The organism is Exiguobacterium sp. s149, from assembly GCF_018618395.1.
Lineage (GTDB): Bacteria > Bacillota > Bacilli > Exiguobacteriales > Exiguobacteriaceae > Exiguobacterium > Exiguobacterium chiriqhucha.
In genome coordinates, this window is sequence record NZ_JACSLZ010000002.1 from 113133 (window position 1) to 225091 (window position 111959).

The 111959-nt window shown below is 52.3% G+C and carries 124 protein-coding genes and 1 pseudogene (2 of these 125 cut by a window edge); 50 read left to right on the forward strand and 75 right to left on the reverse strand.

The annotated features are described in order from the left end of the window. The 4 genes from KNP81_RS03765 to KNP81_RS03780 all read left to right on the forward strand — a co-directional run. Positions 1–362: the 3' end of an NCS2 family permease gene (locus KNP81_RS03765; protein ID WP_214715101.1), read on the forward strand. The gene continues 928 nt to the left of window position 1, outside the view; only the last 362 of its 1290 coding nucleotides appear in the window; its start codon lies off the left edge, out of view; the stop codon is at positions 360–362. A gap of 238 nt (positions 363–600) precedes the next feature. Beyond that, a complete protein-coding gene (locus KNP81_RS03770) occupies positions 601–1338 on the forward strand; it encodes a (Fe-S)-binding protein (RefSeq protein ID WP_214715103.1) in 738 nt (245 codons plus the stop codon). Between the two features lie 2 nt (positions 1339–1340). Further along, positions 1341–2744 carry a LutB/LldF family L-lactate oxidation iron-sulfur protein gene (locus KNP81_RS03775; protein ID WP_380082842.1) on the forward strand — a complete coding sequence of 468 codons (1404 nt, stop codon included), beginning with the start codon at positions 1341–1343 and terminating at the stop codon, positions 2742–2744. After that, positions 2741–3436, forward strand: coding sequence for a LutC/YkgG family protein (locus KNP81_RS03780; protein WP_214718513.1), 696 nt, complete (start codon positions 2741–2743; stop codon positions 3434–3436). Before KNP81_RS03775 ends, KNP81_RS03780 begins: the two co-directional genes overlap by 4 nt. Positions 3437–3484: 48 nt before the next feature. Here KNP81_RS03780 and KNP81_RS03785 read toward each other — a convergent pair whose 3' ends face one another. Next, the gene (locus KNP81_RS03785; protein WP_214718514.1) at positions 3485–4510 is read right to left on the reverse strand and encodes a DUF4097 family beta strand repeat-containing protein; all 1026 of its coding nucleotides are present in this window, start codon (positions 4508–4510) and stop codon (positions 3485–3487) included. Beyond that, a complete protein-coding gene (locus tag KNP81_RS03790; RefSeq protein WP_214718515.1) occupies positions 4507–4827 on the reverse strand; it encodes a PadR family transcriptional regulator in 321 nt (106 codons plus the stop codon). Before KNP81_RS03790 ends, KNP81_RS03785 begins: the two co-directional genes overlap by 4 nt. Before the next feature lie 191 nt (positions 4828–5018). Between KNP81_RS03790 and KNP81_RS03795 the strand changes: the two genes are divergently transcribed. Beyond that, positions 5019–6974 (forward strand): HAMP domain-containing sensor histidine kinase, encoded by a 1956-nt coding sequence (locus tag KNP81_RS03795; protein ID WP_214715110.1) that lies wholly within the window; start codon positions 5019–5021, stop codon positions 6972–6974. Positions 6975–7016: 42 nt separating this feature from the next. On the opposite strand, the gene KNP81_RS03800 is transcribed toward KNP81_RS03795, so the two are convergent. Next, a complete protein-coding gene (locus KNP81_RS03800) occupies positions 7017–7814 on the reverse strand; it encodes a glucose 1-dehydrogenase (RefSeq protein ID WP_029596296.1) in 798 nt (265 codons plus the stop codon). A 192-nt stretch (positions 7815–8006) separates the two neighbouring features. On the opposite strand from KNP81_RS03800, the gene KNP81_RS03805 reads away from it, so the two are divergent. Both KNP81_RS03805 and KNP81_RS03810 read left to right on the forward strand, forming a co-directional pair. After that, positions 8007–9329, forward strand: a complete 1323-nt coding sequence (locus tag KNP81_RS03805) for a hemolysin family protein (RefSeq protein WP_035385700.1) — start codon at positions 8007–8009, stop codon at positions 9327–9329. Between the two features lie 192 nt (positions 9330–9521). Beyond that, a complete protein-coding gene (locus KNP81_RS03810) occupies positions 9522–10514 on the forward strand; it encodes a 5'-3' exonuclease (RefSeq protein ID WP_021068063.1) in 993 nt (330 codons plus the stop codon). A gap of 13 nt (positions 10515–10527) precedes the next feature. On the opposite strand, the gene KNP81_RS03815 is transcribed toward KNP81_RS03810, so the two are convergent. Continuing rightward, positions 10528–11328 (reverse strand): VOC family protein, encoded by an 801-nt coding sequence (locus tag KNP81_RS03815; protein WP_214718516.1) that lies wholly within the window; start codon positions 11326–11328, stop codon positions 10528–10530. Between the two features lie 106 nt (positions 11329–11434). On the opposite strand from KNP81_RS03815, the gene KNP81_RS03820 reads away from it, so the two are divergent. Continuing rightward, complete coding sequence (locus tag KNP81_RS03820; protein ID WP_021068061.1) at positions 11435–11761, forward strand: winged helix-turn-helix transcriptional regulator; 327 nt, start codon at positions 11435–11437, stop codon at positions 11759–11761. A gap of 63 nt (positions 11762–11824) precedes the next feature. Next, entirely contained in the window at positions 11825–12832 is a 1008-nt protein-coding gene (locus KNP81_RS03825) for a S66 family peptidase (protein ID WP_214718517.1), read from the forward strand. Between the two features lie 4 nt (positions 12833–12836). Here the strand turns inward: KNP81_RS03825 and KNP81_RS03830 are convergent, their stop codons facing one another. Next, entirely contained in the window at positions 12837–14027 is a 1191-nt protein-coding gene (locus tag KNP81_RS03830) for a helix-turn-helix domain-containing protein (protein ID WP_214718518.1), read from the reverse strand. A 110-nt stretch (positions 14028–14137) separates the two neighbouring features. Between KNP81_RS03830 and KNP81_RS03835 the strand changes: the two genes are divergently transcribed. Then, positions 14138–15391, forward strand: coding sequence for an MFS transporter (locus tag KNP81_RS03835; RefSeq protein ID WP_214715122.1), 1254 nt, complete (start codon positions 14138–14140; stop codon positions 15389–15391). Between the two features lie 21 nt (positions 15392–15412). Here the strand turns inward: KNP81_RS03835 and KNP81_RS03840 are convergent, their stop codons facing one another. The 4 genes from KNP81_RS03840 to KNP81_RS03855 form a co-directional block, all read right to left on the reverse strand. Continuing rightward, positions 15413–15709: a DUF3817 domain-containing protein gene (locus KNP81_RS03840; protein WP_214718520.1), complete on the reverse strand. Its 297-nt coding sequence runs from the start codon at positions 15707–15709 to the stop codon at positions 15413–15415. A gap of 82 nt (positions 15710–15791) precedes the next feature. After that, positions 15792–16295 carry a DoxX family protein gene (locus KNP81_RS03845; protein WP_021068056.1) on the reverse strand — a complete coding sequence of 168 codons (504 nt, stop codon included), beginning with the start codon at positions 16293–16295 and terminating at the stop codon, positions 15792–15794. Between the two features lie 190 nt (positions 16296–16485). Further along, the gene (locus tag KNP81_RS03850) at positions 16486–16899 is read right to left on the reverse strand and encodes a pyridoxamine 5'-phosphate oxidase family protein (RefSeq protein WP_021068055.1); all 414 of its coding nucleotides are present in this window, start codon (positions 16897–16899) and stop codon (positions 16486–16488) included. A 126-nt stretch (positions 16900–17025) separates the two neighbouring features. Next, positions 17026–17226: a cold-shock protein gene (locus KNP81_RS03855; RefSeq protein WP_016507985.1), complete on the reverse strand. Its 201-nt coding sequence runs from the start codon at positions 17224–17226 to the stop codon at positions 17026–17028. A 267-nt stretch (positions 17227–17493) separates the two neighbouring features. Here KNP81_RS03855 and KNP81_RS03860 point away from each other — a divergent pair, with 267 nt between their 5' ends. Beyond that, positions 17494–19092 carry a glycoside hydrolase family 55 protein gene (locus tag KNP81_RS03860; protein ID WP_214718522.1) on the forward strand — a complete coding sequence of 533 codons (1599 nt, stop codon included), beginning with the start codon at positions 17494–17496 and terminating at the stop codon, positions 19090–19092. On the opposite strand, the gene KNP81_RS03865 is transcribed toward KNP81_RS03860, so the two are convergent. Together KNP81_RS03865 and KNP81_RS03870 are read right to left on the reverse strand one after the other, a co-directional pair. Then, positions 19056–19562, reverse strand: a complete 507-nt coding sequence (locus KNP81_RS03865) for a flavodoxin domain-containing protein (RefSeq protein ID WP_214718523.1) — start codon at positions 19560–19562, stop codon at positions 19056–19058. The genes KNP81_RS03860 and KNP81_RS03865 overlap by 37 nt on opposite strands. Positions 19563–19664: 102 nt before the next feature. Continuing rightward, positions 19665–21314, reverse strand: a complete 1650-nt coding sequence (locus KNP81_RS03870) for a glycoside hydrolase family 13 protein (protein WP_214718525.1) — start codon at positions 21312–21314, stop codon at positions 19665–19667. Positions 21315–21428: 114 nt separating this feature from the next. Here KNP81_RS03870 and KNP81_RS03875 point away from each other — a divergent pair, with 114 nt between their 5' ends. The 3 genes from KNP81_RS03875 (at position 21429) to KNP81_RS03885 (ending at position 24548) form a co-directional block, all read left to right on the forward strand. After that, complete coding sequence (locus KNP81_RS03875) at positions 21429–22208, forward strand: helix-turn-helix domain-containing protein (RefSeq protein ID WP_214718527.1); 780 nt, start codon at positions 21429–21431, stop codon at positions 22206–22208. Between the two features lie 82 nt (positions 22209–22290). Next, entirely contained in the window at positions 22291–23631 is a 1341-nt protein-coding gene (locus KNP81_RS03880; RefSeq protein ID WP_214718529.1) for a globin family protein, read from the forward strand. Between the two features lie 20 nt (positions 23632–23651). Continuing rightward, positions 23652–24548, forward strand: a complete 897-nt coding sequence (locus KNP81_RS03885; RefSeq protein ID WP_214718531.1) for a class F sortase — start codon at positions 23652–23654, stop codon at positions 24546–24548. A 46-nt stretch (positions 24549–24594) separates the two neighbouring features. Here the strand turns inward: KNP81_RS03885 and KNP81_RS03890 are convergent, their stop codons facing one another. The 3 genes from KNP81_RS03890 to KNP81_RS03900 form a co-directional block, all read right to left on the reverse strand. Next, on the reverse strand, positions 24595–25302 hold the full coding sequence (locus KNP81_RS03890) for an ABC transporter ATP-binding protein (protein WP_214718533.1): 708 nt from the start codon (positions 25300–25302) through the stop codon (positions 24595–24597). Continuing rightward, a complete protein-coding gene (locus KNP81_RS03895; protein WP_214718535.1) occupies positions 25302–26939 on the reverse strand; it encodes an ABC transporter permease in 1638 nt (545 codons plus the stop codon). The genes KNP81_RS03890 and KNP81_RS03895 overlap by 1 nt, the downstream gene beginning before the upstream one ends. 137 nt (positions 26940–27076) lie before the next feature. Continuing rightward, entirely contained in the window at positions 27077–28147 is a 1071-nt protein-coding gene (locus tag KNP81_RS03900) for a Fe(3+) ABC transporter substrate-binding protein (protein ID WP_214718537.1), read from the reverse strand. Positions 28148–28375: 228 nt separating this feature from the next. On the opposite strand from KNP81_RS03900, the gene KNP81_RS03905 reads away from it, so the two are divergent. Both KNP81_RS03905 and KNP81_RS03910 read left to right on the forward strand, forming a co-directional pair. Next, on the forward strand, positions 28376–28948 hold the full coding sequence (locus tag KNP81_RS03905; protein ID WP_214718539.1) for a TetR/AcrR family transcriptional regulator: 573 nt from the start codon (positions 28376–28378) through the stop codon (positions 28946–28948). Positions 28949–28972: 24 nt separating this feature from the next. Further along, positions 28973–32116 (forward strand): efflux RND transporter permease subunit, encoded by a 3144-nt coding sequence (locus KNP81_RS03910; protein WP_214718541.1) that lies wholly within the window; start codon positions 28973–28975, stop codon positions 32114–32116. Between the two features lie 45 nt (positions 32117–32161). On the opposite strand, the gene KNP81_RS03915 is transcribed toward KNP81_RS03910, so the two are convergent. Further along, positions 32162–32899 carry a YwqG family protein gene (locus KNP81_RS03915; protein ID WP_214718544.1) on the reverse strand — a complete coding sequence of 246 codons (738 nt, stop codon included), beginning with the start codon at positions 32897–32899 and terminating at the stop codon, positions 32162–32164. Positions 32900–33050: 151 nt separating this feature from the next. Between KNP81_RS03915 and KNP81_RS03920 the strand changes: the two genes are divergently transcribed. The 6 genes from KNP81_RS03920 to KNP81_RS03945 all read left to right on the forward strand — a co-directional run bounded on the left by KNP81_RS03920 (position 33051) and on the right by KNP81_RS03945 (position 36672). After that, positions 33051–33407, forward strand: a complete 357-nt coding sequence (locus tag KNP81_RS03920) for a CidA/LrgA family protein (protein ID WP_214718546.1) — start codon at positions 33051–33053, stop codon at positions 33405–33407. Continuing rightward, on the forward strand, positions 33404–34078 hold the full coding sequence (locus KNP81_RS03925) for an LrgB family protein (protein WP_214718548.1): 675 nt from the start codon (positions 33404–33406) through the stop codon (positions 34076–34078). The genes KNP81_RS03920 and KNP81_RS03925 overlap by 4 nt, the downstream gene beginning before the upstream one ends. Before the next feature lie 129 nt (positions 34079–34207). Continuing rightward, entirely contained in the window at positions 34208–35446 is a 1239-nt protein-coding gene (gene pepT, locus KNP81_RS03930) for a peptidase T (protein ID WP_214718555.1), read from the forward strand. Between the two features lie 54 nt (positions 35447–35500). After that, the gene (locus KNP81_RS03935) at positions 35501–35947 is read left to right on the forward strand and encodes an SACOL1771 family peroxiredoxin (protein WP_214718558.1); all 447 of its coding nucleotides are present in this window, start codon (positions 35501–35503) and stop codon (positions 35945–35947) included. A gap of 2 nt (positions 35948–35949) precedes the next feature. Continuing rightward, positions 35950–36144 (forward strand): hypothetical protein, encoded by a 195-nt coding sequence (locus KNP81_RS03940; RefSeq protein ID WP_214718560.1) that lies wholly within the window; start codon positions 35950–35952, stop codon positions 36142–36144. Positions 36145–36189: 45 nt separating this feature from the next. After that, complete coding sequence (locus tag KNP81_RS03945) at positions 36190–36672, forward strand: DNA/RNA nuclease SfsA (protein WP_353048074.1); 483 nt, start codon at positions 36190–36192, stop codon at positions 36670–36672. A gap of 23 nt (positions 36673–36695) precedes the next feature. On the opposite strand, the gene KNP81_RS03950 is transcribed toward KNP81_RS03945, so the two are convergent. Next, on the reverse strand, positions 36696–37307 hold the full coding sequence (locus tag KNP81_RS03950; RefSeq protein ID WP_214718562.1) for a stage II sporulation protein M: 612 nt from the start codon (positions 37305–37307) through the stop codon (positions 36696–36698). A 131-nt stretch (positions 37308–37438) separates the two neighbouring features. Here KNP81_RS03950 and KNP81_RS03955 point away from each other — a divergent pair, with 131 nt between their 5' ends. Further along, entirely contained in the window at positions 37439–39064 is a 1626-nt protein-coding gene (locus KNP81_RS03955) for an ABC-F family ATP-binding cassette domain-containing protein (protein ID WP_214718566.1), read from the forward strand. Between the two features lie 33 nt (positions 39065–39097). Here the strand turns inward: KNP81_RS03955 and KNP81_RS03960 are convergent, their stop codons facing one another. After that, positions 39098–39853, reverse strand: a complete 756-nt coding sequence (locus tag KNP81_RS03960) for a FixH family protein (RefSeq protein WP_214718568.1) — start codon at positions 39851–39853, stop codon at positions 39098–39100. Positions 39854–40131: 278 nt separating this feature from the next. Between KNP81_RS03960 and KNP81_RS03965 the strand changes: the two genes are divergently transcribed. Beyond that, positions 40132–41325 (forward strand): LysM peptidoglycan-binding domain-containing protein, encoded by a 1194-nt coding sequence (locus tag KNP81_RS03965; RefSeq protein ID WP_214718573.1) that lies wholly within the window; start codon positions 40132–40134, stop codon positions 41323–41325. 37 nt (positions 41326–41362) lie between these two features. Here the strand turns inward: KNP81_RS03965 and KNP81_RS03970 are convergent, their stop codons facing one another. From KNP81_RS03970 to KNP81_RS04015, 10 genes are all read right to left on the reverse strand, one after another. Then, positions 41363–42373 carry a ThiF family adenylyltransferase gene (locus tag KNP81_RS03970; protein ID WP_214718574.1) on the reverse strand — a complete coding sequence of 337 codons (1011 nt, stop codon included), beginning with the start codon at positions 42371–42373 and terminating at the stop codon, positions 41363–41365. Further along, positions 42370–42834 carry a cyclic pyranopterin monophosphate synthase MoaC gene (gene moaC, locus KNP81_RS03975; protein ID WP_214718575.1) on the reverse strand — a complete coding sequence of 155 codons (465 nt, stop codon included), beginning with the start codon at positions 42832–42834 and terminating at the stop codon, positions 42370–42372. Before moaC ends, KNP81_RS03970 begins: the two co-directional genes overlap by 4 nt. Positions 42835–42837: 3 nt before the next feature. Then, positions 42838–43065 (reverse strand): MoaD/ThiS family protein, encoded by a 228-nt coding sequence (locus KNP81_RS03980; protein WP_015880400.1) that lies wholly within the window; start codon positions 43063–43065, stop codon positions 42838–42840. Further along, on the reverse strand, positions 43062–43517 hold the full coding sequence (locus KNP81_RS03985) for a molybdenum cofactor biosynthesis protein MoaE (RefSeq protein ID WP_015880399.1): 456 nt from the start codon (positions 43515–43517) through the stop codon (positions 43062–43064). Before KNP81_RS03985 ends, KNP81_RS03980 begins: the two co-directional genes overlap by 4 nt. Continuing rightward, on the reverse strand, positions 43495–43971 hold the full coding sequence (gene mobB / locus KNP81_RS03990; protein ID WP_214718577.1) for a molybdopterin-guanine dinucleotide biosynthesis protein B: 477 nt from the start codon (positions 43969–43971) through the stop codon (positions 43495–43497). Before mobB ends, KNP81_RS03985 begins: the two co-directional genes overlap by 23 nt. Next, a complete protein-coding gene (locus KNP81_RS03995; RefSeq protein WP_214718579.1) occupies positions 43947–45182 on the reverse strand; it encodes a molybdopterin molybdotransferase MoeA in 1236 nt (411 codons plus the stop codon). Before KNP81_RS03995 ends, mobB begins: the two co-directional genes overlap by 25 nt. Continuing rightward, complete coding sequence (locus KNP81_RS04000; protein ID WP_214718582.1) at positions 45182–45730, reverse strand: molybdenum cofactor guanylyltransferase; 549 nt, start codon at positions 45728–45730, stop codon at positions 45182–45184. Before KNP81_RS04000 ends, KNP81_RS03995 begins: the two co-directional genes overlap by 1 nt. Further along, complete coding sequence (locus KNP81_RS04005) at positions 45727–46230, reverse strand: MogA/MoaB family molybdenum cofactor biosynthesis protein (RefSeq protein ID WP_114164944.1); 504 nt, start codon at positions 46228–46230, stop codon at positions 45727–45729. The genes KNP81_RS04000 and KNP81_RS04005 overlap by 4 nt, the downstream gene beginning before the upstream one ends. Positions 46231–46235: 5 nt before the next feature. After that, complete coding sequence (gene moaA, locus KNP81_RS04010) at positions 46236–47243, reverse strand: GTP 3',8-cyclase MoaA (RefSeq protein ID WP_214718584.1); 1008 nt, start codon at positions 47241–47243, stop codon at positions 46236–46238. 63 nt (positions 47244–47306) lie between these two features. Beyond that, positions 47307–48623, reverse strand: coding sequence for an MFS transporter (locus tag KNP81_RS04015; protein ID WP_211781932.1), 1317 nt, complete (start codon positions 48621–48623; stop codon positions 47307–47309). Positions 48624–48845: 222 nt separating this feature from the next. Here KNP81_RS04015 and KNP81_RS04020 point away from each other — a divergent pair, with 222 nt between their 5' ends. Beyond that, positions 48846–49358 (forward strand): hypothetical protein, encoded by a 513-nt coding sequence (locus KNP81_RS04020; RefSeq protein WP_214718586.1) that lies wholly within the window; start codon positions 48846–48848, stop codon positions 49356–49358. On the opposite strand, the gene KNP81_RS04025 is transcribed toward KNP81_RS04020, so the two are convergent. The 7 genes from KNP81_RS04025 to KNP81_RS04055 all read right to left on the reverse strand — a co-directional run bounded on the left by KNP81_RS04025 (position 49359) and on the right by KNP81_RS04055 (position 55055). Continuing rightward, the gene (locus tag KNP81_RS04025; RefSeq protein ID WP_034780597.1) at positions 49359–50051 is read right to left on the reverse strand and encodes a Crp/Fnr family transcriptional regulator; all 693 of its coding nucleotides are present in this window, start codon (positions 50049–50051) and stop codon (positions 49359–49361) included. Positions 50052–50161: 110 nt separating this feature from the next. Beyond that, positions 50162–50365 (reverse strand): hypothetical protein, encoded by a 204-nt coding sequence (locus KNP81_RS04030; RefSeq protein WP_214718588.1) that lies wholly within the window; start codon positions 50363–50365, stop codon positions 50162–50164. Then, the gene (locus KNP81_RS04035; RefSeq protein WP_034780593.1) at positions 50355–50861 is read right to left on the reverse strand and encodes a QcrA and Rieske domain-containing protein; all 507 of its coding nucleotides are present in this window, start codon (positions 50859–50861) and stop codon (positions 50355–50357) included. Before KNP81_RS04035 ends, KNP81_RS04030 begins: the two co-directional genes overlap by 11 nt. Positions 50862–50881: 20 nt before the next feature. Further along, positions 50882–51424 carry a 4Fe-4S dicluster domain-containing protein gene (locus KNP81_RS04040; protein ID WP_015880388.1) on the reverse strand — a complete coding sequence of 181 codons (543 nt, stop codon included), beginning with the start codon at positions 51422–51424 and terminating at the stop codon, positions 50882–50884. After that, complete coding sequence (locus KNP81_RS04045) at positions 51421–53667, reverse strand: molybdopterin oxidoreductase family protein (RefSeq protein ID WP_034780591.1); 2247 nt, start codon at positions 53665–53667, stop codon at positions 51421–51423. The genes KNP81_RS04040 and KNP81_RS04045 overlap by 4 nt, the downstream gene beginning before the upstream one ends. Next, the gene (locus KNP81_RS04050; protein WP_114164958.1) at positions 53660–53947 is read right to left on the reverse strand and encodes a hypothetical protein; all 288 of its coding nucleotides are present in this window, start codon (positions 53945–53947) and stop codon (positions 53660–53662) included. The genes KNP81_RS04045 and KNP81_RS04050 overlap by 8 nt, the downstream gene beginning before the upstream one ends. Next, positions 53928–55055 carry an MFS transporter gene (locus KNP81_RS04055; protein ID WP_114164959.1) on the reverse strand — a complete coding sequence of 376 codons (1128 nt, stop codon included), beginning with the start codon at positions 55053–55055 and terminating at the stop codon, positions 53928–53930. Before KNP81_RS04055 ends, KNP81_RS04050 begins: the two co-directional genes overlap by 20 nt. 134 nt (positions 55056–55189) lie before the next feature. Between KNP81_RS04055 and KNP81_RS04060 the strand changes: the two genes are divergently transcribed. After that, the gene (locus tag KNP81_RS04060) at positions 55190–55561 is read left to right on the forward strand and encodes a DUF3221 domain-containing protein (protein WP_214718590.1); all 372 of its coding nucleotides are present in this window, start codon (positions 55190–55192) and stop codon (positions 55559–55561) included. On the opposite strand, the gene modB is transcribed toward KNP81_RS04060, so the two are convergent. The 6 genes from modB to KNP81_RS04090 form a co-directional block, all read right to left on the reverse strand. Further along, positions 55558–56199, reverse strand: a complete 642-nt coding sequence (gene modB / locus KNP81_RS04065) for a molybdate ABC transporter permease subunit (RefSeq protein WP_214718593.1) — start codon at positions 56197–56199, stop codon at positions 55558–55560. The genes KNP81_RS04060 and modB overlap by 4 nt on opposite strands. Continuing rightward, the gene (gene modA, locus KNP81_RS04070) at positions 56196–56930 is read right to left on the reverse strand and encodes a molybdate ABC transporter substrate-binding protein (protein WP_214718595.1); all 735 of its coding nucleotides are present in this window, start codon (positions 56928–56930) and stop codon (positions 56196–56198) included. Before modA ends, modB begins: the two co-directional genes overlap by 4 nt. A 107-nt stretch (positions 56931–57037) precedes the next feature. Continuing rightward, complete coding sequence (ric, locus tag KNP81_RS04075) at positions 57038–57745, reverse strand: iron-sulfur cluster repair di-iron protein (RefSeq protein WP_029596325.1); 708 nt, start codon at positions 57743–57745, stop codon at positions 57038–57040. Between the two features lie 147 nt (positions 57746–57892). Continuing rightward, positions 57893–59173, reverse strand: coding sequence for an isocitrate lyase (gene aceA / locus KNP81_RS04080; protein WP_380082768.1), 1281 nt, complete (start codon positions 59171–59173; stop codon positions 57893–57895). 66 nt (positions 59174–59239) lie between these two features. Continuing rightward, complete coding sequence (locus tag KNP81_RS04085; RefSeq protein WP_029596327.1) at positions 59240–59536, reverse strand: hypothetical protein; 297 nt, start codon at positions 59534–59536, stop codon at positions 59240–59242. Further along, positions 59533–61725: a malate synthase G gene (locus KNP81_RS04090; RefSeq protein WP_251130264.1), complete on the reverse strand. Its 2193-nt coding sequence runs from the start codon at positions 61723–61725 to the stop codon at positions 59533–59535. Before KNP81_RS04090 ends, KNP81_RS04085 begins: the two co-directional genes overlap by 4 nt. Positions 61726–61909: 184 nt before the next feature. On the opposite strand from KNP81_RS04090, the gene KNP81_RS04095 reads away from it, so the two are divergent. After that, complete coding sequence (locus KNP81_RS04095) at positions 61910–62356, forward strand: MarR family winged helix-turn-helix transcriptional regulator (protein ID WP_029596329.1); 447 nt, start codon at positions 61910–61912, stop codon at positions 62354–62356. Further along, positions 62353–62988: a nitroreductase family protein gene (locus tag KNP81_RS04100; RefSeq protein ID WP_214718601.1), complete on the forward strand. Its 636-nt coding sequence runs from the start codon at positions 62353–62355 to the stop codon at positions 62986–62988. The genes KNP81_RS04095 and KNP81_RS04100 overlap by 4 nt, the downstream gene beginning before the upstream one ends. Before the next feature lie 36 nt (positions 62989–63024). Here KNP81_RS04100 and KNP81_RS04105 read toward each other — a convergent pair whose 3' ends face one another. From KNP81_RS04105 to KNP81_RS04120, 4 genes are read right to left on the reverse strand one after another with little or no spacing between them, the layout of a single operon-like run. Next, positions 63025–63687, reverse strand: coding sequence for an NAD(P)H-dependent oxidoreductase (locus KNP81_RS04105; protein WP_214718602.1), 663 nt, complete (start codon positions 63685–63687; stop codon positions 63025–63027). Between the two features lie 17 nt (positions 63688–63704). Then, entirely contained in the window at positions 63705–64316 is a 612-nt protein-coding gene (locus tag KNP81_RS04110) for a class I SAM-dependent methyltransferase (protein ID WP_214718603.1), read from the reverse strand. After that, positions 64313–65320, reverse strand: a complete 1008-nt coding sequence (locus KNP81_RS04115) for an ABC transporter permease (RefSeq protein ID WP_214718605.1) — start codon at positions 65318–65320, stop codon at positions 64313–64315. The genes KNP81_RS04110 and KNP81_RS04115 overlap by 4 nt, the downstream gene beginning before the upstream one ends. After that, complete coding sequence (locus KNP81_RS04120) at positions 65317–65991, reverse strand: ABC transporter ATP-binding protein (protein ID WP_214718607.1); 675 nt, start codon at positions 65989–65991, stop codon at positions 65317–65319. The genes KNP81_RS04115 and KNP81_RS04120 overlap by 4 nt, the downstream gene beginning before the upstream one ends. A gap of 112 nt (positions 65992–66103) precedes the next feature. Between KNP81_RS04120 and KNP81_RS04125 the strand changes: the two genes are divergently transcribed. Together KNP81_RS04125 and KNP81_RS04130 are read left to right on the forward strand one after the other, a co-directional pair. Next, entirely contained in the window at positions 66104–66412 is a 309-nt protein-coding gene (locus KNP81_RS04125; protein WP_214718609.1) for an ROK family protein, read from the forward strand. After that, a complete protein-coding gene (locus tag KNP81_RS04130; protein ID WP_251130278.1) occupies positions 66357–66764 on the forward strand; it encodes an ROK family protein in 408 nt (135 codons plus the stop codon). Before KNP81_RS04125 ends, KNP81_RS04130 begins: the two co-directional genes overlap by 56 nt. Positions 66765–66803: 39 nt before the next feature. Here the strand turns inward: KNP81_RS04130 and KNP81_RS04135 are convergent, their stop codons facing one another. Continuing rightward, positions 66804–67298, reverse strand: coding sequence for a hypothetical protein (locus KNP81_RS04135; RefSeq protein WP_214718612.1), 495 nt, complete (start codon positions 67296–67298; stop codon positions 66804–66806). Beyond that, on the reverse strand, positions 67295–68812 hold the full coding sequence (locus KNP81_RS04140; protein ID WP_214718615.1) for a sensor domain-containing diguanylate cyclase: 1518 nt from the start codon (positions 68810–68812) through the stop codon (positions 67295–67297). Before KNP81_RS04140 ends, KNP81_RS04135 begins: the two co-directional genes overlap by 4 nt. Positions 68813–69050: 238 nt before the next feature. Here KNP81_RS04140 and KNP81_RS04145 point away from each other — a divergent pair, with 238 nt between their 5' ends. Further along, positions 69051–69485, forward strand: coding sequence for a DUF6188 family protein (locus KNP81_RS04145; protein WP_214718616.1), 435 nt, complete (start codon positions 69051–69053; stop codon positions 69483–69485). A gap of 119 nt (positions 69486–69604) precedes the next feature. On the opposite strand, the gene KNP81_RS04150 is transcribed toward KNP81_RS04145, so the two are convergent. The 6 genes and pseudogenes from KNP81_RS04150 to KNP81_RS04175 all read right to left on the reverse strand — a co-directional run bounded on the left by KNP81_RS04150 (position 69605) and on the right by KNP81_RS04175 (position 74325). Continuing rightward, positions 69605–70165 carry a family 1 glycosylhydrolase gene (locus KNP81_RS04150; RefSeq protein WP_285800940.1) on the reverse strand — a complete coding sequence of 187 codons (561 nt, stop codon included), beginning with the start codon at positions 70163–70165 and terminating at the stop codon, positions 69605–69607. A 228-nt stretch (positions 70166–70393) separates the two neighbouring features. After that, positions 70394–70507: pseudogene (locus KNP81_RS15360) on the reverse strand (PTS sugar transporter subunit IIB); the annotation flags it as partial. Positions 70508–70606: 99 nt separating this feature from the next. After that, positions 70607–71458, reverse strand: coding sequence for a BglG family transcription antiterminator LicT (gene licT / locus KNP81_RS04160; protein WP_214718626.1), 852 nt, complete (start codon positions 71456–71458; stop codon positions 70607–70609). 211 nt (positions 71459–71669) lie between these two features. Then, positions 71670–72410 (reverse strand): AAA family ATPase, encoded by a 741-nt coding sequence (locus KNP81_RS04165; RefSeq protein WP_214718837.1) that lies wholly within the window; start codon positions 72408–72410, stop codon positions 71670–71672. Further along, on the reverse strand, positions 72401–73678 hold the full coding sequence (locus KNP81_RS04170) for a sensor histidine kinase (protein ID WP_214718628.1): 1278 nt from the start codon (positions 73676–73678) through the stop codon (positions 72401–72403). The genes KNP81_RS04165 and KNP81_RS04170 overlap by 10 nt, the downstream gene beginning before the upstream one ends. After that, on the reverse strand, positions 73675–74325 hold the full coding sequence (locus KNP81_RS04175) for a response regulator transcription factor (protein WP_029596344.1): 651 nt from the start codon (positions 74323–74325) through the stop codon (positions 73675–73677). Before KNP81_RS04175 ends, KNP81_RS04170 begins: the two co-directional genes overlap by 4 nt. Positions 74326–74467: 142 nt before the next feature. Here KNP81_RS04175 and KNP81_RS04180 point away from each other — a divergent pair, with 142 nt between their 5' ends. Further along, the gene (locus tag KNP81_RS04180; protein WP_138860136.1) at positions 74468–75037 is read left to right on the forward strand and encodes a hypothetical protein; all 570 of its coding nucleotides are present in this window, start codon (positions 74468–74470) and stop codon (positions 75035–75037) included. Between the two features lie 28 nt (positions 75038–75065). Here KNP81_RS04180 and KNP81_RS04185 read toward each other — a convergent pair whose 3' ends face one another. Continuing rightward, positions 75066–75773, reverse strand: coding sequence for a hypothetical protein (locus KNP81_RS04185; RefSeq protein ID WP_214718630.1), 708 nt, complete (start codon positions 75771–75773; stop codon positions 75066–75068). 90 nt (positions 75774–75863) lie between these two features. Next, positions 75864–77774: an endonuclease MutS2 gene (locus tag KNP81_RS04190; RefSeq protein WP_214718631.1), complete on the reverse strand. Its 1911-nt coding sequence runs from the start codon at positions 77772–77774 to the stop codon at positions 75864–75866. A gap of 461 nt (positions 77775–78235) precedes the next feature. Between KNP81_RS04190 and KNP81_RS04195 the strand changes: the two genes are divergently transcribed. Genes KNP81_RS04195 through nagE form a run of 3 tightly spaced genes read left to right on the forward strand, consistent with a single transcriptional unit; the run spans position 78236 to position 81076 of the window. Beyond that, positions 78236–78724: a PTS sugar transporter subunit IIA gene (locus KNP81_RS04195; protein WP_251130266.1), complete on the forward strand. Its 489-nt coding sequence runs from the start codon at positions 78236–78238 to the stop codon at positions 78722–78724. Positions 78725–78743: 19 nt separating this feature from the next. Next, complete coding sequence (locus tag KNP81_RS04200; protein ID WP_021067982.1) at positions 78744–79592, forward strand: PRD domain-containing protein; 849 nt, start codon at positions 78744–78746, stop codon at positions 79590–79592. Next, entirely contained in the window at positions 79589–81076 is a 1488-nt protein-coding gene (gene nagE / locus KNP81_RS04205; RefSeq protein WP_214718632.1) for an N-acetylglucosamine-specific PTS transporter subunit IIBC, read from the forward strand. The genes KNP81_RS04200 and nagE overlap by 4 nt, the downstream gene beginning before the upstream one ends. Positions 81077–81366: 290 nt before the next feature. Here the strand turns inward: nagE and htpX are convergent, their stop codons facing one another. Both htpX and KNP81_RS04215 read right to left on the reverse strand, forming a co-directional pair. Then, positions 81367–82248 (reverse strand): zinc metalloprotease HtpX, encoded by an 882-nt coding sequence (htpX, locus tag KNP81_RS04210; protein ID WP_286038398.1) that lies wholly within the window; start codon positions 82246–82248, stop codon positions 81367–81369. Between the two features lie 21 nt (positions 82249–82269). After that, a complete protein-coding gene (locus tag KNP81_RS04215) occupies positions 82270–82818 on the reverse strand; it encodes a LemA family protein (protein ID WP_021067978.1) in 549 nt (182 codons plus the stop codon). A 137-nt stretch (positions 82819–82955) separates the two neighbouring features. On the opposite strand from KNP81_RS04215, the gene KNP81_RS04220 reads away from it, so the two are divergent. Then, positions 82956–83384, forward strand: coding sequence for an NUDIX hydrolase (locus KNP81_RS04220; RefSeq protein ID WP_214718634.1), 429 nt, complete (start codon positions 82956–82958; stop codon positions 83382–83384). A gap of 14 nt (positions 83385–83398) precedes the next feature. After that, positions 83399–84583 carry a M20 metallopeptidase family protein gene (locus KNP81_RS04225; RefSeq protein WP_251130267.1) on the forward strand — a complete coding sequence of 395 codons (1185 nt, stop codon included), beginning with the start codon at positions 83399–83401 and terminating at the stop codon, positions 84581–84583. Positions 84584–84593: 10 nt separating this feature from the next. Here KNP81_RS04225 and KNP81_RS04230 read toward each other — a convergent pair whose 3' ends face one another. The 5 genes from KNP81_RS04230 to KNP81_RS04250 form a co-directional block, all read right to left on the reverse strand. Beyond that, the gene (locus KNP81_RS04230; protein WP_214718636.1) at positions 84594–85922 is read right to left on the reverse strand and encodes a hemolysin family protein; all 1329 of its coding nucleotides are present in this window, start codon (positions 85920–85922) and stop codon (positions 84594–84596) included. A gap of 91 nt (positions 85923–86013) precedes the next feature. Then, a complete protein-coding gene (locus tag KNP81_RS04235; protein ID WP_214718638.1) occupies positions 86014–86490 on the reverse strand; it encodes a DMT family transporter in 477 nt (158 codons plus the stop codon). Between the two features lie 11 nt (positions 86491–86501). Beyond that, positions 86502–87173 carry a Crp/Fnr family transcriptional regulator gene (locus KNP81_RS04240; RefSeq protein WP_214718639.1) on the reverse strand — a complete coding sequence of 224 codons (672 nt, stop codon included), beginning with the start codon at positions 87171–87173 and terminating at the stop codon, positions 86502–86504. A gap of 11 nt (positions 87174–87184) precedes the next feature. Then, complete coding sequence (locus tag KNP81_RS04245; RefSeq protein ID WP_214718641.1) at positions 87185–87610, reverse strand: DMT family transporter; 426 nt, start codon at positions 87608–87610, stop codon at positions 87185–87187. 113 nt (positions 87611–87723) lie between these two features. Further along, complete coding sequence (locus KNP81_RS04250; protein ID WP_021067971.1) at positions 87724–88383, reverse strand: type 1 glutamine amidotransferase domain-containing protein; 660 nt, start codon at positions 88381–88383, stop codon at positions 87724–87726. 371 nt (positions 88384–88754) lie between these two features. Between KNP81_RS04250 and KNP81_RS04255 the strand changes: the two genes are divergently transcribed. Beyond that, on the forward strand, positions 88755–89861 hold the full coding sequence (locus tag KNP81_RS04255) for a glycerol dehydrogenase (protein WP_214718643.1): 1107 nt from the start codon (positions 88755–88757) through the stop codon (positions 89859–89861). Positions 89862–89880: 19 nt separating this feature from the next. On the opposite strand, the gene KNP81_RS04260 is transcribed toward KNP81_RS04255, so the two are convergent. Together KNP81_RS04260 and KNP81_RS04265 are read right to left on the reverse strand one after the other, a co-directional pair. Further along, entirely contained in the window at positions 89881–90351 is a 471-nt protein-coding gene (locus tag KNP81_RS04260) for a hypothetical protein (protein WP_214718645.1), read from the reverse strand. Positions 90352–90412: 61 nt separating this feature from the next. Continuing rightward, positions 90413–90631: a hypothetical protein gene (locus KNP81_RS04265; protein ID WP_021067968.1), complete on the reverse strand. Its 219-nt coding sequence runs from the start codon at positions 90629–90631 to the stop codon at positions 90413–90415. A gap of 208 nt (positions 90632–90839) precedes the next feature. On the opposite strand from KNP81_RS04265, the gene KNP81_RS04270 reads away from it, so the two are divergent. Next, a complete protein-coding gene (locus KNP81_RS04270; protein ID WP_214718647.1) occupies positions 90840–91679 on the forward strand; it encodes a M15 family metallopeptidase in 840 nt (279 codons plus the stop codon). Between the two features lie 78 nt (positions 91680–91757). Then, the gene (locus KNP81_RS04275; RefSeq protein ID WP_214718649.1) at positions 91758–92093 is read left to right on the forward strand and encodes an antibiotic biosynthesis monooxygenase; all 336 of its coding nucleotides are present in this window, start codon (positions 91758–91760) and stop codon (positions 92091–92093) included. On the opposite strand, the gene KNP81_RS04280 is transcribed toward KNP81_RS04275, so the two are convergent. Beyond that, positions 92076–92777 carry a CBS domain-containing protein gene (locus KNP81_RS04280; protein WP_214718655.1) on the reverse strand — a complete coding sequence of 234 codons (702 nt, stop codon included), beginning with the start codon at positions 92775–92777 and terminating at the stop codon, positions 92076–92078. The genes KNP81_RS04275 and KNP81_RS04280 overlap by 18 nt on opposite strands. A 112-nt stretch (positions 92778–92889) precedes the next feature. Here KNP81_RS04280 and KNP81_RS04285 point away from each other — a divergent pair, with 112 nt between their 5' ends. Together KNP81_RS04285 and KNP81_RS04290 are read left to right on the forward strand one after the other, a co-directional pair. Next, positions 92890–93618, forward strand: a complete 729-nt coding sequence (locus tag KNP81_RS04285) for an AzlC family ABC transporter permease (protein WP_214718656.1) — start codon at positions 92890–92892, stop codon at positions 93616–93618. Continuing rightward, the gene (locus KNP81_RS04290; RefSeq protein ID WP_214718657.1) at positions 93615–93917 is read left to right on the forward strand and encodes an AzlD domain-containing protein; all 303 of its coding nucleotides are present in this window, start codon (positions 93615–93617) and stop codon (positions 93915–93917) included. Before KNP81_RS04285 ends, KNP81_RS04290 begins: the two co-directional genes overlap by 4 nt. 36 nt (positions 93918–93953) lie before the next feature. Here the strand turns inward: KNP81_RS04290 and KNP81_RS04295 are convergent, their stop codons facing one another. Both KNP81_RS04295 and KNP81_RS04300 read right to left on the reverse strand, forming a co-directional pair. After that, positions 93954–95432: an HD-GYP domain-containing protein gene (locus KNP81_RS04295; RefSeq protein ID WP_214718658.1), complete on the reverse strand. Its 1479-nt coding sequence runs from the start codon at positions 95430–95432 to the stop codon at positions 93954–93956. A 112-nt stretch (positions 95433–95544) separates the two neighbouring features. Next, positions 95545–97332, reverse strand: a complete 1788-nt coding sequence (locus KNP81_RS04300) for a mechanosensitive ion channel (protein WP_214718659.1) — start codon at positions 97330–97332, stop codon at positions 95545–95547. A gap of 223 nt (positions 97333–97555) precedes the next feature. Here KNP81_RS04300 and mgsA point away from each other — a divergent pair, with 223 nt between their 5' ends. From mgsA to KNP81_RS04320, 4 genes are all read left to right on the forward strand, one after another. Next, on the forward strand, positions 97556–97969 hold the full coding sequence (mgsA, locus tag KNP81_RS04305) for a methylglyoxal synthase (protein ID WP_214718660.1): 414 nt from the start codon (positions 97556–97558) through the stop codon (positions 97967–97969). A gap of 90 nt (positions 97970–98059) precedes the next feature. Further along, positions 98060–98869 carry a hypothetical protein gene (locus tag KNP81_RS04310; protein WP_251130268.1) on the forward strand — a complete coding sequence of 270 codons (810 nt, stop codon included), beginning with the start codon at positions 98060–98062 and terminating at the stop codon, positions 98867–98869. Positions 98870–98982: 113 nt separating this feature from the next. Next, the gene (locus tag KNP81_RS04315; RefSeq protein WP_029596367.1) at positions 98983–99498 is read left to right on the forward strand and encodes a YflT domain-containing protein; all 516 of its coding nucleotides are present in this window, start codon (positions 98983–98985) and stop codon (positions 99496–99498) included. A 13-nt stretch (positions 99499–99511) separates the two neighbouring features. Beyond that, positions 99512–100207, forward strand: a complete 696-nt coding sequence (locus KNP81_RS04320) for a YflT domain-containing protein (RefSeq protein WP_214718661.1) — start codon at positions 99512–99514, stop codon at positions 100205–100207. Between the two features lie 48 nt (positions 100208–100255). On the opposite strand, the gene KNP81_RS04325 is transcribed toward KNP81_RS04320, so the two are convergent. From KNP81_RS04325 to KNP81_RS04335, 3 genes are read right to left on the reverse strand one after another with little or no spacing between them, the layout of a single operon-like run. Next, positions 100256–101218, reverse strand: a complete 963-nt coding sequence (locus tag KNP81_RS04325; RefSeq protein WP_214718662.1) for a 2-hydroxyacid dehydrogenase — start codon at positions 101216–101218, stop codon at positions 100256–100258. A gap of 50 nt (positions 101219–101268) precedes the next feature. After that, positions 101269–102411 carry a YcjF family protein gene (locus KNP81_RS04330; RefSeq protein ID WP_214718665.1) on the reverse strand — a complete coding sequence of 381 codons (1143 nt, stop codon included), beginning with the start codon at positions 102409–102411 and terminating at the stop codon, positions 101269–101271. A gap of 12 nt (positions 102412–102423) precedes the next feature. After that, positions 102424–103542 (reverse strand): GTPase, encoded by a 1119-nt coding sequence (locus KNP81_RS04335; protein WP_214718671.1) that lies wholly within the window; start codon positions 103540–103542, stop codon positions 102424–102426. Positions 103543–103623: 81 nt separating this feature from the next. On the opposite strand from KNP81_RS04335, the gene KNP81_RS04340 reads away from it, so the two are divergent. Further along, positions 103624–104010, forward strand: a complete 387-nt coding sequence (locus tag KNP81_RS04340; RefSeq protein ID WP_214718672.1) for a VOC family protein — start codon at positions 103624–103626, stop codon at positions 104008–104010. Positions 104011–104105: 95 nt separating this feature from the next. Further along, positions 104106–104906 (forward strand): formate/nitrite transporter family protein, encoded by an 801-nt coding sequence (locus KNP81_RS04345; RefSeq protein ID WP_214718673.1) that lies wholly within the window; start codon positions 104106–104108, stop codon positions 104904–104906. Positions 104907–104957: 51 nt separating this feature from the next. Here the strand turns inward: KNP81_RS04345 and KNP81_RS04350 are convergent, their stop codons facing one another. After that, the gene (locus KNP81_RS04350) at positions 104958–106421 is read right to left on the reverse strand and encodes an alanine/glycine:cation symporter family protein (protein ID WP_214718674.1); all 1464 of its coding nucleotides are present in this window, start codon (positions 106419–106421) and stop codon (positions 104958–104960) included. Positions 106422–106841: 420 nt separating this feature from the next. Between KNP81_RS04350 and KNP81_RS04355 the strand changes: the two genes are divergently transcribed. Continuing rightward, positions 106842–107816: a hypothetical protein gene (locus KNP81_RS04355; RefSeq protein ID WP_214718675.1), complete on the forward strand. Its 975-nt coding sequence runs from the start codon at positions 106842–106844 to the stop codon at positions 107814–107816. Between the two features lie 51 nt (positions 107817–107867). Here KNP81_RS04355 and KNP81_RS04360 read toward each other — a convergent pair whose 3' ends face one another. The 5 genes from KNP81_RS04360 to KNP81_RS04380 all read right to left on the reverse strand — a co-directional run bounded on the left by KNP81_RS04360 (position 107868) and on the right by KNP81_RS04380 (position 111282). Beyond that, positions 107868–108035 carry a hypothetical protein gene (locus tag KNP81_RS04360; protein ID WP_021067950.1) on the reverse strand — a complete coding sequence of 56 codons (168 nt, stop codon included), beginning with the start codon at positions 108033–108035 and terminating at the stop codon, positions 107868–107870. A gap of 1 nt (position 108036) precedes the next feature. Next, entirely contained in the window at positions 108037–108240 is a 204-nt protein-coding gene (locus tag KNP81_RS04365) for a YwbE family protein (RefSeq protein ID WP_021067949.1), read from the reverse strand. A gap of 64 nt (positions 108241–108304) precedes the next feature. Then, on the reverse strand, positions 108305–108640 hold the full coding sequence (locus KNP81_RS04370) for a hypothetical protein (RefSeq protein ID WP_214718677.1): 336 nt from the start codon (positions 108638–108640) through the stop codon (positions 108305–108307). Positions 108641–108687: 47 nt separating this feature from the next. Beyond that, positions 108688–110385, reverse strand: coding sequence for a glycoside hydrolase family 13 protein (locus KNP81_RS04375; RefSeq protein WP_251130269.1), 1698 nt, complete (start codon positions 110383–110385; stop codon positions 108688–108690). Between the two features lie 141 nt (positions 110386–110526). After that, complete coding sequence (locus tag KNP81_RS04380; RefSeq protein ID WP_128123028.1) at positions 110527–111282, reverse strand: alpha/beta hydrolase; 756 nt, start codon at positions 111280–111282, stop codon at positions 110527–110529. Between the two features lie 384 nt (positions 111283–111666). Here KNP81_RS04380 and KNP81_RS04385 point away from each other — a divergent pair, with 384 nt between their 5' ends. Next, positions 111667–111959, forward strand: the 5' end (the start) of a protein-coding gene (locus KNP81_RS04385) for a chitobiase/beta-hexosaminidase C-terminal domain-containing protein (RefSeq protein ID WP_214718679.1). Its footprint extends 3214 nt past the window's final position; 293 of the gene's 3507 nt are visible here — the first part of the coding sequence; its start codon is at positions 111667–111669; the stop codon falls past the right edge of the window.

Sequence of the window (111959 nt, forward strand, 5' to 3'; positions counted from 1 at the left end):
TCGCTCAAGGCGGACGGACCGGTCTCACGACAGCGGTCGTAGCCGGTTTGTTCGGACTGACGTTGTTCTTCAGCCCGCTCATTGGTGCCATCTCTGGTGTAGCCGCCATCACGGCGCCGGCGCTCATCATCGTCGGAGCACTCATGTTGACGAACGTCCGCTATATCGATTGGACGGACTTCAGCGAATACTTCCCGGCGTTCATGACGATTCTCATCATGCCGCTCTCGGGCAGTATCGAACGCGGGATTGCCTTCGGATTCATCCTGTACCCAATCTTCAAAGCGATGAACAAAGAGACGGTCCACCCGCTCATCTACTTGTTCGGCGCACTGTTCATTTTGGAAATGTTCTTCTTATAAGTTAGATTCGTGCCCTCGTCGACCGACGGGGGTTTTTCTGTTATCGAGCACGGGAACACTGTCGTATATCAGTTCTATCCTGAATCTCGATTCATTATCATTTAGTTCTCAATTAGTAAGGATTTGACATTTATTTGAGAGATTCGTTCCATTTTTCTGTTTTGTGTCTATTTATTATGGAATAATAACCGTGAAACCGTTTACGAATTAAACTATGAACCGGAAAGAAGGAATGGACATGCCTAAAGTGGCACTGTTCGTCACTTGTCTCTCTGATACGTTGTTCCCATCGGTAGGACAAGCGACGGTCGAACTATTAGAACATCTAGGTTGTGACGTCAGTTTCCCGTTTGAGCAGACGTGTTGCGGGCAGCCCGCCTATAACAGCGGCTACCATGAAGAGACGAAGAAGATTGCGAAGCATATGATCGAGACGTTCGAGAAGGCTGATGCCGATTATATCGTCGGCCCGTCCGGCTCTTGTGTCATGATGATGCGCGACTATCCGCACTTGTTCAAAGACGACCTCGCCTGGAAGATGCGGGCCGAGGCCCATGCGGCGAAGACGTTCGAGTTGACGCAGTTCATCGTCGACGTGCTCGAAGTGACGGACGTCGGGGCCAAGTTCCCGGCCAAGGCGACGTACCACGCCTCGTGCCATATGACGCGCTTGCTCGGCATCGAGGCGGCACCGGGTCAGCTGCTTAAAAATGTCGACGGCTTGACGATGCTCCCACTCGAGAACGTCCACAACTGTTGCGGCTTCGGGGGAACGTTCTCCGTCAAGATGCCGGACGTCTCGGTGCAGATGGTCGATGAGAAGGTCGAATCCATCTTGAACTCCGGGGCCGAGGTGCTCATCGGGGCGGACGCCTCGTGTCTGATGAACATCGGGGGACGCCTCCATAAACAAGGCCATCCGATCAAAGTGATGCATATCGCGGAAGTGTTGAACGAAGGGGTGAAACAAGCATGAGCATGGGGATTCGGTTAGATGAGAAGTTTCAGGAGCGACGCAAGGACGGGATTGATAACCCGTTCATGCGTCAAGCCGTCAGTTCGGCACAGAACCGTCTGCGCGACGGAAGATTGAACGCGGCAGGTGAGCTTGGGGATTGGGAAGCGTTTCGGGACCACTCGGAAGAGATTCGCCAACACGTGCTCGAGCATCTCGACTATTACTTATATCAACTGAGCGAGAATATTTCCAAACGAGGCGGCAACGTCTTCTTCGCCGAGACGCCGGAAGAAGCGAACCGGTACATCCGGGAAGTCGTCCGCGCCAAGAACGCCAAGCATGTCGTCAAATCAAAATCAATGGTGACCGAGGAAATCGGGCTGAACGAGGCGCTCCACGAGGAAGGATGCACGGTCGTCGAGTCCGATCTCGGGGAATGGATTCTGCAGCTCGACAACGACCCGCCATCGCATATCGTCGCCCCGGCCCTCCATAAAGACCGGAACGCCGTCCATGAGACGTTTACGGCGCACGGCTACGAAGGGACGAACGACCCGACCGAACTCGGCCGGTACGCCCGTCGAGAGCTCCGGAAAGACTTTTTGAAAGCGGAGGTCGGCATCACCGGCTGTAACTTCGCCATCGCCGAGAGCGGTGCCGTCGGTCTCGTCACGAACGAAGGCAACGGCCGCATGGTGACGTCGCTTCCGGACACCGTCATCTCGGTCATGGGGATGGAGCGGATCGTACCGTCGTATGAGGAGTTCGAGGTGCTCGTCAATATGCTATGTCGGAGCGCCGTCGGTCAACGACTCACCTCGTACATCACGACGTTCGCTGGCACGCGCGGTCACGGCGAAGTCGACGGACCAGAGGAGTTCCATCTCGTCATCGTCGACAACAAACGCTCTGGTATCCTCGGCACACAGTTCCAATCTGTGCTCCAATGCATCCGCTGTGCGGCCTGTATTAATGTCTGCCCAGTCTACCGCCATATCGGTGGTCACGCCTACGGCTCAATTTATCCGGGCCCGATCGGTGCCGTACTCGCCCCGCTCCTCGACGGATACGAGAATTATAAAGAATTGCCATACGCCTCGAGCCTATGCGGTGCCTGTACGGAAGCCTGTCCGGTCAAAATCCCGCTTCACGAGCTGTTGATTGAGCATCGTCGGGTCATCGTCGAGGAGAAGAGACAATCACCGTTCGTCGAGCGCATCGCCATGAAAGGCTTCGCCGTCACATCCTCGAGTCCGTTCTTATTTGAAGCGGCCGAACACATCGCGCCGTTCGCATCGTCCCCGTTCACGAAAGCGGGACAAATCGACAAAGGGTTACCGGCGTGGACGGATTCGAAAGACTTACCACAACCCGCCAAGCAGACGGTGCGGGATTGGTTCAAGAAACGGGGGAATGCAGAATGAATCCAGGCACAATCACCAATCGCGAGGATTTTCTAAAACGAATCGCAGGGCAACTCGGACGTGACGTCGATTTGACGCCGCCGAAACGAGTGTATAAGCACCGACCGCAAGACGAGGTGTTGAAAGATGCGTCCGACGAGGAACTGCTCGAAACGTTCCGGATGGTCGCGACACGCATCCACACCGACGTCGTCGAATGCGAGTCGGCCAACCTCGATGATACGCTCCGTCTGTTAATTGATCGGTATGAAGGGAAGGCCATCATCGCTGAACATGACGACCGGATTCAGGCGTGGGCCCCAAACACGAGCGAATCGTTTGACTGGTGGGATGTGGAGCGCCCGGAAGACAGCCGTGCCCTCGCCATAAAAGCCGATATCGGCATCACGATTGCCGACCAGGCCCTCGCCGAGAGTGCAACCATCGTTCAATACGCAGCACCCGGCAAGTCACGTACAATCAGCCTATTGCCGCGCGACCATATCGCCATCATCCCGAAATCGGTACTTGTCCCGCGGATGACGCAGGCGGCCAAACAATTGGCCGACCTCGACCGCTCCGGTGATCTCAACTCGCCGAACGGAGTCAACTTCATCTCAGGTCCATCGAACTCGGCCGATATCGAGATGAATTTGATTGTCGGGGTGCACGGACCAGTCCGTGTCGCCTACTTGCTCGTCCACGATCTGTAAACAAAAAGACTCGCGCGTGAATAGCTCACGCGCGAGTCTTTTTCATGCTTATTCGACGGTGATGCTCCCGTTGGAGCTCGTCAGTTTGAGTTCGACCGTCCCGTCCCCGAACGTCCGCTCGTTCGCCCGATCCCCGAACAGTTCGACTTTGCCGTTTCTCGTCTTGGCCCGGATGACGGCGTCACGCGGATCTCGCTTCAAACGCACATCGATGCGTCCGTTGTTCGTTTTCAGACGGACCGGATGCTCGAGCACATCGATGACACAGTCGATGCGTCCGTTCGATGTCTTCGCCTCGACTGCCCCTGTCACGTCATAGATATCGAGACGGCCGTTCGACGACTGAACATCGAGACGATCCACAGTCGAGCCAAGCACTTCCACGCGTCCGTTCGACGATTGCGCGTCAAGGTCCTGCCCTGTCATCGACGTGAGACTGACTTTCCCGTTCGAAGAGCGGAACGAGCCTCGCTTGGCGCTAACAGTATGGCCCGTGATGCTCCCGTTCTCACTCTCAACTTCGACCGATGCGGCCTCGAGATTGCGCACGTCACAGGAGCCGAGACGATTTTTCAAGACGACTTGCTCATACGCATGGCGTGGTAGCTCGACGTGTAACACCGGTGCCTTTGTCACTGCCCAGGCGAACAAGTTCGACAGACCGAACCGGCGCTCTGATTCGATTCGAATCTCCAGGGTGTCCCCAACGATCTCCATCGTCACCCCGTGGTCCCGTTCCGTCTCGAGCGTGGCGTAGGCAAAGCCGTCATGAGACGGCACGACTTGGACGTGTGCTTGCAGGACGTTAATCGAGACGTTGCGAAACGCCACGTTCTGGCTTTTGACAACGGCCGGTTCTTTTCGTACGTCAGGCGATGGATCGACCGAACCAAGCAACTCGCTCGCGAGCGCGCTTGGCGCCCCGAGTTCCTCAATCATCGCCGCATCTGTCTTCCCGTCGATTCGTCCACTCGCAAAGTATTCCGACACATCCCGTAAAATGTCGACCCGCTCGATGACGCTCATTCCCATCAGTAACCGTTCGAGTTCCAATAAATATTGTTCTTCTATCATTTGTCCGTTCCCCCTTCAATCAATTCGTTGACACCGGTCGTGAACGCTTCCCATTCCGCACGTAGTTCTGCCAAATGAGCTTTCCCCTGTTCTGTGATCGTGTAATACTTTCGCGGTGGTCCTTCTGCCGACTCCTTTAAGTACGTTGTGAAGTACCCGTCCGAGGTGAGTCGCCGCAGGAGCGGATAGACGGCCCCTTCCGAGATGGCGACTTTTACCGAGATGGCTTGCACGAGCTCATACCCGTAGCGGTCATGCGTCTCGACGAGCGCGAGCACACATAAATTGAGTACGCCTTTCTTGAACTGAGGGTTCATTTCTTCGCCTCCTCTACTATATATTAAACAATAGCTTATCATCCACTATTATTCAATAGATAATAGTTAAATTTCCGCTTATTTCTTGATTGGTGGAAACAACTGGTTCAAATCTGTACAATGAAGGAACGACACTCGCAGGATATTTGTCACAGTAGGAACGTACGCAGTTCCAGGAAGGAACGGTCTTTATGAAAGCATGGATTGACCAGCGGATCGGAAGACAGTTTTTATTCGTCTTCTATTTATTCATCGGACTGATCCTCCTTACCTCACTCGCCGTGTACATGTATACGGAAAACCGAATCGAACAAACGACGTCATCGCTCGAGAACATTAGTGAACGTCGCACGAACGCGACTGAACTATTCGAGACGTGGCAGTCGATGCAATATGAAATGCGCGGGTATGTCATCCTCGGCGACGATGCGATGCTCGCCCGCGTGAAAGAAAAACAAGACTTAATTGAGATTCAGACCGCATGGTTCGAGACGAACGCGGTCACTGAAAAAGAGAAGACGTATGCAAGCGACGCACGGACGCTATTCTCGGCCTATCAACAACGCGTCATGCCGAGTCTAGAGCGATATGTCATCGCCAAACGCGAAGGGACGGTCACAGAACCGTTTTTGAAAATGCCGACGCTCGGTAAAGTGACACCGCAAGCGGAACCGCCTGCCGACCGCAAATTTAAAATCAACTCAAAAAGTGCAGCTGACATGAGTGCGAGCATCGTCGATATGGAGACGGTGTTCACCGAATACCGCAACTCGTTGAATGAAGAAGAGAATCAGTTGCGAGAACAACTCGCCACTCATACAAAGTGGGCGCAAGTGCTCTGGCTCCTCTCCCTCCTCGCCGTGTTGCTCGTCCTCTTTATCGTTGCTCGTCCTTACGTGAAACGATTAACCGGTCAACTTCAAGAGTTGATCGTCAACAGTGAACGATTGGCGGATGAACGCATCATTCCGATTCCAGCGGCCGTATCTTCACGAAACGAGGTCGGACAATTGACGAACTCATTCCGTCAAATGGCCTCTTCGCTCGCGACACAACGCAACCAAGTCGAGGAAGAACGCGAGAAGACGGCGCGCCTCCTGCACTCGATTCGTGATGCGGTCATTTATGTCGAGCATACGACACATGAGAAGTTCGCCAACCAGGCCCTCTTCATCATGTTCAATCAAGCCGCCACGAAACGGAACGAGATGGACTTGTATCGTTTGGATGCCGATTTAGAAGAACTTGGTTTCCAAGTCGATCAGAAAGACTCGTTCTTCTCATTCATGCGCCGCGCGTTTGATGGCGAGAGCATGGAAGAAAGTGTGACGTTCTCGATGAATCAAGAAGAACGCTTCATTCAGATGTATGCGGAGAAAATCCACTTGCGCGGCACCCGTCACGGCACGATGCTCGTCTTCCGGGACGTGACACAAGAGACCGAGGTCGACCGTTTGAAAACGGAACTCGTGTCGACCGTGTCGCACGAACTGCGCACACCGCTCACGAGCATCATCGGTTTCACCGAGCTGCTTCGCTATCGGACGATGCCCGCGGAGCGCATCGATCAATATTTAGGGATGATTCACCAAGAGACGCTCCGTCTCGAAGACTTGATTTCCAACCTGCTCGATGTGCAACGGATGGAGTCCGGAAAACAGACGTACCATAGCCGACCCGAGAGCTTGCATACGATTTTAAAAGAAACGATCGCCATCCATCAAGGTGCGAGTGAACATCATCAGCTCGACCTCGAATGTGATACGAATCTATATGTATACGGTGATCGAGATCGCTTGAGTCAACTGTTCACGAACTTGCTCCACAACGCGATCAAATATTCACCAGAAGGTGGAAAAGTCGCCGTCTGTGTCACGAATGACAAGTCCGATGTCATCGAGATTTCGATTCAGGACACCGGCATCGGCATTCCGACGTCGGCGCTACCGAAACTGTTCGACAAGTTTTATCGCGTCGACAACTCGGCCAGTCGTAAAATCGGTGGCACGGGCCTCGGCCTCGCCATCTGTAAAGAAATTGCCGAAGGACACGGCGGAACGATTCGCGTCGATTCGAGCGTCGGCCACGGCTCGACATTCACCATCATCTTGCCGAAATACGCGGCGGAAGATCAACTAAGCAGTTAATAGACAAAGGGAGACGCCGCTTGACGCGGAGCCTCCCTTTTATCATTGCACTTTATTTTCAGGACCGAATGATGGATAGAGCGACAAGCCTCCGTCCGCGAAAATCGTCGCGCCGGTGACGTATGATGACTCGTCTGAAGCAAGCCATGCCGCAACGGCCGCAATCTGTTCCGGACGACCAATCTCATGAGTCGGGATGAGCGCCTCGAGCCCTTTCTTCTCTTCAGGGTCTTGCATCGTCTCTTCATTGATTGGTGTGTCGATGGCGCCTGGTGCGATGCCATTGACACGAATTTTGTTCGGTGCGTACTCGAGGGCGACCGATTTCGTGAACATCTTCACGCCACCTTTACTCGCCGCATAATGCGTATAGCCTGGACGTGGAATCACTTCGTGCACCGATGACATGTTGATGATGTTCCCTTGAATCTCATGGTCGACAAAGTATTTGAGGGCGGCACGTACACCGAGGAACGTTCCCGTCAAATTCGTATCGATGATTTTCTTCCAGTTATCGAGCTCCATCTCGTGCGTCTTCGCCTCGACCTGTACGCCGGCATTGTTGACGAAAATGTCCATCTTCCCGAACTCCGATACGGCCGTTTCAATCATCTTCTCGGCGAGACCCTCTTCGGCGACGTCCCCTTTGACCGCGACCGCTTTCCCGCCAGCAGCCTCGATGCCTTCAATGACTTTGTTCATCTCGTCCTCGCTGCTACGATAATTCAAGACGACATGAACCCCTTCCTTCGCATATCGTTCCGCGATGGCGCGCCCGAGTCCTTTCGAACTCCCGGTGATGACCGCGACTTTTCCTTTTAGTTCTGGATAGTTAGCCATATCAATTCCTCCTTCATCTCTTCTCGATTTGTAGTTCCCTCATTCCCCTCTTGTCGAAACCTTTCCGCCTGTTTTTTGAATATTTTTGGTAAATCTACTATACTGAAACAAACTATTCGTTTTCAGGGATTCTCCTGAACGACATACGACTTAACGTTAATGGAGGTGACTCCCCGATTTTTGGGGGAATTTTTGGACAGTCCCATGTTACTCAGCTTATTGATCGTCGCCTTGCTCATTTTTATGACCGCCTTTTTCGTGGCGGCCGAATTCTCCATCGTCAAAGTGCGTGGGGCCCGACTCGACCAACTCGTGCTCGAAGGAAACCGACGGGCCGCTGTCGCCAAGAAAGTGATTGAGAATCTCGATGACTCGCTATCGGCCTCACAGTTCGGCATCACACTCGCTGCCCTCGGGCTAGGCTGGATTGGCGCGGACCAAATCGAAGGGATGATTCAACCGCTCGTCGATCGCTTGAACGTCTCATCGTCGCTCGCGACCATCCTATCTTTCTTGATTGCCTTCTTGCTGATTGCCTTCTTACACGTCGTCATCGGGGAACTCGTCCCGAAAACGCTTGCTGTGCATGAAGCCGAACGCTTGACGTTACTCGTCGCCCGACCGCTCTATTTCTTCACGAAATTACTGTATCCGTTTATCCATGTGTTGAACGGGACGGCCCGGTTGACGTTGCGCTTGTTCGGCGTGCAGACGACCGCACAAGAGACGGCGCACTCGGAAGAAGAACTTAAGATCATCATGACCGAGAGCTTCCGCAGCGGAGAAATCAACGAGAATGAGCTCGCCTACGTTCAAAACATCTTCTCCTTCGACGAACGGATCGCCAAGGACGCGATGGTCCCACGAATGAACATGGTGACCATCGACGAAGAAGACTCGATTGAGACGATTATCGCTACCGTCCAAGAACATCAATACACCCGTTATCCGGTCACGCGTGATGGCGACCGCGATGACGTGCTTGGCTTCATCAACGCCAAACAATTATTCACCGCTCAACTCGTCAAAAGCGATGCCCCGTTCGAGACGTTCATTCATCAGCTTCCACTCGTGACGGAATTCACACCGCTCCAAGAAGCGATGGTGAAAATGCAGAACGCGCGGACGATGATGTGTCTCGTCATCGATGAGTACGGCGGTACGGCCGGTCTTCTCACGATCGAGGACATCCTCGAGGAAATCGTCGGAGAGATTCGTGACGAGTTCGACCGTGACGAACAGGCTGAAATCACCGAAGTCACACCCGGTCATTACCGCTTGTCCGGTCTCGTCTTGACGCAAGAGATTGAAGAACGGTTCGGCATCGAAATCGAGGATGACGTCGATACAATCGGCGGATTCGTCTTATCGCAAAAAGCGAATGCCCGCACCGGTGAACGGTTCGTCTTACCGGGCGAACATGAACTGATCGTCCGTGAAATCGACAATCACCGCGTCGTTTTCGTCGATTTGATTTTAGCCCATAAAGACGAGATTCAACCTGAACTCGACTGACTCAATGGACCGCCCTCCCCAATTTTTCGGGGAGGGCTTTTCGTGGAGCGGTCGAACTGTCGCTATATTTTCATGTCTTGTCGTGATATACTGCACATATGTTGCTAATTTGAGTGCGTGTCACTCATTGACACAACATCACCGAACAGTTCATCAATGTTCGGTCCAACAACTACAGAAAGAAGGTTACGCATGGAACGTAAACTATTTTTAATTGACGGAAACTCCATGCTGGCCAGTGCCTACTATGGTGCCGCCGCGAGCCGAACGAAAAAAGGACGCGAGGTATCTAAAAACGATCGGAGTGCCGTCATCGGTATGACCGGCCTCATCCGGACGATTCTACGCAGACATCGTCCGACTCATTTCGTCGTCGTGTGGGACGTCTCACGTGAAACATTATGGCGCCGCGAGCTCTATCCAGGCTATAAACGCCGTCGCCGCCAGACACCACCCGAGTTGAAAGCACAAATGGAACTCATGCGCCAATTGCTTGAAGAGAGCGGCATTCCGCAATATCAAGTCGAAGGCTATGAAGGTGAAGATTTGATTGCTCATATCGCTCGGAAGTTTAGCTGTAGCGCCCCTGTCGTCATTATGACGAAAGACAAGGACTTGCTTCAGCTCGTGAGCCCACGCATCACCGTCTGGCTTCAAACGCAAGAGCTGCAACAAATGCAGGCTCGTTGCGACATCAAAGACAATCGCCCGCTCCCGCTCAAGCGACATCTCGAGATTCGTCCTGAGGAGATTGCGGCATTGTACGAGGGATTGAAGCCAAAACAGCTCTCAGCAGTCAAAGCATTGACAGGAGACCGTTCAGACGGGATTCCACCTGTGGCCGGATTAGATGAAAGTCAATCGGTCCAGTTAATCAAACGCTTCGGTTCGCTCGATAAGCTCTATACGGCGCTCAGCGTCAAAGGCGACAAACGACAATTGATCAATGAAACGATCGCGGCACTGACGTCAGAAGAAGTGCCCCGTAACTTGAGACGCACACGTAAAAAGGCCGAGCGCAACATGGAGCTCGTCCGTCTCGATGTCACGGTGCCAGAACTTGAACACTTGAAACTCGCTCATCTTGAGCTCAGTATCAATTCAAAACGTGTCGAACAAGCGTATCAAAAGCGCGGCATTCGCCTCTCGTTTGATTCAAGTCAAAAGAAAATTTCAGCACGCTAAAAAAGCGCGGACATTAGTCCACGCTTTTTATATTGACCGTGATGCCGTCGTCATCGGTGAGCGACCATTCCGATGTCGTCCCGCCGAGTTCGCGATTCGTGGCCGTATCGACCAAGAGCGTCCACGCCTCCAGACCGGCCTCTTGTCCCATCGGCTGGCTTGGTCGGGCCCAGACGTTCGCGCCAATGTGGTGATGATACCCGTCGGCCGCTAAAAATAAGGCGCCCGGATACGAATCGGTCGTCACCTTGAAACCGAGACGATTTTGATAGAATGATTTTGCCGCTTCTAGGGAACGTACTTTGAAGTGGACATGCCCCATCGTCGTCCCGTTCGGAAGACCCGTGAACGGACGGTCGGCCGCCGCCTCAAGCATCGATTCATATTCAACTGGGTCCGTCGACATCTTCACATGACCGTTCGCTTCATATTCCCACTGCTCGCGGGGACGATCGGCGTAGAGCTCGATGCCGTTACCTTCCGGGTCGCTCAAATAGAACGCCTCACTGACCAAATGATCTCCTTGTCCGACTTCAATCCGTTGTTCAATCAAATGACGAAGGATCCGTCCGAGTTCGACGCGGTTTGGCAATAGGATCGCCATATGGAACAAGCCAGCTGTTCGTGGATTTGGACGCACGCCGCTCACTTCATGTAAGACGACGAGCGCCATTTCGTTCGTTCCGAGTGTGACGCGATGTTCTGACGTCTCGAGTACATCCATTCCGATGACGCGCTCATAATATGTTTTCATCATTTCTAAATCGTTGACGCGCAATGTGACGGCGCCGAGTTTAATGTTTGTTAAGTTCATCCTTGATCACCTCTTTCTCAGTATATCCGATAAGTAGCATCGACAGAAGACGGCACAAAAAGGTGGTATAGTTACCTCAAGGATACTGTAGAGAGGAGTGAGACTGATGCCATTGATTTCAAGTTGCGAAGTCGATACCGCGCTCGAGCTGATCACGGGGAAATGGAAACCGTCGATTTTACTCGCGCTCATTAATGGGGACACGTTAAGGTTCAGCGAGTTGAAACGCTCGCTCCCAAATATCAGTCAAAAGATTTTGACGGCACAGCTTCGCGATTTAGAGGAGCAAGACATCATCATCCGCACCGTCTATCCCGAAGTTCCGCCTCGTGTGGACTATCGCTTGAGCGAGTATGGGAAGACGTTGATTCCGGTGCTCGAGACAATGAACGCTTGGGGCATCCAACACGCAGAACGTATGCGTCAAAAATAATTGTCCACATGTGGATAACCCGTTTCCGCATTCCCATCTATCACTTATCCACAGGAGGCTCACATGATTCGTTATCCACAATTGACCGGACATCACTTCGGTGTGACGGCCCCTTCGTCTGGCGTTCCCGCTGAATTACATGGATTGCTCCATGAGGCCGAGGCGACATTCACCCGCCATGGGTTCACGCTTCAATTCGAGCCATCGGTTTGGACGCAAGACAAAGCAAAATCGGCACCAGCAGAAGTCCGGGCCGATGAATTGACCCGGTTGTTCCACAATGATGCAATCGATTTGATTATCCCGCCATGGGGCGGCGTCCTCTTGATTGAGTTGCTAGACGCGATTGACTGGGACGCGCTCCCACCGAAATGGATGCTTGGCTATTCGGACGTCAGCTTATTCCTATTCGTGTATACGCTCAAGACCGGTATCGCTTCGGCCCACGGGACGAACCTTGTCGACCTACGCGGCGAAGAATGGGACGCGACGAGCTCGCGTTGGCTCGATGTCGTATCAGCAAAAGAAGGCGAGACGGTCATCCAGCTCGCCTCGGAACAGTTCCAAAAAGAATGGCAGCATGAGAACCCAAGCCCGCACGTCTATCATTTGACCGAACCGACGGAGTGGAAATCACTCGACGGGACAGAGGCGACCGGACGACTGCTTGGCGGCTGTATCGATGTCTTGTTACATACCATCGGCACACCGTATGGAGATGTCGCCACGTTCCAACAGACCCATTTGGACGGGGAGCCGATTCTTTGGTATTTCGAGAACGCCGAGCTCGATGTTACGGCACTCAAACGGACCCTGCTTCAAATGAAGTGGGCCGGTTGGTTTGATTATACGTCTGGCATTTTGTTCGGGCGCAGTGCGGCTCAACAGCCCGTCCAAGGCTACACCGCAGAGGACGTGTATACGGAACTGCAGGAATTGCTCGACGTGCCTGTCATTTACGATATCGACTGCGGGCACGTCCCGCCGCAAATGACACTTATCAACGGTGCCCACGCCTCGATTCAAGTCGAGGACGGCAAAGGGACACTTATTCAAACGTTCAAGGGCTGAGAAATCAGCCCTTGATTTTTTTAATGAGCGACATCAGATGGCTGCGGAAACGACCTTCTGGGAACAAGCCCACTTCTCGTTCAATCAACGGTACCCATTCATCCCCACACCCGTGACTCGTTCCAATTAACAGCCCTTCGAAGTAAATGGCTTGATCGACAAACCCATGCTTCGCCCATTGATCATGATGCTCCAACAGTTTCAAAAACGATTTCCGGGCTGCCTCTATCTCACCAGTCAACGCGAAATAGACGCCTTTACTCATCTCGAACGCTGCGATGAATTCTGTATTTCCTTCTAGCAACTGATCCATGACAGCAATCTGTTGCTGTAGAAGATCCGTCTTCCGATATTCAATCGCATAGAGCGCTTCTGTCATCGCCAGGCGTATTTTCATCGTCACGTCGTCCGTGAAGCTCGTGTATTGTTTCGCTTTTTGTAGCGCATCGACAATCGTTGCTTCATCTTTTAAATAAAGGGCACAAATGGCAATCGTTCGATATACATCGTCGACCCGATAGTACATTTTCGTTCGTTTCATGTAATCAAGCGTATCTTCGAGACGACGAATCGCGCCTGGTAAATCATCGTCATACAACATATTACGGAACACCATCAACATGCTGAATTCGACGCGCGTCTTCGTCTTCATCCTTCTCGAATCAATCAACTCAATCGTATCGATACGCTCAATCGCTTCATCAAATCGATTCCACATGAGCAGATAAAACGCTTGGCTGATGCGGGCCATAATCAGTTCTTCTTTCTCCTCGAGCCGCTCAAACACCGCGATTGCCCGATCATACCACTCCAACAGTTGTTGTTGATTCCCACTATAAAATACACTGTCCGCGAGTAACGTGTACGCCTTCCCTTGCCATACCGAGTTCATCTCAACGTCCACGTAAGGGAGGAGCGCCTTCTGAACGGCCTCGTCTTCCCATGAGTGGAGACCTCCTTGCGTATATTCAATCTCCTCGACGATTTTCTGTAAGTCCTCCTCGCGAGGATCGACGAGCAATGACTGTACCGACACGTCGAGTCGTTTCGCGATTTCACGAAGGCTGCGCATCGACGTCTCTGCTTTGCCGTTCTCAATCATACTGAGCATCGATTTCGTGATGATGCCTTCAGCGAGCTGGCTTTGCGTCAGTTTTTTTTCTTTGCGTAACGCTTTAATCCGTTGTCCAATCATAGAGCACCTCTTAAAAGTTAAATTTAATTGAACTTATTGTATACAGATCGAGTGTCATCGTTTACTATAAAGTTAAATCAGATTGAACTTAACTGTAAAGGAGAATCGATATGACGACCACTTCATCAAACTTGTATGTATTATTGCTCGGAAAATTCATGTCGTTGTTTGCATCCAGTCTCTTCACGTTCGTCGCGGGACTGACGGTTCTGACGACGTCCGGTTCGGGACTACAGTTCGCACTCGTCTTGCTTGCCGGCACAGTGCCACGTGTCTTATTATCTCCGTTTGCTGGGGCGTTTGCCGACAAACTGGATCGCAAGCGCGTGATCATTACGATGGAGTCCGTGAACGCCTTATTATTTTTAGCTGCCGGCATCGCGAGTCTCGTCTGGACGTTCGGCGTTCCTGCTTTCTTGATTATCACATGTCTGCTCTCTGTCGTCTCGACTTTCTTATCCGTCACATTATCGAGTTCGATTCCATTCTTGTTCGACGAAGACGGACTCCAACGCGCCAATTCCCTCATTCAAAGTACCATCTCCATCTCAAGCATCGGCACGCCGCTGCTCGCCGGGGCACTGTTCACGTTACTTCCGGTATCAGCGTTTCTCTTCAGCTCGTCTCTCTTATTTATGATCGCCGCTCTTGTCGCCTCTCGTCTCCACTTTAAAGCGTACGACCATGTCCCCAGCGAGCAATCGACTTGGTCCGAGGTCCGGTCTGGCTTCCGCTACTTGAAACGCCAGCGCGTACTTTGGACGTTGACCCTCTTGGCCGCCTTGCTCAATTTCTTTTTTGTTGCCACCGAAGTGCTGTTCCCGATTGCCGCCCTACAAGAAATCGGCGTCAGCCCGCTTCAATTCGGATTTTTAGAAAGCATGTTCGCCGTCGGATTTTTAGTCGCCTCGCTCGCCCATGCATTGCCGGTCTTTCAAATCAAACATCGGCTAGCCACGACCCGAACCGCGCTGATCATTATGAGTTGCCTCTTTATCGGACCGGCCGTCCCGCTCTATTTCGACTTCTCAGTCACACCAGCTATCGTCTTCTTCGCTGGTTTCGCCTTATTAAGCGGGTTCTTCATCATCCGTGTCAATATCCCCATCCAGCTCTATTTACAGACGAACACGGAACCGAGTTATCTCGGTCGCGTGATTGGTGTCCTCGAATCCCTCGCGATGGGCATCACACCGTTCGGCTTCATCGTGTTTGGCCTATTAAGCGAATGGATGCCGGTCGCTTCACTCTATACGATTTGCATGCTCTGCCTGCTCACCATCACGTTGTTCGCGATGTATCGGATCCGTCACGACATCACTGCCGAAAAAGCCGCTGTGTCAGCGCAAGCAGAGAGTGCATGAACGCAAAAAAGACATCGAACCTCAATTCGATGTCTTTTCTGTAGATGGTAGGACTCGTTTCTCTAACAAGAACGGTCCGAACGGGATAACGGATGCCATAACCGCGAGGACCAACACTTTGAAGCCCCAGTTGAAACGCCATGCCATATAGACGGCTGCCGCCACATAAGCGACGAACAAGAAACCGTGGGCCGCGCCGACGATGCTGACGGCAAGCGGCATGCCCGCCAAGTACTTGAGCGGCATCGCGAAGAGCAACAAGAGTAAGAAAGACATCCCCTCTGTGTATCCAAGCCATTTAAAACGTGTCGCGTTCATATTCGTTCTCCTTTTCAATCGATGCTACGTCCATCGTAGCCGAAAGAGGTGATGTTTGTCACAGGAGAACGTCATAAAGTCGTTACGCTATTTGACGATTTGGTGAACGATGCATGACTTTTGTTTCCACGAATTTGCGTAGGAACAATCCATCGACACCAAGTTTCCCAGCATTATAGCCTGCGACAAGAATGAGGACTGAGACAATCAACATCGTTGGATTCGTGCTGACCGTACCTGAGAGCAAGAACGCCATGTTCATCACGAGACCGAAGAAGGCTGCGCTACGTGTGAGGGCACCAACCAAGAGTCCAAGACCCACTAGGAATTCACCGTATGGAATCAACACATCGAACAAGGCAGCGTTCGGGATGGCGAAGTTTTCAAGGAATGCTGCCCACCAACCGGCTACAGCTGGGTGATCGCCTGTTGCGAGGGTCAGTGCGTTATTGAGGAAACCTTCTGAACCGAATCCGCCTGTGATCTTGCCCCAACCTGCTGTGAGCCAGTGATAGCCGAGCCAGACACGAAGGACTGTCAAAATACCGGTGGCGACGTTGTGGTTCTGCCAAAATTTTGTGAACATGATAATTCCTCCTTAGATGAGTGAATGATGTCTTATATGTGATTACATTCACAATATACCATCCATGTTCATCTTTTCACATAGGTTAGGATAACAGTTCACGTTTCGTTCATATGTGTGTCACAGGTGAGTCACTTTTTGGAAATTGGTCAATTACAAAAGACGCCCACTCGGGACGTCTTTGTTTGAATTACAGATTTACTTCTTGGGGCGGCTGCCCTTTTTTATTCATCACACGCATCGATTGCGGCGAGATTTTTAAGATGACGAGTTTCGGATCATCCGGACCGTCGAACCAGCCTTCGAGTTTCTCGTTCCATACTTTTTCTTTCATTGATTCGTCATCGGATACCGTCGTCTCCCCCAAAATCTCAAGATACGTATCCCCGACGCCATCGCCGTCATAGCCAATCAGAATATGCGTATACGGATTGTTCTTCAGTTCATCGACTTTATCCGTGTCTTTCGATGTTGCCGTGTAGAGTGTCAGCTCATCATGGAAAAAAGTCATATAACGGCTGTGCGGCTTTCCTTTATAGACCGTCGCCATCGTGCCCACGTTACTATGATCTAAAATCTGTCTTGCCGTTTGCATTGCATCCATTCTGAAAAACCTCCTTGTGGTAGTCACTCGTATATTCATTCCCCTGGGACAAGTGATTAAACACGCGGACAACAAAAAACCTGCTCGCCGAAGCGAGCAGGTTATAAAATTCCTTAGAAAGGAAGATTAGATTTTTTCAACGTTAGAAGCTTGTGGTCCACGAGCTCCGTCAGTGATTTCGAAAGTTACTGCTTGGCCTTCTTCAAGTGTCTTGAAGCCGTCGCCTTGGATTGCTGAGAAGTGTACGAATACGTCGTCTCCGCCTTCCATTTCGATGAAGCCGTAACCTTTTTCTGAGTTAAACCATTTTACTTTACCTGTGTTCATAATGAACCCTCCTGAAATAAACGCTGTGCGTTCTAGTAGTGCCTTACTAGAAAAAACTGACCAATAAAAAATCACAAACCTCTAGGATTATCTTAAACGAAAAATAATCCAAAGCGTTTTGTGAATTATGTTTCCAGCTATTCTTAATTAAGCACATATAGAATATACCACGGATAAATGCTTCTGTCTACTAAATACTTCGGTTTGCTAAAAATACTTTTAAAACGGGTACATCCAATTGTAGTGAACGCTAGGAGGATGAACCATATGACCGCATACATTGATCGCTCGAATATCGCTGCCACCATCGCCCACCACTCGAACTGGGCGCTCGGTGATCTATTGAAAGAAACACTTGATTGGCATGAGGCGACACGACAAGCCAATTATCCCGATCAAGCGAAAACCTATCTCTCCCACCTGCCGATGACCGAACGCATCGTCCCAGTGACAAGTTCCTTGCCGCTCGAGACGATCGATGGAATCGTCCGCCCGGTATGGATGCGTCGGCTCGACGCCGAGCACTTGAACTTGAGACAAGCGACACGCCAACATGTCGACGTCACCGACTACGGGGCCGTCGGGGATGGTTTGACCGATTGCACGCTCGCTTTCCGGCTCGCCCTCCGGTCGAACCGCCACGTCCACGTGCCGGCCGGCGTGTATGTCGTCCGCGGCATCCGCATCCCGTCGAACTGTGTGCTCGAAGGCGCCGGTCAGCAGGAAACGATCATCAAGCTCTCGGACCGAGCTCCGAAACATCGACGGTTGCTTCGAAATGCAACTCCATTCGCCGGAAACCACCATATCGAAGTCGCACATTTGACGCTCGACTGGAACGTGGAGCGCCTCGGTGACGTCGACCGGACCTCGAGTGGCGATACCGCTTCAAGCGCGTTGACGTTCACACACGTCAAATTCGGTTGGATTCACCATGTCACGGCGAAAAACGCGGGACTGCATGCCTTCGATATCACATCTCCTCATTATCATTACTTAGGGGACGGGCTTCGCGCCAAAAAAGGGAGCCGGTACGTGTGGCTCGACCATTGTGAAGCAACGAATTACGGAGATGACGGCATTACGACCCATCATAGCGATGCCCTCTATATCACGAACTGTTACTGCCATCATCCACACGGACGCACCCACGCCCATGGCTTCTCGAACTCGAACGGGATTGAGATTGATGATGGGTCGCGCCACGTCACGCTCGTCAATAATATGAGTGAAGGTTGTTTCGGGGGCGTCGAAGTGAAAGCGCACGGGACGTCATCGGCCGCCCATGACGTTCATATATTCGGACATTTTTCGTATCACGACAATCGGTCATTCAATTTCCGTCATATCAGCCATCACTTGGCAGATGACCCGCAGTCGAAGACGGCCCGCTTCCTGTCGGGCACGAATCTCGTGTCGATGGAACCGGTCCGCTCGAAGCTGTATACGAAATCTTCGGCACGCAGTCTCGTCGTGTCGGCGTATCAGGACGTGTTCATTCATGGATTCACGGCCATCGGTAATCCGGATTACGACTACCGCGCCAATCCAGCCCTCGCCGTCCAGTATAAATCTCGCAACGTACGCTTGAAACGGATTGCGACGAGCGGATTTGCATCGAGTCGGGCCGACATTGAACTGTTCGGAGGCGATAACCGGACCGACCACGTCACGATTGAGGACGTTATCTGTCGCAACTCGGCCCCGGTCGCATTGAAAATTGGTGGCCAGTTGACGAATATTACACTCCAGCGAATCGAAGGCGAACAAAAAAGTGGAGATGTGCTCATCTCCACGAGTAGTCCAATCGAGGCTCACGACTTGTTTGCTTACGGATTCTCAGGTCGCGTACGCAACGATGTTTGAGCCGCCTCGACGAGTTCATCGAGCATCGTCTCGTCTAAATTGAACGAACTCACCGTCTGTTTTGCCATCATGCGGACGATGGCTTTGTCGAGAAAGCCCATCCGCTCGAAATCATAGCCGTTGCCGACGACTTCGACGAAATAAGCGTGCACGCGCAACACTTCCCGATACGCGTCCTCGAGCTCCCGTTGCCGTTCGGCCGCGGTCGGCGTCCCAGCACATAGATAAAGTCCAAGCGGACGCTTCAACAATTTAGCTTCATGAATATGAAGCCATGCCGTCATCTCATCTTGGATTTTCCCCATCCGGATTGAGCTGCCGACAATCACATGATCGATTGTCGCCCAATCAACGTCTGGCTGTTCGACCACGTTTTGAATGTGCACGTTCCCTGGTAGCCGCTCGGCCAACAGATGGGCGACTTTCTCACTCGTCCCGTAGCGGGTCGAATAAGCAATTAACGTATTCATCGTGTTTCCCCCTTTCGGTCAGACTCTACTATCCCTATTCCCGAAACGGGTCATCTTTACTAACAACACAACAAAACTCGCCACGGAGGCGAGTTTTGTTCGTCACACTTTATACACTTGCGCTTCGTACGGACGAAGCGTGAACGGCTCTATTGGTTCCATGTTCCCAATCACCCGCTCTTTCACGTCGAATGGGAGCTCACGCGTCACCGTCTCGTCCGAGAAGTTACAGAGCACGAGCCACGTCTCGCCTTCGAACGTACGTGTAAAGGCGTATATCGCTTCATCGTCCGGCAGCAACAACTCATACTTCCCGTAAACGACAATCGGATGTTGTTTACGGAGCTGAATCAATTGGCGATAGTAATGGAAGAGCGAGTCCGGATTGCGTCGTGCCGCTTCCGCGTTCACGGTCACATAGTTCGGGTTGACCCCAATCCAAGGCGTGCCGGACGTGAATCCGCCTTGCGCCTCGGCCGACCACTGGACCGGCGTCCGTGAGTTGTCGCGCCCACGTGCGTGAATGCCGCGGAAAATCTCATCATGCGTCAACAGTCCGTTCGTCGTATAATCCCGATACGCGTTGAGCGTCTCGATATCGCGGTACTCATCGATCGAGTCGAACGCCACGTTCGTCATCCCGAACTCTTCACCTTGATAGATGTAAGGCGTTCCTTTCAACATGTGCAGGAGCGTCGCCAGCATTTTACCGGAGACGACACGGTATTCGTCCGAGTCGTTCCCGAACCGTGAGATGGCTCGCGGTTGATCATGGTTGCTCCAGTAGAGACTGTTCCAGCCATCTTCTTCAAGACCTTCTTGCCAACGCGAGAAGATTGTCTTCAAGTCCGTCAACTTCCAGTCCGTCGGATTCCATTTGCCGAAACTGCCGTTGCCGACGTCGACGTGTTCGAAATGGAACACCATGTTCAACTCGTCACGGTCTGTTCCCGTATAAAGTTTCGCCTCGTCGACGCTGACGCCCGGCATCTCACCGACCGTGATCGTATCGTATTTCGACAAGACTTCACGATTCATCTCCTGCATGAATTCATGAATGCGCGGCCCGTTGAAGAAGAACGGTGTGCCGTCCCCATAACCCGTCCCACGCGTCTCGCCGTCTGGATAGCTCGGATCTTTCGAGATCATGTTGATAACGTCCATCCGGAAACCGTCGACTCCTTTATCGAGCCAGTACGTCATCAAATCGTATACTTCACGGCGCAACGTCTCTGACTCCCAGTTCAAGTCTGGTTGCTTTTTGCTGAACAGATGCAAGTAGTATTCGTCGCTTGCCTCATCGTATTGCCACGCACTCCCTCCGAAGAAAGCGCCCCAGTTCGTTGGCGGCTGACCGTTCTCGCCTTTTTTCCAAATGTAGTAGTCCCGGTACGGGCTGTCTTTTGAGGATCGCGATTCCATGAACCATTGGTGTTCGTCCGACGAGTGGTTGACGACGAGGTCCATCATGATTTTGATGCCGTGACGATGTGCTTCTTCGAGCATCGCATCGAAATCGTCCATCGTTCCAAACTCATCCATGATGGCACGGTAATCGCGAATGTCGTATCCGTTGTCGTCGTTCGGTGAATCGTACACCGGCGATAGCCAGATGACATCAATACCGAGTTCCGCCAAATACGACATCTTCTCGGTGATTCCAGGAATGTCCCCAATCCCGTCACCGTTCGAGTCATTAAAGCTACGCGGGTAAATTTGATAGACGACCGCTTCTTTCCACCATTGTTTCATGTTTCATCCTCCTCATACGTTCTGTCGATTTCATCGTACCCGCTCGTCGCCTTGATTTCTATCCATGATATGATGAAAATATGCACGATTTTGCTATTAAGAAAGGATGATTCGATGGAAATTGGCTTTTGTGGCTATTCGTATCATACAACGACCTATACTTTTCCTTTTCCCAATCGATTGGAGACGTATTTGATTCGCTTGCAAATAGAAGGCACGGCGCGCATCGTCGTCAATGGGAAGACGTATACGGCACGGCCTGGCGACCTGTTGCTCGTCAAACCTGGTGACGAGTACGAACTGCATGTCGATATCCCGGCAAGCGGGGACTATCATCTTTTCTGTGACGGTCCGACCCTCGATGCATGGTGGATGGCGGTCGATCGTTCCCTCATCACGTCCATCTCGATCGATCCTCGCTTGTTGTCACTCTGGCAGCATATCACCGAAGAGGCGCGACGCCCGACGACTGAACAAAGTCCGGATTTGATTGAAACACTGATTGAAGCCTTGCTTCTCATGCTCGACCGTTCCGTCCAAGAAGTGCAAGCAAACGTGCGACCACCTGTCGTGTCACGCATGATGCGTTATATAGAAGGAAACGTTACAAGCGACTTCAAAGTGGCGGACGTCGCCGACGCGGTCGGGCTCAGTGTATCGCGGACCGTCCACTTATTCAAAGAAGTGACCGGTATGACGATTGTCGCCTATGCTCAATCGATTCGACTCCAGCTCGCCGAAGAACAGATGCAGTATACCCAACACTCTCTCGAACGGATCGCCGAGCTGTCCGGATTCCGCTCCTATCCATATTTTCATCGTATCTTTAAACGAAAATATGGCGTCGCACCAGGGGTCTATCGCACACTTCAACAAAAAAACGAAAAAAAATAAAAAAAGAGTGATCCATTTTTTGAACCGCTCCGTTAGATGGGTGTAAACAACGACAACCACTCAAAAAAAGGAGCGATTACCCATGAAGAAGAAAACAATGAACAAGATTGTAGCACCGGCACTTGCACTCGGCTTACTCGTACCATTGAATGCACAGGCAGCGGATCACGCGCCGACAGCTAGCACACCAGCAGGTGACTTACGAGCCACGCTCGATCAATTACTTTCTGAGCATTACGTCTTAGCCGTCACATCGATGATGAAAGCTTATGATGGAGCACCAGACGCTGAAGTCGCGATGAAGGCACTCAATCAAAACGCACTCGACATGACACCGGCCATCGCTTCAATTTACGGAGATGAAGGCGCAGCGCAGTTCGAAGAAATCTTCGCTGGTCATAACGACTACTCAGCTGACTTCGTCGAAGCGGCTAAATCAGAAGACAAAGAGCTTCGCGCTGACGCAGAAGCTGAAGTCGATGAATTCGTAGAAGAGTTCTCAACATTCCTTGATGCAGCAACAGAAGGTAACTTACCAAAAGACGCTGCAGCTGACGTACTTGAGCTTCACGAAGACCAAGTTCTCTCAGTATTCGACAACTATGTCGCAGGTGATTACGAGTCGGCATATATGACGTACCGTGAAGGGTACAAGCTCATGTTCGACATCAGTAAAGCCCTTTCAGGCGCAATCGTCACACAGATGCCTGACAAGTTTGAAACTGCTGCTGACACACCGGCCGTCGAGCTTCGTTCAACATTGAACAGCCTTGCTGGTGAACACTTCGCACTCGCAGCAATCGGCATGCAAAAAGGCTACGATCAAGCAGAAGACTTTGACTACGTGAGCTGGGCTGAAGATCAGAACACACTCGATTTCAAAGCAGCCATCGGTTCAGTCTACGGTGACGAAGGTGCAACCCAATTCGAAAAAGTATGGAACGGGAACCACATCACAGCCCAAGGTGACATCGTTGCCGCTACACTCGAAGGCGATGAAGCTAAAATTGAAGAAGCACGTATGAAGCTCGACCAGTTCGCTGTCGATTTCAGCACATTCCTCGATGCAGCGACAGAAGGTAACTTGCCACAAGAAGCTGGCCAAGAAGCCATCAAACAACATGAGGCCCTCGTGCTTCAAACGTTCGATCAGTATGTAGCTGGTGATGCGGATGCCGCTTGGATGTCATTCCGTGAAGGATACGCGTTCATGTTCGGTGTTGGTGAGACACTCGGTAACGCGATCGTGACACAAATGCCTGACAAGTTCGCTGAAACAACAATGCCTGAAGAGATGCCTGAAACAGGTCTCGGTGGTGCACAAGAACAATCAATGAACACGCTCTACGCTGGCCTTGCTGTACTTGGCGGAATCTTGCTCGCCTTCGTAACGCTTCGCAACCGTAAAGTGTCTGAACAATAATTCAATAAGGAGGGAGCCCCATGAACAAGCGCCATTTGTTTCTGGCGCTCTCTCTCTTTTGTTTTGGCTTCTGGACGTGGACGAGCGCCCAAGAATCGTCGTCACCACCTGTAGAAGAAAAACAAATAGAGGAGAGCCCAGATTTATCGGCTGAATTCTCACTTCTACAGGAAGAGGTGAAGAAGCTTCGATTAGCCGAGGAAGAGGAAAGTGCCAAGGCCGCGACACCCGTCCAACTTCAAATTCCTAAAATCAAGGTCGACACCGCAATCGAACAGGTCGGCGTACTCGACAACGGCCAGATGGGCGTCCCAAAAGACGAGAACCAAGTCGGTTGGTTCGAGCCCGGCGTCAAGCCAGGCAGTAAAGGGAATGCCGTCATCGCCGGACATGTGGACAGTAAGACCGGCCCCGCCGTCTTCTATGAGCTCGATCAACTGAAGACAGGCGATGACGTGACAATTATTGATGAGAATGGCAACACGTTGACGTTTCGTGTCACAAAAACAGAGAGTTACGATACGAAAAACGCACCGATCGAAAATATTTTCGGGGCCACGTCGAGTCGACATTTGAACTTGATCACGTGTTCCGGTACGTTCGGTGACGGCGGTTACGACGAGCGTTTCGTCGTCTATACCGAACTTGTCGATACCAAGATCAATACCGAAGTCGAACTTGATGCACCGACGAGCGTCGAACTCCGCGGGAACTTATTGACGTGGCACGCCGTCCGTGACGACACCGTCATCGGCTATCGCGTCTATGAAGTCGTCGACGGAAAAGCGACTCGTATTGAGAGTATCGCGTCGCACGCCCGGAAGAGCATCGAGGTCACGAACGAGCAGGCAGCGTATTATGTAACTGCCATCGACCAGCTCGGAAATGAGTCGAGTCCTTCTCAAGAGACGAAATAACCACAAAAGAACCCGCAGACGATTTATGTCTGCGGGTTCTTACGTTTTACACGAAACACGGAATCTGCGGGTTGAACGTCTTATTGTTCTCCGTCATGACCTGTTTTTTGATTTTGCCTTCGCCAAGATAGACGATACGGTCGGCGAGCGCCTCCGCGTCCTCTTCATCGTGCGTGACGAAGATAGTCGTCGTCCCCGTCTGTTTGAGGAGGCGGCGCAAATCGTCCCGAATGCGATGTTGGAGCGACGTGTCCAAGTTGCTGAACGGCTCATCCAAGATGAGGAGCGACGGTTTCGGTGCGAGCGCACGCGCGAGCGCGACACGCTGTTGCTGACCACCACTGAGCTCGTATGGATAGCGATGACGGAACTCGGACAAGTTCACGAGCGCCAGCATCTCTTCGACGCGCTCGTTCCGCTCCTTCCGGCTCAATTTATGCAGACCAAAACGGATGTTCTTCTCAACAGTCATATGCGGGAAGAGCGCATAGTCTTGGAACACCATCCCGACACCACGCTGTTCAGGCGGCATGAACTGGCAGTCGTCGCAACAGACACAGTCGTTGACGACGACGACGCCTTGGTTCGGCATCTCGAGCCCCGCGATGAGGCGTAAAATCGTACTCTTCCCAGAACCGCTGTCGCCGAGAAGCGATACGATTTCACCTTTCGTGATCGAGATGGAGAATCCTTTAATCGTCTCAGCTTGCGCACCTTTATAGCTGAAGTGTAAATCGTTGATTTGAACAAACATTAGTCGGCCTCCTTATCAAGCACCTTATGGAACACAAAGATCAACAGTCCGCTCATGAGCACGATGACGATCGAGGCGAGCGCGGCCTCATGAATCTTCTCGTCACTGACATATTTGAACGCCTGCGTGGCGAGCGTCGAAAAATTGAATGGCTGTAAAAACAGCGTCAGCGGCAATTCTTTCATAATATCGATAAAGACGAGAATGAACGCGCTCATGATCGCCCCTTTAATCATCGGGATATCGACCCGGAAGAACGTCTGTACCGTCCCCCACCCGAGCATGCGCGACGCTTCCGTGAACGACTTCCCGACTTTCTCAAATCCGCTCTCAATCGAGTTATAGCCGATGGCGAGGAAGCGGATGACGTAGGCGAAAATGAGCATGATGAGCGTCGTCCTAAACACGAACGTCTGCCCCAAATCGAGCGCGAGCGCCACGTACAGCACCCACTCGTCAAGCAGCAAGAACAACGTGATGACGGCGATGGCGATGGCCGCTCCCGGAATCGAATAGCCGAGCGTCGTCACTTTCGAGATGACGCGTGTCATGTTCGACGGGAACAGGCGCGTGTAGTTCGCGATGATGAGCGCGAACACGAGAATGATTACGGTCGCGATGAACGCCACGCTCACCGTGTTCCAGACGAGGCGGAAAAACTCGGCCGTGAACACTTGCTCGAACGTCAACACCGTCCAAGCGACGAGTTGCACGAACGGGATGAGAAACGCGATAGCGAAGATGGTCGCCACGTAGCCGAATACGGCGTAGCGGTGCCACCCGTTCAATTGTCTCGGTTTGAGCGGCTTCACTTTCGTCGTCGCATAGCTGAACTGCTTCCGACCTCGGACGAGCCGTTCCATCGTCAAGATGGCGATGACGAGAATCATGAGCGTCCCGGCGAGTTTCAGCGCCGAGGACGTATCTTTCATCCCGAACCACGTACTGAAGATGGCCGTACTGAACGTTTGAATCCCGAAGTATTTGACGACCCCATAGTCGTTCAATACTTCCATCAACACGAGGCTGACCCCGCCGATGATGGCGACACGCGAAATCGGGATGACGACGGTGAAGAAGATATCCCATGAGCCGCGGCCGAGGATGCGGGCGTTCTCAATCATCGAGGACGATTGGTTGTGCAAGAAAGCCCGCGTGATCGTGTAAATGTATGGATACAAGAACAGCGTGAAGATGAACACCGTTCCTTGAATCGTCATGATGTTGAAATACGTCTGGTCGACGGTGATGCCGAACTCATTGCGTAGCGTCGTCTGGATGACGCCCGTATAGTTCAAAATCCCGTGATACGTGTATCCCCCGATATAAGGCGGGATGGCGAGCGGTAAGATGAGCGCCCATTTGAAGAACTTACGGAACGGGAAGTCGTATACCGTGACGAACCAAGCTAAGCTCGTCCCGATAATCGTCGTCAGCAGGCCGGTCGCAAGCATGATGAACAGGGTATTGCGTACGTAAGTCGGCAACAAATACTCGCGGATGTGTTGCCAGTTGTCATTGACCGGTGCGAATAGTTCGACCAAGACGACGACGCCTGGCAGGACGATGAACAAGAGCGCGATAAAGCTGAGGATGGCCCATCCATTCAGTTGTCGTTTCAGCGCGTACCAGTTCATGTCGTACAACTCCCGTTCTTCTTTCGTTCAGTCACTTCCTGTCCCATCATATCAGGCTCAACGCTATCGTTGTACCGCTAGCGTGTCGAGAAACGCAAAAATCTTCGGCCTGAACGTCTGTTCAAGCCGAAGTCTTCTTATTTCCAGCCCGCTTCGTTGAAGACGCGGATGGCTTCTTGCTGGTTTTCACCGAGGACAGACAAGTTGATGTCCTGCTCTTTGAACTCACCCCATGATTTAAGGAGTTCGTTCGGTTCAACCGATTCATTTACTGGATACTCGTAGTTTACGCTCGCGAACTGCTCTTGTGCCGACGGATCAGACATGAACTCCATGAGCTTCTTCGCGTTCTCCGAGTTCTTCGAGGCTTTCGTCATCGCGATTCCTGAGATGTTCACGTGTGTCCCCGTAGTATCTTGGTTCGGGAAGAAGACGCCAAGTTGTTCAGCGACTTTCTTCTCTTCCGCATCTTCCGAATTCAACATGAGACCCATGTAGTAGGTGTTCATAATGGCGACATCACCTTCACCGGCCACGACTGCTTTCGCTTGGTCACGGTCGTTCCCTTGTGGGTCGCGTGCAAAGTTGTTGACTATGCCTTTCGCCCACTCTTTTGCCTGGTCGACACCGTTCACTTCAATGAATGAGGCGAGGAGCGAGATGTTGTACATGTTCTCAGACGGACGGACGAGTACTTTGCCGTTCCACTGCTCTTCCGTGAGTGCTTCATACGTTGACAAGTCTTCTGGTTTCACGCGGTCTTTCGCGTAGACGATGACACGCGCCCGTTTCGTGAGACCGAACCATTCGTTGTCCGTGTCACGGTATTTCTCCGGAACGTTCGACTCAAGCACGTCGCTATCGACCGCTTGCAGGTGTCCCGCTTCTTTCGCTTGATACAAGTTCCCTGCATCCGCTGTGATGAAGAGATCGGCTTCTGTATTGTCGCCTTCTGTGTTCAAACGCTCGAGCAACTCATCGCTCTTCCCTTCAACGACATTAACTTTCACGCCTGTCTCTTCTTCGAACTGCTTGTAAAGCTCTTTATCTACATCATAGTGACGGCTCGAGTAAACGTTGACGACTTTTGACTCTTCTGCTGTCTCGTTGTCGCTTGAAGTCGTCGTTTCTTCTGTGCTGGCGCAAGCCGCAAGAAGTGATGTCGTGAGCGCAGCCGAAAGGCCGAGTGCCATGTACTTTTTGTTCATTTCATAATCCCCCACTTATTCATATCTATTATTGGTAATGATAATTACTCTCAGTTAATATCATCACTGATAATCATTCTCACGTCAACCTTTTTTTGAAATCGTTTACTTCAGTTATAGGTACATAACTTAACAGTTTTAACATCATCATTTCTTGACTTCAAAATGACTAGCCCCCTATAGTGAAAGAGAACAAACCGTCTGGTCGGTACAGAAAGGAGGCATGACATGACAAACCGATCAATGATCACGAAACAAAAATTGTTGGATGCCGCGACGGATATCATCATGGAGCATGGTGTGCATCATCTTACATTAGATGAAGTCGCCAAGACAGCTGGCGTCTCGAAAGGTGGTCTCCTGTATCATTATCCATCCAAAGAAGCGCTGCTGACCGCCATCGTCGAACGGCTCCAAACCGAACAAAACGATTTGTACGAGTCGCTTCAAGCGGACGGCAACGGTCCTGTCGAAGCGTTCGTCCGCCTGTTTGACGAGACAAAACTCCATCCGGAGCGTTCACCGATCCACATCGACGCCGAGAAAATGATCGCTTTCTTGACGTTGTTCGCGGTCGACCAAGAGTACGCGGAACGATGGAAGCACGACCTCGACACGTTCTTCGCTCAGTTTCAACAGACGAGCGACCCCGTTGAGACGATGATTATCCGTTATGCACTCGAAGGCATGATGATGTCCGAGCACTTCAACGTCGGCGTCGCCCCGCCTGCCTTAAAACACGACATTATCGCTCGCTTGATCGAGCGAGCCCGGAATATCGATTCGGGTAAAACAGACTAAGCCCTCAGAGGAGAAATGAATCCCATGCAGAAAATCACGTCCTTCTCCGTCAACAACAAGTTCGCAGTCTGGTTGATGACGATCATCTTGACAGCCGCCGGAATTTTCGCCGGCTTGACGATGAAACTAGAAACATTGCCTGACATCACGACACCGACCGTCTCGGTGACGACGATTTATCCAGGAGCCTCACCTGAACAAGTGCTCGACGAAGTGAGCACCGTGCTCGAAGAACGCTTGAAGAGCTTGAACGGTGTCGAACAAGTTCGTTCGTCTTCGTTCCAGAACGCTTCAAACATTCAAATCGATTACGACTTCAGCACCGACATGGAAGAGGCTGAACAACTGGTCAAAGACGCGCTCAGCAACGTCGAGTTGCCTGAAGCCGTCCAAGACCCGCAGGTGTCGCGTCTCAGCTTTGACGCGTTCCCGGTGATCGGGGCAGCCGTCTCGGATGAGAGTCTCGATTTGGCTGAATTGACGAAATTGGTCGAAGATGAGTTACAACCAGCGCTTGAAGGTGTAGAAGGCGCTCAGACCGTGCAAATCGCCGGACAAGAGATTCGTCGCGTCGAGCTTCAGTTCGATGAGGAGGCACTTGCCGAATACAACTTGACGGAAGACACGGTCAAACAGTTGATTCAAGCGAACGATGCCCGCATCGCGCTCGGCTTGTATGAACTCGGTGATACGGAACAAGCCGTCGTCATCGACGGGAAGTCGGAGACGCTCGAAGCGTTCCGCGACCTCCAAATCCCGTACTCACCCGCACAAACGGAACAGCCGGTGCCAGGTGCGCCAACAGAACTTCCGACTGGCGAGACTCCACAAGTCCCGACTGAAGTGCCAGGTGCCGTGCCACCAGCCAACATCCCGACGACTGTCCCGACCGTCGCCTTGAGCGAACTCGCGACGATTGAAGACCGCGGGATCGAGGAATCGATTTCACGGTCGAACGGGGAACGTTCCATCGGGATTCAAGTGACGAAAACACAAGATGCGAACACCGTCGACGTCGTCAACGCCGTCAAAGACGTGCTCGCCGACTTCGAAGCCGACTATGACACGGCCAAAGTATCGGTCACGCTCGACCAAGGTCAACCGATTGAAGAATCGGTCGAGACGATGGTCTCGAAAGCGTTGCTCGGTGGCTTGTTCGCCATCTTGATCATTCTCGTGTTCCTTCGTAACTTCCGCTCGACGATTATTGCGGTCATCTCGATTCCGCTCTCGCTCCTTATGGCATTGATCGTCTTGAAACAGCTCGACATCACGCTTAACATCATGACGCTCGGCGCGATGACCGTCGCCATCGGACGCGTCGTCGACGACTCCATCGTCGTCATTGAGAACATTTACCGCCGCCTCACCCGTCCGAACGAGACGTTGCGAGGCAAAGAACTGATTATCGCCTCGACGAAAGAAGTGTTCATTCCGATCGCGTCGTCGACGATCGTCACAATCGCTGTCTTCTTGCCGCTCGGGTTCGTCACTGGCTTCGTCGGTGAGCTGTTCTTACCGTTCGCCTTGACCGTCGTCTTCGCCTTGCTCGCGTCATTACTCGTCGCGATCACGGTCGTACCGATGATGGCCGACTCGTTCTTTAAGAACCGCGATAAATTGAAACCAGAAGAAGGACCAGGGAAGCTCGCGCAATGGTATCGTGGCGTCCTCAACTGGTCGCTCAACCATAAACTCGTCGTCTTCGGTCTCGCGACAGCACTCTTAATCGGAAGTTTCGCCCTCGTCCCAGCCATCGGGGTCAACTTCTTGAACCAAGAGTCGGAGAAGACGCTTTACGTCACGTTCGACCCAGAACCGGGCCAAACACTCGACGATTCGATTGCGGCAGCTGAAATCGCCGAAACTTATTTCATGGAAGAGCAAGCAGACGCGACCGACGTCCAATTCACGGTCGGTGGCGAGAACCCGCTCAACCCGGGGAACAACAAACAAGGGATTTTCATCGTCCAGTATGACCCGGACACAGAAGATTTCGCTGACGTCAAAATCGCTGACGTCGAACGCTTGAACGAACTCGCTACAGGCGGGGAATGGAAAGAGCAAGACTTCGCCGGCGGCGCCGGCACGAGTGGCGTGACGTACAACGTCTATGCCAACTCGCTCGAAGATCTAGAAGCCATCGTCCCGACATTCATCGAGACGATTGAAGAAGAGACGGATTACGTCCGTCAAGCGACGTCCGATCTTCGCGAATCTTACGTGCAGTACACGTTCAACGTCGACCAGCAAGCTACTGCTGAGGCAGGCGTCTCGGCCGCTCAGCTCGCCCAGACGATTGGACAGTTCCAAGCGCAAGAAAGCCCGCTTTCGACCGTGACGATCGATGACAAGCAACTCGATGTCATCATCCCGACAGAACAAGTCACGTACGACAGCATTGAAGAGTTGCAAGAACAAGAAGTGACGACGCCGTTCGGCCCTCGGCCAATCTCGGACTTCATCGAAGTCGAGGAAGGTACGACACCGGATACGCTCGTCCAACGCGACGGGAAGCTCCTCGCTCGCGTCAACGTCGAGCTCAGCACGGACAAAGCGACGGAAGCTTCGGCTGCTATCGAAGAACGTGTGTCTGACATCGAGCTCCCGACTGGCGTCTCTTATGACGTCGGTGGGGTCACTGAACAGATTCAAGAATCGTTCACCCAGCTCGGTCTCGCCATGCTCGCGGCCGTCGCCATCGTCTACTTGGTGCTCGTCATCACGTTCGGCGGTGCCGTCACACCGTTCGTCGTCCTGTTCTCGCTTCCTTATGCGATTATCGGGGGACTTGTCGCCCTACTCATCACAGGCGAAACGATTTCGGTATCAGCCTTGATCGGTGCGCTTATGTTGATTGGGATCGTCGTCACGAACGCCATCGTCCTGATTGACCGCGTCATTCATAAAGAAGCGGCCGGTCTCTCGACGCGTGATGCGTTGCTCGAGGCAGCCGGTACACGTCTCCGTCCGATTCTCATGACGGCGCTCGCGACAATCGGTGCCCTCGCTCCGCTCGCACTTGGCCTTGAAGGCGGCGCCTTGATCTCGAAAGGTCTTGGTGTGACCGTCATCGGCGGATTGACAAGTTCGACGCTGTTGACGCTCCTCATCGTCCCAATCGTGTATGAGTTCTTCGCACGGTTCCGCAAGAAAAAACAAGCGTAACGCAAAAGAGAGTTGGCCCAAATAGGGTCGACTCTCTTTTTGTGTTTAATAGCATTGCATGATGATTTCTGCCTCTTCAAAGCTCTTGTCTTTGAGGGCGTCGGTCGGGATGAGGAAATAAAGGATGCCGGCGTCACCGAACATGATGTCGAGTTCTTCACTCGAATCCATTTGGAATAAGAGAAACGGGTCACGGAAACGTTCCCCATACGTCTCTTCAATCTCTTCAAACACATCGTTTTGCACCTCGTCCGGATGCCCGCCCACCGCATGCAACTCGCCCTCATCGAACAGCTCCTCAAAAGCGGTATATTCTTCTTCGCTCATCAAATCAAACAGTGCATCATCGTTTTGCGCATAACCTTCCTCGAATGTGGCAGCCCGCTCCTTGAGCGCTTCGCCGACCCGTACCCGTTCAAGCGTCGTCGCTTCTGTATAGAGGACGCGCCAAAGGTGACGTTCGTCTGCGTCACCCCACGGTTGTTCGTCCAAATCATAGAAGAACGATAACATGCCTTCTTTCGGAAGCGCTTCGACCGATTCAAATCCAGCGAAGTCACTAAGCCTGAACTGTGCCAAAAACGTCAAGTTCTCTCCGGGATGGTCCGACACACTCGGTAAATCCGGATAGCCGCCAAATTTCGAATGACCGATTGCGACTTCTTCTCGTGTCGTTCGGGGTTCAAGCTTCAAGTTAACGCGCTTCGTGAACGCCGCCAAGATGTCATCCCCCTGTTCGAGCCCGTGCTGGTCAATAAACTGTTTGATTGATTGAAGTTCCATTCGAACACCTCATTCGGATATGATACAAGTAGTCTATCATACCGAACGTGTGTACCCTTTATCATTTTTTATATAGCCTTTCTCTTGACCGAATGAATGAAACTTGAGAAGATGCTTACGTTTTGAACTTATTCGTGAAAGGATGTCACATATGCAACGTCTCATCGAATGGGTGATCAGCCTTTCGCTCTTGTTTGGCTTGAGCGCACTCGGAAATTGGATTGTCGCGACGCTTGATTTAAAAGTTCCCGGAAGCGTCATCGGGATGGTCCTCTTGCTGCTCTTATTGATGACCAAACTGATTCGGGTCGAGTGGATTGAAGACAGCGCTGGTTTTTTGACAAAGCATCTCGCCTTCTTCTTCATCCCGATTGCGGTCGGACTCATGTCGTACAGTGATTTATTAAAAGCGGAAGGCATGCCGCTCTTTGCCGCCTTGATCGTCAGTCTAATTGTCGGCCTCATCGTCACCGCACTCATCTCAGGAAGACGAGGTGAGGCCTCATGACGTTATTTTGGGTGTTCATCACCATCGGCGTGTACATGTTGAGCCGAAAGTTGTCCTTCAAATGGGCGTCCCCGTTCACGAACGTCGTCTTCTTGAGCACGGCGACACTGATTGTCGTGTTGCTGTTGTCCGGACAGACGTATGATGCGTACGCTCCGGCTCGAGACGCCATCACGACGCTGCTTGGACCAGCCACGGTCGCACTCGGATTACCACTCTATCGCAACTTGCCCATTTTGCTCGCGCGTGCGAAACGGGCGCTCGGGGCCATCATGCTCGGGACGCTGTCGACAATTTTCGTCGCTGTCGGGTTAGGGACCGCGCTTAAATTGACAGATCACGTCCTGGTCGCCTTGTCCGTAAAATCAGTGACGTCACCAATCGCACTGGAATTGGCGCGGCAACTGCAAGGTGACGCCGCACTCGCCGCGTCGGTCGCCGTCGCTTGTGGGATTCTCGGGGCCATGCTCGGTCCGACGATTCTGACGCGCTTCAACGTGACCGACCCGTTCACACGAGGATTGGCGCTCGGGACGCTGAGCCACGGCATCGGCACGGCCCAAGCAGCCACAGAACACCCGCTGTCAGGGGCGACAGGCGGCGCCGCGATGGGTCTGTCTGCCATCTTCACGTCATTCGTGTTGCCGTTTCTACTTCCTCTTCTGTTTTGATTCGGGAAGAAATCGGGCACGAAGAGAGGCCATTGCGCCTCTCTTTTTATTTTCAAACAATTTCGATACTTTTCAAAACGGCTCTCATGCTAAACTAAATGAGAACAGATTCATCAGAGGAGGCAGACCATGCAATCGAAATTGATTGAACGTTTAATCACGTATGCAAAAATTGACACACAGTCCGACTTCACGAGTGAGACGACACCGTCGACGGCGAAACAATGGGATTTGATTCGCCATCTCGAGACCGAGTTGAAAGCGATTGGACTCGAAGACGTCGAGACGGATGAATACGGCTACTTGTTCGCCACGCTTACGAGCAACGTCGACCATGACGTACCGACAATCGGGCTCCTCGCCCACGTCGATACGGCGACCGACTTCACCGGGACGAACGTCAACCCGCAACTAGTCGAGCATTACGAGGGTGGCGATATCGTCTTGAACGAGGCGCTCGGTGTCATCTTGTCGCCGCGTGACTTCCCGGAACTCGACGGCTACGTCGGCCATACGCTCATCACGACAGATGGGACGACGCTGCTCGGGGCCGATGATAAAGCCGGCATGGCTGAAATCGTCACCGCTGTCGAATACTTATTGGCCCATCCGGAAATTCCGCACGGACCGGTCCGCATCGCCTTCACACCGGACGAAGAGATTGGCCGCGGCCCGCACAAGTTCGACGTCGCCCGCTTCAACGCCGACTTCGCCTATACGATGGACGGTGGCCCGCTCGGCGAACTCCAATATGAGAGTTTCAACGCCGCCGGTGCCACGGTCACGTTCCATGGGACGAACGTTCACCCGGGCAGTGCCAAAAACAAGATGGTCAACTCGATGAAATTGGCGATGGCATTCCACAACCGCCTTCCGGCCGATGAGGCGCCAGAGCATACGAGCGACTATGAAGGCTTCTTCCATTTGAACGGCTTCTCTGGCGACGTGGAGACGACGACGCTCCAATACATCATCCGCGACCACGACCGCACGAAGTTCGAAGCGCGCAAAGCGTTGCTTGAAAAACTCGTCGTCGAATGGAAACAGAAATACGGCGAAGCGCGCATCGACTTGAAGATGGACGACCAATACTACAACATGGCCGAGAAAATCGAGCCGGTGAAACATATCGTCGACACGGTCGCCGATGTCATGCTCGAACTCGGTATCGAACCGAAAATCGAACCGATTCGCGGCGGGACAGACGGCTCGCAACTGTCGTATATGGGACTCCCGACCCCGAACATCTTCACGGGCGGCGAGAACTATCACGGCAAGTTCGAGTACGTCTCCGTCAACAACATGGAAAAAGCGACCCATGTCATCATCCAGACGCTCCGCACGTTCGCTGAACGCGCGCGAGCATAACACATGCGCCTCCAATCGTTCTCTTCTAGAATAGAGACATTGGAGGCGATTTTTATGAAGCATACGTTTCAAATGAACCTCGACTGGACCGGCGGACGCAATGACGTCGGTACGCTCGAGGCTGAACGGTTGAAAACACAAATCTCGATTCCCCCGGAAATGGATGGGCCCGGCATCGGGACGAACCCTGATGAGATGCTTCTCGGTGCTGCGGCTACTTGCTATATCATCACGCTCGCGGCCATGCTCGGGCGCAGTGACCTGCCGCACCGTGGCATCACCATCGACGCCGAAGGCATCGTCGACGTGACGAACGGCGTCTTCACGTATGAGACGATTCGCTACACGACCCGCATCAACGTGCCGGCAACAGCCACAGACCGTGACCTCACGCTCGTCGAACGGATTGCTAAAAAAGCGAAAGACGGTTGCATGATTTCACGCGCCTTGGCCGGCAACGTCACGTTCGAGCTCGACACGACGGTCACACGCGTCGACTGACGATGTATCGCTTCGCACAACCCCTGCATGAAGGGATCATCTTGAAACGGCGCAATCGGTTCGTGATGGACGTGTTGCTCGGTGACACCGTCGTCGCCTGTCACTGTCCGGTCACAGGCCGCATCGGCGATCTCGTCTTTGACGGGGTGCCTTGTCTCGTCTCGACGACGAACGACCCGCGACGGCACACGGCCTAAACGGTAGAAGCCGTCTCAATCGATGCGGATGGACAATGGATCGGGATTCATCAAGGTCGCGCCAACGATTTCGTCGCGCATTGTTTGGACACGGACGCATTACCGGTCTTTCCTTCCCCCAAACAGGTGGGGCGTGAGCAAGTCGTCGGGTCATCACGACTCGATTTCAAGGTCGATGGTGTTTATATGGAAGTGAAGGCACCACTCGCCGAGCTGTTCGTGACGCCTCTCTCGCGCTTTGAACGACGTGCGGTGACGAGACCGGTCGAGACCGAACGGTTGATGCGGCATCTCGAGACGTTGATTGCGACGTTGCCTGAAACCAAACGGGCTGTCCTGCTGTATGTCTTCCTATACGACGCGCCCGTGTTCACCGGCAATCCGAACCGGAAACAAGACGCACGGATTCGCCAGATGATTCGCGAGGCGATTGCGGACGGACTAGAAATGTGGCAAGTGAACGGCGAGCTGACCACAGAAGGGATTCGTATGATCCGTTGCGTTGAGACAACGAATCATTTCAAGTAAAAAAGCCATCGCTGATGGCTTTTTTACTGTAACAACAGTGGGGTCACGTATGCCTCGATGACGGCCGAAATGGCGAGGAGCGGCACCGCGATGAAGAGAAACATCTTCACGCCTGCCACAAATAGCGCCTTGAACGTGACGTCCGTCTCTTTCCCGCGCAGTTTCTTCCACACGTAACGGTTGAGCGATAATCCCATCGCCGCTCCGAGCAAGATGGCCGAAATCTCGGTGATTCCGTGCGGCAAGATGCCGAGCACGATGACCCGGACGACCGATTCGCCGGCGAACCCGACGAGCATGGCGACTAAACCGATGACAGCGGCGTTGATGACGACGAACACGTATGGAATGAAGAGCGGAATCATCCCGAGCAGGAAAGCGAACAACGTGACGCGTGTATTGTTCACGAACAAGGCGATCATCGTCTCGCGCGCGCTCGTATCGAACGTCAAGCCCCTCGATTCAAACGTATCTCCGAGCTGGGCTAAAATCTCGTCTACTTGATCGGGTGCGATAAACGATCGAAACAAGAAGTACGACCCGATGCCGGTAATGATGAAAAGGATCCACAGTCGCAGAAAGTCGTTCCGATAATAGTTCGACCACGCCTCGCGAATGGATAGTGATGTTTTCATTTGAATTCCCCCTTATCAAGCTATACGAATCTCGTCAACGTTCGTTTCATTTTTACCCACGACTGCGCGTTTTCCAAAAACGTGATACAATACACGTCGTAAACAAATCAGAAAAACGAGGGATCCTATACATGATTACAGTAAATAACGTAAGTCTCCAATTCGGTGGACGCAAGTTGTTCGAAGACGTGAACATCAAGTTCACACCAGGCAACTGCTACGGCTTGATCGGCGCAAACGGCGCCGGGAAATCAACATTCTTAAAAATTCTTGCCGGTGAGCAAGAGACGACAACAGGTGACGTCAGCTTCTCGCCTGGCGAACGCCTCGCTGTCCTTAAACAGGACCATTACGCGTACGAAGATCAAGCGGTACTCGAGACGGTCATCATGGGCCACGAGCGTTTGTATCAAGTCATGAAAGAAAAAGACGCCATCTATATGAAGGAAGACTTCTCTGACGAAGATGGTATGCGCGCGGCTGAACTCGAAGGCGAATTCGCCGAGATGAACGGTTGGGAAGCTGAATCAGAAGCTGCCATGGTCCTTCAAGGGCTCGGTATCACGGACGCATCACACCACAAGCTCATGAGCGAGCTCACAGGTGGCGAGAAAGTCAAAGTCCTCCTTGCACAAGCATTGTTTGGCAAACCTGACATTCTTCTCCTCGATGAGCCGACGAACGGTCTTGACCTTAAAGCGATTCAATGGCTCGAAGAGTTCTTAATCAACTTCGAGAACACCGTCATCGTCGTATCCCATGACCGTCACTTCTTGAACAAAGTATGTACGCACATGGCCGATCTCGACTTCGGTAAGATTCAATTGTACGTCGGGAACTACGACTTCTGGTACGAGTCGAGCCAACTTGCTTCACGTATGGCCAACGACCAGAACAAGAAAAAAGAAGAGAAGATCAAAGAACTTCAAAACTTCATCGCCCGTTTCAGCTCGAACGCCTCGAAGGCGCGTCAAGCGACGTCGCGTAAGAAGTTGCTCGATAAAATCACACTCGACGATATCCGTCCATCATCACGCCGTTATCCGTTCGTCGGCTTCTCGATGGAACGCGAAATCGGGAATGACGTACTCTACGTCGACAACGTCTCGAAAACAATCGATGGCGTCAAAGTACTCGATAACGTCACGTTCTCACTGAACAAGACGGACAAAGTCGCATTCGTCGGCCGTTCGGACGTCGCCATCACGACACTCTTCAAAATCATCATGGGTGAGATGGAGCCCGACACAGGTACAATCAAATGGGGCGTGACGACGACACAGTCTTACTTCCCGAAAGACAACTCAGAATACTTCGAAGGCTCAGATAAGAGCATCTTGGATTGGTTACGCCAGTTCTCACCAGCAGACGAGTCGGATACGTTCCTTCGCGGCTTCCTCGGTCGTATGCTCTTCTCAGGCGAAGAAGTCATGAAGAAAGCATCTGTCCTCTCAGGGGGAGAGAAAGTGCGTTGCATGCTCTCGAAAATGATGCTCTCGAACTCGAACGTCCTCGTCCTCGACGATCCGACGAACCACTTGGATCTCGAGTCGATCACAGCGCTCAACAACGGTCTCGAAACGTTCAAAGGCGTACTCCTCTTCAGCTCGCATGACCATCAGCTCATCTCGACGATTGCCACGCGCATCATCGAAGTGACGCCGAACGGGATTGTCGACAAAGAAGCGACGTACGACGAGTTCCTTGAGAACGAATCGCTTCAACAGCAAGTCGAGTCACTCTATCAGAACGCATAAGAAAAAAACGATCGGCCGCGGCCGATCGTTTTTTTATTTGACCTCGACCGTCTCCATGATGTGTTCATGGATGTCATGGCCTTTTGTCACATGGACTTGGACGTTGTACGTACCTGCCTCAGGGAACGTATGCTCACCTGCATAGCTTCCGCCTTCCGCTTCATCAAGCTTCACCCAGTCGTGCTTGTCCGCTCCGTCTTTGAACACTTCGAGTTGGACGTCCGCACCCGTCAACGCCTCATGCTCAATTTCGACGTTGACTGTGAACGGTTGGACTTCATTGGCGACAGCTTGAGTCGGATCAAGGACGATGTCCGCTCCCGCGTGGTTGTGATGGTCTTGCTCAGCTTCGGCTTCGGCCTCGGCCGCCGTCTCAGGATGGCCGACCGTAACGTTCGTCGTCGGCATCGTGTGCATCGATCGAGCCGTCACGTGCACTTGTACCGTATAGACCGCTTCATCGGAGAAAGTTGTCTCCGCCTCATACACTCCGTCTTCTGTGAGCGACGCTTTCGTCATCTCACTCTCTTCCTTGGCGCCATTTTTCCAGACCTCGAACTTAATCTCGTCGGCATCATCGACCGCTTCACCGTCTTGTGTGACGCGCACCGCCAACGTGACCGTCTCGTCTTTGTCCGCCGTGGCCGGAACGTTTAATTCTGCTTCTACCGGTTCCATCGACTGCACCGTCTCCGTACCACTGGCCGTTTCATCGGCTCCGCACGCCCCAAGGACGAACAGACCGACTAGACCAAATGCCACCCCGAACCGTTTCATTGATTTGCTCATGTTGAATCCCCCTATTCAATCGCTTACATTCTTCACACATTGTTCATGATAGCACCCTTTTTTAGGAAATGTGTGAGGATTGTGTGATATTTGACACGTTTGTCACTCATAAATTGAACACAAATATTGAGAGTCATTATCCAAAAATTCCTTTCCCTATTTTTAGGGTTAGACGATGTTTACCACTAAAAGGGGGTATATAAAATATATACACAGCTCAATATATGGAAAGCCTTAACATCAAGATACATACACCCAAGAATGGAGGCGAAACCAAAATGAAGAGCAAGTTTGTACGTGTGTTGATGGCCTTGTTGATCATGTTGGCACCGTTAGTCGCTTATCCAAAATCGGCTGACGCCGCCGCTTCGAAATTCATCACGAGCGTGAATACGACGAGTAAAGTTGTCGCGTTGACGTTCGATGACGGGGCGGATGGTGCGAATACGAATAAGATTTTGGACATACTTGCCAAGAACAACGTCAAAGCCACTTTCTTTTTGACTGGATCAGGCGCCAATAACCATCCTCAATACATTAAAAACATCGCAGCTAAAGGTCACCAACTCGGTAACCATTCGTATACCCATCCAGACTTCACAAAGTTGACCGCCACGCAAATGAAATCAGAACTTGATCGGACGGAAGTGCTCATTAAATCGCTGACTGGCAAAACGACAAAACCAATCTTCCGGGCACCGTTCGGCGCCGTCAATAGCGCCGTGTTGAGCGGAGTCGGCGCTGCCGGCTACGGTTATACGATTCAATGGAACATCGATACCGTGGACTGGAAAGGAGTCACTGCTAGCCAAATCAATACGAAAGTACAGGCGAACATCAAACCAGGCTCAATCGTCTTGATGCACACCGGTGCCGGCGCTCCAGGTACACCACTCGCCTTGCCGACGATGATTGCCCAGTTGAAAGCGAAAGGCTACAAGTTCGTCACCGTCTCGCAATTGCTCGCTTACCAAAACACATCTACCAGCAAAACGTATACCGTCAAATCAGGCGATACCCTTTATAGCATCGCCCGAGCTTACAACGTCACAGTCGCTGCGCTCGCTGCGGCCAACAAAATTACAAACTACAGTCTCATCTACGTCGGACAAGTGCTCGTCATCCCGGGTACCACTGTAACTCCTCCACCTACGACGACCGTCAAGTATACGGTTAAATCGGGTGACACGCTCTATAAGATCGCCACTTTGTACAAAACGACCGTCGCTAAGATTGCAGCCGCCAACAATATTACGAACGTCAACTCCATCTATGTCGGACAAGTGCTGATCATCCCAGGTACAACCGTCACACCACCGACGACTACGGTGAAATACACGGTAAAATCAGGGGATACGCTCTACAAGATTGCGACGATGTATAACACGACTGTCGCTAAGATTGCAGCCGCCAACAATATTACGAACGTCAGCTTGATTAGCGTCGGGCAAGTGCTTACAATCCCACGCTAACCAAAAAAGTGTCCTCCGCTTTTCGGGGGACACTTTTTTATGCGCCAAGACACTCATCGACCATCGCGATTGCGACGTTCGCGTCATCAATTCCATGGACGAGCACACGACCGTCTTTAAATAAAAGCATCCGATGATTCCGCCATCGCCATTCTAATGTGAACGGTGTCTGTTTCACAGCGATGTCCGCACGCTCGAGTTGATGTGCGATTGGTTCAAGCCCTTCGATGGACCGACGGACTTGGACGACGTCACGCCCACAGAGGAGTGCTGTCTGTTGCCGATTCGGGACGAGGCTCGGATAGTCGTGAATTTGACAAGAAGGACAAGACACATCGACGAGACGTGCGACATCTAGTCGCTGTGACTGGTTTTCCCACATATCTTCAATCAAGAGTCGACGTTCCATCTTTTCATGACGCCCCGTCAAATATTTCAATGCCTCAACGGCTTGACGACTTGCCACATGTTGAACGATTGGCGCTACCACCCCCGCTGTCGCGCACGTTTGCCCGGCTAGCGGCAAATGACGCATGAGACAACGAAGACACGGCGCTTCTCCCGGCATCACCGTGTAGTTCATGCCGTATGCCCCGACGCAAGAGGCAAACAAGAACGGAATGCCACGCTCGAGTGCGAAATCGTTCAATAGAAGACGCGTCTCGACGTTATCGGTTGCGTCCAAGATGAGATCAACGGACGGCAAAGGCCGAAGCCAATCCCACGAGACATCGGCGATTTGAGCGTCCAACTCAACGTCTGAGTTGATGGCCCGCAGGCGTTCGAGCGCTGCGACCGCTTTCGGCGTCTCGGAACGTGCGTCCTGTTCCGTATAGAGCGTCTGTCGTTGTAAGTTCGTCACCTCGACATAGTCGCGGTCGACGAGGATGAGCGAGACGCCGGCCCGAACAAGTTGATCGCTAACGGCCGCCCCGAGCGCGCCGAGACCGACGACGAGCACGCATTTTTCCATCAGACGTTCTTGGCCCTCCACCCCGATGCCGTGGAACCGGGCCTGCCGCGCGTAACGTTCTGGGACAGGTGTCATCGGATGTAGTCCCCTGACTTCCCGCCTTGTTTCTCGAGCAAGTACGTCGGTCCGATGACGATGCCTTTATCGACTGCTTTCGTCATATCGTACACGGTCAAGGCGGCGACCATTGCTGCTGTCAACGCCTCCATCTCGACACCGGTATCGCCTTTCGTCTTCACAAACGACTCGATGATGAGCTGTGTCCCGTCCCATTCGAACGTCAAATCGACTTTTTTCAAGGCGAGTGGATGACACATCGGGATGATGCGGCTCGTCTCTTTGGCGGCCATGATGCCAGCCACTTGAGCGACGGCGAGTACATCCCCTTTTGCAAGACCCCCATCCGTGATGAGTTGTTTGAGTTCACCGCTCAGTTCAACTGATGTACGGGCCCGAGCAGTACGTGTCGTTTCCGGTTTATCCGAGACATCGACCATCCGCGCCCGCCCTTGGTTGTTCATATGTGTCAATTCCATCGTTTACCCTCCGCTCACCATTGGAATGACGGCGACCGTGTCCCCGTCTGCAACCGTGTATTCGTCCGTCTCATAACGCTCATTGACCGCGAACATGAGACGTTCCGCTCCTGACACGCCCCGCTCGGCCAAATCCGCTCGCAAGGCGGCGATTGTTTGTGGCGCTGAAACGGTATAGGACCGGACCGCCAACTCTTCTGCCACGTGGGCAAAACATAATACCTCAATCATGTGTACGTCACTCCTTCCGGGCGTCCTGGGTGTTGTTCTTTTTGATCACCCATCCATTTCGTGCCGTCGGTCCAATGCTCCCGTTTCCAAATCGGGACAATTTCTTTGATGCGTTCGATGGCGTAACGATTCGCCTCGTAGGCGTCGGCGCGATGGGAAGAACTCGTCGCGATGACGACCGCTTCTTCCATGATATCGAGTCGTCCAATCCGGTGATGGATCGCCGTCAACGCACCAGGCCAACGTTCCGCCACTTCTTTCGCGATTTGTTCGAGCATCTTCTCGGCCATCGGCACGTATGATTCATACTCCAAGAGTTCGGTCTGTTTGGAACCAGTCATTTCTCGCACCGTCCCGATAAACAGCACGACCGCCCCGACGTTTCGATGCCGGACCGTTTCGTAAAGTGCCATCGGTTCGAGCGGATGTTCATTCACTTGATACCATTTCATCCTCCATCCACCTTTCCACTGAACGCATCAACCCGTCCTTGTCTGCCACGGAGTCTCCGCATGCGATTACGTTCGTCACATCGATCGGTTGTTCATGCCCGTCTCGCACGAGCACCACTTTCGGATAATCTTTCCGTTTGTATCCTTCGATGAGCACGATGTCGACGTGCGCCTCGTACCAGTTGAGGAGCAGTTCAAACGTATCGACCGCTTGCCACTCGATCAACGTCCCGTCTTCACCGATCACACTCGATAGCACGGCACCAGCCAACGCGTGACGGTGCGAGTCAGTCATCGGCAAGTCGAACGACCCTCCGTGACCGTGGTGCTTGATGACGCCGACACGGAGCCCCATCGCCGACAAGCGTGTTGTCAGCTCAGAGACGAACGATGTCTTGCCACTATTTTGATAGCCGACCACTTGTAAAATCAAAGCCGATCGATGATTCGACATCGCACCGTGTCTCCTTTCTGAAACCCTCTCGTCCCGCCTGGCAGATGAATCAACGCGTTACACGTCGCGAGCGAGGAGACGATGCCCGACTTATCTTTACCGCTCGGATGAACGACCGTCTGCCCGGTCGCATCAATCGTCACATGTCCACGGACGAAGCGGTCGAACGGATTCGGTTTCGGGAAATCGACACCGAGTTCCGCCAAAATGACAGGACGTTCCGTTTGTCCGAACAACGTCTTCATGTACGTACCGACAAACAGTTCCGTGCCGACAAAACAGGCAGACGGATTGCCGGATAAACCGAACAACAGCCGACCTTCGACATGCGCGACCGTCGTGACGGATCCTGGACGCATCCCGACTTTATTGAACAGTACTGTCGCTCCGAGCGCCTCATACACATCCGGTAAATAATCGAAATCGCCGACCGATACCCCGCCTGTCGTGACGATGGCATCACTCGTCTGAAGAGCTTCTTCGACCGCCCGCTTCGTCGAAGTGAACGTATCCGGCAAGATGCCGCCATACGTTGCCGTGCCGCCAAGCTCCTCGATTTGGGCAAGAATCATATACGCATTCGAATTATAAATTTGCCCGTCGGCTTTCTTCCGCCCCGGTTCGACGAGCTCGTCTCCAGTCGCGAACACAGTGATGTGTGGTTTCACGTACACGTCGACTTGTTCATAGCCGAACGTTGCGAGCAAGGCGATGACGCCTGGATTGATGCGGGTGCCTCGGCCGACGATATGCGTTCCTGCCGCCACATCTTCCCCGCGATAGGAGATGTTGGCATCACGGGCCGGTCGTTTGAACGTCACGACTCGTTCATCCGCTTGTACGAGCTCGAGCATGACGACCGCATCGGCTCCGTCTGGAATTTTTGCCCCGGTCATGATGCGAATCGCCTCGCCGGCGCGGAGCGGTTCTCCGACGTGTCCAGCTCCCTGAACGTATTGAATGGGTAATGTCACCGGTTCATCGCGGTTCGCAGTCAACAAGTCCGCGGAGCGGACAGCAAAACCGTCATACGGCGACTTGTCAAACGCCGGAACGTCATGCGTCGCGACGAGATCCATCGCTAAAATCCGTCCGTTCGTCCGATGCAACGGTACCGTTTCCGTCCGACCTCTCCCCGTCGCTTCTTCGACGCGTACGACCGCCTCGTCAATGGCGAGCGGCTTACGAAATAGCGTCGATCCCTTTTCCATTACTCCACTTCCTTTCCTAGCACTTCTTCATAATCTCTCAGTGTGTTCACATTTTTAAACCAGTCCCGTTCAGCAAACGAGACGATTGTCGCCTCTGTCAAGTGAGGCATGACCGCCCGTTCGCCTCGACGTAACGCGGCTTCGAACTGGGACAGTATCGAGCGGGGATACAAGGCGATGAGCGGATGGATTCGATTGTCGGCGTAGGCGACAACCGGCTGATTCCCTCGTTCTATCGCAAGCCGTTCATAAACGGGCGACGGCAACAAAGGTGTATCACACGCACAGATGGCATACCATTCAGCCGGGACGTGCCGCATGACGGTGACGATGCCAGCGAGCGGCCCCATGCCGCACCATTCTCTGTCGTCTTCGAGTTGATAGGGTGTCATCGACTGTCCGGCCGGCACGACGCTCCATTGGGACGTCGTCGTGGTACTAAGCGTCTGTCGTGCCCGATCTTCAAACGAGACGTCCTCATAACGGGCTTTCCATTTGGGAGACCCGAACCGACGTGACTTCCCGCCTGCCAAGACGATCCCAATCATCGTGTCGCTTCCCAGACGATATGGGAGAGCTCAGGGAGAATCAAGCGAGTCATCGCCAAGTCGACGGCGCCTCGCGACCCTGGCATCGAAAAGATGATCGTATCCCCGATGCGTCCTGCTAAAGCTCGCGACAACATCGCCGCCGGTCCGATATCTTCCGTGAAGCTGACATAACGGAACAACTCGCCGAAACCGACCATTTCCCGGTCAAGCAGCGGTCGAATCGTCTCAATGGTGACGTCCCGTTTCGTGATGCCCGTTCCCCCGGTCGTCAAGATGACGTCCATTTTTTCGTCGACCATTCGTCTGACGGCCGCTTCGATTTCAAATGGATCATCTTTCGTGATCTCGCGGTATGTGACCGTATGTGCTTCTTCTTTTAACAGCGTGCAAATATGTTCGCCTGACACGTCCGTATCGAGTGTGCGCGTATCCGAGATCGTTAAAATCGCTGCCCGGACACGCTGTGTGTTTTGATGTACATGGTTGTGTGCTTGCATCGTCTTCATCCTCCGATATAACTCATTTCAATCCGGTTACGTGTCCGACTCCCAGTTCGCGACCGTTCTTCCGAATAGCGGTCGTCCCGTACTTCCCATACCATTTTCAGTGTCATGGCAATCAATTCATCGCTCGCCCCACTGCGGAGCAATTCGCGGATATCGGTCCCGTCTTCTGCGAACAGGCACGTGTACCATTTGCCATCACTCGATAGGCGGCCTCGCGTACACGTTCCGCAGAACGGTTGGCTGACCGAAGAGATGAAGCCGACTTGCGCCCCATCCGTGTAACGGTAACGTTGTGCGACTTCTCCTAGTGTTTCGGGTGCAAGCGGTTCAAGTAATCCATTTCGTTGTTTCAACACCTCAAGAATCGATTCAGACGACACGACATGTTCGACGTTCCATTCATTCGCCGTGCCGACATCCATGAACTCGATGTAACGGAGTGTGATGTTCCGTTCTTTGAAATACGCGGCCATCGGGGCGACTTCATGATCGTTCCAGCCTTTTCGGACGACCATGTTCACTTTCACTTCGAGCCCTTGCCGTTTCGCCTCATTGATTCCTCGTAATACCGTCTCGGGCGACGTGCCGCGTCCGTTCATCATCCCGAACGTCTCGGCCGATAAGGCGTCTAGACTGACGTTGACCCGGTCGAGCCCAGCTTGCTTCAACACTTTCGCCATCCGTTCTAAATAGACGCCGTTCGTCGTCAACCCAATCGTCTCGATGGTCGTGACCGCGCGAAGGCGGCGAATCAGTTCATCGAGATTCGGCCTGAGTAGAGGTTCGCCCCCGGTCAGACGCACTTTTTTCACGCCGTGTGGGGCGATGATGCGAACGAAGCGCTCGATCTCGTCAAACGATAACAACTCATCTCGTTTTAAAAATTGGTGGTGGCGGAACGCCTCTTCCGGCATGCAGTATCGGCAACGAAAGTTGCATTTATCAATGACTGAGATGCGTAAGTCTTCCAACGGTCGTCTCCGTCGATCGGTCCATGGTGTCATCTTGGTTCATCCTTTCTATCCATCAACGACAGCAGGGACCCTCACAGTCCCTGCGTCGATTTGTCAGCGAATCGGCTTTTCAGCACCGCTGCGCAAGTAATAATAAATTGTGGTGGCAATCGAAATCGCATAGAGCCCTAGCATGACGAACAACGCACCGTTGAACGAACCGACGAGCTCGAGCGACCAACCGAACATCTTCGGAATGAAGAAGGCGCCGTAAGCAGCAAACGCTGCGGAGAATCCGACGACGGCCGGTGTCTTCGTCGCCACGAACACGTGGGGAATCATCGCGAACGTCGCTCCAGAGTTGAGTCCTGTTGCGATGAACAAGACGACGAAGGAGATGAAAAACATCGTCAAGTTGCTGTTCGTGATGGCCATGATGACACTGATCGTACCGAGCGCCATGATTCCGAACACGATCAATGTCACTTTGGCCGCTCCAATCTTATCACTGATCCAGCCCCCGAACGGACGCGAAGAGGCGCCAAGGAAGGCACCAAGGAAGGCGAGCGCCATCAAGTCCGACTCAGGGAACTTTAACTTTAAAATCATCGGGAACGCTGCGGCATATCCAATGAAGGAACCGAACGCCGCCGTGTAGAGCAACGTTTGAATCCAAAAATGTTTGTCTTTAAACACGCTCGCCTGTTCACGAAGCGATTGACGCGCGGTCGGTAAGTTATCCATGAACAAGTATGCGCAGACCGTCAAAATGATGGTCGGCACGACCCAAAGGAGCGCGGCGTTTTGAAGCCAAATCTCTTCGCCGGTCTCGGTCACGAGGGCGTTCCCGCCGATGAACCCGAAAATACTTGTCGTGATGACGAGCGGTGTGATCAATTGGACGAGCGAGACGCCCAAGTTCCCGATGCCTCCGTTAATCCCGAGCGCCGTCCCTTTTTTCGCTTTCGGATAAAACGCGCCGATGTTGGCGTTTGATGACGAGAAGTTTCCGCCGCCTAGTCCGCAAAGTGCGGCCAAAATCATGAATACCCAATACGGCGTATTGACGTTTTGAACGGCATAGGCGATGCCTAGGAGCGGCAACAACAAAATCGATGTCGAGAAGATCGTCCAGTTCCGACCGCCGAATATACTGTTTGCGAACGTATAGAAAAAGCGCAACGTCGCCCCGACAAGTCCAGGCAGTGCGGCCAACGTGAACAACTGGCCTTGCGTAAAGCTAAACCCGATCGAATTCAATTGGACGGCTGCGACCGACCACATTTGCCAGACGATGAATGCAAGCGTCAGTGCCGGGACCGAAACGAGCAAGTTCCGATTGGCGACTTGTTTTCCCGTTCCTTCCCAAAATCCCACATCCTCTGGCTTCCACTCGGCGAGTGCGTGTGACCCTTTGTCTAATTGTTGCATGGTCTATTCCTCCTCTTAACGGTTCAATTCGTACCCTAATCCCATCCTATCGGCCGTCCCCTTAAAAAAGTGTGCCTTCTTTCACACTTATTTCGCATCTTGAGTTTTTTTCTCACCCTGTCATCAATCTGTGACAAAATCGCCTATCTTTTGTTTCTGTGACATTGAACACAGAAAAAACCTCCCCGATTCCTTATCGTAAGGAATAGAGGAGGGATTAATTTGTCACATCTCATTCAAATCCACTGTGCGCCCGAAGTTCGCTTGGCGCTACAACCATATTTCTTCAGTCAAGACGGGGCCCACGTGTTCCGTGTCTTCGGCGTCGCGATCGCCGAGGCTGCGTTCACCGAGACGGGGCTCGATATCACATTCCCACTTGAAAGTCCGTTAGAAGAACTAGAAGCGCTGCACACCTTGCTCGTTCGGATCGACACTCACCATGACGTGACGATCGATGACGCACAGGCAGTCATCGGTTACTTAGGGGACGGGACCACGGTCACCGTTTATCGCCATTTCAAACGATGGCTCGACTTTTTATCTGCAGCGCGTGTCCGCTCGATGGAAGGTGTCGTCGTCGAGGTCCGCGCCAACGGGATCAAGCTAGCCGAAGGCGTGCTCCGGTCTTATGCGTTGATGGAAGATGGCGAGTTTTATGTATCGGCCTGTACAATCGAGGCCGATGGATTGGAGCATTTTGAAGGCGAGCTATCGCTTGCCGCCGTAATGTGATCAATCGATGACACAGACCGAGACCGGACAGTCCTCACAATGGTTGAGCAGTTTCAACCGGTCGAGGTCATGGATAATGATTTGACGGGAAGGGAGTGAAATAATCCCTTCTTGGGCGAGCTCGTTCAACATGCGATTCACGCGTTCACGCGATGTCCCGCAATAGTTGGCGAGCTCTTGGTTTTTCAGTTTCAAGTCGATGAGAATACCGTCTTCGACTTCCACCCCATAGCTGTTCGCCATACGAATGAGCGTCGAGTAGAGCGCTCCTTTTTTCCCGTTCAACACCAAGTCTCTAAATTTCGTATGCTGTTTCCGCATATGTTCGTTGATCATGACCATGAACTCGCGGACGAATTCCGGGTTCGACGACAAAATCATCGTTTCAATACGCTCGATTTTGACCGCATAAATTTCACTATCTTCTAACGCCTTGGCGTTAAATAAATATTTTGGTTCGATTGCGAATAACGTCAACTCTCCGCAACAAGCCTCAGCGCTTAAACAACGTAACGTCAATTCTTTTCCATTTTCCGTCAATTTCGAAATTTGGATCAGTCCACTCTTTACAATATAAAATTCAGCTGCGTCTTCTTGTTCTCGGAACAGAAAACCGCCTTTTGGGACATGAATGATGCGATGTGCCAATTTTTTTGTTTCCTCGAGCACCATCGCTTTACTTGAATGAGCCATTTCCACCGACCTTCCTTAAAACATGTTGCGCCATATGAAAGCTTGCCTTCATTCTAAACACAAACCCCCTCGAAACGCAATCAACATTTGGAAGCGTTTCAAGGGGAGGACTATTCTTTCGTACGATATTCAATTTTTTTCCAATATCGATATAATAAGCCGATCAATCCGACATTGATGACGGCGATAATCATATACAGTCGCATCGAGGCGTGATCATACACCATGTAGCTCTCAATCGTATATTGCAAGAGTACCATGTTTGTCGCGAGCAATATGACCAATCCGATTAAACTCCAACCGTTACGCCCCATGATGAATCTCTCTTCCGACCGCAAAAATCTTCCCGTTCTCGATTTCAAGCAAGATTTTAGGGAGTTCCCGTTGTGGCGGACCGGCCTGTGGTTGGCCGTCGACACCGAAGTAACCACGGTGGCACGGACAGAGAAGGACATCTTCTTCCTCCACATAAAACACCGGACACTGCAAATGGGTGCATTTGTTGTTATAGGCAACGAACTCACCATTCTTTAAATGAACAAGCAACGATGGTTCCGTACCCGGATATTCAAATTCGAGTGATTTCCCGCGCTCTAGCGCCTCGACCGTCGTGATGAACTGACGGTCAGTTCTCGGCTCGCTTCGAACGAAGGCCGCGATATTGAACGGGACGGTCGCGAGACCGAGTGCGATACCGGCGCCGAACGTTGATTTGATGAACGCCCGTCGATTCAGTTTCACGTCATCGGCCCGGCTCAAGTTATCGACGAGTGCGGATAATCGTTCCCGGTCTTTTGATTCATTTGACATAAGTCATCTTCCTTTCCATCTCAATCGGAATAGACGCCAAAGAATTCAGGGACGTAATTCCATTTATCGTCTTGCGAAGGCTTTTTCCCTTCGATCATGTTCATTTGGACGCGTTGACGACGGAGTTGCATCATCTCGTCATGGTCAATGAAGCGAATCGCATCCGACGGACAAACCGACGCACACATCGGCGCGATATCATGTTTGGAGCGGTCGTAACACATGTCGCACTTATACATCTTATTCTTCTCAAAGTCGAACTTCGGAATCCCGAACGGACAAGCGAACGTACAGTTCCGGCAGCCGATACATTTTTCTTCCGAAGCCGATAACACGACGCCCTCTGGCGTGATTTGAATCGCATTGGCCGGACACACTTGAGCACAAGCCGGATTTTTACACTGCATACAGATCATTGGGAACGTCTGACGGTTCTCCGAGAAATCGATATAATCCACATAGTTGCGCTCGAGCCCCTCGTGGTCCCCGCATTCGCGGCAAGCTGCCTGACAGGCCCGACAGCCGATACAACGTTCAAACTCTAAATACATGACCTTATTCATTTCGTATGAACCTCCTCATCCATGACATGACAGCTCGTCGCAATCGCATGGTCCGCCATGAACGGCACGCTTGATCCGAGCGGGACCGTCAACGGATTAATGTGTAACGGGGTGTTGGCCGGTAACTTTTTCATTTGTACCGCACATACCTTGAACTCCGGCATGCGTGACATCGGATCGAGACACGGGTTCGTCAATTGATTGATGGCGAGCTCCTTGCCCCAATGATAAGGGACGAAGACCGTATCTTTTCGAATCGCCTTCGTCAAACGTGCTTCGACGACCATCGATCCGCGACGTGTGCGGAGTTCGACTTTGTCGCCCGTTTGAAGGCTATAACTTGATGCCAACTCCGGATGGATCTCCACGAACGGCAGTTTTGACATCGTGCTCAAGAAGTCGACACGGCGCGTCTGATTGCCTGACAAGTAATGGAAGACGACCCGACCTGTCGTGAGCGTGACCGGATATTCTTCATTCGCATATTCACCGGCCGGCCGATATGTGACGACAGGCAAATTCGCTTTTCCGTTCGCCGTTCCAAACCGTTCTTTGAACATCGTCGGTGTGCCGGGATGATCTTCGGACGGACATGGCCAAAAGACACCATACTCGTCGTCGATTCGTTCCCATGTGATCCCAGAGTAGTCAGCCGCTCCACCTTTCGTCGCGATGCGGAACTCTTCCCAGATGTCACGCGCCGTCTCATACGGGAAGTACTGTCCGCGTCCCATCCGCTCAGCGATCCGCTTCATGATTTCCCAGTCTGGGAGCGAGTCGCCGAGCGGTTCGCGCACTTTCCGGATCCGAATGACACGTCCTTCTAGATTTGTCGTCGTCCCTTCGTCTTCGGCCCACGAACAAGCCGGTAAGACGACATCCGCGAACTCACAAGATTCCGACATGAAGAAGTCACTGACGACGAAGAAATCGAGTTTGTTGAAACTGTCCCACACGTACGGAAGGTTCGGTGCCGAAACGGCTGGGTTCGAACACATGAGGTGCATCGCCCGAATCGTTCCCGCTTGAATCTCATCGAACATTTCGAACGCGGACACACCTGGTTTTGGCATCTCGGAAGGATCGATGCCCCAAACCCCGCTCACATATTCAACGGCTTTCGGGTCAGTTAATTTCCGGTAGCCTGGTAACAGGTCTGCTTTTTGTCCATGTTCTCGTCCACCCTGCCCGTTCCCTTGCCCCGTCATCGTGGCGACGCCCGAAGCAAACTTCCCAATCATGCCTCGTAAGAGCGCCATCGACGTATAGAGCGAGACATTGTCGACGCCTTTTGACTGTTGTTCGACGCCGCGGGCGAACAACATGACCGAACGTGGGCTCTTCCCGTAAATATGACCGGCCTTCTCGAGTTTTTCGATGGCGACACCGGTTACCTCACTCGTCCGTTCGAGCGTCCAGTCTCGGACCGACGCTTTCAACTCTTCGTAGTTATCGCAACGCTCATCCACGTACGCTTGATCAACATAATCGTGTTCGACTAAAAAGTTGAGCAATCCCATCGCAAGCGCCGCATCCGTCCCTGGCTTCAAATCGAGATGGACATCGGCGACGCGCGCCATCGGAATTTCACGCGGGTCGGCGACGATGATTTTCGCGCCTTTGTCTTTCGCCTTCCAAATATGTTGCGTCGTCGTCGGATGACATTCGGCGATATTCGAACCGGCGACAAAGAATGTGTCGACGTGCTCGAACTCCGTCCATGGAAGCGTCGCTCCGCGGTCAATCCCAAGTGTCTTTAAGAAACCGCCGGCAGCTGACGACATGCAGAAGCGACCGTTGTAATCGATGAACCGTGTGCCGAGTGCGACCCGGGCATACTTCCCGACGAGGTAACATTTTTCATTCGTCATCGAGACGCCGCCGAAGACGGACACCGCATCTTTCCCATGCTCTCGTTGAATGCGTTTAAAGTTCGCTTCGATCACGTCGAGCGCTTCTTCCCATGTCGCTTTTTCAAACTTGCCGTTCCGTTTGATGAGCGGAGTCATGATGCGGTCCGGATGTTCGATCGTTTGATAGGCCGTGACGCCTTTCGGACAAAGTTTTCCTTTGTTGACCGGGAAATCGTAGCGTGGTTCAACGCCTTTGACGGCCCCGGTTTTCTCATCGACCCGGATATGCATGCCGCACTGCATGCCACAGTAACAACAGTGGGTCGTGATCAACTTTTCACCCGGTTTGATTAAATTCTGTACTTCTGGCGACGTTAAAAAGTCACTCATCGTCTTCCCCTCCATAGAACGTTTCCGCTCTTCGTTTTGAAAATCCACTGACGTGATAGCCGTTAATCGTTTGAAGCGGATAATGCATCCCGTCACTTCCGGGCCGTCCGAGCGCCGAATCGAGCCGGGCGCGACGACGACAGGCGTGACAGAGGTCTTGGACCGTGTGCGCCGCATCGACTTTCACGAGTTGGTCCGACCCCTCGAGCAATTGTTTCACTTGTTCAATCTCTTCAAGCGTGCCGGTCGGTTCGCCGCACTTAACGCACAGGTGTCTCATCTTTTGCCTCACCTTTCGTCTCCTTCGGTCGGCCGAATCCTGGCATCGACATGCCGGTGTTCGTATCGACCGGGTGCGTCGGTAACTGTCCGTTCATCAAGTTCAATTGCATCTTCACACGCATCGAACGTCGACACGGTTGGCAGTAATCAGAGAGCTGGGTCCCGTCACTGAGCCCGAGCTGGATCGTCTGTGCTTGCAAAATCGCTTGGACGTCCTCGACTTGATTGTCCGTCGCATAACGTGTCCCGCACCCGGCGCAGACACGTGTCTCATCTGCCTCAACTTCCCGGTAGTTCATCGGGACACTGGCCGCCATCGGTCGGACCGGCAAGTGGAACAGTTTACCGAACGGGAAGTAACATAAAAAGATGATGACGGTCAATTGATGGAACAAGGCGAGCTCGTGATGGATGAAGCCTCCGAAGAACACGTACGAAACGGTCAGCAACAACCCCGAGACAGTGACGATGAGCAACATGAGGAGCGGTAAAATATCAAATTCGAACCGCTGGGTCACTTTCACGTCCTGGTCGTTGATCCGGCGATAGAGCGCCATGAGCACGCCGACGAGCAACATGAGCGCGGTGATGTTCAAGCCGTTATAGACGAGCTCCGCGAACAACCCGTGCGCGGCCATCTTGATGGTCGGGATGTTAAAGACGACAATCTGATACGTCTCGATATCAATCAAATCAAACCGCATCCATTGGAACGTCAGCCCGAATGTGATGGCGAACGACCCGAGACATCCCCAGGCAATCAACATATGTTGGGTCCAGCGGTACCAGCCACGTTCCCAGATGAACTTCTGTAAGACGATGTTGTTGACGGTCGTAGCGGCGACGGCCTTGCTGGCCCGTTTCTTTTCTGCCTTCATTTGTTTGAGGCTCCGCTTCAATACTTGTGAGGTGGCCGGCCGTGCAAAAAATAACGTCAAGCGGACGACCATCCCAATCATGCAAATGACGGCGGCGATATAGTAGCCGAACAGCGCCATGTCTACGTGCTCAAATCCTGCCGAGGCGATCCATGTCGAGAGCACCAAGACGGTGAATCCTACGAACGACCACTTTGCGGCGGTCGAATAAAAATAACGATCGGACATATGTGTTCCCCCTTCTCTTTCCGAGCGACTTCATAGTTTCATCATAAAGATGACATCTCGACTTAACTGTTACTTTTTTCACAGATAAGCGATTCGAGACGTGACAGAATAATGAACGAAGGAGGCGTTCCCTTATGAAATCATCGCTTAAAATCATGTTATTCCTCACCATCGCGGCCATGCTCGTCGTCTTTTCCATCGGTTTCGTCTTCGCCAATCGAGCGACGACCGAACCAGATGTCGAGGGGTATGTGATTGAAATAAATGAATCTGACCGCACCGCACTCGTCATCAGCGGAATTACCGCAGAAGAGGCCACGCTCTCTCCTGACACCTTGTTCGCACAAAGTGAACCGGAAGACGTAAGCTGGTTCAAGTTTCAAGTGAAAGCCACGTTCGAGCAAATCGCTGTCGGGGACCACGTCCACATTTGGAAAAAGACCGGTCCGAGTATCTTAAATACTCCGAACCGGTCTTATGTGAAAAAAGTCGATGTGATCGACTAATATGAACGCTTGCCATAACGTTCACTCAGCCAGAGGACTAAAAACGCCAAACCAACCAACCATCCGCTCCAGACGAGTGCCTGGGTCATATCACCGTTAATTGTCGCCATATAAATCGCTGTGGCGAGCGTCATCGTCTCGCCCGGGATATTTCCGGCAATCATCATCGTAATTCCAAACTCGCCGATTGATCGGGCGAAGCCGAGGACGAAGCCGCTCGTCAACGCGGGTAACAGCAGCGGAATCGTCACGTAGGTGAACAGTTGACGCTCTGACCCGCCGAGCACGCGTCCGGCCTCATACCATTCCGCATCGAGTTGTTTGAGACCGAGACGAATCGTTTGGTAGATGAGTGGGAACGCGGCCAAGGCGGACGCGATGACGTTCGCCTGTTTGGTGAACAAGATAGTAATCGGTAACAATCCGCCGATCCCGTTGTTCCCGAGGACAATCAAGGCGTATAGTCCGATGACTGTCGGCGGCAAGATGAGCGGCAGTAAAAACACCGTCTCCAACAGCCGCTTTCCTTTGAATTGACGGTGATGCATGAAATAGGCTACTCCGAAGGCGAGGACGAAGGCGCTCACCGTCGCCATCATCCCGACTTCGAATGTGAGTTGAAGTGGAGATTGCGTCATTTAGAAAATCCTTTCGCTAAAAAGTGAGCTTGGATCTCATCGTCAAACAAACGCGCGTAAACATCGCGCACGTATGGGTTGTGCGTCAACCGAACCGCCGGATACGCGATCGTACCCGTCGCTTCAAACGGGACCGCCTGAAGCGACTCGACGTCCGTCGTCAGTTCAGTCTTATAGACGAATCCCGCATTGGCGTCGCCTTGTTCGATGAGCGTCAACACTTGTCTCACATTCTGGGCGAACATGATTCGTGGTTCCACTTCTTCCCACACGCCTTCCACTTCTAACGCCGCTTTCGCGTAGCGACCGGCCGGGACATTGACCGGATCACCGATGACGATCCGAGCACATGCGTTCAAGTCGTCCCACGTCTCCGCGCACGGTTTCCCTTTCGGTGTCACGAGCCACAGCTCGTTATGCAAGAACGCATCCCGCTCTAGAATTGGGATTTGTAATCGGTCGACATCATCAACGCTCGCGGCTAAAAAGATATCTGCCGGAGACCCGTGATCGATTTGTGCTCGCAAGGCGCCGCTCCCGTTCGTCACGACCCGAACGTCGATCCCATCGAATTCCGCTTCAAGTTGTCGCTCTACCGCTTCTAAAGCCGGTCCTAAGCTTGCCGCCGCCAAAATGGTCACGGTGGTGTCCTCCGAATCTGAACTCGACCAGACTTGACTTAGTAATAAGGCGACCGTCACCCCTACGATGACTCCACTCACCCGTTTCATGATTAATCACTCCTTTGCCTCCCCTTTATCGTAGCGCTTGATTTGCCTCTCATCTGTATCAAACGTCACAAAAAGACACCCCCACGTAAGTAGAGGTGTGCCACTGCTTAAGCGAACGTGCGCGCCCGCGGGAATAAAATGTTGTTTTCGAGATGAATGTGTTCAAATGTATCCGATTCGAGCGCTTCTAACCGTTGATAGACAAGACGATACGTCCCACACGCTCCTTCAGGCGGCGTATAGTCGTTCGTGATTTGACGCAACTCTTTTAAAATGTCACCGGCTGCCGCGTGTTCTGACTCGAGCGAGGCCAAGATGTCATCAAGCTCCCGTCTCGTTTCAGCTGTCGGTGCCGTCTCGTGACGAAGCAACGTCGGGAAGTCTTCTGTCTCTTCTTTGACGATATGTTGTTCAAGTTCCACTTTCAATTGATTGAACAGTTGATGAATGCGTCCGAGGTGCGGATGGTTTTGTCCGTGAACCCGGAACACTTTTGTCACATATGGTGTGAGCTGTGGTAATTCGTCCGTCAAAAACTGGTGATGCTTATAAATGATGTGCTCAATCAATTCCGATGAAGAAGCAGCATCCCAATCGATGCTCTTCTCGTTCATCTCTTGCTTGCGTTGATAGAGCGCATTGACTTCTTCTAAAATGTCTTCCGTCGACCGTTTCGATTTGTCAGTCGCTTCAGCGAGTGGCCGGTTGCCGCCACAACAAAAATCGATTCGGTTCCGTTTGAAAATGTCTGCCGCTTGCGGGCATTGTTTGACGATTTCAGATACGTGCGTATCGCCCGTGAATGTCTGTGTCATCTGTCATAACCTCCATATTCATTTTGACATGTTCAGCGTAGCAAGAGTTTGACGACAAAAATGTGAAATACGTCACATTTAAGTGAACAGGATGCACGCGTTCTGAATTTGGACACAAAAAAAGCCCCTCTTGTGGAGGGGCGACGCTTAATGGGACGGCGCTTCAAATTGTTCTGTCTCGGTCGATCCGGTGAGCGCCGTCGTTGACGACCGGCCTCCCAAGATGACGAGAGACACCTCATCGAAATACCCGGTCCCGACCTCACGTTGGTGACGTGTCGCCGTATAACCGTGCTGTTCTGCACTGAATTCGGCCTGTTGCAGTTCCGAGTAGGCGGCCATCCCGCGGTCTTTATACCCGCGTGCGAGTTCGAACATTCCGAAGTTGAGCGAGTGGAAGCCAGCGAGCGTCACGAATTGGAACTTGTATCCCATCGCACCAATCTCTTGTTGGAACGTTGCGATCTCCTCATCCGACAACTTCTTCTTCCAATTGAATGACGGCGAACAGTTGTAAGCGAGAAGTTTGCCCGGATACTTCGCATGAATCGCATCCGCGAATTGACGCGCTTCGTCCAAATCAGGCTCGGACGTCTCGCACCAAACGAGGTCGGCGTACGGTGCATAGGCGAGACCGCGTGCGATCGCCTGTTCGATTCCTGCCTCGGTCCGATAAAACCCTTCTGGCGTCCGGTCGCCGACGATGAACGGATGATCGATCGGGTCGATGTCGCTCGTAATCAAGTTCGCGGCGTGGGCGTCGGTCCGGGCGACGATAATCGTCGAAACACCCATGACGTCTGCCGCGAGACGTGCGGCAATCAAGTTTTTCACGGCCGTCTGTGTCGGCAGCAACACTTTGCCGCCGAGGTGACCGCACTTCTTCTCTGAAGAGAGTTGATCCTCCAAGTGGACGCCGGCTGCACCCGCCTCAATCATCGCCTTTGTCAACTCGAACACGTTGAGCACACCGCCGAAACCGGCTTCCATGTCAGCGACGATCGGGGCGAACCAATGCGTATCGCCTTTCCCTTCCGCCGTTTGAATTTGATCGGCCCGTTGAAGCGCCTGGTTAATCCGTTTGACGACGCTCGGCACCGAGTTAGCCGGGTATAGGCTTTGGTCCGGGTACATGTGCCCCGACAAGTTCGCATCGGCGGCGACTTGCCATCCGCTCAAATAGATGGCTTCGAGACCCGCCTTCACTTGCTGGATGGCCTGGTTCCCCGTCAACGCGCCGAGCGCGTGGACGTAGTCTCGTTCGTGGAGTAACTCCCATAACCGTTCCGCTCCTTTTGTCGCGAGCGTATGCTCGATCAGGACAGACCCCCGAAGCCTCATCACGTCTTCGACCCCATATGGACGTTCGACCCCGTTAAACCGTTCCGACTGTAACATATCCTCTAGTTGCATTTGTTGTTCATTCATATCCATTCCTCCTGTATTATATTAATTTATATATTTATCGTTTGTTATATAACAGATAATGCAAGCTTAATCCAAGTATGCACAGCATTCGAGCGCCGCTTTGAATGACGAGTGCTCCATCCCGCAGCAACGACAGACGTTTTCTTCGTCACGATCTTCTGGTTTACGGAATATGACGACCTCTTCGACCGGCTCTCTCATGATTTGGAGCGACCCGTCGGCCCGGTCGAGCACGAGGCGCATCAAATCGTTCCCATAGACGAACGCCGTGTTAGCGAGCGCCGCTGTCGATTCCCCCGAGACGATCCGACGGACGACCCAACGTTCAATCAACTGTTCGCTTTCGATTTTTTTCGTTGTCATGATGATGCTCCTCCTTTTAAATTCGGTTCTAATGTCACTTGTTGTAAAAACTGTCGGCGGCGCCGGTGCAGGATCGGTTCCGTATATCCATTTGGTGATGCATCGCCTTCGAACACTAACTCTTTCGCCGCTTGATAGGCGATGGAGCAGTCTACATCTGGCGTCATCGGACGATAGTGCGGATCTTCCGCGTTTTGCGCGTCGACGACCTCGGCCATCCGGTAAAGCGTCGCTTCGACTTGTTCACGGCTACAGATTCCATGGTATAGCCAGTTGGCGACATGTTGACTCGAAATACGAAGCGTTGCTCGGTCTTCCATCAACCCGACATGATGAATATCTGGCACTTTGGAGCAACCGACACCTTGCTCGACCCAACGGACGACGTAACCGAGCAACCCTTGCAGGTTGTTCTCGAGTTCCTCGTTCACTTCCTCATCTGTATAGAGACGCGTGGCGAGTGGTACCTCGAGCAGACGCCCTCGCTCAGTTGCTGGATCAAACGAACGATTCGCCAACTCACGCTGAACGTCAAACGCATCGACTTGATGGTAATGCAGTGCATGAAGCGTGGCCGCCGTCGGGGACGGCACCCAAGCCGTCGTCGCCCCGGACCGGACATGATTGCTTTTTTCACGCATCATGTCGCGCATCCGATCGGGCATCGCCCACATCCCTTTCCCGATTTGCCCGCGTTGATGGAATCCTGCGTCAAGCCCGATCTGGACATTCAGACGTTCATAAGCATCGAGCCACTTTGATGTCTTCATCTCGCCTTTCTTGCGCATCGGTCCGAGCGTGAGCGAGGAGTGAATCTCATCGCCCGTCCGGTCGAGGAATCCGGTATTGATGAAGACGATGCGTTCCTTCACTTGCTCGATACAGTTCTTCAAATTAAGCGACGTGCGTCGCTCCTCGTCCATCACGCCGACTTTGAGCGTGTGACGCGGTAACTCGAGTACATCTTCAATCGCATCGAACAAGTCGTTCGTGAACGCGACTTCCTTAGATCCATGCATCTTCGGTTTGACGATATAGATGGAGCGTTCGCGGGAATTTCGTCTGGCATCAAGATGGCGGCTCGCGATGAGCGCAGTGAAAATCCCGTCCAAGATCCCTTCCGGTACTTCACGTCCTTCCGCGTCGATCATCAAGTCTGTCGTCATCAAGTGCCCGACGTTTCGAATAAAGAGGAGCGATCGGCCCGGAAGCGTGACTTCACGCCCGTCTTTCCCGACATACTTCCGGTCAGGGTTCAACTTCCGAGTGAGCGGCCGACCTCCTTTCGTGAACGTTGCTTCGAGCGTCCCGTCCATCAGGCCTAGCCAGTTCGCGTAAAGGTGGACCTTGTCTTCCGCCCGAACAGCGGCAACCGAGTCTTCACAGTCGACGATGGCAGACAAGGCGGACTCGAGTTCGATGTCAATGAGCCCTGCTCGATCGACCCGTCCGATTGGGTGGTCCCGGTCAAACTGCAACTCGGCGTGAATCCCGTTATGGACGAGCAAGAGCTTATTCGGATCACTCGTTTCCCCGACATAGCCGACGAGACAATCGTCTTGAAACGCGATGCGGTTCCCTTCGATGATGGCGTATGGCCTGCCCTCTGACACGAGATAGCCGTTCGCTTCTTCGTGCGAGCCCTCCCGGAGCGGAAATGTATCGTCGAGAAATTGTTTGGCATAGGCGATGACCGCTTCACCGCGAACTGGATTATAGCCGTTCGACTTCGTTTTCCCGTCCTCTTCGTCGATGACGTCCGTTCCGTACAAGGCGTCATACAGGCTTCCCCAGCGGGCGTTCGCCGCGTTCAACGCATAGCGCGCGTTGTCGAGCGGAACGACGAGCTGTGGTCCGGCTTGCCTACTAACCTCTGAATCGACACCTGAAACGTCGATGCTGAAATCAGGGACGGTCGCTTCGATGTAATCGATGGACCGAAGGAAACGCTCATAGTCTTCCAGGTCAAAGGCTTGCTTGTGCTCGCTGTACCATTCCTGTAATAGTCGCTCATACGACTCACGTTCGTGAAGCAGTGACTCATTCCGAGGAATGAACTCATCGAGTAGGCGCCCGACCCCAGGCCAAAATTGTCGGTGTGCCTCTTCGTCAGGCAATATACGAGCCGAGATGAAGTCGAGCAACGTTTCATGTACGTGATAAGTACCTACTTGTTTGTAATGGTCCAAGCCGTCACATCCTCCCATTCAATTGTTATATATCAGTTTACTTTAATATAGACTATTATATAACAGTTTGACAACAGTTTTTTTGAAACTTTTTATTTGCGATCTATTTCAAAACCGATTAGTATACATTGTGTGACCTATCAATGATTGATTCATCAATTAGTTTTTTGAAGGAGGATACCCGATGCGCGACGCCTGTTCGCTCAGCGATGAGATTCTCTACCACGTCATCACCGTACAAAAAGAACTGGCCCAACTGTTCGATACGGAAATGGATGGGCTCAGCTCGACCCGCTTCGATATTTTGAGCAACTTGCATCACGTCGGCCCTTTGCGTCAGCGTGAACTGCAACAACGGGTCGGCGTCGATCATGCCGCCATCACGCGTCATTTGAAACAGCTCGAGACACAGGGCTTGATCACGCGCGAACGCTGCCTCCAAGACAATCGGGTCATCTTTGTCGATTTGACCGATGTCGGTCGGGAGCGGATTGCACATTGGACCGAGCAAAAGAAGTGCTTATCGGACCGTCTTTTTGTAAACATGAAGGTAGAGGAGCAACGACAGTTACTCGAACTTTTAAATACGTTACAAACCAACATTCAACATGAAAGGAAGACCCTTATATGAACACGACAACACAGAAAGACTTTATGGAAATCCTCAAAGGACGCCGCTCGATTCGCGTCTATGATGAGAACGTCAAAATCTCAAAAGAAGAGATGACACAAATCCTGGAGGAAGCGACGACGGCACCGTCATCACTCAACCTGCAACCGTGGCGCTTCGTCGTCATCGATAGCGCAGAAGGTAAAGACACACTCCTTCCGCTCGCAAGCTTCAACAAACGCCAAGTCGAGACGTCATCAGCCGTTATCGCCATCTTTGCCGACTACCAGATGGCCGATTACACACAAGAGATCTTTGATACGGCCGTCGAGCGTGGCCTCATGCCACCAGACGTCCGCGACCGTCAAGTTGACATGATCAAAGGCATCTTCAAAGACGCACCGAAAGAGTCTGTCAAAGACAGCATCTTGCTCGACTCGGGTCTCGTCGCGATGCAACTCATGCTCGTCGCCCGTGCCCACGGCTACGACACAAACCCGATCGGTGGTTATGACAAAGCGAACATCGCGGAAGCGTTCGACCTCGAGAAAGAGCGCTACCTTCCGGTCATGCTCCTCTCAATCGGAAAAGCCGCGGAAGACGGTTACCAATCGGTCCGCTTCCCAATCGACCGCATCACCGACTGGAAATAAGCAAAAGCTCAAGCGCCTCGGCGCTTGAGCTTTTTTTCATCCGATGTATTTGACGACCTCATTAAAGTCACGGCGTGTCTTCGGCGCGAAGTCACGGGCCCGATGTCCGAATGCGACCATGACCGAGAGCGACCAGGCGCCTCGTTCCATGACGCCTTCCGAAATCAATAATTCGTCAATCTCCGCTTGATTGAACCCTTCGATCGGACATGAGTCGACGCCGATCTGTGCTGCGGCCGTCATCATGTTGCCGAGCGGGATATACGTCTGGCGTTTGATCCATTCTTGGAACACACGCTCGTCGTCCAACAGTCGATAATCTTGTTCTTGGAACTCACGGACCCGTTTCACCCGAAGGGCGTACTCGTCCTCGGTCCGTCCTTGGACGTCCGTGACGATGTGACGGATGTAGTCCGAGTCGTAGCGCATCGCTTCAGGCGTCTGCGCCAAGATCAACACGAAATGGCTCGCCGTTAACGCCTGTCCTTGGGCACCCCACGCGTGGTCTTTGATTTTCCGGAGCAAGTCTTCGCGACGAATGACGACGAACTGCCAAGGCTCGAAGCCGAACGAACTCGGTGATAAGCGACCCGTCTCCAGAATGAATTCGAAATCTTCCTCATCGATTTTACGGTCCGCGTCGAACTCTTTCGTCGCTTGACGCCAACGATACGCATCTAAAATATCTTCTTTCTTCACGATGATCCACTCCCCATTTACCAAGATGACTCTATCATATCAAAACGATAAATAAGAAAGCGCTCATGGAGATTCTTTAACGGCAAGCGAACGTCCTGTACGTAGCGGAAAGGCGTCTCGTCATTCAAAAAATGTAAGTACTCATCGGCCGGATAATAGAGGATGAGGTCGACCGGACGCTGTGCGCGCTCGACCGACTCGATGATGTTCGCAACGACCTGCCGGAACACGTTCACCGAGAACGGGTTGAAGAAATAAAAGCGGTTCGCCTCAGCCGGCACCTCAAACTGTTCGGCGTAGCCGCGGACGAGCTGGACACTGCCACGCGTCCGGTGTTTCTTGGCGTAGTTCATCCAATTCTCAAGTGCCGCTTCGTGGAAGCCGCCATCCATTTCGATGCCAATGGCCCGAACTCGGAACGTATAGGCGAGATAAAACGGGAGGCGCCCTTTCCCCGAGCCGAAGTCGACGACCGTGTCCGTGGCCGCGAGCGGATAGGCGTCACGCAACAAGTCGAGCGCCTCATAAGGAGTCGGTTCATAGCGGTGGTATTCGGCCGAGGCCGGGAATCCTTGTTGCGGTTTCGCCGTCTCGATTTGGAGCAATCGTTCATAGTCTTGTTCAGTCATGAATGTGTCCTTTCTTGGATGGCACGGAAAAACGGATGCCGCTCCATCTCTTGTTTGAACGCCTGTCGTTCTTGCCACATCACATAGCCGACGTAGAGCGGGATGAGCAACTTGAACCAACTCGGTACGAGGAGCATCCCCGTGACGGCAAGCGGGATGAGACGCAGCCATAAGTTCCGATGACGCGGCGTCCGTATATAAAGTAAGATGGCCGTCGTGCGCCGGGCGGTCCCAAACCGATTCGGTCTCGGTCGATAGAGCGGACGCTTGCGCCGGCTCGGCTTCTCGATGGCGCCCGACGTCGATAATAATGCCCGGTCAAAAGCGGTACGCAACGCCTCACTACGTTCGAGTTCTTGGCTAAGATATGGGTGGCGTGACAGCCACCCTTCTCCGACATACATCGCAAATGCAACAAGACCACTGCCGAGTACGGCCGACCATAAAGGTGAGTCGATGAGGAGCGCATACATACAAACGAACGTCACACACGTGGCCGTAACTCGTAACATCCAATGGCTGTGCCGGACCGTCAACTGATAACGGATCCACGTATGAATCCCGGTCAAAAATAGGAGGCTGATCCCGAATGCGAATATAGAGGCAACGGACCAACCGTCAAGCCAAAGCACGGGCATGAACGCCGACAAAACAAAGAGGAACATTGCACCGAGTTTGAGGGCTTGATAGAGCAGCGAATCGTGCTTCAATTTATCAATCAAAGAACGTTTGGCCACCAGCGTCACGTCCGCCCGTTCGACCCAGACGAAAAACGGATTTCTAAGGAGGACGATTCCAATTCCAAGCGCCCAAACGAACATCGGCACCTGACTCACCCACTCGATTTCGCCTTGCCAAAGCAATCGGTATTGATACCCGAGAAAGATGGCGAACGGAATGACGCCGTATAGAACGACTGTCCAATCCAAGATGAGCCGCCACGTCTTCCACTGTTTGGTCACATGGGTGCGGACACGTCTAACGAACAGCTGATGTTCATTCATCGCATGACCACATCTTCCATCATATCGAACAGCGACTCGCCTTCGGTTTGCAGGCTGAGACGCAACTCTTCTTTTGTCCCGCCCGCGAGCATGCGTCCGTCATCGATCCAGACGAAGCGGTCGCATAACCGCTCTGCCGTATCGAGGACGTGGGTGACGAGAAGCACCCCGGTACCTTGACGACGTTCCGCTTCAAGTAAACGAAGCAACTGGATCGTCGTCGTCGCATCGAGTCCAACGAACGGTTCGTCGACAAGGAGAAACTTCGCTTCTTGGATGAGCGCCAAGAGGATCATCGCTTTTTGCTTCATCCCTTTTGAGAACGAGGCGATATAGTCGTGGCGAACCGTCTCGAGCCGAAACAACCGGATCAGTTCTTCCGTCCGCTCACGATTATCAACGTCCGTCAATTCCAACACGAGAGCGATATGTTCCTCGAGCGTCAAATAATCATAGTACACCGGTTGCTCGGGGATATAGGCGTAGCGGTCAATTTGCACCGTTCCACGCATCCACGGGATCGTTCCGGTGAGACAGGCGAGCGTCGTACTCTTCCCGGCCCCGTTCGATCCAATCATCCCGACGATTTCGCCCGGGCGGACCTCGAACCGGATGGCCTCGATGACCGCCTCACCGCGTTCATACCCGGCTTGTTCAATGTGAACGTTCATGAGAGAGAACCTCCCGATTTACGAATATGTTTTTTACTATGTTTATCATAACACGCAAAAAAAATGTGTCATAATATCCCTTGTCATCCTCCACATAAAGGAGTAGAACAGCATGCAACATTATTTAGCCATCGATATCGGTGGAACCAGTATCAAATACGGAGTCGTCCGATCCGATGGCACCTTACTGTCAAACAAACACGTCCCAACCCCTGCGACGTGGGACGGCTTGCTCGAACAAGTCGATGTGATCTTTAACGAAACGACCGCCGAAGCCCGTTTCGACGGTATCGGCTTCAGTGCGCCCGGCGCCGTCGATTCGACGACCGGCGTGATTCATGGAATCAGTGCACTTCCCTACATTCATGATCGTCCTTTCTTACAGGCGTTCAAAGAACGGTACGACTTGCCTGTGGAGTAAAATCGGTGCCACGGCCGCTCTTGTCCATCGATGCAGTGAGCAACTCGGACGTCCCCTTACCGGAAAAGATGTGTTCGCGCTTCAAAGCGACCCAATCATCCAGGCGGAACTAGAGCGCTTCTGTCGCTGGAACGCGATTGGCATCTACAACCTCCAATTCGGGCTCGACCCGGAGCGTATTTTAATCGGTGGCGGCATCAGTCGTCGCCCGGAAGTTCGGGACGGCATCAAGCGACACTTGGACGCGCTTTGCGACGCGTTCGGAACGTTCCGCATCGACGTCGAGACGTGTGCCCACTTCAACGAGGCCAACTTGATCGGTGCCGCACGATTTCACATGTTGGCGCAGTGAAAAAAGGGGTTCCGCCACGAGTCTGTGATGGAAACCCTTTTATTGTGCCAGGCGGTCTTCATGAATGTGATGGTACACCTCGTCTCGAATCGCTGCGAGCGTACGCTCATGAACGATCATGTGTGCCCGAATCGTTCGGTTGACGTGTTCATTAACCTTGCCTGCCTCCAAGTGTCGATCCAACACGGGAAGGCTGAAATCGTCAATCGGCAAATAGGCGATAGGAATCACGGCGGACCCTGACTTCACCGAGACTTGCACGCCGTTCACTTCTGGAAAGAAATACGACTCATAATACGGTTCGACGGCCAGCTCTTCTTTCATCGCATCCCGCACTTCGGGAATCGTTGTCGGCAAGGCGATGAAATACACCATTTGGTCGAACGAGAATGAGACGTCTTTCAACGAGATGCCCAGTGCCTCTGCGTGTCGGTTGGCCACACTACCCGTCACAAACCGATAACTTGGACGGCTCGTAAACAAGATGGTCGCGATAAAGGCGACGGTCATGATCATGACACTGAATTCAGTCATAGCGGTACCCCTTCCCAGCGGCAGACTTGGTTTTTCCCTCGTGATTTGGCCGCATACAACGCTTGATCGGCGCACTCAATCAACTGTTCGCGTGACTGTTCGTGAAGCGTGTGCTTCGAAGCGACACCGAAGCTCAGCGTTAACTGACCACCTGGTTGTCGCTCCCCGTACATGAAGTTGGTGCCGAGCACGGCCGCACGAATCGTCTCCGCGACGTGGGACGCCTCGACTTCGTCGAACTGCGGCAAGAGAACGACAAACTCTTCGCCACCGAACCGATACGCCATCTGTTCATCCGGCACGCTTCGTCGAATGACACTCGCGAGCCGCGTGAGTAACTCGTTTCCAGCCAAGTGACCGTTTGTGTCGTTGAAATGCTTGAAATGGTCAATATCCATCACAATCAGTGACAGCTCGTCCGTTTCGCACTCCCGGAACAAGACATCCAAATCTTGTTCGAACGAACGATGGTTTTTGAGACGCGTCAACCCGTCACGAAGCGCCAACGTCTCGATGCGCTGGTACAACATCGTCTGATGGAGCGCAAGCGAGGCTTGTTCCGCAATCGGTCGGACACTGTCAATCTTTTGAGGGGTGATTGGTTTTTTATTGACGACATTGTCGATGACGAGAAGTCCGTATGGAATTCCTTGATGATGGAGCGGGAAAATTGTGCACTCGTCCATCTGTAAGTCGGTATGTAACATGCGCAGCACCGGATCGTCGGTGATGCTCGCATACACGTGGAGCGGCCGTCCCGAGTCGAGCGTCTGTTTGAACAGGTGGTCTCCATGAAACGGGATCGTCATTTTCCGAATCCGTTCATTCAACTGCTCATCGTGTGACGAGTCCGTCTCTTTCTCATCAATCAGTCCTTGGAGATCATAATGTTGTCGGGTGATTTCTTCCCAAATGTGAAACCCGTCTTCCGGATTCATCGGTCCCGTGCCCATGACTCCGTAAATGCTATCTTTTTCCAAATCAGCGAAAAAGATGATCGATCGGTTAAAGCCGAGTCCGTGCCCCGCCGTCACCGATGTCAAAATCGTTTGCAGCAATCGGTCCGGGTCGAGCGTGTCTTGCATCGTAAAACTGACTTCCCGGAACACGTTCAATTGACGGGAACTCGCCGTCAGCATCCGCAACCGGCCTGATCGCTCTCGCTTCAACTGGTTGATGTAACCATAGAGCAGCGCGGCTCCTAGGCCAAAAAAGACATAACTGAGCAACAGCGGAAAGGATAATGTCCCGGATTGACTGTATACTAAAAGCCAGCTGACCATGATTGCAACAGTCATGCCTTTCCAGTGAAAACAGACGAGCCCTGTCATAATCAATAACAGCACTGACCAATGTAAATCATAAAAATCGAACAACACCCCGTGCCAAATCACGACAAGGCTGCTCGTCCCGGCGAGCAGCCAGCGATTCAAGGCGGGGGTCGTCATCAACCGAAGGACGTTGAGGACGATGGTGATTAGGATGATGCCGCCAATCAATAGACCATAAACCATGGTTACCCCTCGTTTCATCGAGTCATCTATACTTTTGATTATAAGTCGAATCATCGAACGCGGGACCGGATTTGTCCAATCACTGACCAAACTTTTAACTTACTTGAAGTATTTTCCATAAGTTGTCGAACTCGCTTGTTTCTTCTCATATGAGTGATTTCACATAATCCTTTCATTTACTTTAGCGATGTAACGTGGAATGATGGAATTAACTAACCCATTTAAGCGAGGTGGAAGCGTGACCCGTACCGAACATCTTGAAGCAACACGGATTTTACAGCATTTGTTTAACGCGTCTTCCTTCGTCGGAATCGACTTCGGTTCCGGCCCCAATCATCATCTACTCTACTTCAGCCGAGACGGCAACGAGTCGTGGCTCTCGATTGAAGGACCTTGGTACGTCCATTCATCGGGACCGTCGTTCAACGAAGATGAACAACTCCATCACCTCGTCGAACTCCGACGTGAACGCGTCCGTTCCATCCTGTTATCTGAAGACAATCCCCATCTTGAACTGACATTTGAATCTGGAGCCGTCCTGTTCGTGAACGGCTATCACGAACAGTATGAAAGTTGGCAGGCCGGAGACGCCCGTCCGCTCGGAGGCGAACACTTTTTACTCGTCGCCATGCCTCAAGGGGACTTGGCCGTCTTTGCAGAGGAAGACGTCTGATGGCAGCCTGGACGGAGATTCTCACGTATATGTTGATTGCCGGTGGTGTCAGTCTCGCGATCATCGTCTTACGCAAAGTCACGAAAGCATAAGAAAAGAGCGGCCGCGGCCGCTCTTTCTTATTTTACCGTCTCATCTTCGAACAAGCTCGCCCCGTTCGTCTGGATGACGTCTTGATACCAGAAGAACGAGTCCTTCCGCGAACGCTCGAGCGTCCCCGACCCGTCGTCATGCTTATCGACGTAGATGAAGCCGTAACGCTTGCTGTACTCCCCGGTCGACGCACTGACAAGGTCGATAAAGCCCCAGCTCGTATAACCGATGACGTCGACACCGTCTTCAATCGCCTCCACCATCGCTTTCAAATGGTCACGCAAGTACTCAATCCGATAATCGTCATGGACCGAACCGTCCGCTTCGACCTTATCATAAGCCCCGAGACCGTTCTCGACGATGAAGAGCGGCAATTCATAGCGCTCATACAGTTTGTTCAAGATGACGCGAAGTCCCATCGGATCGATTTCCCAACCCCAGTCGCTCGCCTTGAGGTAAGGGTTTTTCACCCCGCTCATAATGTTCCCCGCTGCGTTCAAGACAATACACGTGCCCATGTCTTGTGTGAGCAGGCCGAGGGCGACGAGAATGGCGAGCAACCCTTTCAACAGACCGCTTCCGGCCATCGGACCGAGAATCGGGGTGAAAATCCCCGCAATCACATCAATCAACCGATTAAAGACGCCCGTTTTTTCCGTATCGTCGTTCGATGACGTCTGGAATCCGCCCGCCTCGACCACGTCTTGGTAGACATAAGGGACGTTGTTGCCGATGACGACTTGGAACTGACCGCCGCTTTGGACGACCGTGATGACACCGTCATGGTTTTTTAACGCTTCGGGATTGGCTTTCTGTTCATCTTTTAATTTAAAACGTAGCCGTGTCGCACAATGGAACACGCTTTTGGCGTTATCTTTCCCGCCGACGTGACGAATGATGTCCGCCGCGAGCTTTTTTGTTTGGCTCATAGTGTTCACTCCTTCAATTTGGGTAAAAAGAAAAACCTAAATGAACGCACACGGGAGGTGTCGTCATTTAGGTTTGGCCTGCATCATCAGTAACCATCCTTAGGATCGTCGTTCTTTCATTAAGTTTTCGATATGAATCATCATATACAACCGCTCATCGGTCGAGACCTCGTAATTGTACTTCGTGGCAATCAACCTTGCGATTTTCTCGACACATTCGTAAGCATCCGGATAGCGCAGCTTCACCATCTCAAACAGCGTCTCATCACCACCGGGTTTAATCTTCTCCCCGGAGGCGAGCCGTTGGGCGAAGTATTTCAAGTGGGTCAAAAACCGTGAGTAGGCGTACGACTCTTCGTCCAAATCGATTTGAAAGTGGTACGTGATGATGGTGAGAATCGCTTGCGTGGCGCGTGTCATCTCGGTGACGAGATGTAAGTTCTCACCTTTGGCACCCGACATCGTCGCGTTGACGAGATGGAGGGCGATCGCGACCGCCTTGTCCTCGTCTAACTTGACGTCATGCCGGTCGTTAATCAGGGCGACCGCTTCTTTCCCGATCGCGAACTCGGGTCCATAAAACCGCTTCACTTCCCAAACGAGCGGGTTACGGATGATGATTCCATCTCGATATCGGCTGAGAGCGAAATGGATGTGGTCGGCGAGGGTCACATAAAGCGAGTCATGGACCGGCTTCTCGAGTCGCGTCTCCGCGAGCTTGACAATTTCTTTGACCGTATCCATCTCGGTAGCTGGCATCTCATTCAAAAAATGGACGAACCGTTCATGGCTCTCTTTACTCTCGAGCGTAAAGACTTTTTCAATCCGCGTTTGATCGATCGCATCGCCTGGACGCTTTTGGAACGCGATTCCCCGTCCCATGACGACTTGTTCTTGACCGTTCGCTTGAATGGCCACGACGTTATTGTTGAACACTTTTGAAATTTGCATGGAATCAATTTACCTCCGCTCAAGTTCGATTGAAAAGAAAAAAACCTAAATTCACACCGGTCCCCACATCTGGATGATCGGCATCAATTTAGGTTTTGCCTGCTTGACCAGTAACAATCCCAAAGTGGATTTTCTTCTTCTCGCTACTAGCATCCCCCCTTGAAATCTTGACGTCAACATAAAAATAAAACGCTTACACCGTGACCGTTTTTCATTCGAATAGGATACGTTGCATCCGTTCCGGAGCCGCTAGGAAGTCGCGCATGACACGAACGTGCTCGAGTTCATCGAACGTCGTCGGACGGAGTCCCGTCTCGACTTGGAGGATGTCGGCGTCCGGATACGACATGAGGATTGGTGAATGGGTCGCGATGATGAATTGACTGCCCGATTGCACGAGTTCATGCATGCGTGCGAGCATCGTCAATTGCCGCATCGGCGACAAGGCGGCCTCGGGCTCATCTAAAATATACAGTCCGCCGTCTCGGAATCGATGGAGCATGAGCGACAAAAACGCCTCCCCGTGCGACTGCTCATGGAGCGATCGACCGCCGTAGGACGCATAAAACCGTTCCGGGTCGGGCGACGTTCGCGCGATCTCATCCACATAGCTCGACAGTTGATATGCCGTCTCGGCCCGGAGGAAAAATCCGTCTTTCGGCCGGTACGCGCCCCGAATCGGACGGAGCGCCTCGAACAACGGGCTATGCGTTGCCTCGGTCTCAAAACGGAACGTCGTCGCCCCACCTTCCGGATTGAATCCGGCGGCGATAGCCATCCCTTCGACCAACGTCGATTTTCCACTCCCATTCTCACCAACCAAGAACGTGACCGGCTTCGTCAGCGTCAATTCATCAAATCCATCAAAAATCGGTAGCGAGAACGGGTACCCTGGCTTTTCAATCCGATCTCGCTCTAAGCGGACACCCCGCAAAAATAAATTTAGTCCCATTCGATCCAAAACAACGCCCCCTCTCCCTCTCTCGATTCGACTCCGTAAACGAGTCCTTGAGCCTCGAGCAACAGCTTGTTGATGGCCAGACCAAGTCCGTGACCGTTCGAACGGTCCCCTTTCACATACATATCCCAGATGTTGGCGCGCATCGTCTCGGCAATGCCCGGCCCTTTGTCTTCGATTTCAAGCCGTCGCTCGGAGAGCCTGATCGTGATCACACCTCCTAGTGGACTGGCGTGATACGCGTTCTGAAGAAAGTTCGACAGCACACGCTCCATCGCCAATCGGTCCGCCTGGACGACCGCGTCCTCGACGAGTTCAAGTGTGACCGTCACTTCCTTATGACGGAACCATTCATCCATCCGCGAGACAGTCTCTTTGATCAATGCATCCAAACGAACGGACTCGAGCGAAAGTGTCACGTTGCCCGCGGATAGTTTGGAGTATTCGAGCATCTGACTGACGAGCCGATCGATCCGATCGACTTCCTCGGTTAAACTGCGACCCGTCGCCGCCACATCTTCTTGTTTGACGACACCGAGTTCAAGCATTTCGGCCTCGTTCCGGACAATGGCAAGCGGGGTCCGGACATCGTGCGTAACCCCTGAGATGAATGTATTTTGCATCCGTTCTTTCTCTTCGAGTGATGTGTTCATCTGACGGACCGCTTCCGTCAAATCGCCAATCTCGTCGTCGGTGACAGGCGGCAGTGTGATGTCATGCCGGCCCAACATGATGGCTGCGGTCGCCTGCTTCAACTCGACGAGCGGGGACGTCAAACGCCGCCCCATCCAATACGTCACACCGACGGCGACGATGAGCGCGAGCAAGAACCCGCTTCCGAGAATGACGTAGATTTGACGAAACTGCGGATTCGACAGCGGGACGGGTGCGTACGTCACGATTTGCACATCCCCTTCTTCCCGAAGGAACGTCAATAACCGCGCCCCGTTCACACTGACCTCATCTCGTTCAGAAAGTGAGTCTGGATCGAGGACTGGCGACATATGTCGACGCATCCTGCCCCCACGATCAAGATTGACCGCTTCCCCGTCTTGAAACACGAGAACATCGAGTTGACCCGGTATGCCGCGTCCATCCACAAGCGCCTCATACACGATGTCCGCTTCACGCTCGAGTTGGTCATAGCTCTCCGTCTCCGCGAAACGCCCAATCAAGAGTGATGTCAGACCAAATGTGAGCACCGCCATGACGACGAGAGGGAGGATCGCGGTCCAGAGCAACTTCTTCATCAACCGGCTCATCGGACTTCCTCCAATCGATAACCGACGCGATGCACCGTCTTCAAGTACCGCTTCATCGTCGGCAATTTGTCACGCAACTGTTTGACGTGCGTGTCGACCGTGCGCGTGTCCCCGGCGAACGTATAATCCCACACCTCGTCAAGTAGGCGGTTGCGATCGAGCGCTTCTCCACTATGTTTCAAGAAGAAGAGGAGCAACTCGTATTCTTTATTGGTCATCCGAATCGCTTGGCCGTGATCGGTCACCGTACGGGATCGTGCGTCCACCATCATGTCGCCGAACGAGATCTCGTCCGTCTGTTTGACGAGACGTTTCAGGCGAATTTCGAGTTCTTTTAACACGATCGGTTTGACCAAATAATCGTCGGCCCCGAGCTCGAGGCCGAACACACGGTCATCCGCCTCTCCTCGTGCCGTCGCCAAGATGATGGCCGGTCGCGGCTTGAGCGTCTTCAATTTCGGGATGAGTGTCCAACCTTCCCCGTCCGGCAGACGAACATCGAGCAGGACCGCATCGAACGGTTGCTCGAGCTGCTGCTTCGCTTCGGCGAGTGTACCGGCCACACTGACATGAAACCCCGCGTACGTTAAAAAGCGGGCGAACCCGTCCGCTAATTTCGGTTCATCTTCGACTACGAGTACGTTCATCTTTATCGCCTCCACCCCCATTATATCGCATCGCGAAACGAACCCATCATTTCCCAAAGACAATTTGCAGAAACCTTGCAATTCCCTCACAACTTTTGATCACCCACGTCCTACACTTGAGGTAGTAAAGGAGGAGATTGACATGAAGACATCTAAATTAGCCATCGCCCTGGCCGGCCTACTTGCCGTCTCAGGAACCGGCGTCTATGCCGCCACGAACGACACGACAACGACCGACGGAACGGAAACGACGACCCAATGCGAACGCGGGGAACGAGGCGAGCGGGGTATGTTCGGTGATCGGGCAGCCGGTCAGGCCGCTTTGCTCGAGGCGCTCGGGTTGACCGAAGCCGACGTGGAAGCAGCGCGCGAAGAAGGACAATCGCTTCCTGAACTCGCGGAAGAAACAGGGATCACCATTGAACAGTTCATCGAGGCGATGATCACTTCTCATGAAGCGAAACTTGAGGCAGCCGTCGAATCCGGTGACTTGACGCAAGATGAGGCCGACGCGATTCTCGCCGACCACGAAGAACGTTTTGCTGACGTCACGAGTTACGACGACTTGGGTGACATGCGTGGCTTTGGCGGTGGACGTCACGGAGGTGGGCATGGCCCACATCACGATGGTCAATTCGGTGGACCGAACCAAGATGAGGACACACCTGCGACTGATAATAACGTAGACAATCAGAGTACCAATTCACTGTAAGCAAAAAGGCAACCGCGAGGTTGCCTTTTCATATGGCCAATAACAGTAAAGCGTACCCGATGAGCCCGACAGCGAACGCGCGAAAGCTGCTGTCCCGTTCTTCTGGTAGCTCTTCTTTCATGACGTTCAAGATAATCCCCCCGGCCAAGAACGCGACAATCATCGACAGCGTCACTTCATGGAGCGCTGAAAAAGCGCCGACTCCCCACCCGGCAAGTACGGCCAACGACAACCACAATCGCCCTCGCCTGTCGTACGACTCCTGATGGTGATGCCTCAGCCCCTGGTCGACCGTAATGAAATGAATCCCCAATGCGACAAAGTAGAGTGTCATTGCCCATGCCGTATCGAACTCGCTCTTCGCGAGCACATAGCCGATGCTGAAGTTGTAGACGATGAACAACGCCATGTGAATCCAAAACACGTTGCCGTTGCCGCGTCTCTTCATTTGCGTGGCCAACCGTTCCAAGCCATAAAACACTGCCAGACCGAGCATGCTGACGACGAGGATATGATTCTCGATCGAGGCGAATAGCCCACTCTCGAGATGTCCTTCGAGTTCTTGTTGATATTCGTTCAGTTCAGGCAAGAGATGAAGAAACACATACGCGACGGCGACTCCGCCCGCGAGTGACAGAAACCGGCTCCGCGGCGTCTCGCGCACGTGAATCAACTGTCCTGAAAAGTAGTGAATCAAGGCAAATCCGATGGCGAACAACAAGCTTAACCAAAACATCCAGTCACCTCCAACACGTTACCCGAAAGCCGTACTGTACCTGATGACTCCCGGTCCTTGTTCCTTACCCGAGTGCCCTGCCAGATACACTCATTTGCTTCGTTCGGCACGTTGCCGCGCCCGAATCTCTTTCTCGACGCGACGGAGCGCTTTTTTCGAGCCACGGGCAAAGTCATGCGCTTCTTTCCGGTCCCGGTAATCGATGAATAACGTCTCCAAGTCGTACCCAGCCGGATACAAGTCGAGCGCTTTCGCCTCGCGTCGAACTCGTCGGAGCGGATGCTCACTGAAGACACCGTCGACATAGACCGTGACTTGGCGCGACGATTCATCCATCGCGTAGACGAGACCAACTTGATTTGTCTCGAGCAGACGGACCCGGTCGCCTTTCGCTAGCATTTGGTCAGGTTCGACGACAGGGCGGACGACTTCTTGTGTCAGGCGCGTCGCATCAAGGAGCGACTGGTCGTACGTCTTGTCATGCATATAGCGTGCTGCCTGCTTCAAAATCGATTCGGGTAATTTCATTTTCCGGGCAATGAATAAGGCGTTGCTGTCGCCGGACTGCCCAATCAACAGCCGATACTTCGGTTCGAGCGTGTCCGGGTCGAACTGCATGGCCGCGTTCATGAAGTCCGGATGCGTCTCTGAGTACGCTTTGATTTCGCCGTAATGGGTCGAGGCGACGACGAGACAGCCGCGCTTGTATGCCTCTTCTAAAATCGCGATGGCGAGTGCCGCACCCTCGTTCGGCTCGGTCCCGCTTCCGATCTCATCGAATAATAGTAATGATCGTTTCCCAGCCTCCTGCATGATGCTCGCCACGTTATGCATATGGGCCGAGAACGTGCTGAGCGCCGAACCCATGTCCTGGTTGTCCCCGATGTCGACGAACACGTCGTCAAACGTCGAGATGTCCGTGTCCGGATGGGCCGGGATATGAAGCCCGCTCATCGTCATCAAACTTAGCAGACCGATCGTCTTCAAGACGACCGTCTTCCCGCCGGCGTTCGGTCCGGTGATAATCAGACCGCGGTACGTGTCCCCGAGTGAGAAGTCGAGAGGGACCGCTCGTTCGAGAAGCGGATGGCGGACTTGTTTCAAACGGATGTTCCCGACACCGTTCACGCGCGGGGCGATGCCATCGATGGCTTGGCTATACTTCCCTTTCGCGAACACCATGTCGTATTGGGCGATGACGTCGAGCGTCGCCTCGATGGTCGGCAACGCCTCCGCCACTATGCCGGTAAGCGTGGCGAGCACTTGATAGATTTCGACTGCTTCCTCCGTCCGTTTGACGACGAGTTCCGCGTTCAGCTTCGCCACCGCTTCCGGTTCGATGAACACAGTCGTGCCGCGGCTCGACGTGTCGACGATTGTCCCGGCGATTTTATGTTTATACGACGCTTTGATCGGAATCGTGAATCGGTCTTGTTTCTTAGTCACAAAGCCGTCTTGAATCGCTTCCCGGTTCGCAGCGCTCTTCAAGAACTTGCTCAACCGCTCCTCGATCCGTCCTTCGAGAATGTCGATTTGTTTGCGGACCCGTTTCAATTCTTTGGACGCCTCGTCGACGACACGTCCCCCGCGAATCGACTGGATAATGTCTTCCTCGATACTGCGCCACTCGCTCATCTCTCCCGCGTAAAGGGACAAGAGCGGTGCAAAGAACGCCTGCTCGGCCATGAACCGCTTCAGTTTCCGGGCACCCCGGAAAAATTCGGCGACGGCTTCGAGTTCGCTTGCCTCGAGCTGGATACCCCGGCTGATTTTACCGATGAGTGGTTCCATATCGGATACCCCGATAAAGGGGACGTGTGACGTCGCGTCGAGAATCGCGCGTGCTTCCGATGTCTCTTGGAGCCGTTTTTTAACCGTTTGCAAATGGCTCGTCGGACGCTGGTTTCGTAACAAGTTGCGTCCGAATCCGCTGATGCAGTAGCGTTCGACGTGTTGAATCAAGTCGTTATATTGTAGTTTGTCTAAAGTTTGTTCATTCATGATGGAGTCTCCTTAAAAATGGGATGGAGATACCGCGCAAACAAAAAGCGTCGGCCGATGACGACCAACGCAAAAAGACAGACCGGTGTCTGGCAGTTTATGAAGGGCGGTATCTGTAACAGAACATGAAGGCATGACAAAAAGACGTGTCATCCAACATTTTTTCAGTTCGTTAGGCAGATACAACCTCACTCATTAACATGCAACACCTTTCTCATTCAGTTTCGCCCTAACTATACAACAGATTTTCGAAGAAGTAAAATTTCTAGAGAACGCTTTCAAATTAGGTCTTGATATCTATACATCGGCGTGCTATCTTGAGGGTGACGAAACGAATAATGATCACATGTGACTGATTCGATCAGGCATGGGGTAAGACGAAAGGCTCAGGCCACCCGTCTATACTCCATGCCTGTTTTGTTTTTTCACAATCATTTTTCAAGCGAAAGGATGATTCGAAGATGTTATTGAATAAGTGGATGAAGAGACATACACTGACACTTTATGCACCCATGGAAGGAGACATCATTCCACTTGAGGAAGTGACCGACCCTGTCTTCAGCGAGAAGATGATGGGCGACGGGATTGCCATCATGCCGACGAACGGAACCGTCGTCGCCCCGGCTGATGGGACCATCGTCCAAGTCGCACCGACGAAGCATGCCATCGGGCTCCGTTCGGGAGACGGAGCTGAAATTTTGATTCATGTCGGACTAGATACGGTCGAGCTTGCGGGAAGCCCGTTCGATGTCCACGTCAAAGTCGGTGACACGGTCACGACCGGACAGCCACTGTTGACGGCCGACTTGGAACAAATCCGACAAGCCGGAAAAGACACGGTCACCCCAATGGTCATCACGAATGGAGGAGCTTTGGAACAGCCCTACTCGTTCCATGCAGGCGGCCCATCGCTTCCTGGGAAGACCGTCGTCGCTCAAGCGGGACAATGACTCCTCGATAGGAGGACACATGTTAAAAATCAAAAAGATTCTAAACAACAACGCGGTCATCGTCTCAGATGAGGGTGAAGAGAAAATCGCCATCGGACCGGGCGTCGCATTCAAGAAGGCACGCAACGATATCGTCAATCCGCATAAAGTTGAAAAGCTGTTCGTCATGTCGGAGAACGATAAATTTCAACAACTGCTGACGCGGATTCCAATCGAGCACTTCACGATTTCAGAAGAAATCATTTCGCATGCGGAAAAACGGCTCGAGACGACGTTCAACGAACACATCCATATCGTCCTCACCGATCACATCTCATTCGCCATCGAGCGCGAGCAAGAAGGCATCTCGCTCCGAAATAAACTGTTGAACGAGATTAAGATTTTATATCGCAACGAGTACGAAATCGGACTATGGGCGCTTCACCTCATCGAGGACAAACTCGGCGTCAAGATGCCGAAAGATGAGGCGGCCTTCATCGCGCTGCACATCCATACACTAAAAGTGAAGGGAGGTGATTTACGCAAGACGGTCAAACAGACGACAATCGTACGTGACATGATTCAATCGATTTCGAGACGACTCGATCTATCTATAGAAGAAGATGACTTATCCTATCAACGCTTATTAACTCATTTACGATTCGTCATGGATCGGGTCAACCATTACGATCACCATACGATCGACGAAGATATGCTTCTCATGATTCAAACGAAGTTCTCGTCGGCCTATGCATGTGCGTCTGACGTCGCAAACGAAATGGAAGACTTATACGGCATCGTCTTGCCCGAATCAGAGCTTGGTTATATTACGCTCCACATTCAACGCCTGCAAGATCAACACCATCAAAAAGGAGGAAATTCACAATGATGAACTTTTTACAACGTCTCGGACGTTCCCTCATGTTGCCAGTTGCCGTACTTCCTGCAGCTGCCATTCTCATGGGGATTGGTTACTGGATTGATCCCGTCGGCTGGGGTTCTGAAAACATCGCCGCCGCATTCTTGATCAAAGCCGGTGCAGCCATTATCGATAACATTCCAATTCTCTTCGCAGTCGGGGTCGCCCTCGGAATGGCGAAAAACCGTGACGGCTCAGCCGCTCTAAGCGGACTTGTCGCCTTCCTCACGGTCACGACGCTCTTGTCTTCGGCTACTGTCGCCTTGTTCCAAGGTATCGACGTCGAAGCCGTCAACCCAGCATTCGGTAAAATTGCCAACGCGTTCGTCGGGATCTTGTCAGGTATCGTCGCCGCTCAAATGTACAACCGCTTTAGCCATGTGAAGCTTCCAGACGCGCTCGCTTTCTTCAGTGGTAAGCGTCTCGTGCCAATCATGACGGCATTCTCGATGATTCTCGTCTCGGTCGCCCTTTACTTCGTCTGGCCGGTCGTTTACACAGGACTCGTCGGATTTGGGGAAACGATCTCTAAAATGGGTGCAATCGGGGCAGGCCTTTACGGCTTCTTCAACCGTCTGTTAATCCCAACTGGTCTTCACCACGCCTTGAACTCGGTATTCTGGTTCGATGTGGCCGGTATCAACGACATCGGTAACTTCTGGTCAGGCGAAGGCGTGAAAGGAATCACTGGTCGATATCAAGCTGGATTCTTCCCAATCATGATGTTCGGTCTTCCGGCAGCAGCCCTCGCCATGTACCACACCGCGAAAACAAAACGTAAAAAACAAGCGGCCTCGCTCCTTCTCGCCGCAGCGTTCGCATCGTTCTTCACAGGTGTCACGGAACCGCTCGAATTCTCGTTCATGTTCCTCGCACCAGTTCTCTACCTCGTCCACGCGGTCTTGACAGGGGTTTCCCTCTTCATTGCGGCGACGTTCCAATGGACGGCCGGATTCGGCTTCAGCGCTGGTCTTGTCGACTTTGTCCTCAGCTCACGGTTACCGCTCGCGAACCAGCCGTACATGTTGCTCGTCCAAGGTCTCGTCTTCGGTGCCATCTACTACGTCATCTTCCGCTTCATGATCGTCAAGCTCAACTTGGCAACGCCAGGCCGTGAGTCAGACGAAGCGGTTGACGCGGTCGCAACGGAAACGACTCCTGAAGGCGAAACGAAGACGGCTCCAGTCGCTGTCGGCGGTCAATATTCAGCGATGGCAGCCACGATTTACGACGGTCTCGGCGGCGATCAAAACGTCACAGGCATCGAATCGTGCGTCACGCGCCTTCGTGTCGATGTGAAAGACATGGATACGGTCGACCAAGCCCAAATCAAGAAAGCAGGCATCCCTGGTATCAAGGTTGTCAGCCCGAACCACATTCAAGTCATCGTCGGAACGAACGTCCAATTCGTCCTCGAAGAGATTGAAAAACTCCGGAGCCATCGCGCCGGGTAACTGACGAAAGCCACCTCGCGCGCGAGGTGGCTTTTTACTGCCTTTGCTCATATGTTAGTTCAGCTCTTCTTTTTGACTGACATCAACATCAGCGAAACCGTGACTGAGTAAATCAATAAGAAGATGACAATGCCTAACTCAAGTGCCGACTCAAACATGAAGTCCCCTCCAATCCGTCCTCTTTTTACTATCATTCCCATTCACTATTCATACAAACTGGGTATGTGAAATGGGCTGATCCGATTCACGTACAAAGGCCCTCTTCCTAAAAAGAGGACCTTCGTTATGCACTACATACTTCGCAGTCTGGCAATCCGTTCATCCGGGTTCGGGTGCGTGGAGAACAGACCGCTCAGCTTTTTCTTGAGCGGGTCTGAAAAGTAGAGCGACGCCGAGGCACGTGAGGCTTCCTTCACCGGTGTCTGGATATTGGCGATTTTCTCGAGCGCCGATGCGAGGGCATCCGGATTACGCGTCAATTCGGCCCCGCTCGCGTCCGCCAAAAACTCACGATTCCGTGAGATGGCCAAGTTAACGAGCGTGGCAATGAGCGGTGCGAGAATCAACAACACGAGCCCGACAATCATAAAAATCGGGTTTTGGTTGTTGTCGCGACGGCCGCCGACGCTGCGGAAGAACAGCATCCGCGACCCGATATCGCTCATGATGGCGATGACCGAGACGAGGGCGAGCGTCACTGTCGCCAGTCGTACATCGTAATTTTTGATATGGGCGACTTCATGGGCGATGACGCCCTCGACTTCTTCTCGCGTCAACTGGTCGAGCAGTCCGGTCGTCACGGCGACAGCTGCCTTTTCTGGTTTCAGGCCGGTCGCGAACGCGTTCGGTGACGCATCGTTGATGATGAAGATGCGCGGCATCGGGACGCGCGCGACCATCGCCATATTCTCGACGGTGTGCCAGAGAAACCGGTGCTGGTCGACCGAAGTGATCTCTTGGGCGTGGTTCATTTTCATGACGATGTTCGTGCTCGACATGATGACGATCCCGATATAAAACAGCGAGAACACCGGCGTGAAGATGAGGCCTGGGAGCGGGTCACCATAATTCAAATACGAGATGACCACCCCGACGCCTAAGACGAGAAGGACGAATCCGGCCACGATGAACACGGTCTTGATTTTATTTTTGCGAATCTGTTCATATAAAATCATCGTCGCCACTCCAATCCATTAGAATGAAACACGCACGTTTTCGCGTTCTTCTTCACGAGCTTCGAGCATGTCGCGTTTTTCGAAGTTGTGAACGGAGGCGATGATGTTTGTCGGGACCGATTCGACTTTCGTGTTATATTTCATGACCGTATTGTTATACAACTGTCGTGAGTAGGCGACTTTATTTTCAGTCTGCGTCAGTTCTTCTTGAAGCATCTTAAAATTCTCGTTCGCTTTCAAATCTGGATATGCCTCACGGAGAGCGAACAAGTTTTTCAGCGCGCCGCTCAATTGATCGTTCACTTCCATCTGTTCTTGACGGCTCGTCTTCGACCCGAGCTGATTCCGGAGCTCAACGACTTTCGCAAGCGTCTCTTGCTCGTGTTTGGCATAGCCCTTCACCGTTTCGACCAAGTTTGGAATCAAATCGTAACGCCGTTTCAACTGTACATCAATCTGTGCCCACGCCTCGTCGACCCAGTTTCGATATTTGACAAGTCCGTTGTACATCGAAAAATAGACGAACGCCAAGACAACGATAATCCCAATTGCGATAATCCAACCCATTTCGACACCTCATTTCATGATTTTCTCCTGTATTAATTCCCTCTCGTCGTATACCATAAGCATAACTTCGGAAAATATAGTAAATGATTCATATCTACAGTGAGCTTCCTCACGATTTCATACAAAGGAGTGTCACGATGTCTATTCCATCTATCGTCGTCGCTGTGAAGGCAGTGATTGTGCAAGAAGACCGGCTCCTCATCATTAAACGGGCTACCGATGATGAAATCCATCCTGGCACGTGGGAGCTTGTCGGCGGCAAGCTCGATTTTGGTGAGACGCTCGAACAGTCCCTGGAACGGGAAGTATTCGAAGAAACTGGGCTACGCGTAACGATTCAACACTTACTGTACGCCACGACATTTTTGACCGACTCGAATCGTCAAGTCGTTCTGATGACGTACTGGGCTCATCCCGTCGCAACAACCATCACTCTCTCTGAAGAGCATAGCGATGCCAGATGGGTGACGGCTGATGAAGCACGACAGATGTTACTTCAACCGATTCTCGATGATTTGGATTCACATGACGTATGGACCTTGATTCAAACAAAAACAATCAACTGACAGGAGTGCTTGCTATGCTTGTGACTGACCTCGATTCCCGATTGACTGAATTATACGAAGAGATGGTGTCGCTTCGACGCCACTTCCACCAACATCCCGAACTCTCGTTTGAAGAACGGGAGACACCGCGGACGATTGCGGCCTATTTACGTGAGCTCGGGCTCGATGTGCGCGAACACGTCGGCGGCAACGGTGTCGTCGGACGGATTCATGGCGGTGACGGTCCAACCATCGCGTTTCGTGCCGACTTCGATGCGTTACCGATTCAAGATTTAAAAGATGTTCCGTATCGTTCAAAAGTAAACGGCTCGATGCACGCTTGCGGTCATGATGCCCATACGGCGACGCTGCTCGTCCTAGCGAAAGCCCTTACGGAAATCGATCTTCCCGGAGATGTCGTCCTCATCCATCAGTTCGCGGAAGAGCTCGCACCAGGCGGGGCCAAACCAATGATCGAAGATGGCTGCCTCGATGGGGTCGACTACATTTATGGTTCTCATATTTGGACGCCGCTTCCATTCGGCACGGTTGGTGTGAAGACCGGACCGATCATGGCGGCGGCCGACCGGTTCGAACTGACCGTCAAAGGCAAGGGAGGTCACGGGGCCATCCCGCAACACACGGTCGATGCCGTCATGGTCGGAACCAATATCGTCAGCCAGTTGCAACAAATCATCAGCCGCCGCATCGACCCGCTCGAACCGGCCGTCTTGACCGTCGGCACGTTCGTCGCCGGTCAAGCGTTCAACGTCATCGCCGATGAAGCAAAGCTGTCTGGCACGGTGCGAACGTTCACACCGGAGACGCAAACACGCATCATCGCCGAGATGGAGCGCACCATCGCCCACATCTGCTCGGCCAGTGAGGCACATTATGAGCTCGAGTACATTCGTGGCTATCCCGCCGTCATCAACCATGCGACCGAGACCGACCATGTGCGGCGCAGTGCCGCACGTGTCGTCGGAACGGATGGCGTCATCGAGATGGCACCGCTCATGGTCGGTGAAGACTTCGCCTACTATATGCAACACGTTCCTGGTAGCTTCTTTTTCACAGGGGCTGGCAACCCGGAAGTCGGTGCCGTATTCCCGCACCATCACCCTCGGTTCGATGTCGATGAACGGGCGATGCTGCATACTGCCCGCATCCTCATGCAGGCGGCGTTCGAGACGTGGAACACGCACAAAAAAGAAGACTGACGCCGCGGCGTCAGTCTTCTTCTATTTCGGTTGCTGGCAATTCAGATACGAGTACTTGGTCGACACGTTTTCCGTCCATATCGACGACTTCGAACCGGAGTCCGTACGCCTCGACGACATCACCTCGCTTCGGGAAGTCCCCGAGCGCGTAAATGACGAGACCGGCAAGCGTATGATACGAGCTTCGTCCTTCATCGAAACGATTATCTCGAATCCCGAACGTCCGTTTTAAATCTTCAATTCCGAGGAGGCCGTCTGCCAAGTACGATCCGTCTTCACGGCGCACGACTTCCGGCGTCTCTTCTTCGATCATCACTTCGCCGACGATTTCTTCAAGGATATCGAACAACGTGACCATTCCGAGGAATCCACCATACTCATCGAGCACGAAGGCGATCTCGACGCCGTTCTTTTGCATCATCTGCAAGACTTGGCTCGCTTCTCGCTGTTTTGGCACGACGAGCGGTTGTTTGATTCGTTTCAAGATTTGCGATGGCTCCCGAAGCGTCGGCAAGGTCAAAATATCGCGGACATCGATATAGCCCACGAATTCATCGAGCGTATCGCGACCGACCGGGAGTTTATTGTGTTTACTCTCATAAATCGATTTCTTGATATCGTCCATATCATCTTCGAGGTCGACCCATTCGAGCGTCGTCCGCGGCTGCATCAACTCATAAATCAACTGGTCATGGAACGCAAACACGCGCTCGACCTGTTGTACTTCTTCGTGAGCGAACGCCCCTTGTTGAGCCCCTTCGAATAAGAGCTGTTTAATCTCGAGCTCCGTCTCGCCACTCGATTGTTCTGCTTTCAAGCCGAGCAGTTTAAAGAGGAACAACGTCGATTTCGATAAAATCCAAATGAACGGTCGCATCACTTTGCTGAACACGTCCAGCGCTGGAATGATGGCCATCGTCACTTTTTCCGGTGCAACGAGGGCAATTCGTTTCGGCACGAGCTCACCAATGATGAGCGACAAGTACGTGATGAGCGTGACCACGACGACGTAACCGACGGTCGGTGCGTATTGGGCACTCATTCCGAGCTCCGCGAACAATTCGCCGAGCGGTGCCGAGAAACGCGCACCCCCATAGGCACCGTTAATGATCCCGATTAACGTGATTCCGACTTGGACCGTCGATAACAGGTCGGTCGGATCTTTTGAATACTTGAGTGCGATTTCGGCACTGCGCTTACCGCGGTTCGCCTCGACTTCAAGTTTGGCCGGTTTAGACGAGATGAGCGCGATCTCCGTCATCGCGAAAATCCCGTTCAACACAATCAAGAATAAAACAATCAGTAAATCGATTACTATGGAAGAATCCACCGTTTTCATCACCTCTACGTATATTTCGTACTGCTTCCCTCTCTATCCTATCAGAGATTCGTTATCCACCTGTACCCGTTTTGCTCAAAAAGAAGCCACTTCAACGTGAAGTCGCTTCGTTTGAACTTTCTTGCTGAAGAGCCGTTGCTTGTGACTGCTTGAAGACGATGACACCGAGAAGTAGCACCATCAGTCCGATGACCTGACCTGGGGACAATGACAACTGTGGCATTCCGAACGCTCCGGACAAGTCGACACCAAGTGCCCAAATCAATTGAGAGACGAGAATAATCGACACCGATAAGGTCGGTCCGAGCAATTGAATGCTTCGCATGACACAGAAGACGACACCGACACCGAGCAGACCGCCGAGCGCGTAAATCGGAGAGATATCAAACAGTCCCTGCAGATTGCCGCCAAATAAAATGAGTGGGATCAGCGAACCGATTAGCCCGACAATAAAGACGAGCACCGTCGTCGCCCAGGCGCCTAAATAGATGTTCATTTTTGCATTAACCGCCGCTTGGACACTAATGAACGCACCGGCCACTGCCGAACAAATAATTCCTACTATCATGAATTGCCTCCTTATTCGTACAACATGCCATTGGCACGTTCTTTTAATCGAGTCGCATCTAAAATCGTCACTTGCGTCCGTGTTTTCTCGACGAGTCCCTCATCCGCGAATGCCTGTAACGTCCGGTTCAAATGGCGATAGCTCGTCCCGAGCCATTCCGCGACTTCTTTTCGCTTCAACTGACTCATCTCATCTTGGAACAACTCATTCCCTGACTCGCTGAGCGAGACGAGATAACCCGCCAACCGTTCTTCGAGCGTCGACATGAGATGGTTCGATGAGGCGTTCGCCTCGATGAACAACTTATCAGACACGCCGCGGAGAAGGTGCTCCGTAAATTCAATCGTCCTGTTATGTGTGCGCAACACATCGAATGGGATGCGCAGACACGTCACCGGGCCGACCGTCTCGACCGTGTGGAGAACGTTGCGTCCACTCGCATATTCGATATCTCCAATCAACGTCGGGGCCATCTTTAAACGCAGTAAGCGCAACTTGCCTTCCTCGCTTAACGTATAGATTTTGACACGTCCCGACAACACGACGAAGAGTGACTCAATCGGGTTACCATTCGTGCAGAGCATCGCCCCGGACGGATAGGTCATGATTGTCGACGCCTCTAACGTTTGTCCTGAAAACAGATGGGCCCACCCGAGCCGTGTTAACGCTGTTTCTACTCTCATCTGGCTCCTCCTTACGTGAACGTGTAAATCCCAATCCCGATGATCATTAAAGCGAGCCCCATAAGCTGACCTTGATTGACAGGTTTCTGCTTCACACCGAACCACCCGTTCACATCAATCAAGAATGCGCCAATCAATTGGGCGACGAGCAAGACGCAAATGGCCCACGTGACACCGAGCTGTTGAATGGCTGTCAATTCCCCGAAGACGACGAAGACTCCGAACAACCCGCCGAGGCTGTAATACCAAGGCACGCGCCGAAACGCTGTCAAATCTGCATCCCGTTTGAACGCATAAATGAGGAGTGCGAGCACGAGACCGACGAGATGGACGACTGTGACCGACAACCAGGCGCCGACCGCGTAACCGAGCTTAGCGTTAAAAATACCTTGCAGCGCGATGAACGTGCCCGAGAGCACGGCAAATAAAATTCCCAAACAAGTTCCCCTCCTATCTCCTCGTCTGACTGTACGTGAGATGGAGCGCTTTGAAAAGGACATATGTCCGAAAAAAAGACAGCTTAGAAATGATTCCTAAGCTGTCGTTACGATTATCCAAGCAATTTGACGATTTCCGCGCCGACTTGTTCTGACGACTGCGGGTTCTGACCCGTGACAAGGCGCTCGTCCACGGCTACATTGACGGCCCAGTTGTCGGCGTTATCGAATTTCCCACCGCGCTCACGCATTGCTGATTCAAGTAGGAACGGCACCGCTGAGTCGAGCTGCATCTCGCGCTCTTCTGCGTCCGTGAATCCTGTCACGCGCTTGTCTTTGACGAGCGGTTCTCCGTTGCTTAACTTGACGTTGACGAGACCGATCGGGCCATGACAGACGGCTGCGACGACGTTTCCACCTTCATACGTGTCACGGATGACACGCTGTAGCGTCTCACTGTTCGGGAAGTCGACGACCGTCCCATGCCCACCCGGAAGGAAAACAGCGTCATACGTGTCATCCGCCACTTGATCAAGTCGGGCTGTATCTTTCAATAGATGCTGCGTATCCAACACCTCTTGCGGCAATTCGCCCTCTAAGCTGTTCGCATCGATTGGCACGTCTCCGCCTTCGATGCTCGCTACTGTGACTTTATAGCCTTGCTTCTCAAATTGAAGGTACGGTGCAGCAAATTCCTCGAGCCAAAGCCCTGTCGCGTGACCGTTTTCTAATTGATCGGCAGACGTCGTGACAATCAGTACATGTTTAGACATTGAAAATTCCTCCTTCTAAATTAAGCATACGAAAGAGTTGTTCCCGCTCTGGCTCCATTCAAACCTCTGGACCTGCGACGTCGGTCTTTTTTTGACCTGGTCCGATTTTGGAAATGGCGTCCGCCTGCCAATCATCTATACTCATCACATAATAGTAGAAGGGAACGATTGTGATGAAATACGTACTCGATTGGGGATTTCTTGCCGTCGCCGTTTTAATTGTGTTACTCGTGATGATGAGTGGGCTGTGAACGATGTTCAGGTTGGATTCACGGAGCTGTCACAAGGATGACTGTTTGAAGCTAGGGTTGAATCGGGAACAAATCTACTGTTGCCCTATCGCTACCGTTACTTCAGAAAGGATGTTGAATATGTCAGAACGTGTATTTATCAGTCCAGCCAAGTACGTGCAAGGCAAGAATACAATCGATCGGATTGGGGACCATGTCGGTCACTTCGGGTCACAGGCGCTGCTCATCGCCGATGACATCGTCTGGCGCTTGATTGGGGAGCGGGTGACCGATTCACTTAAAGCGAGCGGCGTCAACGCTGAGAAGGCTGATTTCGTCGGGGAGGCTTCGCGTCACGAGATTGAACGGATTGCCAAAGCGGCCGCAGAGAGCCATACCGCAGTCGTCATCGGGATGGGCGGCGGAAAAACGCTCGATACGGCCAAAGCCGTCGCTGACGAACTAGATGCCCGCATCGTGATCGTACCGACCATCGCTTCGACGGATGCGCCGACGAGTGCCCTCTCTGTCATCTATACGGATGAAGGAAACTTTGAGACGTATCGGTTCTATAAAAAGAATCCGGATTTGGTTCTCGTCGACACGAAACTGATTGCTGAGGCCCCGGCTCGTTTCCTCGCCTCAGGAATTGCCGACGCGCTCGCGACATGGGTCGAGGTTCGAAGCGTCCTCGCCTTTGGGGGAAAAACGATGGCGGGCGGTGTCCCGACCATTGCCGCGGAGGCAATTGCCAAACGCTGTGAAGAAGTGCTGTTCGATTACGGGATTTTAGCTTACGAATCCGTAAAAGCCAAAGTTGTCACGCCGGCACTCGAGTCCGTCGTCGAAGCGAACACGCTCTTGAGCGGTCTCGGGTTCGAGAGTGGTGGATTAGCCGCTGCGCATGCCATCCATAACGGATTCACGGCCCTGCATGGCGACATTCACCATTTGACGCACGGCGAAAAAGTCGCCTTCGGTACACTCGTCCAACTCGCACTCGAAGGCCGGACGCAGGCAGAGTTTGACCGCTACGTCGCCTTGTATATGGCGCTCGATTTGCCGGTCACGCTTGAAGACGTGAAATTGAAAGATGCTTCCCGCGAGGACATCCTAAAAGTCGGCCAAGCCGCGACCGCAGAAGGCGAGACGATTCATAGCGGATTCGATGTGACCCCAGAACAAGTCGCCGATGCCATCATCGCGGCCGACCGCTACGCCCTCCTGTATCAAAGTAAACTAAGCTAAACAAACGAACGAGGAACGGCTAGTTGAGCCGTTCCTCGTTCGTTTGTTTGCGGGTGACGAAGGAAAACGCCACTCCAAGTGCCATACAACTGACCGTCAAAACGAAAAACGTCAATTGGTTCGCATAAATGATGTTCGTGAACTGATTCCACCCTGACGCATAGGCCGCGTTCTCAGAAGCACGGATGCCTGCGCGGAGCGAAGCAGCCTGCTCGGCGTTAATATAGAAAGTGACTCCCGCCATGACGAGACTCCCCACCAAGAGACCGATTCGCGCCAAACGGTTTACCGACGCGACGGTGCGCTGCGCGAGCCGAATCGTAATCCAAATGAACAAAAGGACGAACGGCCAACCGACCAGCAAAACGAGTACGTACGGATTCCCCTCGCCCGCCGGTTCCGTATAAGCGGCGGTCATCGTCTCACCTAGCTTAAAAAGCACAAACGTAATGAGCGTGATGATGAACCACGCCTTAATCAATTTATCCATGACAACACCTCGTCCTCAGTATAGCAAAAAAACACCATGCACTTTCGCACATGGTGTCCGGTCAAGCTTTTGGACGGACGGCATAGTAAATCAAGATGACGAGCCACGTCCAGACGCCGGTGAAAATCCCGATAATCCCGATGATGAAGAATCCGAGAGGAATCATCGATTTCGTCCGATTGTAATCTTTCCACATACTCGATAGCCCTTTGATGTTGAAATACAAAAAGGCAAAGAATAGGACAAGCAATAACAATGGTAAACCAAAAATGAGTTCCATATGCGCTCACTCCTTTCGATACTTCGATCCATCTCTTTCCTACACGATAAGTGTATCTTTTTTGGGCTGCCGGCACATCGGGCTCAGGCAGTACACGCTTCAGGTCAAGAGACGGAGACGATTTATCTCTTATTCCCTGATTCGTTATCTTTTCATCATTTGAAAAAAAGGGAAAAGAAGAGCAACGACTCAAAAGGAGGTCATCCTCATGAAACTCATCCGTGTACTCCTCGTCCTGATGCTCATCTTTCCCGTCATATCCACTTCCGCCGCAACCCCGTCACCCCAGCCAGGCTACACGATTAAAACGACGAAACTGTACTGGCGGGCCATGCAAGCGTCCCCGGTCGCCAAGACGCTGTCCACGAACACACCTGTCCGTTACACGATGTATAATCGCAGTTGGTCAAACGTCTATATCGATGGCACACGCTACTATACTCCGTCGAGCAACTTGAAAGCTGACATCCCGAAACTTGCGCCTGCGGAACGGATTCGACTCGTCAATAAACAACACGGCCTCTCGAGCACGTATCGTTCGCGGCAACTCGTCACGTTGACCATCCCGACCGTCTACACGAAAGGAAGCGAGCGAACCCTCATGGCCGCTGAAGCCGCTCACGCGCTAGCCCTCCTCTATTACGCCGGGCGAAAAGAAGGCCACACGTTGTATTCCCTCAGCGCCTATCGCTCCTACGCCACTCAAAAATCACTTTATACGTATTGGGTCAACACGCGAGGCACGGCGTACGCCTCAAAATATGTCGCCCGTCCTGGATATAGTGAGCATCAAACCGGCCTCGCCGTCGATATGACGAGTGCACGCATGCAGATGGGACTCTATGCCTCGTTCGACCAGACCCCAGAAGGCAAATGGATGCTCCAACAGGCACACCGTTACGGATTTATCGTCCGCTATCCGAAAGGCAGAGAGAAAATCACCGGTTACAACTACGAGCCATGGCATCTCCGGTACGTCGGTGTGAAAGAAGCGACAACGATGAAACAACAAAATTGGACGTTCGAGGAGTGGTGGGCCGAACGTTGATGCGAGCATCTCGAGCGAGGCATCGATCGTGTTCCATGTATAATGAACCCGTACGATATCGCAGAGGAGGACATGTGCATGTGGATTGTCATGAACAAACTAGACGTTGAAAAAGGGAAGATTGAGGCGGTCACCGCCCGTTTCCAAACGACGAAAGGCATCGAGTCGATGGATGGATTCATCCGGATGCAAGTGTTGACGGATACATCGGATGAGACGAAAGATCAGGTCGTCATCATGACGACGTGGCGCGACGCGGCGAGCTTTGAGAATTGGCGCGATAGCGGTGCGTATAAACATGCCCACAAAAAACGGGACGACGGCACTTCTGAAGTGAAGCCCATCGTCCTCGGAAACACGCTCACTCAATATGAGGTCGCCATCGAGCACGGCGCCTCAACCGATGACGTATAAAATATCTTGTGGTCGGATAATCCCGAGTAACGGCTCATCTTCTTGTCCCGTCTCGGTAATGAGCAAGGCATCGAGACGGACGCCGTCCTTCATACTAATGAAATGATGGTGCGCCTCGATGACCGACGTCTCTTGCGCGATAAATCGGTACCGTCGCCGGTGCGGGTCGTGTTGGAGTACGTGCTTGACTTGAACGCCTTCGAGTGACACATGCGGCCCGTCGACCGTTTCGGCGAGCCAACTGGTCACTCCTTTTTTCGTCAACAACCCACGCCACGACCCGTCTTGGTTATAGACAGGGAACTGCGAATAATTCTTGTCTCGAATCTCGCCGAGCACGGCGACGAGCGAATCGTCGGCGTCAAACGTCGTCACGATTTTACGGAACAGCGGGATGACTTGACGCGGATGGAGCAGTTCTTTCTCCACTTCGAGAATCAAATTGACGATCGAGTCATGCGGTTCAGCGATGATGAAGTCCGGCTCCCGCCGTTCGTGGACGATGGCGTTCCGCAACTGACTCATTTGATGTAAATCTTCTTTATACCTGTCAATAATCGGATTATGTTTGGCAAGACGGTTAACCATGTTGCTGAAACTGAAATGCTGGCCGTCCCCCATCTCTCGACTCAAGTAATCCTCAATCCGATGATACGATGCGATAAATTCTTCAGCTCGACTCATACATTCACGCTCCTTATCGCCTTTATATACCCTATTTTTTTTAGTTTCGAGCAGGAAAGCGTGACCCAATCTCGAATCCACATTAAATCATCTATGAAATGGAGGAGGTCTCATGGCAACCCCGGTCTCTCAAATGACACCGATTCCGAATAAGGACGCCTTCCGTTCTGGCATGCGTGCCGGCATTCCCGTCGCCGTCGGCTACATCCCGATTGCCATCGCCTTCGGCCTGCTTGCGAAATCATTCGATATGCCAAACGTCATCACGCTTGCCATGTCCTTATTCATCTTTGCCGGTGCCAGTCAGTTCATCGGTGTCCAGTTGATTATGGCCGGTTCGATGTATTGGGAGATTATCTTGACGACGTTCATCCTGAACTTACGGCACTTCCTGATGTCGGCGTCGTTGTCCCAACGTCTCGAGACGACCTCGAATCGATTTCTGGCCGCCATCGCGTTCGGCGTGACCGATGAGACGTTCAGTGTCGCCTCGACGCGTGACGAGTCGACGCGCGGCCACTTTGTGCTCGGGCTAAACATGATTGCCTTCTTGGCTTGGAACGTCGGGACATGGATTGGCGTCTTTCTCGCCTTCGGCTTGCCCGCCTCGGTCCAAACGAGTATGGGCATCGCCTTGTACGCCATGTTCATCGGCCTACTCGTCCCATCCCTTACCCGCAAACCGGTCATCGTCGTAGCTGCAATCGCCGTCTTGACTCAAGCCATTCTCTACTTCGGCGTCTCTCCATTCATCCCGCTGTCGTCCGGTTTGAGCATCATCTTGGCCACGATGGTCGCAGCCGGCATCGGCGCTTTCGTATACAAGGAGGATGAGGTATGATCAGTCTGTTTTTGCTCGTCCTTGCCATGGCGTTCGTCACATACATCCCGCGGCTCGTTCCGCTGCTTTGGCTCCGGGACGTCAAGTTGCCGCCGCTCTTGAAGCGATTTTTACTGTTCACGCCTTATGCGGTGCTCGCCAGCCTGATTTTTCCGGGCATCCTACAGGCGACGAACAGTCTCACGTCCGCTTTAGCGGGTGGGATGGTCGCCGCAGCGCTCGCATTACTCCGGGCCAACTTGATGCTCGTCGTCATCGGCGGCATCGCCGGGGTGTATCTCGTTGATGCGTTTCTCTAACAAACAAGTCCGCCCGATTTGGGCGGACTTGTTTGTTTAGGCAGAGACGGCCTGACGTCGTAATTGAACGAACACGTCGACGAATGCGGCATCCCACTGGGTACCACGTCCACTCTCGAGAATCGAGAGTGCTTTTTCGACAGGCATCCCCTTCCGATACGGACGGTCCGATGTCATGGCGTCATACGCGTCGGCAATCGCCATGATGCGACCGAAGAGCGGAATACGTTCTCCGACCAATCCGTCCGGATATCCGCGCCCGTCAATCCGTTCATGGTGAGACCGGACCCCGGCCATAATCGGTTGCAGTGACTCGGGCAAGGCGATTTGATTCAATATATGAATGCCGATTGTCGGATGCTCTTGAATCTGGGCGAACTCATGGTCCGTCAACTTTCCTTCTTTCAACAGCACATCGTCACGAATCCCAATTTTCCCGATATCGTGTAGCAACGCCGATTTGCGGAGCAGTTCAATCTGTTCATTCGGCAACTGAAGTGCCTGCGCCAATTCGACTGAATAGGCGGCCACCCGCTCAGAATGTCCGGCCGTATACGAATCGCGGGCATCGAGTGTCGCGGCGAACAAAACAAATAGGCTATTTAACAGTTGTTCGTTTTCCTGATCACGGTACGTGACGTTCGTCACCATTTGGTTGAACCCGGTGACGAGTTGGGCGAACTCATCGGAGTAAGGGTTGTCGATTGTGTTCAACCGCCCGGCATCCAATGCGGCGACCCCTTCGGTCAAGGCCCCGATTGGACGCTTGATGTTGTCATACAACAAAAAACTACTGAACGTCGCAACTCCGATGATGACGACCAAAATCAAAGCCGCCCACTGCCAATACGCATCGGCTTGTTCTACCGCCGACAGCTGCACTCCTGACGCTAAAATGAACAATGCGACCGGGAAGACCCCGATGACGAGCATGCTAATCAACAACTTCGTTCGGACGCTGATGGACCGATACGTCGCTTGCAGCGGACGTTGATGCAGGCGATGGCTCATCTCTTGCAATTGGAGCAAGAGCGTTTCCACCGACCGGTACGTCAAAAAGAATTCGATAAGCGCGTGTAAGATGGCAATCAAGATGGCGCCGAATGCCGCCAAACCAATCAACCGATACGGGAGGTCGATCCAGCCTTGGTGAATGGCGAACGCCGTCAAACTCATCGCTGGAACGGATAACCCGAATAAGTGCGGACCAAGAATCCGCTTTACCGTCAACGTTGGAAAGTGACTCGTCTGATTGAACGCTTGTTGTAACGCCTCATAGGTCGGTGCATCCGTATGGAACACGTGATAGATAGGACGAATGTGACGCCGATAGAGGAGTAATTCAAGCCCAATCATCGTCATGCCCGACAACCCCATGATGACGGCCAAGATGAGCATCTCGGCCGGGGAAAGACTGAGCGTCTGAAAAATAAACAGACCCCCGACCCCAAACACAGCGATGCCTGATCCCCATATGTAGTTCATAATGAGCGTACGTTGAAACTGTTTGAACATATGTATGTCACTCCTGCCTTCTTACCGACCTGTTTCTTATTATATCGACAAAAGTGACACTATTTTACAGCAAAACAAAACGGGCCCCTGTACAGGGACCCGTCCTTCACTGTTATGGACGAAGTGGACCTTCGTTGTCATCAAGTGAACGGTTATCTTGATCTGGTGTGATGTTGTCATGGAACGGGTTCGGCTCTGGACCGTCTACGTTCGTCACATCAGATTGTGGGGTTTGGGGACGATTCGTTTCGCGTTTCAACTCTTGTTTCGTTTGATTCGCTTCACGTTTCGACTGCTCCACACCTTGTTTCGCCTGTTGCTTCGCAGCTTCGGCTTCTTGATTCATTTGGGCTTTTTCTTGCTCGAGACCTTCTTTCGATACTTCTGTCTCATCAATTCGTTTCTCCGCTTTCTTCAAGTAGCGAGCTGCTGTCTCGCGTCCACCAAGACCGAAGGCAAGACCGAAGGCGAGGGCAACTGCACCGAGGATGAGCAAGAATGCCGTATTGACGATCATTGGCGCGATGCCAAGTTGGCTGATTGCCATGAAGAAAGCGATTCCAAGAATCGCGTATTTCGCGACGTGGCGCAAGACGCTCGGTTGGCCAGCTCCATCTACGAGCACGCTACCGACGAGACGCTCTGCCATGTTCGCGAGCCAGAAACCGACCGCCAAGATGACGATGGCTGCGATGACCATTGGCAAGTATGCGAAGATTGCTGTTGCGAGCGAAGCCATAAAGTCGAGGTTCGCGACTTGAAGTGCCTCTGATACGAACAACAAGATGATGATGATTTGAACGATGGTTCCGATGACTTGTGCAATCGATGTCGATGATGTTGAGCGGCCACCGAGACCCATTTTGCTAGCGAGTGAGTTGACGCCCAAGTTCTCAAGGAGAGACACGACGACACCTTTCAACCACTTGGCAATAAACACACCGGCGAGAATCAAGACGATTGCCACGATGATATTCGGAATCATCGCCAAGACATCATTGAGCATCGAGATGGCCGGATCTGAAATTCCACGAACATCAAGTGCTTCAAGCGCTGAAATCGTGACCGGAATCATAATCAAGATGAAGACGATCGTTCCAACCGCTTTTGCGAGACTTGACCCTTTCACGTAATCAGCCAAGTGAAGTTTCTCGGCGAAGCGGTTAAGACCTGCCGCTTCCAAGAACTTCGTCAAAATATCGCGGACGATTTTCGCAACGACATAACCAATCGCGAAGATAAGGGCTGCAGCGACAAGTTTTGGAATGAAGGCAAGGAAACTGTTCAACAAGTCTTCAAACGGACCGCTGATGCCTCGTAACCCAAGCGCATCGAGTACCGCTGGAAGAGCTAACAATAGGACAAGGTAAAAGACGATATTGGCGACCGTGTCAACCCATTTCGTCTGATTGACACTAGTCGACTCTTGGCCTGTCTTCTCCATCAACTTGTTCAAGTTGAGACGATGACCTGCCATTTGAATCCCTTTCTTCAAGAGCGTGGCGATAATCCATGCGACGAGCAGGATAAGACCTGCTTTAATCACGCCTGTGATCAAGCCAGAGAAGCCGGCATAGATTTGACTGAACGGTTGAGCGACAGCTGGTACGTTCAAGAATTCAAAGATAATTAAGAATGCGAGAAGCAGTACGCCGAAGAAGACGACTTTTGCGATGATGCGTTCAGGCGTCCACCGCTTTTCCTCTCTTCCAGGCTTTCCGGGTTCACCTTCTTGTTTTACCCCTACACGGTCGTCAAGACGTGCTTTGCGAAGCGCTTTGCGCGTCACATTTTCAAGAACTTTCGCCAAAATGAATCCGACGACAAGAATGACCAAGGCAAGCAAAAGCTCAGGCAGCCATGACATGAATGTGTTGAAGTTATAAGTAGTATCGTTCATTTAACATCTTCCTCCAATCTCTTTTTGAAATGATTTCATTTATTTGACTCTTTGTATAAATACCAACATTTTCATCTGCCTAAACCTTGCTATTTCCTATTCCTCTATAAATCATTCTCGTCAAAACGTTTTTTAGAAAGTGCTCTTATAAGAAAGAAGTCGTGTCTTTCTCCAGTAAATGTGATACGAATTAAAAGAAGAAGTCTTTTGAGGAGGAATCAAGATGAACATCGCCCTGATTGCCCACGATAAGAAAAAAGATGATTTGATTGTGCTCGTAAAAGCCTACGCCCACGTCTTGAAACAACATCAATTATTCGCGACCGGCACAACCGGGAAGCGCGTCGCCGAGGCGACCGGTTTACCGGTCCATTGTTTTCAATCCGGACCGCTTGGCGGGGACCAAGAAATCGGTGCCGCCGTCGCCCGAGGCGAGATAGACATGATTATTTTCTTCCGTGACCCGTTGACGGCCCAGCCGCACGAACCCGATGTGAGCGCCTTGATGCGTCTCTGTGACGTGTATTCGATTCCGCTAGCGACGAATATGGGAGGCAGTGAGATTCTCATCCGCAGCATCGAACAAGGGGACTTCGAATCATTGACGCTATCGCATAACGACCCACCCCCGGAATAATCCAACTATGAGAAGAGAGGAATTTTTCTGAAATCACACGTATCGAACGACCCAATCGTTCAACAGTTTTACGATCAAGTCCGAACGCACTTGCACGACCTGCTCAATGATGAGACGAAAGCCGATCGGTTGCTCGACAGTTTAGCGGGCTATATTCGACAAGCGGAAAAGAACGAACAGTCGCTAGAGGGGCTGACCAAGCAAAACCCGAAGGACTATGCCTTATTCTTAATCGAACAACCGACGACGAACGAAGAGTATCGCCGTCGCTACCATACGATGATCGAGGCGTCAGAAGAATTGAAATCGCATGAGAAAACTCAAGCCAATCGGGAATTCGACTGGGCCATCGATCGGCTCAACGACGTCCAGGTCAAGCTTCAAGATGTCGAGATGCGTGACGTCTCCTTTTTGGCCTATACAAAAATCGAGGCCATCAAATCATCGCGTCGCGTCTGGAATCAATTCGGTTGGCTGCTCGGCATGATTTTAGCGTTCGCTTATGCGAATCTGTTGCTCGTTATGGATGACGTATTCAGTTTGCGCTTGTTCACGGCACCGGCCACGCCTTATCCGCTCGACTACTTCGGATTCGTGCTCCCAGTGTTGTTGACTGGTGCCGTGTTTGGACTTTTGACGCGGTTTCGCCATCACTTTCAGACGTTAGGACGACGGATTCTATTCGCCTTGCTCATCATTGCCGTATACGTCGGGTTCGTTTTACTGACCCAGCCCATCCTGTTCTCGCTCGGATGGTCATTCTTGATTCAATTGACGCCTGTGTATGCGCTCATTCTGCTCGCGATCAGTGGATTCATGGCCATGTGGACACTCGTCGAGTTCGTTTGGAAGAACACGCGATGCCATCTCGGAAACGAAACATTGATGATTTATTATTGATGACGCCATTCTCGCCTTGAGATGGCGTTTTTTGTTTGAACCTTTGTTAGAACGGAAATTACTAATAGCGTGACGTCGATTTAACAAATAAACGATTACGAAGGAGGCACAACATGTCGGATCGCAAAATCATTGGGTTATTCCATAATGAGCAAGAAGTCATGGATAAGGTGAATGAACTCAAGCAAGCTGGGGAAGCAGAGAAAAACATGCACGTCGTAGCCAAGCGGGATGGGGAAATTTCTGCCTTGCGTTACCACACCGATGTGAACGCCGAATCGGGGATTCGTGATGTCAACTGGTTGGACCGTGTGAAAGCGTTCCTTCACGGAAGCGACCGCATTCGCGATGAGTTGAGAAACATGGGACTCAGCGACGCGGAGGCTGAAGAGTATTACACGTCAATTGATGCCGGCAAACTATTGCTTTACATCGATAAGCATTCATACGAACGCTATCCGAACATGTATAAAAAAGATAGTGAGCTCGATCATGATAAAGGGGAGGAAGCGGATGGCATCGCCTTCGACGCGAAACCGTTCAATGATCATGACGAGGAACCGCGCGGCACGAAAGAGGACCCAATCGTCCGCGGACATTCTGGCTTAGAAGACCATCGCCGATTATAAGGAGGAAACCAACATGAGTGAGAAACGATTCATCAGCATGTATGACACGCAAGATGCAGCGCTCGGCAAAGTCGAGGAGTTGCGTGCGAAAGGCTACAAAGATTCAGACATCTATGTCGTCGCCAAGCATGAGGACAATGTCTCAATTTTGCGTCGTCAGACAGACGTCCATACCGAAGCGTCGCACCATACCGGATGGTTCGATAAAGTTCGGGCTTTCTTGAGCGGGCATGAGGATGTACACGCGGGACTTCGAAACATGGGCTTGAGCGAAGAAGAGGTAAATCGCCACTATAGCGACGTCGAGGCCGGAAAAATCTTGATTTATGTGGACGAAGATTTCGAACGTCGCCACAATGAAGGACTGACGGTCGATTCCACGCCTTATAACGACTCGAGACACGACTCGAGCCATCAAGGCCACCATACGGCTGATGGTCTTGAAATCGATTCGACTCCATATAATGAACGGAAACATGCCACACATGATGCGAGTCGTTCTGACCGCCCGTCATCTGATGGCTTAGAGGTCGATTCGAAACCGTTCAATGAATCGGTCGGTGATGACCCGAACCGAGCCGTCGACCCTGAACAAGATCGCTTGGATAAAGAGTCCGATATAAACGACCGCGAGAACAAATTGCGCGGACTCGATGATCGGGCACTTCGTAACGACTATGAAGATCCGGATAATATTCGCCGTTTCTAATCCACGGATGCAACAAGGACCTGACCGCAACCCGGTCAGGTCCTTGTTTTACGTCAAACGGTTCTTCGGTTCTTCCCCATCAAGCACGTTCATGATGGCTTCTCGATTGAGCGCCATCATCGCGAGTCGGGTCTGAATCGAGGCGCTGCCGATGTGCGGAAGTGTCGTCACGTTCGGGAGTGTCAAGAGCGGATGGTCCATTGCCACCGGCTCTTTCGCAAACACGTCGAGACCGGCCGCCCAAATTCGCTGTTCTTTTAACGCCTCGTATAACGCCGTCTCATCGATAATCTCGCCACGGGCGACATTGATGAAGATGGCAGTCGATTTCATTTTAGCGAACTGTTCCACCCCTAGCATCCCACGTGTTTCCTCGGTGAGGGGCGCAAGGACGACGACGAAATCGGATTGTTCGAGCAGTTCATCGAGTTCCGCGTAGACGAACCCGTACATCGATTCCGATTCATGCCGTCGCGTCCGATTATGGTACAACACGTCCATGTCGAAGCCACGGGCCCGGCGTGCGACCGCCTCGCCGATACGTCCCATTCCGATAATCCCGAGCTTGGCCCGATACAAGTCCATACCGACGTACCCCATCGGCGTCCACGACTTCCACTCCCCGGCCCGTAAATCACGTTCCGCTTCCCCAAGCCGGCGTGCCGTCATCATCATCAGTCCGAAAGCGAGGTCGGCCGTCGTCTCGGTCAACACGTCTGGCGTGTTCGTCACGATAATGCCACGTTCTTTCGCCGCCTCGATATCGATATTGTTATAGCCGACCGCCAAGTTCGAGATGACTTCGAGCTGCGGGGCTTGCTCCATCAGTTCCCGGTCAATCGTGTCACTGAGCATCGTCCAAAGCGCATGTGCCGACGCCGCTTCTTCCACTAACACGTCACGCGGGACACTCTTCGCTTCTTCTTCCCACATGCGGACCTCATACTTGTCCCGTAGCGGTGCCACAGCCTCTTCCGGTAATCGTCTCGTGATGTAAATTCGTTTCTTCATGTCGTTTCCCCCTTTTGTCTCGTCTCGACCAGTGTATCAAACCGGTTCAATCAAGACTTCTTTTTCGTCACTGGATTTTGTTCCATGAACTTTTCGAACAACGAGCCAAAGTCACTGTCGAGCAGTTGCTCAATCGTCTTCGATGAGTCCATCGCGTTCCGGTACGCGACTTCGTTGATGGCGAGGCCGATCGCCCACGTGATGCCTGATGCGACAGTCGCATTGATGACGCTCGCCGCCGCGTTCGCCCCCGGGAAGAATTTCATAACGTTCAGTAAAATCGTCTTCGAGAGCGCCCGTCCGATTTGCGGGATGATGGTGCTGCCGATCAGCGTCTTCAGCATATCGTCGTTCGCTTTCACGCCCCAGTAGCGGAACAAGTGAACGCTCATCGTCACTTGAATCGGTGTGAGCGCGATCGCATCAGCGAACGGAAGCGGAACGGCGGCCGCCGTTCCGGCACTGGCGACATAACCCGAGATGATGCGGTTCGCCTTCTTCCGCTTCAATTTGAGCATCGCCTCACTCTCGGCATGAATCTCCATGAGCAACCCTTCTTGGAGCGAGTGATCGAGCTGTTCGACCGACCACGTGACAAGACGTTCCCAATCGAGATGGGCCCGTAATTCCGGATCATTCAACAGCTCGGCGGCGACGCTGACTTGGAACACGGCCTCTTCAGGTACCACATCCATTAATTCCTGTCGGAGGGCCGTGAGCTCATCTACATCGACTTGGTCGATTTGTGTCAACAGGACGGCGACCGATGTCGCTTCGTTCAACTGTTTGATGAGCGCCCGGTCGAGCGGGGTGACCCGTTTCATCGAGGCGTTGATGACATACCAGACGAGATGAATCTGTTCGGCCGCCCCTTTCGTCTGGGCCCGCTCAACGAAACCGATGACTTCATCGGCATACGCTTGTTGCCGGGCGCTCCCGATTTCATATCCTTCACTGTCGTAGAGCACGATGGCGATCTCATCACTCATGAACTGATGAATCCCTCGCGTCACCGGTTCACCGGCGGCCACTTTCGTCAAGTCGCGACCGAACACGTGGTTGACGACGGAACTCTTGCCTGATCCGGTCGCTCCCGCGATTAAGATATTCGGTTTTTTGACTTTTCCGCGCAATCGGTCGAGCTCTTCCTTCAAATCGTACGTATCAAAATTGAATTTGGTCTGTTTATCCATGTCCGTTCCTCCTCATTGATTGAGCGTCCGGCCGAGCCGTCGCATCTCTTCCTCGAATCCGCGGTGCACGTCCAGCTCGATCGTCTGTTTGACCAGCTCGTACTGTTGATTGACGGCTTTCTTGATGCCGCGCTCCGCCGTTCGCCGTTTGAACGCCCAGTAAATGAAGTGGACGCCCGGAATCATGCCGAGCACCATCTTTCGGACGGTCCGGTTAAACGAATAATCAAACCCGAGCTCGACCCGACGCGTTTTAAAAACAAGGTCGGACGGGGCGCCGACGAGCGGGTAGCGTTCCATCAATTGAATATAATGCCGAACGCCTTGGGCCATCGCCGCCTCTGTCGTCTCAGCGGCCGCTTCGAGCGTTCGTTCCAAGTCTTTTTCGATTTGCCGGGCTTTCCAGCTGATCATCACTTGCGGGGTGATCATGCGAATCGTCTCAGCCGAATGATAGCTCCGGGCGCGCCACGCCTCTAATTCGGTCAATAAATGACGCGTCAAGTTATGCGGTAGTTTTCGTTCGACGTCTTTCCAAAGGTTGGTCCGATTACGTTGCCACACCGCTTCATAGCCGATATGCGGCACGACTTGTCCGCCGAGCAATTTCTTTTCGACACTGTTGACGCGAATCATCGCATCCCGTGAAATTCCGAGTTCGCGCATGAGCACGTCCTCCATCGCTTCCGCCTTCTCGACGTTCATCGCACTGTCTGGGTTATAGTTCGTCAAGATGATCGTCACATTGCTTCGCTTCGCGTAGAGCGGTTTGAGAATCGATTCGAGTTCGTACGCCTCGACGCGCCCCGAGTTGATCGAGAGTAAATAATAGATGGTATGGAACCAGTCGGCGATATCGAGCGCACCTTCTCGCTTGTTGACGATGGAGAGGACCGCTTCATGCCATTCGTCGGACCGGTCCGCTTCGAGTCCCCACGTATCGAAGAAACGGAACAGGATACCGCGCTCGAGATCGTAGTACTCGTATTCGTGAAGTCCTTCGGCCGTCACCGGGCTGCCGGCACGTGACTCGGCAACGTCACGCCCATAAATGTAATTTAAAAAAGCGCTCTTCCCGACCCCGGTCTTCCCGGCGATCAATATGTTCGAGACAAGCCCCGTGTTGTCCATATGGTTCCCCCTGCATTCGTTATATAATAACCATTATACTAAACGGACGCATTTGAAACGTCCGACGGAAGGATGAGACCGATGCTGCACCATGTCGAACTGTACGTTTCCGATTTAACGAAGAGTCTCAACGCTTGGGACTGGCTTCTCACCGAGCTCGGCTATACCGTCTATCAACAATGGGACGAAGGGCGAAGTTATCGCTTCGGCGCCACGTATCTTGTCTTCGTCCAAACCGAGGCCGACCACCTCGAACCGCCCTATCATCGTAAAAAGACCGGGTTGAACCACCTCGCTTTTCATGCCTCCTCATTGGAGCAACTCGAGCGACTGCGCTCAGAATTGCCTCAGCACGGATTCACGGAGCTCTATGCCGATCGATTCCCTTACGCCGGTGGTCCGAACTATATCGCTCTTTATTTCGAGGATCCCGACCGAATGAAAGTCGAACTCGTGGCAACGATGTGAACAGTTGAAACGGCTTTCAAAAAAGTTTGTGAAAACAATTGCAAACTTTCAGTGGACCTCCTAGACTTAAGTTGTCTAAAGGAGGCTGTGTTCAAATGGAAAAACAAGCTGTCGAGTATATGGAAGAAGCCGCCTATAAAAAAGCGACGCTGTTGCGTCATGCGTTCGGTCACTACGCACTCCGCTCCATCGTCGCCGGGTTTCTAATCGGTATTGGGGTCGTGTTTGCCTTTTCGGTCGGTAACATGTTCATCGATGTTCCCGGGACGATGCTGTTTGCCGGGATGAGTTTCTCGGTCGCCCTCGTCTTCATCGTCTGGATGGGCGGCGAGCTGTTCACGAGCAACACGATGTATTTGTATACGGGCGCGAAACGCGGACGTGTCGACTGGCGCGATTTGACGGCCGTCTGGGGCATCAGTTGGATTGGTAACCTCGTCGGTGCGCTTCTCCTCGTCGGACTCGTCATCGGGGCCCACAGCATGGGTGACGTCGACGCCGATCACCTGTTGTCGGTCGTCGCTACGAAAAAGATGGGCGGTGAGGCGTTAGCGATTTTCTTAAAAGGGATTTTGTGTAACATCCTCGTCTGTATCGCCATCTTCATGCCGCTGAAAACGAAGAATGATGTCGCCAAAATCATGCTGACGATGCTCCCGGTCGTCATCTTTTTTGCCGCCGGCTTCGAGCACTCGATTGCCAATATGGGCATTTTCGGGCTTGTGCTCTATTATGTCCCGTCCGAGGCGATTAACGTCAGTCTGGCGTTGCATAACCTCGTCTTCGCCACGCTCGGCAATATCGTGGGCGGTGCCTTGTTCGTCGCCGGGACGTACGTCCATTTGAACGCCAAGCCAGCCGATACGAAAATCGAATCCATCCGTCAACAAGCATAAAAAGACAGGGGCCCCGATGCGCAGGGCCCCTGTTGTTGCACATTGAACGAATTAACCTTTTGTCGTATCGGCAGCAGCCGCTTGGACTGCACCTTGTGCGACTTCTTCTTCTTCGACGTCCCAACATTCCGTGTTCTCGATGCCGAGTTTACGGGCCGAGAAGCGTGGGTTGAGCCCTTGGGCACGCTGCTCTTCGTAGTCGCGAAGGACTTTGAAGGCGACGCCACCGAGTAACGTGATGGCTGCAATGTTGATTAACGTCATCCCTGCCATGAACAAGTCAGCCAAGCTCCAGACGAAGCCGAGGCTTGCGACCGCTCCGATGAAGACGAACGCCATTGTCGCAAGGCGGAAACCAAGAACTGCGTTTTTGCTCTTCTTGATGAACTCGATGTTTGTTTCACCGTAGTAGTAGCTACCTGCGATTGAACTGAAGGCGAACAAGAAGACACTGACAGCGACGAACGCTGGCGCCCATGATCCGATTTGTTCGCTCAATGCATTTTGAAGCATGACGATTCCTTCTCCGTTACCGGCAGCATAGCTGTCTGAGAGGAGGATGATGGCCGCTGTTGCCGTACAGACGATCAACGTGTCCAAGAAGACACCGAGCGCTTGAAGGAAACCTTGTTTCGCTGGGTGTGAAACTTCAGCAGCTGCTGCCGCGTTTGGTGCCGAACCCATACCTGCTTCGTTCGAGAAGAGACCGCGACGTACACCCATCGAGATGGCTGCTCCGACCGATCCACCGAACGCTTGCTCAAGACCGAATGCGCTCTGGAAGATCATCGCTAACACGCCTGGGATTTCTGTGATGTTGACGACGACGACATAAGCGGCGATGGCCAAGTACAATCCAGCCATAATCGGTACAACGATTGCCGAGAAGTTGGCGACACGGTGTACACCACCGAAGATGACCAATCCAGTCAAGACGACGAGGATGGCTCCACCGACGACGGCATCGATGCCGAACGCGTTATCAAACGCGGCCGCGATCGTGTTCGATTGCACTGAGTTGAAGATGAGACCGAACGTCACCGCGATTAAGACGGCGAAGACGATACCAAGGGCCCGGTTGTTGAGTCCTTTTTCAATGTAGTATGCTGGACCGCCGCGGTACGCGACGTCATCTTTTACTTTATAGACTTGTGCGAGCGTGCTCTCAATCATCGCTGTCGCTCCACCGAGAAGCGCGACGATCCACATCCAGAAGACCGCTCCTGGTCCACCGACCGTCACGGCGACGGTGACACCGGCCAAGTTACCCGTCCCGATTCGTGTGGCTGCTCCGATGAAGAACGATTTCATTGAACTGATGCTCTTGCTGTCTGTGACCTCCGGTTTTTCAGCGACGACCCGGAACATCTCTTTTAAGTAACGGAACTGCATAAAGCGTGTCCTCACTGTAAAGTAAATCCCGGCTCCGACGAGCGCGACGATGAGAACATACGTCCATAAGATGTTGTTCATGTAATCGACGCTTCCTTGTAACATGCTTTGCACGGCTTCCATAAATAAGTTCCTCCCTGTTGTGTGAATCTAAAGTTGTTAAGATGTTTTATAATGTCTTGTTTTGAATTATACAAAGATTCTGACAATTATCAATAATTTTTTTATAGGTCAGTTCACACTTATTTCATATGTTATATAACAAAAGTTGAGTTATAGCTTTATTTAAAGCGCTTACAAAGTTATCTGAAAGAAATAATAAATCTTTATTTCCCTGCTGTATTTTGACGTCCTCATTCAACTTGTTTCAAACTATTCGCTTTGTGAATAGGTTTTAATGTGAATATTGTTTACATTTCTCATCTCGTTTGAATTATTTCCCTGATTTGCGACTGAACGCTAATTGACCGGGTAATAAATAACTATAGGTGTGCACCTTCTATAACACCACGTTCAGTCATCACGAGGAAAGAAGGGAACGAGATGAAGAAGCATCGAAAATGGTGGTCACTGTTGTTCGTGCTCATGTTCGTGCTGTCGCTCTTGCCAATGAAAGGAGTCGTTGCGGAAGAAAGTAGTAAACAATGGTGTGTGTCGACGACGTCGAGTACAACGATTTATGCGGGACAAAACATCCCGATTGGTACTGTTGACTTTGAGTTCGTTGCCGATGGGCTGAAAATCGTCATCGATTTGAATGACGGGGTCGTCTTACAGGATGTACCAGAAAACATCAAGATTGATTTCCGTTTAACGACCGAGTCTCTTGAGCGTGGAAGTCCCGGTGCATATGAATTCAAGATCAAATCACTTGTCGACCCGACACAGTTACTGATTCCGTATGCGAATCTCGCCGGTTACCTTGGAGTCACTGAATCCACGCTTTTGTCAGACGGATTCCAATTCAATGTTTTCCTCCACTTGGATACGGTCGTGAACGGTTCGAACGAAACAGCCTATCCGGGTGATCCGGGCGTCGGTACTCCTTGGGTCCGCTACGTCACGTTGACGGTGGAAGAATGTACGCCACCACCGCCACCAACGGACGACTATGATGTGTATACGATCGGTTTCTGGAAAAACACATTCAACTTCGACAAAGTAACGTTCTCGTATGGAACGTTCATTACACTCAACGGCCAAACCTATAGCGTGACTGACGACCGTGAAGCACTCGCCCTGCTCATGGATCCCGCGAAAAGAGGAATGACCGAAGAGAAACGATTGATTATGCAACTGACGACTGCAAAAATCAACGTCTTGTTAAACGGTACTGATGTGCTCGATCTCGAGCTCGTCTATGCCATAGACAATAGCGAGGTCGGGTTGACCGTCGGTGAATTGCTCGCCGGTGCGGACGCGGCGCTTGCAAGCAAGAACGTTGAACAGATGAAGTACTATCAACAGCTGCTCGACCACTTCAACAATGGCTATTTCATCGGTACGTCACATGACTGAACAAACCTGGACAAACAAAAAAGGCAGTCGCTCATTGTGAGCGGCTGCTTTTTAAACGCCTGTCCGTTTCTTCTGGTTGTTCGGCTTCTTCGTCAACTGGTTCGTCAACGGTTTCTGCTTCGTCCCACGAAGTCCTGTCGGCACTTTCGTCTCGTTTTGTTTCTTTTCAGCGAGTTTTTGCTTCATCGCCTCTTGAAAACTTAATTTCTTTTCAGTCATGTTATTCACCTCCAGCTTCGATCACTTTCACCCGACCGACCTGTCCATCGCTTAAGCGTACTTTAATGCCGTGCGGGTGACGCGGCGAGTTCGTCAAAATGTCTTTGACGACGCCTGACGTCAACTTCCCACTCCGCTGATCTTGTTTTAGGACAATCTGGACGTGGAGCCCTGGGCGAATGTCCGCGCGTTTCGTGCCATCCATACCCGACACCCCTTTCCGTATAGTCAACCTCTATCATATGCTCTTTTCCCGCGTTTGTCACAATCTATTCCACGATGCCGATTTGTCCGACCGTCCTCGTCAAATAACTTTGATCGGTCTCGAATCGGTTCGTCCCCTGTCCCCAAGCCGTCTCGACCTCGACGCGGCCTCGTTCGAACGAGATTGTCAAAATCACTCGCCCTGCCTCATTTTGTAATCGAGCCACTCCTTGCAACGCGTGAAAGGCATGGGTCAAATCCCGTGCAAATTGGACATACGCCTCCGTCCGGACCGTCTCGATGACTTGCGCATGGACGAGTCGTAACGTGTCGCGTGACGCTTCCGCGATGACGAACTCGAATATCGTCTCATCGTTTCCCATCTCTATTTGATGCTGCATCTTCCTACCTCCTAAAAAGACACCTTCGCCGGGAAGGTGTCTTCTTATTATAAGCGGTACAGTCTTGCCTCGAACGGACGCAGCATAAACGTGTCCGTCTCGATCGTCTCAGGATCCATCTCATTCGTTAACACGAGCGTCGCTTTGTCGAGACCAGGCAGCGTCGTCTCGGCAGGGTTTGCCGTCAGGTTCACGACGACATAAAACGTTTGTTCTTCAAACTTCCGTTCATAGGCGAACACTTGCAGATGTTCCGGCAACAAATCGCGGTAACTGCCGTACGTGAACGTGTCTTCCGTCCGACGAAGACGAATCATCGCTTTATAGAACGAAAGAATCGAATGGGCATCCTTCGATTGGGCGTCGACGTTGAGCGTCTCATACTCTTCATGAATCGGCATCCATGGCGACGCTGTCGAGAAACCAGCGTTCGGTGACGCGTCCCATTGAATCGGGGTGCGGACGTTGTCGCGTGATGTGCCCCATACGTGCTGCATCGAATCGATTTCGCTCATCCCGTTGGCAATCCGTTCGAAGTATTCATTTTTCGTCGCCACATCGTCATAGTCATGGATGGACGGAAGCGGCACATTCTTCATACCGATTTCCTGCCCTTGATAGATGAACGGTGTCCCGTGCATGAAGAAATACATCATACCAAGCGCAGTCGCGCTCTCGCGCCAATAGTGGTTCTCATCCCCGACGAGCGAGACGGCACGGACCATGTCATGATTCTCGATATAGAGAGCGTTCCATCCCGTCTCGAGTAGGCCTTGTTGCCACTTGTCAAAGATGCGCTTCAGCTTGACGACATCGAGCGGCGCCAGACGTGATTGCCGCATGATATCGACATGGTCGAAGTGGAAGGCCATGTTCATCGCTCCGTTCTCCGGCCCCATCCATAAATCGGCGGCTTGCGGTTCAATCCCGTTCGTCTCGCCGACCGTCATAATATCGTAATTGGCGAACGTCTCCTGCTTCATCTCTTGGAGATAGTCGTGGATGCCATCGATGTTCGAATACATCGAGAACGCCGTGACGTGCGGTTTTCCGTCTGGGGACGGCAACATCGTCTCGGTTGGCATCTTCTTGATGTGGCTGATTGCGTCGACCCGGAATCCGTCGATGCCTTTGTCGAGCCACCAGTTGATCATATCGTAGACGGCACCACGCACGTCTTCATTTTCCCAGTTCAAGTCCGGCTGTTTTTTGGAGAAGACGTGCAAATAGTATTGCTCGGTCGTCTCATCGTACTCCCACGCTGAACCACCAAAGATGCTCGCCCAGTTGTTCGGGGGTCCCCCATCCGTCCCATCGCGCCAGATATACCAGTCGCGTTTCGGGTCGTCTTTCGAGCGTTTCGATTCGACGAACCACGGGTGCTCATCGGACGTATGGTTGACGACGAGGTCCAAGAGCAGCTTCATGCCGCGTGCATGGACGGCTTTGAGCAATGCGTCAAAGTCTTCCATCGTCCCAAACTCTTGCATGATGTCTTGATAGTCCGAGATATCATAGCCGTTGTCATCGTTCGGAGATTTGTACATCGGACATAGCCAAATCACATCGATGCCAAGGTCTTCTAAATAATCGAGCTTCTCGATAATACCGCGGAGATCACCAATCCCGTCTCCGTTCGAATCTTTAAAGCTACGAGGGTAAATCTGATACGCGATCGCTTCTTTCCACCACGTGCGGGTGACCGTTTTTTTCGCCACTTGTTCTCTGCTGACCATTGACTCCATACGCCGCTTGCCTCCTACATCTCATCATTTATATTTTATATACTTGAACAGCAATACCTGTTTTAGGCTGAATCTAATACTACAATAGCACTTGTGCAAGCGTTTGCAAATAATGAGATATAAAAAAATGTAGTCCGGAGACTACATTTTCGGGGCTGTCGCAACTTGTTCACAGAATGCGCCGATGACGTCCGCTAACCGCTCCCGGTCATGGTCCATCGTCGCCACATGATACGACTGTTCGAGCACCTCTCGTTGTTTTGGGGCTTGAACAGTTTCGTACAACCACATCGAGTCCTCGGGCGGCACGACGTTATCGATGGCCGAATGGATGACGCACGTCGGCACGGTCACCTCGGCCGCCATCGGTCGCACTTCCTCGATGAGCGCGAGTAATTCCCGAATGGCTGACGTCGGCACTTTGTCGTAGACAATTTCATATACACCCGGCGCACAGATATCCGGTTCGTCTTCATCAATGAAACGACAGACATCGTCCGTGGCGTGACAGGCATAGCCTGGCACGGACAAGGCCGCATTGATAGTGACGATCGCATCGGCCTGCCCGGCTAAAGCGGCCTTCATCGCCAGCGTCCCGCCCATTGACTGCCCGACAACGATGACGTGTCGACATCGCTCACGCAAGAGACGGATACCGGCTTCCATCGACTCATACCAGCAGCGGCGTGTCGATTGCCGAAACTCTTCCGGATCCGTCCCATGTCCTTTGAGCCGCGGTGCGAAGACGGTGAATCCTTTCTCCATCAAGGCGGTTCCAACGTCACGCACACTTTGAGGCGTCCCGTTAAAGCCATGGCATAACAAGATGCCAATATCATTTCCTTCGTAATAAAACGCGCCCGCTCCCGGGATGACCGGATAAGTAATTGTCGTCATTCGTTTCCTCCCTATTTAATCCGAAGTTAACCGATACACTTAGTTGTATTAATGAATTGTAAGAGTTGCAACACGTCGCGTCAACCCGATTGCCTACTTGCTCAGTTCTCTTCATGTCTGTAATCAAACTGTAATATGAACTTCGCAATAAGTGGATTGAGTTCTGACGTCTGCTTGGTTATGTTTAACATGTAGTTGAAAAGTTGGTAAATGATAGTGAAATACGTCAAACGATGGGGAAGTACGATTATGTCTTCCTGGCGTCAAGTCGAGTAATGTAAGCGCTATCATTTTTTTGGATTAAGGGGGCATCCGCTCAAGCAAGTGACCACACGAACTGGGACATCGTATCGGCCATCTACATAATCAAAGGGAGACTAACACATGGGGAAACCACAAGCACGTTCATTCAAACAAATGACCGGCCTCGCCTTATCAGCCGGACTCATCGTCAGCAGCATGACGCCGATCGCGGCAAACGTACACGCAGAGACATTGAACGCTTCAGACCTATTCATCTCGGAATACGTTGAAGGGTCTAGTAACAACAAAGCCATCGAATTGTTCAATGGAACGAATGCGGCCATCGACCTCTCGGCCTATAGACTTGAATTGTATGCGAACGGAGCGGCCACTCCAGGCACGACGCTCAACTTGACAGGTACGCTCGAGCCAGG

Excerpts from the sequence above, each read along its gene's own strand:
- KNP81_RS04285 (WP_214718656.1), top strand. The coding sequence starts at position 92,890 with ATGGCAACCCCGGTCTCTCAAATGACACCGATTCCGAATAAGGACGCC.
- KNP81_RS04060 (WP_214718590.1), top strand. The coding sequence starts at position 55,190 with ATGAAATCATCGCTTAAAATCATGTTATTCCTCACCATCGCGGCCATG.
- KNP81_RS03995 (WP_214718579.1), bottom strand. The coding sequence starts at position 45,182 with ATGGAAAAGGGATCGACGCTATTTCGTAAGCCGCTCGCCATTGACGAG.
- KNP81_RS04115 (WP_214718605.1), bottom strand. The coding sequence starts at position 65,320 with ATGAATGAACATCAGCTGTTCGTTAGACGTGTCCGCACCCATGTGACC.
- KNP81_RS04005 (WP_114164944.1), bottom strand. The coding sequence starts at position 46,230 with ATGCAAGCACACAACCATGTACATCAAAACACACAGCGTGTCCGGGCA.
- KNP81_RS04340 (WP_214718672.1), top strand. The coding sequence starts at position 103,624 with ATGCTGCACCATGTCGAACTGTACGTTTCCGATTTAACGAAGAGTCTC.
- moaC (WP_214718575.1), bottom strand. The coding sequence starts at position 42,834 with ATGGAATTGACACATATGAACAACCAAGGGCGGGCGCGGATGGTCGAT.
- KNP81_RS04100 (WP_214718601.1), top strand. The coding sequence starts at position 62,353 with ATGAACACGACAACACAGAAAGACTTTATGGAAATCCTCAAAGGACGC.
- KNP81_RS04335 (WP_214718671.1), bottom strand. The coding sequence starts at position 103,542 with ATGGACAACACGGGGCTTGTCTCGAACATATTGATCGCCGGGAAGACC.
- KNP81_RS04140 (WP_214718615.1), bottom strand. The coding sequence starts at position 68,812 with ATGGTTTATGGTCTATTGATTGGCGGCATCATCCTAATCACCATCGTC.
- KNP81_RS03875 (WP_214718527.1), top strand. The coding sequence starts at position 21,429 with ATGGAAATTGGCTTTTGTGGCTATTCGTATCATACAACGACCTATACT.
- KNP81_RS03880 (WP_214718529.1), top strand. The coding sequence starts at position 22,291 with ATGAAGAAGAAAACAATGAACAAGATTGTAGCACCGGCACTTGCACTC.
- KNP81_RS04270 (WP_214718647.1), top strand. The coding sequence starts at position 90,840 with ATGAAACTCATCCGTGTACTCCTCGTCCTGATGCTCATCTTTCCCGTC.
- KNP81_RS03820 (WP_021068061.1), top strand. The coding sequence starts at position 11,435 with ATGCCATTGATTTCAAGTTGCGAAGTCGATACCGCGCTCGAGCTGATC.
- KNP81_RS04040 (WP_015880388.1), bottom strand. The coding sequence starts at position 51,424 with ATGAATAAGGTCATGTATTTAGAGTTTGAACGTTGTATCGGCTGTCGG.
- KNP81_RS04190 (WP_214718631.1), bottom strand. The coding sequence starts at position 77,774 with ATGAATGAACAAACTTTAGACAAACTACAATATAACGACTTGATTCAA.
- KNP81_RS04320 (WP_214718661.1), top strand. The coding sequence starts at position 99,512 with ATGAGTGAGAAACGATTCATCAGCATGTATGACACGCAAGATGCAGCG.
- KNP81_RS04225 (WP_251130267.1), top strand. The coding sequence starts at position 83,399 with ATGCTTGTGACTGACCTCGATTCCCGATTGACTGAATTATACGAAGAG.
- KNP81_RS04255 (WP_214718643.1), top strand. The coding sequence starts at position 88,755 with ATGTCAGAACGTGTATTTATCAGTCCAGCCAAGTACGTGCAAGGCAAG.
- KNP81_RS04120 (WP_214718607.1), bottom strand. The coding sequence starts at position 65,991 with ATGAACGTTCACATTGAACAAGCCGGGTATGAACGCGGTGAGGCGGTC.
- KNP81_RS04330 (WP_214718665.1), bottom strand. The coding sequence starts at position 102,411 with ATGGATAAACAGACCAAATTCAATTTTGATACGTACGATTTGAAGGAA.
- KNP81_RS04000 (WP_214718582.1), bottom strand. The coding sequence starts at position 45,730 with ATGATTGGGATCGTCTTGGCAGGCGGGAAGTCACGTCGGTTCGGGTCT.
- KNP81_RS03795 (WP_214715110.1), top strand. The coding sequence starts at position 5,019 with ATGAAAGCATGGATTGACCAGCGGATCGGAAGACAGTTTTTATTCGTC.
- KNP81_RS03800 (WP_029596296.1), bottom strand. The coding sequence starts at position 7,814 with ATGGCTAACTATCCAGAACTAAAAGGAAAAGTCGCGGTCATCACCGGG.
- KNP81_RS03775 (WP_380082842.1), top strand. The coding sequence starts at position 1,341 with ATGGGGATTCGGTTAGATGAGAAGTTTCAGGAGCGACGCAAGGACGGG.
- ric (WP_029596325.1), bottom strand. The coding sequence starts at position 57,745 with ATGACACAGACATTCACGGGCGATACGCACGTATCTGAAATCGTCAAA.
- KNP81_RS04195 (WP_251130266.1), top strand. The coding sequence starts at position 78,236 with ATGTTATTGAATAAGTGGATGAAGAGACATACACTGACACTTTATGCA.
- KNP81_RS03790 (WP_214718515.1), bottom strand. The coding sequence starts at position 4,827 with ATGAACCCTCAGTTCAAGAAAGGCGTACTCAATTTATGTGTGCTCGCG.
- KNP81_RS04380 (WP_128123028.1), bottom strand. The coding sequence starts at position 111,282 with ATGACGACAATTACTTATCCGGTCATCCCGGGAGCGGGCGCGTTTTAT.
- KNP81_RS03890 (WP_214718533.1), bottom strand. The coding sequence starts at position 25,302 with ATGTTTGTTCAAATCAACGATTTACACTTCAGCTATAAAGGTGCGCAA.
- KNP81_RS03770 (WP_214715103.1), top strand. The coding sequence starts at position 601 with ATGCCTAAAGTGGCACTGTTCGTCACTTGTCTCTCTGATACGTTGTTC.
- KNP81_RS04170 (WP_214718628.1), bottom strand. The coding sequence starts at position 73,678 with ATGAGCCGGTTGATGAAGAAGTTGCTCTGGACCGCGATCCTCCCTCTC.
- KNP81_RS04050 (WP_114164958.1), bottom strand. The coding sequence starts at position 53,947 with ATGAGACACCTGTGCGTTAAGTGCGGCGAACCGACCGGCACGCTTGAA.
- KNP81_RS04280 (WP_214718655.1), bottom strand. The coding sequence starts at position 92,777 with ATGAGTCGAGCTGAAGAATTTATCGCATCGTATCATCGGATTGAGGAT.
- KNP81_RS04350 (WP_214718674.1), bottom strand. The coding sequence starts at position 106,421 with ATGGAAGCCGTGCAAAGCATGTTACAAGGAAGCGTCGATTACATGAAC.
- KNP81_RS03985 (WP_015880399.1), bottom strand. The coding sequence starts at position 43,517 with ATGAAATGGTATCAAGTGAATGAACATCCGCTCGAACCGATGGCACTT.
- mgsA (WP_214718660.1), top strand. The coding sequence starts at position 97,556 with ATGAACATCGCCCTGATTGCCCACGATAAGAAAAAAGATGATTTGATT.
- KNP81_RS03910 (WP_214718541.1), top strand. The coding sequence starts at position 28,973 with ATGCAGAAAATCACGTCCTTCTCCGTCAACAACAAGTTCGCAGTCTGG.
- KNP81_RS04095 (WP_029596329.1), top strand. The coding sequence starts at position 61,910 with ATGCGCGACGCCTGTTCGCTCAGCGATGAGATTCTCTACCACGTCATC.
- KNP81_RS04030 (WP_214718588.1), bottom strand. The coding sequence starts at position 50,365 with ATGGGGCGTAACGGTTGGAGTTTAATCGGATTGGTCATATTGCTCGCG.
- KNP81_RS04360 (WP_021067950.1), bottom strand. The coding sequence starts at position 108,035 with ATGACTGAAAAGAAATTAAGTTTTCAAGAGGCGATGAAGCAAAAACTC.
- KNP81_RS04315 (WP_029596367.1), top strand. The coding sequence starts at position 98,983 with ATGTCGGATCGCAAAATCATTGGGTTATTCCATAATGAGCAAGAAGTC.
- KNP81_RS04025 (WP_034780597.1), bottom strand. The coding sequence starts at position 50,051 with ATGGCTCATTCAAGTAAAGCGATGGTGCTCGAGGAAACAAAAAAATTG.
- modA (WP_214718595.1), bottom strand. The coding sequence starts at position 56,930 with ATGAAACGGGTGAGTGGAGTCATCGTAGGGGTGACGGTCGCCTTATTA.
- KNP81_RS03810 (WP_021068063.1), top strand. The coding sequence starts at position 9,522 with ATGGAACGTAAACTATTTTTAATTGACGGAAACTCCATGCTGGCCAGT.
- KNP81_RS03960 (WP_214718568.1), bottom strand. The coding sequence starts at position 39,853 with ATGAGCAAATCAATGAAACGGTTCGGGGTGGCATTTGGTCTAGTCGGT.
- KNP81_RS04215 (WP_021067978.1), bottom strand. The coding sequence starts at position 82,818 with ATGGGTTGGATTATCGCAATTGGGATTATCGTTGTCTTGGCGTTCGTC.
- KNP81_RS04045 (WP_034780591.1), bottom strand. The coding sequence starts at position 53,667 with ATGAGTGACTTTTTAACGTCGCCAGAAGTACAGAATTTAATCAAACCG.
- KNP81_RS03785 (WP_214718514.1), bottom strand. The coding sequence starts at position 4,510 with ATGATAGAAGAACAATATTTATTGGAACTCGAACGGTTACTGATGGGA.
- KNP81_RS04035 (WP_034780593.1), bottom strand. The coding sequence starts at position 50,861 with ATGTCAAATGAATCAAAAGACCGGGAACGATTATCCGCACTCGTCGAT.
- KNP81_RS04235 (WP_214718638.1), bottom strand. The coding sequence starts at position 86,490 with ATGATAGTAGGAATTATTTGTTCGGCAGTGGCCGGTGCGTTCATTAGT.
- mobB (WP_214718577.1), bottom strand. The coding sequence starts at position 43,971 with ATGTCGAATCATCGATCGGCTTTGATTTTACAAGTGGTCGGCTATCAA.
- KNP81_RS03925 (WP_214718548.1), top strand. The coding sequence starts at position 33,404 with ATGACGTTATTTTGGGTGTTCATCACCATCGGCGTGTACATGTTGAGC.
- moaA (WP_214718584.1), bottom strand. The coding sequence starts at position 47,243 with ATGACACCATGGACCGATCGACGGAGACGACCGTTGGAAGACTTACGC.
- KNP81_RS04185 (WP_214718630.1), bottom strand. The coding sequence starts at position 75,773 with ATGTTTTGGTTAAGCTTGTTGTTCGCCATCGGATTTGCCTTGATTCAC.
- KNP81_RS04135 (WP_214718612.1), bottom strand. The coding sequence starts at position 67,298 with ATGACTGAATTCAGTGTCATGATCATGACCGTCGCCTTTATCGCGACC.
- KNP81_RS04165 (WP_214718837.1), bottom strand. The coding sequence starts at position 72,410 with ATGGGACTAAATTTATTTTTGCGGGGTGTCCGCTTAGAGCGAGATCGG.
- KNP81_RS03915 (WP_214718544.1), bottom strand. The coding sequence starts at position 32,899 with ATGGAACTTCAATCAATCAAACAGTTTATTGACCAGCACGGGCTCGAA.
- KNP81_RS03905 (WP_214718539.1), top strand. The coding sequence starts at position 28,376 with ATGACAAACCGATCAATGATCACGAAACAAAAATTGTTGGATGCCGCG.
- KNP81_RS04375 (WP_251130269.1), bottom strand. The coding sequence starts at position 110,385 with ATGGAGTCAATGGTCAGCAGAGAACAAGTGGCGAAAAAAACGGTCACC.
- KNP81_RS04230 (WP_214718636.1), bottom strand. The coding sequence starts at position 85,922 with ATGAAAACGGTGGATTCTTCCATAGTAATCGATTTACTGATTGTTTTA.
- KNP81_RS03830 (WP_214718518.1), bottom strand. The coding sequence starts at position 14,027 with ATGATTGGACAACGGATTAAAGCGTTACGCAAAGAAAAAAAACTGACG.
- KNP81_RS04325 (WP_214718662.1), bottom strand. The coding sequence starts at position 101,218 with ATGAAGAAACGAATTTACATCACGAGACGATTACCGGAAGAGGCTGTG.
- nagE (WP_214718632.1), top strand. The coding sequence starts at position 79,589 with ATGATGAACTTTTTACAACGTCTCGGACGTTCCCTCATGTTGCCAGTT.
- KNP81_RS03950 (WP_214718562.1), bottom strand. The coding sequence starts at position 37,307 with ATGAAAACATCACTATCCATTCGCGAGGCGTGGTCGAACTATTATCGG.
- KNP81_RS04085 (WP_029596327.1), bottom strand. The coding sequence starts at position 59,536 with ATGACAACGAAAAAAATCGAAAGCGAACAGTTGATTGAACGTTGGGTC.
- KNP81_RS03835 (WP_214715122.1), top strand. The coding sequence starts at position 14,138 with ATGACGACCACTTCATCAAACTTGTATGTATTATTGCTCGGAAAATTC.
- KNP81_RS04180 (WP_138860136.1), top strand. The coding sequence starts at position 74,468 with ATGAAGACATCTAAATTAGCCATCGCCCTGGCCGGCCTACTTGCCGTC.
- KNP81_RS04200 (WP_021067982.1), top strand. The coding sequence starts at position 78,744 with ATGTTAAAAATCAAAAAGATTCTAAACAACAACGCGGTCATCGTCTCA.
- KNP81_RS04125 (WP_214718609.1), top strand. The coding sequence starts at position 66,104 with ATGCAACATTATTTAGCCATCGATATCGGTGGAACCAGTATCAAATAC.
- KNP81_RS04240 (WP_214718639.1), bottom strand. The coding sequence starts at position 87,173 with ATGAGAGTAGAAACAGCGTTAACACGGCTCGGGTGGGCCCATCTGTTT.
- KNP81_RS04175 (WP_029596344.1), bottom strand. The coding sequence starts at position 74,325 with ATGAACGTACTCGTAGTCGAAGATGAACCGAAATTAGCGGACGGGTTC.
- KNP81_RS03955 (WP_214718566.1), top strand. The coding sequence starts at position 37,439 with ATGATTACAGTAAATAACGTAAGTCTCCAATTCGGTGGACGCAAGTTG.
- KNP81_RS03780 (WP_214718513.1), top strand. The coding sequence starts at position 2,741 with ATGAATCCAGGCACAATCACCAATCGCGAGGATTTTCTAAAACGAATC.
- aceA (WP_380082768.1), bottom strand. The coding sequence starts at position 59,173 with ATGAATGAACAACAAATGCAACTAGAGGATATGTTACAGTCGGAACGG.
- KNP81_RS04265 (WP_021067968.1), bottom strand. The coding sequence starts at position 90,631 with ATGGAACTCATTTTTGGTTTACCATTGTTATTGCTTGTCCTATTCTTT.
- KNP81_RS04275 (WP_214718649.1), top strand. The coding sequence starts at position 91,758 with ATGTGGATTGTCATGAACAAACTAGACGTTGAAAAAGGGAAGATTGAG.
- KNP81_RS04345 (WP_214718673.1), top strand. The coding sequence starts at position 104,106 with ATGGAAAAACAAGCTGTCGAGTATATGGAAGAAGCCGCCTATAAAAAA.
- KNP81_RS03850 (WP_021068055.1), bottom strand. The coding sequence starts at position 16,899 with ATGGATGCAATGCAAACGGCAAGACAGATTTTAGATCATAGTAACGTG.
- KNP81_RS04370 (WP_214718677.1), bottom strand. The coding sequence starts at position 108,640 with ATGCAGCATCAAATAGAGATGGGAAACGATGAGACGATATTCGAGTTC.
- KNP81_RS04355 (WP_214718675.1), top strand. The coding sequence starts at position 106,842 with ATGAAGAAGCATCGAAAATGGTGGTCACTGTTGTTCGTGCTCATGTTC.
- KNP81_RS03815 (WP_214718516.1), bottom strand. The coding sequence starts at position 11,328 with ATGAACTTAACAAACATTAAACTCGGCGCCGTCACATTGCGCGTCAAC.
- KNP81_RS03965 (WP_214718573.1), top strand. The coding sequence starts at position 40,132 with ATGAAGAGCAAGTTTGTACGTGTGTTGATGGCCTTGTTGATCATGTTG.
- KNP81_RS03870 (WP_214718525.1), bottom strand. The coding sequence starts at position 21,314 with ATGAAACAATGGTGGAAAGAAGCGGTCGTCTATCAAATTTACCCGCGT.
- KNP81_RS04295 (WP_214718658.1), bottom strand. The coding sequence starts at position 95,432 with ATGTTCAAACAGTTTCAACGTACGCTCATTATGAACTACATATGGGGA.
- licT (WP_214718626.1), bottom strand. The coding sequence starts at position 71,458 with ATGCAAATTTCAAAAGTGTTCAACAATAACGTCGTGGCCATTCAAGCG.
- KNP81_RS04015 (WP_211781932.1), bottom strand. The coding sequence starts at position 48,623 with ATGCAACAATTAGACAAAGGGTCACACGCACTCGCCGAGTGGAAGCCA.
- KNP81_RS03825 (WP_214718517.1), top strand. The coding sequence starts at position 11,825 with ATGATTCGTTATCCACAATTGACCGGACATCACTTCGGTGTGACGGCC.
- KNP81_RS04055 (WP_114164959.1), bottom strand. The coding sequence starts at position 55,055 with ATGTCCGATCGTTATTTTTATTCGACCGCCGCAAAGTGGTCGTTCGTA.
- KNP81_RS03895 (WP_214718535.1), bottom strand. The coding sequence starts at position 26,939 with ATGAACTGGTACGCGCTGAAACGACAACTGAATGGATGGGCCATCCTC.
- modB (WP_214718593.1), bottom strand. The coding sequence starts at position 56,199 with ATGACGCAATCTCCACTTCAACTCACATTCGAAGTCGGGATGATGGCG.
- KNP81_RS04150 (WP_285800940.1), bottom strand. The coding sequence starts at position 70,165 with ATGGCCGGAAGCGGTCTGTTGAAAGGGTTGCTCGCCATTCTCGTCGCC.
- KNP81_RS03855 (WP_016507985.1), bottom strand. The coding sequence starts at position 17,226 with ATGAACACAGGTAAAGTAAAATGGTTTAACTCAGAAAAAGGTTACGGC.
- KNP81_RS03935 (WP_214718558.1), top strand. The coding sequence starts at position 35,501 with ATGAAGCATACGTTTCAAATGAACCTCGACTGGACCGGCGGACGCAAT.
- KNP81_RS04130 (WP_251130278.1), top strand. The coding sequence starts at position 66,357 with ATGATCGTCCTTTCTTACAGGCGTTCAAAGAACGGTACGACTTGCCTG.
- KNP81_RS03900 (WP_214718537.1), bottom strand. The coding sequence starts at position 28,147 with ATGAACAAAAAGTACATGGCACTCGGCCTTTCGGCTGCGCTCACGACA.
- KNP81_RS04290 (WP_214718657.1), top strand. The coding sequence starts at position 93,615 with ATGATCAGTCTGTTTTTGCTCGTCCTTGCCATGGCGTTCGTCACATAC.
- KNP81_RS03860 (WP_214718522.1), top strand. The coding sequence starts at position 17,494 with ATGACCGCATACATTGATCGCTCGAATATCGCTGCCACCATCGCCCAC.
- KNP81_RS03920 (WP_214718546.1), top strand. The coding sequence starts at position 33,051 with ATGCAACGTCTCATCGAATGGGTGATCAGCCTTTCGCTCTTGTTTGGC.
- KNP81_RS03840 (WP_214718520.1), bottom strand. The coding sequence starts at position 15,709 with ATGAACGCGACACGTTTTAAATGGCTTGGATACACAGAGGGGATGTCT.
- KNP81_RS03845 (WP_021068056.1), bottom strand. The coding sequence starts at position 16,295 with ATGTTCACAAAATTTTGGCAGAACCACAACGTCGCCACCGGTATTTTG.
- KNP81_RS03885 (WP_214718531.1), top strand. The coding sequence starts at position 23,652 with ATGAACAAGCGCCATTTGTTTCTGGCGCTCTCTCTCTTTTGTTTTGGC.
- KNP81_RS04250 (WP_021067971.1), bottom strand. The coding sequence starts at position 88,383 with ATGTCTAAACATGTACTGATTGTCACGACGTCTGCCGATCAATTAGAA.
- pepT (WP_214718555.1), top strand. The coding sequence starts at position 34,208 with ATGCAATCGAAATTGATTGAACGTTTAATCACGTATGCAAAAATTGAC.
- KNP81_RS03865 (WP_214718523.1), bottom strand. The coding sequence starts at position 19,562 with ATGAATACGTTAATTGCTTATTCGACCCGCTACGGGACGAGTGAGAAA.
- KNP81_RS03940 (WP_214718560.1), top strand. The coding sequence starts at position 35,950 with ATGTATCGCTTCGCACAACCCCTGCATGAAGGGATCATCTTGAAACGG.
- KNP81_RS04220 (WP_214718634.1), top strand. The coding sequence starts at position 82,956 with ATGTCTATTCCATCTATCGTCGTCGCTGTGAAGGCAGTGATTGTGCAA.
- KNP81_RS03980 (WP_015880400.1), bottom strand. The coding sequence starts at position 43,065 with ATGATTGAGGTATTATGTTTTGCCCACGTGGCAGAAGAGTTGGCGGTC.
- KNP81_RS03970 (WP_214718574.1), bottom strand. The coding sequence starts at position 42,373 with ATGACACCTGTCCCAGAACGTTACGCGCGGCAGGCCCGGTTCCACGGC.
- KNP81_RS04110 (WP_214718603.1), bottom strand. The coding sequence starts at position 64,316 with ATGACTGAACAAGACTATGAACGATTGCTCCAAATCGAGACGGCGAAA.
- KNP81_RS04365 (WP_021067949.1), bottom strand. The coding sequence starts at position 108,240 with ATGGATGGCACGAAACGCGCGGACATTCGCCCAGGGCTCCACGTCCAG.
- KNP81_RS04300 (WP_214718659.1), bottom strand. The coding sequence starts at position 97,332 with ATGAACGATACTACTTATAACTTCAACACATTCATGTCATGGCTGCCT.
- KNP81_RS04260 (WP_214718645.1), bottom strand. The coding sequence starts at position 90,351 with ATGGATAAATTGATTAAGGCGTGGTTCATCATCACGCTCATTACGTTT.